This is a genomic window from Rhodococcus sp. MEB041, assembly GCF_030208955.1.
Taxonomy (GTDB): Bacteria; Actinomycetota; Actinomycetes; order Mycobacteriales; family Mycobacteriaceae; genus Rhodococcoides.
The window spans coordinates 746,112-861,454 of sequence record NZ_JARVSZ010000002.1 but is presented as its reverse complement, the minus strand read 5'-3'; the positions used below and the strand labels follow the sequence as shown (position 1 = coordinate 861,454).

Below are 115,343 nucleotides of genomic sequence, written 5' to 3'. Positions count from 1 at the left end.
CGTCTCGAGGGCCGCACGGAACGCGACTTCGACACGCTCACCGTGGGACTCGCGGACCGCTTCCGTCGTACGCGGTACCGATTGCCGTCGGTGGTGCGTCGACTGCGCAGGGCCGGTGCCGACTACGCCTCGATGTTCGCGAGCGTCGACCTGGTGCTGTCCCCGGTGCTCGGGCACACCACGCCGCGGCTGGGGCATCTGTCGCCGCACGTGCCGTTCGACGAGTACCTCGAGAGGCTCACGTCCTACGCCGCGTTCACTCCGCTGCACAACGTGGCGGGAGCGCCGGCGATGTCGCTGCCGCTGGGGCGCTCGAGCGCCGGACTGCCGGTGGGGGTCATGTTCTCCGGTGTGCAGGGCGACGAGCGAACGCTGCTCGAGGTGGCCTTCGAGATCGAGGGCGCGGCACCGTGGCGTTCCCTCGCCGACTGACACGAGAACGTCGCCCGTTCTCCGTGTTGCGACCCCCGACGGGCCGGCTGGTGCCTAGTGTTCTGGGACAGGGGGGCGACCCGAGCCCGCTGACAGGCACGAACGTCGGAGGAACACATGTCCGCAGGGCTCGTCGACATCCTGATCCGCATCAGCTACCTGTTCCGCGGCTGGAGCTTCTAGTCAGGCGTTCGGGTTCGCCACGTTCTGCAGTCGCACCTGACCGCGGGCGATCTCCTTACCTGAGTCGGCGCTGGTGATGATCACCTGCCAGAGCTGCTGTACCCGACCCTGTTGCAGCGGGGTGGCGACCACGTCGACCCGCCCCTCGGTCATCGACCGGAGGAAGTCCGTTCCGTTGTGGACGCCGACGGCGAACTGTCCGCGGTCCGAGACCGCCACGCTCGCACCGATACTCGCGGCCGATTCGACGGCCGAGGCGTAGACGCCGCCGTGCACGACGCCCCACGGGGTGTGATGATCGCTCGTCAGATCGATGTGTCCGCGTACCTCGGTGCCGGTGGCCGTGGTGACCTGCAGCCCGGCTGCGGCGGTGAAGACGGTGTCGGCGAAGTTCTGTAGGTCGGTCATGGGGTCTCCTGTGTAGGCGGACCCACAGTCAACCCCAACGAGCTCAGCGTCGGTCGACGTGTCCACCGAACACGATGGAGGCGTCGGCGAGTGCCACGCTCACGGTCGGCGTGCGTCCGTGCAGGTGACCCAGCGGACCGTCCGATGCGAACGTCCACGTCGTCGACAGCGCGCGGGTGGTCGCGTAGATCGTGTTGCGGGACACGACGGTGCGACCGCCGAGGTGCTGTGCGGTGGTGAGCGGAATGCGCGGCGTGCCCGGTGTGAGTCGGCGCCCGACCCGCGCGTCGAGCGCCGCGACGGGGGCACCGTCGAACGTCATCGACGCGGTGACACGCGGCCCGCTCGTCTCGCGGCGGAATTCGCCCAGATGCTTCGGTATGGACCACAGTTCGCGCCCACCGGTGCGGGACTGCGGACTGTCGACCCAGATGTGCGGGATGGTGGCCATGACGGTGAGGCCGTGCCGGACGAGTACCGAGCCCATCAACTCGTCGTAGGACAGGACGCCGCCCGAGGTGTAGCGCACGAAGGCCGCGGAGACGACAGCGTGCCCGCCGACCGTCACCAGCCGGGCATCGGCGTCGGACACGGCGGACACCACGTCCTGCGGGAGCTCGTGGACGGGAACGCGGTAGACCGACACCAGCAGGGTGCCGCCGAGGTACCAGGGCTCCGGCGGATACAGCTCGCCGTCCGCGCCGGTGTGCCAGTCCTGCGTCCGCGTCGACTCCGTCATGCGCACAGGGTAGCCGAATACGTGGACGTCCGACTATCTGACCGTGACGCGGCGGATAGGATCGCAGACGATGATCATCGCACCCGCCGTCGGAATCGTGTCCGGATACCTCGCCGACCTGATGCTGGGGGATCCACGACGCCGTCATCCCGTTGCCGCCTTCGGATCTCTCGCCGCCGCCCTCGAGACGCGGACGTACCGGGACGACCGACTCGCCGGAACCGTCCACACCGCACTGCTCGTCGGTGGAGCCATCGGCGCGACGGCCGCGGCGGATCGACTCGTGCGCGATCACCCGGTTCCGCGTGCAGCGCTGACGGCCGCCGCGGTCTGGGCGTGTCTCGGCGGAACGACGCTGGCCCGCACGGGTCTCGCGCTGGCCGACGCCCTGGACGCCAACGATCTTCCGGCCGCGCGGGCGATTCTGCCGTCGCTCTGCGGGCGTGATCCCGCTCTGCTGGACGACGCGGGCGCGGCGCGGGCGGCGCTCGAATCGGTGGCCGAGAACACCTCGGACGCGACGACGGGCGTGCTCTTCTGGGCCGCGGTGGCAGGGGCTCCCGGCGCCGTCGGCTACCGCGCCGTCAACACCCTCGACGCGATGATCGGCTACCACTCGCCGCGCTACGAACGGTTCGGATGGTGTGCCGCCCGGCTCGACGACGTGGTCAACCTGATCCCCGCCCGACTCACCGGACTCCTCACGGCAGCATCGGCGCCGACGGTGGGTGGGACGCCGCGGGACGCCCTGGCCGCGTGGCGCGCGAGCGCGTCCGACCATCCGAGCCCGAATGCCGGAGTGACCGAGTCGACCGCCGCGGGCGCCCTCGGAGTACGGCTCGGCGGCGAGACGGCCTACGCGCACGGTGTCGAACAGCGGCCCGTCCTGGGCAGGGGAAGCGTCCCCACGACGAACGATCTGCGGCGTGCGGTGCGCCTGTCGGCCGCGGTGCAGGCGAGCGCCGCGGCGGTGTCAGCGCTTCTTGCCGTAGCGATCGGTCAGCAGCGTCGTCGACTCGGCCGCGGGCGCCGACTTCCTTCGTAGGCCTCGCCGCGGCTTCAGCAGCGCGTCCAGTCCGTCGTCGTACTCGTCGGGAGCGGCGGTGGGCTCGAGATCGTCGCTCGGTTCGAGATCGTCACTCGACTCGGCGTTGCCACGCCGCCGTTCCTTGATCTCGGCGCGCACGAAGTACGCCAGACCCAGCGGAGCCATGATGCCGAACGCCAGCCACTGCAACCCGTAGGACAGGTAAGGCCCGGCGTCGAGCTGCGGCAGCGCGAGAACACCGAGACCGCCGGGCTGCGCGTCGGCGAGCTGCACGTACCCGTCGACCGGATCGGTGCCGGTCAACTCACCGACCTGGGCGGGCGTGATCGTGTAGACCTGCGGGACCCCGGGACCGGCGACGGCGGGCTTGTCCGGAACCGACGGTTCCGAGACGCGCAGGCGGCCCTCCAGCGTGACGGTGCCGGCCGGCGGGGGATCGAAGGTCGGGACGTCGATACCCGTGGTGGGCAGCACGTAGCCGCGGTTCACCAGGATCGTGGGCCCGGCGTCGGTGACGAACGGGGTGAGGACCTCGAAGGCCGGGGTGTCGTCGACGCTGCGCAGGCGGACCACCACATCGCTGTCGGCGTCGTACGTCCCGGTGACCACGACCCGTCGCCAGTCGTCCTCGGGGGCGACGACCTGCTCGGTCAACAGGTCGGCAGCATCGACCGGTTCCGCGTCGAAGGAGCGGCTGATCTGCTCGTTCCGCGCCGACGTGGTGGTGTTCTTGCCCAGTTGCCAGGGCGCGAGAACGGAGAAGCAGAGGTACGCGAAGAGGATGACGACAGCCGCGAGTGCCAACCACCCGGGACGGAGAAGGAACGACAGTCGGCGCACGACTACACAGCGTAGTCGTCGCGTCGCGACGGGGGTGTCAGTGCTGCTTGAGGGCCTCGAGTAGACCGGGGACGGCCGCCTCGATCTGCTCGCGCACCGTCCGGAAGTCGCCGTCGTCGCCATAGTACGGATCGGCCACCGAGTCGGAACCGGCGTCCGGGTCGAACGAGCGCAGCAGTGCCAGCCGGTCCGCGGGGACGCCGAGGCGACGGAGGTCGCGCTCGTGAGTTCGATCCAGCGCGACGACGAGGTCCGCACCCAGGATCTCGGCATCGACGGTGCGGGCGCGATGGGCCGACGGGTAGCCGTGCGACTCCAGCTCGGCAGCGGCGCGCGGGTCGGCGGCGTCGCCGACGTGCCAGTCGCCCGTGCCGGCGCTGGTGACGCGCACCCGGTCGTCCATCCCGGCATCCGCGAGGGCCTGCGTCACGATCTTCTCGGCCATCGGCGACCGACAGATGTTGCCCGTGCAGACGAAGGTCACGTGCACCGTCATGCCGCGTCCGTCGTGAGCGAGGAGAGCAACGTGGTGAGTTCCGCCGCCGATCCTACGGACCACGAGGCCGCGTCGTGCTCGGACTCGAATCCATATCCCCACCGGACCAGGACGACGGGGATGCCCCAGTGCCCGGCACCGAACACGTCGTGGTCGCGGTCGCCGACCATCACCACCGACGCGGTACCGCCGTCGGCCGTGGACCGAGCCGGGCGCCCCACCTGCTCGAGTGCGCGCGCGACGACGTCCGCCTTGGACCGGCGGCTGCCGTCGTCGCTGGCGCCCGCGATGAAGAGGAAGTAGTCGGCCAGGCCGAAGTGTTCGAGAATGCGCCGTGCGAATCGTTCATTCTTCGACGTCGCGACCGCCATCGGGACACCGGCGGCCACGAGCGCGTCCAGCACGTCGACGATGCCCTCGTACACCCGGTTCTCGGACCAGCCGCGGCTGTCGTAGTACTCCGTGTAGGCGGCGCGGGCGCGCTCGACCCTGTCCTCGTCGAGACCGAGGGACCGGAACGTGTCGATCATCGGCGGACCGATGACGTGCGCCCGGACGTCGTCGCCGGGCGGCGGGCTCCCCACCGTCGCGAGCGCGTGATCGAAACCGGCGAGGATGCCGGGTGCGGAATCGGTGAGGGTGCCGTCGAGGTCGAAGAGGACGAGGTCGACGGCTGTGGTGGACATGGGGGTCAGTATATGGAGCGCCTACAGTCACCCGAGTGACAGGCGACGCCCGTATCGATCCGCTGCTTCGCCACCACGGCGACGTGGAGGTCGAGGCGGGCATGCTCGACTTCGCGGTGAACGTTCGTGGGTCCCGGCCCCCCGAGTGGTTGCGGCGCAAACTGATCGAGGCCGTCGACCGGCTCGCGGCGTATCCGTCCGAGGCCGAGGACCGGCGGGTTCGCGACCGAGTGGCGTTGCGCCACGGTCGATCTCCGGACGAGGTGCTGTTGCTCGCCGGAGCGGCCGAAGGATTCGCGATGCTGCCCCGGCTGCGCCCGCGCCTCTCCGCGGTCGTCCACCCGTCCTTCACCGAGCCGGAGTTCGCCCTGCGCAGTGCCGACGTCCCGGTGCATCGGGTCGTCCTGCCCGCGCCGTACCGGCTCGTCGACGCCGCCGTTCCGCACGACGCCGACCTGGTGGTGCTGGGCAATCCCACCAACCCGACGTCCGTCGCCCATCCCCGCGCCGACGTGCTGGCACTCCGGGCGGAGGGACGCGTGCTCGTCGTGGACGAGGCATTCGCCGACACCGTGCCCGGCGAGCCCGAGTCCCTGGCGTCGCAGTCTCGTCCCGACGTGGTGGTGCTGCGCAGCCTCACCAAGTCGTTCGCCCTCGCGGGGCTGCGGTGCGGGTACGCGCTGGGAGCGCCGGACGTCCTCGCCACACTGAACCGGGGCCGACCCCACTGGCCGCTGGGCACCCTGCAGCTGGCCGCGATCGAGGCGTGCTGCGAACCCGACGCCGTCGCGTCCGTGGACGCCGACGCGCTCGTGCTCGCCCGCGAGCGGCAGTACCTCGTCGAACGGCTCCGCGTACTCGGGGTGGAGGTGACGGCACCGGCGACGGCGTCGTTCGTGCTCGTCCGCGCGGAGAACGGCGCAGCGATCCGGGCCGCGTTGCGGGACCGCGGTGTCGCGGTCCGCCGAGGCGACACCTTTCCCGGCCTCGGCCCGGATCACCTGCGGATCGCGGTGCGGGGCGCGGACTCCGTCGACCGACTCGCCGACGCGTGGGGTGACGTGGTGCGCGAGATGGGCACACCTAGGGTCGAGTGATGGCATCGACGGGAACCGCAGCGCCCACCCTGGCCGAGATCATCGATGTGCTCGACGCGGCGTACCCGCCCCGGCTCGCCGAGAGCTGGGACTCGGTCGGTCTGGTGTGCGGCGATCCCGCGAACTCCGTGACCACCGTGATGTTCGCCGTCGACGCCACGGCCGCCGTCGTGGACGAGGCGATCACCGCCGGTGCCGATCTGCTCGTGGTGCACCACCCACTGCTGCTGCGCGGTGTGGACACGGTCGGTGCCCACACGCCCAAGGGCGCGTTGGTCCATCGCCTGATCACGGCGGGGTGCGCTCTGTTCACCGCCCACACCAACGCGGACTCGGCGCAGCCCGGGGTGTCCGACGCGCTGGCGACACTGCTGGGCCTCACCGATCTGCGCCCCCTCGACGAGAAGTCGGACGGGGGCCTCGACAAGTGGGGTGTGTACGTCCCGGTGGCCGACGCCCCCGCCGTGCGGCAGGCCATGTTCGACGCGGGCGGCGGGTCGATCGGCGACTACCGCGAGTGCAGCTGGAGCGTCGTGGGCGACGGCCAGTTCCGTCCCGTCGACGACGCGCGGCCGGCGATCGGCACCGTCGGCACCGTCGAGTCGGTCGAGGAACGGCGCGTCGAGATGGTCGCTCCGCGCTCTGCACGCGCGGCCGTTCTCACCGCGCTGCGCTCGGCGCACCCCTACGAGGAAGTGGCGTTCGACGTCGTCGAGACGGCCGGGTTGCCGACCGACTGCGGGCTGGGCCGGATCGGGACGCTGGCCGAGCCGATGTCGTTGCGCGCCTTCGCCGAACGCGTCGGCAGCCGGCTCCCGTCCACTGCCTGGGGAGTGCGCGCCGCCGGCGACCCGGACGCGACGATCCGGCGGGTGGCCGTGTGCGGTGGATCCGGGGACTCGATGCTCGGCGCCGTCACGGCAGCGGGTGTCGATGCCTACGTGACCTCCGACCTGCGACACCACGTGGCGGACGAACACCTGCGGGCCGGCGGACCCGCGCTGATCGACGTCGCGCACTGGGCGGGGGAGTTCCCGTGGTGCGCCCAGGCGCGCGACCTGCTGGACAGCGCGTTCGGTGATCGCGACGGCTGGACCACCCGGACACTGACGATCAGAACGGATCCGTGGAGCATCGGCGTCCGTCCCCCGCAGGACTAGTACCGTGACACGCGTGAACGTCGACCCGAAGATCCAGCTCTCCCTCCTCGACCTGGCCGCCATGGACACCGAACTGGCCCAGCTCGCACACCGTCGACGCACTCTTCCCGAGCAGGTCGAGCTCGATGCACTCGAACGCGAGCGGATCGACCGCAAGGACGCAGCCGTGGGCGTGCAGATCTCGCTCGACGATCTGGACCGGGACATTCGCAAGCTCGAGGGCGAGGTCGACGCCGTGCGCCGCCGCGAGGAGAAGGACCGCGCTGCGCTGGCCTCCGGCGCGGCTCCCGCGAAGCAGCTCAGCGAACTCCAGCACGAGCTGGGCAGCCTCGAGCGCCGCCGCGGCATCCTCGAGGACGAGTTGCTCGAGGTCATGGAGCAGCGCGAGGCGTCGCAGAGCGACTACGAGCACGCCGGTGCCAATCTGACACAGGTCGAGGACACGATCGTCGACGCCACCCGTCGACGCGACGACGCGCTCGCCGATGTCGAGAACGCCGAGCGCACTCGGTCGGCGCAGCGCGAGGAGCTCGCCGCGCAGCTGCCCGCCGAGGTGTCCGCGATGTACGAGAAGCAGCGTGAGAGGTCGGGCATCGGTGCCGCCCTGCTGCGTGGTCGGCGCTGCGGTGCGTGCCGGATCGAGCTGGATCGCGGCGAGATCGCGCGCATCGCCGGCACCGCGCCCGACGTGGTCGTGCGGTGCTCGGAGTGCAACGCGATCCTGGTGCGCACCAACGAGTCCGGTCTGTGAGTCCCCATCCCGACTCCGTCCTGGTGGAGGCCGACGGGGGATCGCGAGGCAACCCCGGGCCCGCCGGCTACGGCGCCGTCGTGTGGGACGCGGCGCGAGCCACGGTGTTGGCCGAGCGCCGCGAACACCTGGGAGTGGTGACGAACAACGTCGCCGAGTACCGCGGACTGATCGCCGGTCTCGAGGCGGCCCGCGAACTCGGGGCCTCGCGCGTCTCGGTGCGGATGGACTCCAAGCTGGTGGTCGAGCAGATGTCCGGCCGCTGGAAGGTCAAGCACCCGGACATGATTCCGCTGCGCGCGCGAGCAGCCGCTGTCGCGGACACGTTCGACGACGTGCAGTACGCGTGGATCCCGCGCGCCGAGAACTCGCACGCCGACCGGCTGGCCAACCAGGCGATGGACGGTGAGGACGCGCTGCTCACCGGTGCGGCCGAGGTCGCGAGCGCACCGACGCCGGTGTCGGAACGGCCTGCCTGGCAGTCCGTCTCGGGTGCCGCGACCCGCACGATCCTGCTGCGGCACGGCCAGACCGCCCTGTCGGTGGATCGTCGGTACTCCGGCCGAGGCAACCCGGAGCTCACCGAGCTCGGGCGAGCGCAGGCGGCGGCTGCGGCGCAGCGTGTCGCACTGCTGGGCGGCGTCGACGTCGTCCTGAGCTCACCGCTGGGCCGGGCGTTCGACACCGCGTCGGCCGTCTCCCGCGCGATCGACGTCCCCGTCACCGTCGTCGAGGATCTGACGGAGACGGACTTCGGCGAGTGGGAGGGCCTCACCTTCCTCGAGGCCACCGAGCGCGATCCCGAGCTGCATCGGCGGTGGATGGGCGACACGTCCGTCGCGCCGCCCGGCGGCGAGAGCTTCGACGCCGTTCTCGAACGGGTGCGCCGGGTCCGCGAGCACATCGCGACCGAGTACGCGGGGAAGACCGTCGTCGTGGTCTCGCACGTGACGCCCATCAAGACGCTCCTGCAGCTCGGCCTGGACGTCGGCCCCTCGATCCTCTACCGGATGCACCTCGACCTGGCGTCCATCAGCATCGTCGACTGGTTCGACGACGACGCGGCCTCCGTACGCCTGGTGAACGACACGTCGTTCCTCTGGGCCTGACCACTACACCTGCAGGGCGAGCCACAGGGCGACGGTCGCCGCGACCACGGTGATCGGTGTGGTCACCAGACCCACCACGGTGAACGTCCGCAGGCTCGGCGGCTCGCCCTCCGCGCGGGCCACGCGGCGCCACAACATGATTGCGAGCGACCCGACGTAGGTGAGGTTGGGCCCGAGGTTGACGCCGATCAGCATGGCGAGCAGCGCGCCCACCGGTGTAGCGCCTGTCGTCGACGTCAGTGCGGCGAGCAGCAGCAGCGTCGCGGGCAGGTTGTTGAGCACGTTGGAGGCGACCGCGGCCACCGCGGCGACGGTCAGGAGCGCGAGCAGCGTGGACGACGTCGGCAGGATCTCGGTGACGGCCTCGCCCACCGGACCCCCGGCGAGTCCCGCGACCACCACTCCGAGCGCGAAGACGAACACGCAGAACCACAGATCGAGTGCACGCACGATCGCGACGGGAGTCGTCTCGGACCGGCGCAGCGCAGGAACGGCGAGCACGATCGCGGCCGCCGCCGCCACCCACACCGGTTCGAGGCCGAGCGACCCACTGACCGCGAAACCCACCAGGGCGCAGCCGATCACGACGAGGGCGAGTGTCGGCGCCGCCACGGAAGGACCGTGGTCGTCCGGCGGGTTCTCCACCTCGCGCAGGTCGCCACGGAACAACCAACGGAACGCGGTGTACTCGAGCGCGATCGCGACGAGCCACGGCGCTGCCATCAGCGCGGTGAAGTGCAGGAACGACAGACCGGTGGCCGAGAACACCAGCAGGTTGGTCAGATTCGAGACCGGCAGCAGCGTGGAGGCCGAGTTCGACAGGTGTGCCACCGCATACGACGCCGGCCGTGGCGACATCCCGGCGCGGCGGGCTGCGGCGATGACGACCGGGGTGAGCAGGACGACAGTAGCGTCGAGACTGAGCACTGCCGTGGTGAGGGACGCGGTGACGAACACGAGCATCAGGAGCCGCGTGGGGGAGGATCGCGACCGGGCGTGCAGGACGGACGCGATCCACGTGAACACACCGTGCGCGTCGGCGAGGTGAGCGAGAGCCAGGATCGCCGCGAGGAACGCCACCGTGGGGGCGAGCTCCGCCGTCTCCTCGAGTGCGTCGCTCGTCGACACGACTCCGAGCAGGATCGCCAGTGCCGCGGCCGGAACGGCGATGGTGGCCTCGGGGAGTCCGCGAGGGCGAGCGATGGCGAAGACCAGGACGGCAGCCACCAGCAGCGCGGCCACGACGGTCCGCGCGGTGGAATCGGTGATCACGCGAGGATCTTGCGCAGCGTGCGGAGGTTTCGCGTGGTCGTCGTCGACTTGTAGGACGCGCGCGCACTGGCCTTGCCGACGACACTGGACAGGGTGTCACCGCGCACGACCTCCCAGAACAGGACGTGATGCGGCCCGAGTGTCGACCTCTCGACGACGGGGTCGGCCGTCTCGCCGATCGCCGCGAGATCGGTGGTGGACACACCGTCCGTCGAGAAGATCACGTAAGGGTGGCGTACCGCCTCGTCGGTCTCCCACGGGAAGGCGGCGACGATCTCGGCGAGCTGCTCCACGGTCACGACCACCACCCACGCCTCGTAGCCGAAGGCCTGCCGCAGGACGCCCTCCACGTCGGAGCGCACCACGGCCGGGTCCTGCGTCGTCGCGGTGAGCACCACGTTGCCCGACGCGAGAACGGTGCGCACCGCGGTGTATCCGGCGTCCTCCAGCGACGACCGCAGGGCCGCCATGGAGATGCGGATGCCGCCGACGTTGATGCCGCGCAGGAGGACGACGAAGGTCATGCGCGTGACTCTAGATCCCCGGTCCGACCGTCCGTCCGCTCGGCACACCCACCCCCCGCGAGTACGTCCGAACTGTCGTGATCGAGGCTCGCCCAGCGACGGTTCGGACGTACTCGCGCGGGTCGGAGCGGGGGTGGGACGGGGGTGGCGGAGCGGCTACCATGACGGGGCGGACGAGTTGGCCGGGCGGCCGCGGCACGGAGAACTGACGACCGGCGTCGTCAAGCTTCGAGCCGAGGAAAGTCCGGACTCCACAGAGCAGGGCGGTTGCCAACAGCAACCCGAGGCGACTCGCGGGACAGTGCCACAGAGAAGAGACCGCCGACCGGTCCTCGGATCGGTCGGTCAGGGTGAAACGGTGCGGTAAGAGCGCACCAGCACCCCGGGTGACCGGGGTGGCTCGGTAAACCCCGCCCGGAGCAAGATCGAAGGTCGCACCGCCGTTCGCGGTGGTGCGTCTGCGCAGGTGTCCGAGGGCTGCTCGCCCGAGCCTGCGGGTTGATCGCTCGAGGTACCCGGCGACGGTGTGCCCAGATGGATGGTCGCCACCCGGGATTCGTCCCGGGGACAGGATCCGGCTTACACGCCGACTCGTCCGCGCACACGACCAGCACGGACCGCTGCGGTGGAGGGCGGACTAGAACATACGTTCGATGTCCTCTACAGTGAGTATCGGCGGGCCGGCGGTAGGAAACTACGGGAAGCGTCGGCCCGCCGCCACGTATCGAGTCCTCCTGAACGACGAAAGGCCCCGTCCTCGATGAGGGCGGAGCCGTTCGTGAGCAGAGTGGATCAGATGGGGTCGACCACCAGCAGGGTGGCCCAGTACGTCGCGGCGTCATGGCCCATCAGCGGCAACAGTTGATCGAAGAGAAGGGTCGACATGTCGTACTCCTATCGGGTGCGTGGTCCGGCTCCGGTCCGGCGTGTGTACCCGGACATGCGAGAAGTGTAACGCGGCCGCTGGTCCCGCGGTGTGTGCGGTCGGCGCGTCGCCGACCGTGAATCGCGGGGCCGCAGAACGCGAAGTCTGTTCCGTCGGGGCAGATCTGGGGCACACTGTCGATCATGAGTGACGACGACGATCAGTGGTACTTCCGTATCAGCGACAAGGCTGTCGGGCAGGGCAAGGAGGCCGGTGCGATGGACCGCATGGGCCCCTACCCCGACAGGGCCACCGCCGAGCGCGCCCTCGAGATCGCCGCGGAGCGTAACAAGGCCGCGGACGACGCCGACGACACCTGGTCTTCGTGACCGCATCGGCGCGCTCGTGACCGCGTCGGTATCGAGGCGGGCCGTTGCGCCTCGGGTCGACGGTGTCGACTTCTCGGCTGTGCGCGCCGAGTTCGACCTGCCGACCGGGTACCCGCCCGACGCGGTCCCGGTGGCGGACTCTCGTCCGACGCGGCGCGACGCGACCGACCTGGAGTTCGTGACCATCGACCCGCCCGGGTCGATGGATCTGGACCAGGCTCTCGTCGTCCACCGCACCGACGCGGGTTTCCGCCTGTACTACGCCATCGCCGACGTCGGTGCGGTCGTCGCGCCGGGAAGCGTGCTGGACGAGGAGGTGCGCCGCCGTGGACAGACGCTCTACCTCCCGGACGACAGCGTGCCGCTGCACCCTCGGCAGATGTCCGAGGACGCGTCGTCCCTCCTGCCGGACCGGGTACGGCCGGCCGCGCTGTGGACCATCGACACCGACCCCGCGGGGACGGCGACGTCCTGGCACGTCGAGCCGGCGACGGTGCGCTCACGGCAACGGTTCACCTACGCCGAGGTGCAGTCGGCTGTCGACTCCGGCACCGTGCATCCGTCGCTGACGGCGCTGCAGGATCTCGGTCGGGCGCGGCGGGCCCTCGCGGTCGAGCGCGGAGCCATCGAACTCGCGTTGCCCGAGCAGGAGGTCGTCGCCGACGGTTCCGACCGCGGCGGATGGCGCCTCGAGATCGCGCCGCGCACCGAGGCCGACGCGTGGAACGCCGAGATGTCCCTGCTCACCGGGATGTGCGCCGCCGCGATCATGCTCGAGGCGAGGGTCGGCATCCTGCGCACTCTCCCGCCGCCGGGCGCGTCGGACGTCGAGGCATTGCGGGCGGTGGTGCGGGCACTGGGCCTGCAGTGGCCGACCGGTGCCTCGCCCGGCCAGGTTCTCGCCGGCCTGGATCCGGCGGCTCCCACGACTCTCGCCGTGATGACCGAGGCGACCACGCTGTTGCGCGGCGCCGCGTACGTCGCCTTCGACGGTGAGACACCCGCGGAGCCGGACCATTCCGGGATCGGTGGCCCGTACGCCCACGTCACCGCGCCGCTACGTCGGCGCGTCGACAGGTACGCCACCGAGGTGTGTCTCGCCCACTGCGCCGGAACCGCTGTCCCCGACTGGGTGCTCGCCGAGTTCGCAGAGCTCCCCGACGCGATGCGGCGCAGCGATTCGCTGGCGTCGAAGGTGGATCGCGCGTGTATCGACCTCGTCGAGGCCAGGGTGCTGGCCGACCGCGTCGGCGACACCGTCTCGGCCGTCGTGCTGCGCGGACGAACCGACAAGCGGCCCGCCGAGGTCTTCGTTCCCGAGTACACCGTCGTCGGCCCGTGTTCGGGAGACCCGGCCGAGGGCACGACCGTCACCGTGCGGGTGGGGCCCGTGGACGTCGTGACCCGGCGAGTGGAGTTCTCGGTCGGGTAGGCCGGAGGCCGGTCGTCGGGTAGGCCGGAGGCCGGTCGTCGGTGGTCGGATAGGCCGCTCCGGTTGTCAGCCGAGCGAGGCTGCGCGGCGCCGCAGCTTCGTCCACGCGCGGGGGAGCGGCTCCAGTGCGTCCGCGCTGTCGTGTCCCTCGTTCGCGTACAGGACACCGAAGGTGAAGGTGTCCTCGCCTCGCTCGGCCGCGGAGGCGGCCTCGGTCAGGATCGTGGCGCGCGACACCGCACTGTCCTGGACGTCGCCGAGGACGGACTGCACCTTCTTCGCGGCCTTCGCGACGTCGGCGGCCGTCGTGCGTACTGCTCCGTCCGAGAGTGCGCCCGCCGCTGCCTCGGCCGCGTAGCGCAGCTTCTTGGCGTTCTTGCGCACGTCGTGCAGAGCCTCGGCACGCTCGTCGCCGGTGAGCGCGGCCGCGTGAGCCTCGGCTCGGGCGATCGTGCGGTACTGGCCGCGAAGCACCTTCCGGAAGACCTTGTCCGCGCGGCCGTCCGACGGACCGACGGTGGGTGCTGCCAGGAGTGCATCGAGTGCGTCGAGCAGGGCGAAGTAGCGCTCGCCGCTCAACTCCCGCACGATCTCCTCGTGCGCGAGCGTGTACAGCCGCCTCTGGGTGCCGACGAGGGTCTCGACCACGGGACCGCGCACAGCGTCGGACGGCAGCGCCGAGAGCGACGCGTCGTAGCGGGCCGCCAGCACCTCTGCGTCGCGAGCGGTGCCGAGAATGTCGGCGAGCCAGGACAGTTCGCCACGGACCGCGTCGACGGACGGTCGGTCGAGCAGGTCGCGGTAGGACCGCAGCACGCTGCGCAGTCGCCGCGTTGCAACGCGCATGGCGTGCACCGCGTCGTCGTCGTTCTCCCGCACGCGCGGATCCGCCGCGAGGAGAGCGGACACGTCGGTGGCCAGGGCGGCGAGCAGCGCGGACCCGGCGGTGCCGTCGGGCGTGGCATCGCCGGTCCGGAGATCCGCCAGGCGGGATCCGAGCGCCCGTGCGAGCTTCGACGGTGAGGAACCGGGGTCGGCGCCGTGGGAGAGCAGGTAGGTGCTCACCTTCTCCAGGGTGCGGCGGTCACCGTCGATCAGCTCCACCTCCCATTCACGCCAGCGAACAGTGGTGTCGTCCAGCAGGTTCCGGGCGGTGACGGTGTCGTCGCACAGCTCCGCGGCGGTCTGGTGCCGCTTCGTGGCCACGACGGTGACGATGCGGCGGGTCTCGATGCTCGCGACGGGCACGAGCGGTTTGCCTCGCACGTGCGCCGTCACACGATCGGCGACCTCGGCCGGCACGCGAGCGGTGTTGCCGCCCGCGGACAGCGGGCTCCGCAGCTCGAGACGCTCGTCGGACGAGACGGGCATCTTGATGTGCCATCCCGCGTCGGAGCTTCCGGTCCGTCGACGCACCGTGATGCGTCGACGCGCCAGGTCGAGATCCGGGGTGTCGAAGTACGTGGAGACCGGGTGTGTCAGCTCCGGCGCGGACGCGGACACGATCGACTTCGCCCCCGTGAGCTCGGGAACCGGCGTGTCCATGCCGACGTCGAACTTGGCCTCGATCTCCGTGTGCGCATCCGCACCACCTGAACTCATGGTGACATCTTTACCACCTGCAGGTGAACGGCCGGTTCGTCAGCGGCGGAAGGAGTCCGTCGCCTCGACGAGGTGATGGATGATTCCCGGTTCCGCGGCGGAGTGCCCGGCGTCGTCGACGATGTGGAGTGTCGACGACGGCCAGGATCGATGCAGATCCCAGGCGCTCGTGGCCGGGCACACCACGTCGTAACGGCCCTGCACGATGACACCGGGGATGTGGGCGATGGAGTCCATGTTCGCCAGCAACTGATTCTGTTCCAGGAACCCCTGGTGCACGAAGTAGTGATTCTCGATGCGCGAGAACGCGAGTGCGAACCGTGCCTCGGAGTTCTGCTCCACGCGTTCCGGTTTCGGGAGCAGGGTGCTGGTGGCGCCCTCCCACGTGGACCAGGCGACCGCCGCGTTCAGCGCGGTCTCCGGGTCGGACGAGTGAAGGAGTCGGTGGTAGATCTCCACGGGGTCGCCGTCACGCTCCGCCGCCGGGATCGGGGCGAGGAACTTCTCCCACAGTTCTGGGAAGAGGTGTCCTGCGCCGCCGCGGTAGTACCAGTCGATCTCCGACTCACGCAGCAGGAAGATGCCGCGCAGCACCAGTGACGTGACGCGGTGCGGGTGCGCCTGGGCGTACGCGAGCGACAACGTCGATCCCCACGACCCGCCGAACACCGACCACGTGTCGATGCCGAGATGCTCACGCAGGACCTCCATGTCGGCGATGGAGTGTCCGGTGGTGTTGACGGAGAGATCGGCGCCGTCGGCGACGTGCGGCGTGGACCGACCGCACCCGCGCTGGTCGAACAGCACGATCCGGTAGGCCTCGGGATCGAAGTAGCGACGCTGATCGGGACCCGTGCCGCCGCCCGGTCCGCCGTGCACGAACACCACCGGAGTGCCGTCGGGGTTGCCGCTGACCTCGAAGTGGAGGTGCTGACCGTCGCCGACATCGAGCATCCCCGAGTCGTGCGGGTCGAGTTCGGGGTAGAGGGACCGGCGCGCCGTCATCGTCACAGCCCCACGAGGCCCGACGCGAGATCGGGAATCTCGAGGATGTCGACGACCTGGCTCCGGACGTCGGAGCACGCGTCGGTCGCGGCCGTGTCGACGATCCCGCGGTTCTGGATCACCGCGGCGTTCAGTCCGTAGCGCGCCGCCCACGTCTGCACCAGGATGTTCAGGCCGCCGCGGCCCACGGTCGGGCCCTGCACGCGCCAGTTCGACAGCTGCGCCTCGAGATCGGTGCACAGCGACTGAGCCTGATCCTCGGACACCGTCGGGGTGGCCGGAGCCGCGGATGTGGTCGTCGTGGGAGCGGCCGTCGTCGTCGACGCAGTGGTGGTGTCCGTCCCGCCTGCGCACGACGTCAGGGTCACGGTCGCTGCTGCCAGAACACCCGCCGCGGCGAGTCCATGTCGCATCATCATGGCCCCGAGTGTGCCACCCGGGTGCTTCCCCGACCGGCTCGCCCGCGTCGCTCGCCAGGGGTCGCAGTCCTAGAAGCTGTGCTCCTGCGCGGGGAAGGCCCCCGACCGCACCTCGGCGGCGTAGGTCGACGCCGCGGCGCGCAGCTGGTCGCCGACGTCGCCGAAACGCTTGACGAACTTGGCGGTGCGACCGCTGGTGAAACCGGCCATGTCCTGCCAGACGAGAACCTGGGCGTCGCACTCCGGACCGGCACCGATGCCGACGGTGGGGATCGTCAGCTTGCGCGTCACCTGGCCGGCGAGATCGGCGGGCACCATCTCCATGACGACGGCGAAGGCGCCGGCCTCCTGGACGGCGATGGCGTCGGCCACGAGCTGCTCGGACGCGTCGCCGCGGCCCTGCACGCGAAAACCACCGAGGCCGTTGACGCTCTGCGGGGTGAAGCCGATGTGCGCCATCACGGGGATACCGGCGGCGGTGATGGCGGCGATCTGCGGGGCGACACGCTCGCCGCCCTCGAGCTTGACCGCGTTGGCCTGGCCCTCGCGCATGAAGCGGACAGCGGTCTCGACGGCCTGCTGCGGAGAGATCTCGTAGGTGCCGAACGGCAGGTCGGCGACCACGAGTGCATTGGGGGCGCCGCGGACCACGCCGCGGACCAGGGGGATGAGCTCCGCTATGTCGATGTGCACCGTGGTGTCGTAGCCGTAGACGACGTTGGCGGCCGAGTCGCCCACGAGCAGGACGGGGATGCCGGCCTCCTCGAAGATGCGCGCGCTCGAGTAGTCGTAGGCGGTGAGCATGCTCCAGCGGTCGCCGGAGGCCTTCATCGCCTGCAGGTGGTGGGTGCGGGTCTTGCGGCCCGTGGGTGCGGATCCGTACAGCGGGGTCTCAGCAGCAGACATCGAGCGTCCCTTTCGTCCTCGAGGCCCGCTCGGCGGGTCCCCGGGTAGAGGTGATGACGGGTTCAGTCTGCCACCGCCGGGTTCCGCGGCACGAGTGCGCTTGGTCACACACGACGCCGTGCCACCATCGAGAGGTGTCCTCACGTCGCGCGTCCGTCCGTCTCGCCGTCTCCCTCTCGGTTCTCGCAGTGCTGGCCGCGGCGTGCGGCTCCGATGTCGGCGGCACTCCCACCGACGACGAGGGTGGGTCCGTGCCCGTCACGACGACGGAGACGCGTGCCGATCAACCGTCGACGCTGGACGCCTTTCGGGCGCAGCGTGTCACGTGGGGATCGTGCGAGGGATTCGTGACCGACGGGTCCGAGCTGGACCCGAGCCTGCAGTGCGGCCGGGTGACCGTGCCGATCGACTACGACGATCCCGCCGGGCCCACCGCCTCGCTGGCGCTGTCCCGGTCGGCGGCGACGGGGGAGAAGGTGGGCTCGATGCTCGTCAATCCGGGCGGACCCGGCGCATCGGGCCTCTCCACCGCGACCGTGGCGCGGGGTACCGCCGTCGAATCGTCCTTCGACGTCATCGGATTCGACCCTCGGGGCATCGGTGCGTCGGTGCCGGCGGTGCGCTGCGACACTCCACGGGAGTTCGACGCCGAGCGTGCGGACAACGACGTGGACACCTCGCCCGCCGGCATCGCCGAGACCGAGAAGGAGAATCAGGACTACGCCGCGCGGTGCGCCGAGCGCAACGATCCGGTGTTGCTCGAACACCTCACGTCGGCCGACGTCGCGCGGGACATGGACGTCGTCCGGTCGGTGCTCGGCGACGATCAGCTGACGTATCTCGGATTTTCGTACGGGACGCGGCTGGGCTACACCTACGCCGAACTCTTCCCCGAGAACGTTCGCGCGATGGTGCTCGACGGCGCTCTCGACCCCGCTGCGAACGCGGCCGACGAGGTGGTCGCCCAGGGCGCAGGCTTCCAGTCGGTGTTCGACGCCTTCGCGGCCGACTGCGCGGGGCGGTCCGACTGTCCACTCGGTACCGACTCGGCGGGAGCCGTGCGTTCCTTCCGGGCCCTGGTCGATCCGTTGGTGGACCGGCCCGCGAGCACCGAGCTCACCGGGCCGGAGGGTGCCCGCTCGCTGAGCTACGACGACGCCGTGACCGGAGTGCAGCAGGCGCTCTACAGCACCGAACTGTGGGGACCGTTGCGGCGCGGACTGACTCAGCTGGAGAACGGTCAGGGCGACATCCTGCTCTCGCTCGCCGATCTCTACAACGGGCGCCTGAGCGACGGCACGTACAGCAATACCAACGACGCGTTCACCGCCGTGCGGTGCGTCGACGATCCGCGGGTGACCGACCGGGCGGAGGAGGGCGCGCTCGACGCCCGGTTCCGCGCCGCCGCGCCGTTCCAGGACGACGGCCGGGGCAACGGCACCGCGCCGCTCGAGCCGTGCGCCTTCTGGCCGGTCCCCTCGGCGGCCGACCCGGGGCCGATCTCGATACCGGGACTCGCACCGACCGTGGTGGTCTCGACCACCGACGATCCCGCCACCCCGTACGAGGCCGGCATCGCTCTGGCCGCGCAGCTGGGCTCGTCGCTGGTCACCTACGAGGGGAATCAGCACACCGCCTCGTTTGCCGGGATCGCCTGCATCGACGACGCCGTGTCCGCCTACCTCGTCGACCTGACGCCTCCACCAGCAGGTCTGCGCTGCTGAGTCGTGACCTCACAGTCGTCGCCACCGCGCTGTGAGGTCCAGAAAGTGCGACCGGTTTCACGATGTAACACGGATTTAATGCAACGTGCCTAGCCTGACGGTCATGGATCGCCAAAAGGAATTCGTGCTTCGCACTCTGGAGGAGCGCGACATCCGGTTCGTCCGTCTGTGGTTCACGGACGTGCTCGGCTACCTCAAGTCCGTGGCCATCGCTCCGGCCGAACTCGAGGGCGCGTTCGAGGAGGGCATCGGCTTCGACGGCTCGGCGATCGAGGGCTTCTCGCGAGTCTCCGAGGCCGACACCGTGGCCAAGCCCGACCCCACGACGTTCCAGATCCTGCCCTGGACCACCAGCAAGGGCGAGCAGCACTCCGCCCGCATGTTCTGCGACATCGCGATGCCCGACGGGTCGCCGTCCTGGGCCGATTCCCGGCACGTGCTGCGTCGCCAGCTCTCCAAGGCCGCAGACCTCGGATTCAGCTGCTACGTGCATCCCGAGATCGAGTTCTTCCTGTGCAAGGAACTGCCCGACGACGGTCGGCCCCCCGTCCCCGCGGACAACGGCGGCTACTTCGACCAGGCCGTCCACGACGAGGCGCCGAACTTCCGGCGTCACGCCATCGACGCCCTCGAGTCCATGGGCATTTCGGTGGAGTTCAGCCACCACGAGGCCGCGCCCGGTCAGCAGGAGATCGACCTGCGCTACGCCGACGCCCTGTCCATGGCCGACAACGTGATGACCTTCCGCTACCTCGTCAAGGAGGTCGCGATCGACGAGGGCGTGCGTGCGACGTTCATGCCCAAGCCGTTCAGCGACCAGGCCGGCTCGGCCATGCACACGCACATGAGTCTGTTCGAGGGCGAGACCAACGCCTTCCACAACCCGGACGACCCCATGCAGTTGTCCGAGACCGGCAAGGCCTTCATCGCGGGCATCCTCGAGCACGCCAACGAGATCAGCGCGGTCACCAACCAGTGGGTCAACTCCTACAAGCGTCTGATCCACGGCGGCGAGGCCCCCACGGCGGCGTCCTGGGGTCCGTCGAATCGCTCTGCGCTGGTACGCGTTCCGATGTACACGCCGAACAAGGCGTCGTCTCGCCGCGTCGAGATCCGCAGCCCCGACTCGGCGTGCAACCCGTACCTCACCTTCGCCGTGCTGCTCGCGGCCGGACTGCGCGGTGTGGAGAAGGGGTACACGCTGCCGCCCGAGGCCGAGGAGGACGTGTGGTCGTTGACCTCCGCCGAACGCCGCGCCATGGGCTACCGGGAGCTGCCCAGCAGCCTCAACGAGGCGCTCGCCGCCATGGAGGGCTCCGAGCTGGTGGCCGAGGCGCTCGGCGAGCACGTCTTCGACTACTTCCTGCGCAACAAGCGTCGTGAGTGGGAGTCGTACCGTTCGCACGTGACGCCATTCGAGCTCAAGACCTACCTGGGTCTGTAGCGACTGCGCGATTGTCGACTGGACGGGGCTGTCGAGTAACGTCGACACGCCATGAACATGTCGGAATGCACCACCGTCCCGAGATTCGTCGACCCGCGGTTCGTCCACCCGACGTTCGCTGACGCCGACCCGGCGGTCGACTCGTACACCGTGGTGGAGGCTCGCCCGTGATTCCGCCCAGTTCCCGTTCCACCGTGCCCAGCCCCGGACGGCTCGGTCTCGTCGAGGCGTCGGCCCCGGCGAACCTGTCGCTGCTGGGCTGGACCGACGAGGACAGCACCGAGCTGCTGTGGTCGCTGTCGCGCTCGCCCGACGCCGATCTCGCGCTGCGCACCCTCGCGCGCCTCGCCGAGGATCTCGGTGACAACTGGTCCGACCTCGACGCCCGCCTGCGCACCGACAAGAGTCTGCGCGGCCGCATGTTCGCTCTCGCCGGATCGTCCAGCGCTCTCGGTGACCACCTGGTGTCCGAGCCGGAGAAGTGGCGCCTGCTCACCACCTGCACGGAGTCGTTGCCCACGGCCGACGAGCTGCGCGACTCGATGCTCGCGAGCGTCGGTGCCGTCGCGGAGACGGGCGACGACGCCCTCGGTCAGGTGTTCCGGGCCGAGCTGACCGGACCCAAGGCCATCATCGCGCTGCGTACGGCGTACCGCGACCACCTCATGATCCTGGCCGCCGCCGATCTCGCGGCGACCGTGGAGAACGAGCCCGTCGTGCCCTACGAGGTGGTCGGTCGTCAGCTGTCCGATCTCGCGGACGCGGCGCTCACCGCGGCACTGTCGGTGGCCGTCACCGTCACGTTCCCCGACGGGCCCTGCTCGGTCCGACTCGCGGTCATCGCGATGGGCAAGTGCGGTGCGCAGGAACTGAACTACGTGAGCGACGTCGATGTCGTCTTCGTCGCCGAACCCTCCAACTCCCTCGCCACCCGCATGGCCGGCGAGATGATGCGCATCGGCTCGTCCGCCTTCTTCGAGGTCGACGCCGCACTGCGTCCCGAGGGCAAGCAGGGCGAACTGGTCCGCACTCTCGACTCGCACCTGGCGTACTACCAGCGGTGGGCGAAGACCTGGGAGTTCCAGGCGTTGCTCAAGGCGCGCGCCATGACCGGTGACGCCGAGCTGGGCCAGGCCTACGTCGACGCGGTGACGCCGATGGTGTGGGTGGCCAGTGAGCGCGAGGACTTCGTCCCCGAGGTGCAGGCGATGCGCCGCCGCGTCGAGGAGATGGTGCCGGCCGAGCTGCGCGAGCGCGAGATCAAGCTGGGGCGCGGCAGCCTGCGTGACGTCGAGTTCGCCGTCCAGCTGCTGCAACTCGTGCACGGACGAGCCGACGACTCCCTCCATGAACGCGGTACCGTCGCCGCGCTGTCCGCTCTCGCCACCGGCGGCTACATCGGGCGTGACGACGCGGCCAACCTCACCGCGTCCTACGAGTTCCTCCGCCTCATCGAGCACCGGCTGCAGCTGCAGAAGCTGCAGCGCACGCACCTCCTGCCGCCGGACGACGACGACGAGGCGATGCGCTGGCTCGCCCGCGCCGCCCACATGCGTCCCGACGGCAACCACGACGCGACCGGCGTTCTGCGCCAGGAGATCCGTCGCAACGCGCAGCGGATCCGGCGGTTGCACGCTCGGCTGTTCTATCGCCCTCTGCTCGAATCGGTGGCCCGGCTGGACAGCGACTCGCTGCGCCTCAGTTCGGATTCCGCGATCCGGCAGCTCTCGGCGCTCGGCTACTCGGCTCCACAGAACGCGCTCGGACACCTGAGCGCACTCGTCGGCATGGGTGCGCGCAAGGGTCGCATCCAGTCCCTGCTGCTGCCGACGCTGCTCGAATGGCTGGGCGACACACCGGATCCCGACGCGGGCCTGCTGGCCTACCGACGGCTGTCCGAGGAGGTCGCCGAGCAGTCCTGGTTCCTGCGGCTGGTCCGCGACGAGGGCCCGGTGGCGCAGCGCCTGATGCAGGTGCTCGGGTCGTCGGAGTACCTGCGCGGTGTGTTGGTCAACGCGCCGGAGGTCATCCGGCTCTTCGCCGACGGATCGACCGGCCCCAAACTGCTCGACGTCGATCCCACCGAGACGTACGGCGCCATCCTGAAGTCCTCTGCGCGCTACGACGATCCGGTACGCGCGGTCGCGGCGGCGCGGTCCCTGCGTCGCTACGAACTGGCGCGGGTCGCCTCGGCGGACATCCTCGGACTGCTCGAGGTCCCCGAGGTGTGCCGGGCGCTGTCCTCGGTGTGGGCAGCGGTCATCAACGCCGCCCTGGACGCGGCGGTCCGTGCGTCCGTCGCCGAGCGCGGCGGCACCGCTCCCGCGTCGATCGCCATCATCGGCATGGGTCGACTCGGTGGTGGTGAACTGGGCTACGGGTCCGACGCCGACGTGTTGTTCGTGTGCGAGCCGGCCGAGGGCGCCGACGACAGCGACGCCGTCAAGTGGGCCAACGCCATCGCCGATCGTGTCCGCAAGCTCCTGGGTTCGCCGAGCCAGGACCCGCCGCTGGAGGTGGACACCGGACTTCGTCCCGAGGGGCGCAACGGGCCTGTCGTGCGCACACTCTCGGCCTACGACGCGTACTACTCGCAGTGGGCGCAGCCGTGGGAGGTGCAGGCCCTGCTCCGCGCCCACCAGGTCGCCGGCGATCAGGACCTGGGAATCCGGTTCCTGCTCATGGCCGACCGCATCCGGTACCCCGAGGGCGGAGTCTCCGAGGACGCCGTCCGCGAGATCCGGCGCATCAAGGCCCGGGTCGACGCGGAGCGACTGCCCAAGGGAGCCGACCCGAAGACGCACACCAAGCTGGGGCGCGGGGGACTGGCCGACGTCGAGTGGACCGTGCAGTTGCTGCAACTGCGTCACGCCCACCGCATTCCGGCGCTGCACAACACGTCGACCCTGGAGTGCCTCGACGCGATCGGCGCCGCGGAGCTCATGAGCCCTGGCGACGTCGACCTCCTGCGCCAGGCGTGGCTCACGGCCACGAAGGCCCGTAACGCGCTGGTCCTGGTGCGCGGCAAGCCGACCGATCAGTTGCCGGCTCCCGGCAAGGTGCTGTCGGCCGTCGCGCAGGTGGCCGGCTGGCCCAGTGGCGACGCGGGGGAGTTCCTCGACAACTACCTGCGCGTCACCCGTCGGGCCAAGGCCGTGGTGGAACGCGCGTTCGGTTCCTGACCCGTACCGGTTCTGCACAGAGAACGACCCCGCTCGGCCGACTGTGCCGGGCGGGGTCGTCTTCTGTGCAGTATGTGTACCTCGGTGTCAGTCGGCCCCGGCGGTGACGAAACCCTGCTGCACCATCCAGTCACGCGCCACCTCGGCGGGTTCCCGGCCGTCGACGTCGACCTGCTTGTTCAGCTCGGTGATGGCGTCGATGGTGAGCGCCGCGGACACCGGTGCGGTGATCTCCGCGATCTCCGGGTAGCGGTCGGCGATCTCCTGACGCAAGTTCACCGTCGCGTTGTAGCGCGGGAAGAACAGCTTGTCGTCCTCGACGACCACCAGGTCGAGACCCTTGATGCGGCCGTCGGTGGTGAACACCTCGCCGAACTTGCACTGCGAGCCGTCCGCCGTCGCCTGGTAGATGATGCCCGTCTGCAGGATCTGGCGGTTCACCGCGTTCGCGTCGAAGCCGTACGCCGCCGCCATGCCGGGGAAACCGTCCTGGCGGGAGTTGAACTCGGTCTCCACGCACACCGCCGCGGCGGCGGGATCACGCTGCACCAGGGCGGCGTAGTCGGACAGCGTCTTCACGCCGGTCTCCTGCGCCGTCTGCTGGTTCATCGCGAGTGCGTACGTGTTGTCCATCGGCGCCGGGTTGACCCAGACGATGCCGTTCGCCTTGTCCGCGTCGCGCACCGCGTCGTACTGCTCTGTCGCGTCGGGAATGGGAGTCTCGTTGCCGAGGTAGTTGATCCAGCCGGTGCCGGTGTACTCGTAGGTGACGTCGACCTGGCCGCTGATCATGGCCTGCCGCGTGCTGTTGGATCCCGAGATGTTGGTCAGGTCGCGGACGTTCGCCCCCGCCGCCTCGAGCGCGAACTCCAGGATGTAGCCGAGGATGATCTGCTCGGTGAAGTCCTTGGAACCGACGGTGAGCTCGGCGCCTTCGAGACCCGGCTGCGCCGTGATGCTTCCGGGTTCGACGGCCAGGGGCACCGCGCTGCCGGACTGCAGCCCGCAGCTGGTGAGGGCGAGGGTGGAGACCGCGCACAGTGCGATCAGGGTACGGCGCATCAGCGCAGTCCTTTCGGTCCGAGGAAGGCCTCGGCGAGAGCGCCCAACCAGTCGACGAGCAACGCCAACGCCACCGCGAGCACGGCGCCCACGACGAGGATGAGCGGCTGATTGAGCTTGTACCCTGTGTCGATGAGCACGCCGAGGCCGCCGGCGCCGACGAGGAAGCTCAGCGTGGCGGTACCGACCGCCAGCACGAGAGAGGTGCGCAGGCCGGCGAGGATGTACGGCACCGCGAGTGGGAACTCGATGCGCCACAGGATGCCGGAGCCCGACATGCCCTGTCCGCGTGCGGCATCGATGTAACTGGCGTCCACCTGCTGGAACCCCAGCATGGTGTTCCGCAGCACCGGCAGCAGCGAGTAGAACGCGATGGGCAGGACACCGACCCAGAACCCGGTGCTGCCGGTTGCCAGGAACAACAGCACCAGCAGGCCGACGGCAGGGGCAGCCTGGCCGATGTTCGCGATACCGATGAAGACGGGAGCGAGCCGTCGATAGCCGTTGCGAGTGAGGATGATTCCGAGGGGCACCGCGATCAGCACGACGAGTGCCGTCACGACGAACGTGATCAGGACGTGCTCGAGAACGCGCTGGGAGATCGTGGCGACGTTGATCGTCGCCGCCTGCGTCGCCGTGAGATCACGCGTGAGGGCGTAGACCAGCGTGACCACCACGAGGACGAGAACCAGTGCGGGCTGGACGACCAGACGGATCCGTTCGGCTCGCCGCGCTGCCCTGGCCGCGGACTTCGCATCGCCCTCTGCGTCGGCGGGATCGTCGACGACGGACGCCTCGACCGACGCCGTCACGACGACGCGCCCGAGACGGACGCCGCGCCCGCGTCGACCACGTCGTCGTGGTCGTGCGCGTGCTGCGAACGGATGGTCTTGATGGTGTCGATCAGTGCCTCGATGGTGACGGTGCCGACGTACTCGCCGCGCTTGCCCGTCACGGTCGCCGTCGCGTTGCCCTCGGCGAGCAGGGCCTCGAGCGCGTCCTGCAGCGTGGACTGGATCGACACGAGCTCACCGATCGGCACACCGACGTCGCGGAGGCTGCCCACGCCGGCGAGGTGACGACGGTCGGTCCACCGGATGGGCCGCTTGCGGGAGTCGAGGATGAGGCCCCACGCCTCCGGATCGGTGCCGAGCGCCCGGTTCATCGTCTCGACCGGCTCGTCCTCACCGAAGGCGGGAACATCGCTGAGCTCGATGTCGCGCACACGCATGAGGGTGAGCTGCTTGAGAGCCGCACCGGCGCCGACGAAGCCGGCCACCGTCTCGTCGGCGGGATTGGCCAGCACGGCCTCGGGGGTGTCGTACTGCAGGATGCGGGACTGGTTGCCCAGGACGGCGATCCGGTCGCCCAGCTTGACGGCCTCGTCGAAGTCGTGTGTCACGAAGACGATGGTCTTGCCCAGCTCGGCCTGCAGGCGCATCAGCTCGTCCTGCAGGAGGCCGCGGGTGATGGGGTCGACGGCACCGAACGGCTCGTCCATCAACAGCACCGGGGGGTCGGCCGCCAGAGCGCGGGCCACACCCACGCGCTGCTGCTGCCCACCGGAGAGCTGGCGCGGGTAGCGCTCGCGGTACTGGCCCGGATCGAGTCCGACCAGATCGAGCATCTCGTCGGTGCGGTCGGAGATCTTCTTCTTGTTCCACCCGATGAGCCCGGGGACCATGCCGACGTTCTGCGCGATCGTCATGTGCGGGAACAGGCCGGCCTGCTGGATCGAGTAGCCGATGGTGCGTCGCAGCTCGTTCGGATCGATGGACAGCGCGTCCTTGCCGCCGATCGTGATCCGGCCGGACGTGGGCTCGATGAGGCGGTTGATCATCCGCATCGTCGTCGTCTTGCCGCAGCCCGACGGTCCCACCAACACGACGACCTCACCCGCGGGGATGGTGAGCGACACGTGGTCGACCGCGGCGGCCTTCTGGTTGGGGTAGGACTTCGTCACGTCCTCGAGGACGATCTCTGCTCCGGTGGTGGTGCGAGTCGTGTCAGTCACGGATACCCCTCGAGGTGGTGAGTTTGCCGATCAGGACGTAGATCCCGTCGAGGATCAGCGCCAGGATGACGATCAGGACGGTGCCGGTGAGGGCCTGGGGAACTGCGGTGGGGCTGCCGACGCGGGCGAGGCCGGAGAACAGGAGATTGCCGAGGCCGGGGCCCTTGGCGTACGCGGCGATGGCGAGAATGCCCATCGCCATCTGGGTGCTGACGCGCATCCCGGTGAGAATCGACGGCCAGGCGAGAGGAATCTCGATGCGACGCAACACGGTGGCTCGGCTCATGCCGATACCGCGTGCCGCATCGCTGACCGCCGGATTCACCGCGTCGAGTCCGACCACCGTGTTCCGGATGATCGGCAGCAACGAGTACAGCACCAGCGCGGTGACGGTCGGCTTGACGCCGAGACCGAGAATGGGAATCAGCAGTCCCAGCAGCGCGAACGACGGGATGGTGAGCACCGTGCTCGCGAGAGCGGTGGCGACGGCGGAGCCGGCGGGACTGCGGTAGACGAGAACTCCGATGGCGACACCCAGGATGGTCGCGATGACGACACACTGGACGACGGCGGAGACGTGAAGATAGGAATCGATCGCGAGCTGCCTTCGGCGGCCGACGATGAAGTCCCACAGAGCATCCATCAGGTGCAGATCCTTCGCTCGGCAACAGGAGAGACGCGACTGTGGTGGTGCCACGACGTCCGGCGGCCGGGTGGATCGTCACCCGGAACACAGCGGACATTCGTGTCTACCCCGAAAGTGCGGAGTTCAATCCAGCTTTCGGTCGAGTCGTGTCCGCATCGTTCCCGAATCGTCCCGGAAACGACGCGAGCCCGCGCCGGACAGGGTCCGGAGCGGGCTCGACGTGGTGGAGCGTGACTCAGCAGTCGTAGTACAGCTGGAACTCGTACGGATGCGGACGCAGGTTCACGGGCGCGATCTCGTTCTCACGCTTGAGCGAGATCCAGGTCTCGATCAGGTCGGTGGTGAAGACGCCACCGGCGGTGAGGTACTCGTGGTCGGCCTCGAGGCGGTCGATCACGGCAGGCAGCGACGTGGGTGCCTGCGGGATGTTCTTCGCTTCCTCCGGCGGGAGCTCGTAGAGGTCCTTGTCGACGGGAGCGAGCGGCTCGATCTTGTTCTTGATGCCGTCCAGGCCGGCCATCATCTGCGCGGCGAACGACAGGTACGGGTTACCGGACGCGTCGGGTGCGCGGAACTCGAGGCGCTTGGCCTTCGGGTTGTTGCCCGTGGTGGGGATACGGACGGCGGCGGAACGGTTACGGCCCGAGTACACCAGGTTGATGGGGGCTTCGTAGCCCGGCACCAGGCGGTGGTACGAGTTGATCGTCGGGTTCGTGAACGCGAGCAGCGACGGGGCGTGGTGCAGGATGCCGCCGATGTAGTGACGTGCGAGGTCCGACAGACCCGCGTAGCCCTTCTCGTCGTAGAAGAGCGGCTTGCCGTCCTTCCACAGCGACTGGTGCACGTGCATGCCCGAGCCGTTGTCACCGAAGAGCGGCTTCGGCATGAAGGTGGCGGACTTGCCGTGCTGCCAGCAGGTGTTCTTGACGATGTACTTGAACAGCTGCAGGTCGTCGGCCGCGCGCAGCATGGTGTTGAACTTGTAGTTGATCTCCTGCTGACCGCCGGTTCCGACCTCGTGGTGTCCACGCTCGAGTTCGAAGCCCGCGTTCTGCAGGTTGGTGGAGATGGCGTCGCGGATGTCGACGTAGTGGTCGTACGGCGCGACGGGGAAGTAGCCACCCTTGGGGCGGACCTTGTAGCCGAGGTTCGGCGAGCCGTCGGCCTCGGTCTCGGCGCCGGTGTTCCAGGCGCCGGAGCTCGAGTCGAGCTCGTAGAACGCGCCGTTCATCTGCGAGTCGTAGCGGACCGAGTCGAAGATGTAGAACTCGGCCTCGGGACCGAAGAACGCGGTGTCGGCGATGCCGGTGCTGGCGAGGTACTCCTCGGCCTTGCGCGCGACGTTGCGGGGGTCGCGGCTGTAGGACTCGCGGGTGTACGGATCGTGGACGAAGAAGTCCATGTTCAGCGTCTTGGCGTGACGGAACGGGTCGATCTGAGCGGTGCCGTAGTCGGGCAGCAGCATCATGTCCGACTCGTGGATCGACTGGAAGCCACGCACGGACGAGCCATCGAACGCGAGACCGTCTTCGAGGGTGTCCTTGGTGAACGCCTTCGCCGCGATCGAGAAGTGCTGCTGGATACCCGGGAGATCGGTGAAACGGATGTCGACGTACTCGACGCTCTCATCCGCTATGTACTTGATGACCTCTTCGGCCGTGGTGAAATCCACGCTGGAACTCCTTCTTGTCGAGTGCTGGTCCGCGACGTCTGTGTGAGTGCGGCAGCTGCGCCACGCCGACGGTAGGGAAGTGGTGTTGCCTCACCGTCAAGACCGTGTTTCGTCGGTGTTACGCGTCCCGTCGTCGCAGCTGGTGGCCGGTGGGAAGACCCTCCCGCCGGGGCGACACCTATCCTGGAGCAATGGCCCCGCACTCACACCAGTATGGAGAACACTCATGGCACGGATGACCGGATCGTGGCTCTCGGGCCCCGCCGCCGCGCTGCCCGACGGTGACCACGAGCAGCAGGCCTACCAGGGCGAGTACCTGGGACTTCCCAAGGTGGGGCCGGGTTCGCTCGCGCCGACACCGAGGCGTGTCGCGGCGTTGGCCATCGACTGGCTGATGTCGATGGGTGTGTCCGCGCTGTTCCTCGGCGGCAGTGTCGCCGGGGGCAACCTGTCGACCCTGACCCTGGGAGTGTGGTTCCTGCTCGGATTCGTGTCCGTGAGCTTGTTCTCCTTCACGCCCGGTCAGTTCTGCATGGGCATGCAGGTGGCGCGCATCGACGCTCCGGGCCGCGTGGGAGTCGTGCGCGCGCTGGTGCGTCAGGTCTTCATCGCCTTCGTGGTGCCCGCCGTCATCACCGACATCGACAGCCGCGGCATGCACGACCGCGCGACGGGCACCGCACTCCTCATGTCCCGGTAGTGGGGCCGGAGGCCACTAGCGACGCTTGATGGTGCGCTGCACACCCTTCATCTTCGCGCCGCCCGGCATCGGTCCCTTGGGGAGTGCCGGGCCACCGCGCGCGCCCAGCGCCGAGAGCCGTGACTCGATGGTCTCCATGCGCCTGCTATCGATGTTCTTCGGCAGCTTGGTCAGGTACTTCTGCAGCTGCGAGAGCGGCACCTGGCCCTCGTCGTTGCCGACGACGACGTCGTAGATCGGGGTGTCGCCGACGAGGCGTGCGGTCTTCTTCTTCTCCTGCGCCAGCAGTGCCTTCACGCGCTGCGGTGCGCCCTCGGCAACCAGGATGACGCCGGGACGACCGATGACGCGGTGCACGGCGTCCAGCTGCGTGGTGCCGGCGATGGCGGTCTTGACACGCCACCCGCCCTGCAGGTTGTCCAGTGCCCACGCGGCGGCGCCGGCCTGGCCCTCGGCCTTGCCGTACACCGACTTCTGCACGCGGCGACCGAAGATCACGAACGCGATGAGCACACCGATGAGGAGCCCGAACGGCAGCAGGAGCCACTCGATCCCGAAGATCAGCCCGATCAGGAAGAACAGCACCGCCATACCGACGACCGATCCGATCATCAGCGGCAGGAGGAGCTTGTCCTCCTTGCGCTGCATCTGGAAGGCCTGCCACAACTGGGAGCGCCGTTCCTTCGAGGCCTGCTTGCGTGCTGCCTTCGCCGCGGCCTTCGCCTCTTTCGAGGCCTTGCCCTTGCCTGCTGTACCGCCGTTCGCCATGGCTCCCAGGATAGGCGCAGACGCAGCGCGGCCCGCCATCCGGTAGGACGGCGGGCCGCGTGGTGTCGCTTGGGGTGTGGGGTCAGCGGGCTGCCAGGCGCGCCATCAGCGAGCTGGCTTCCTGGGACGCCTCGCCGCCGTGCTCGAGGTGGGACATGTTCTCGGAGATCGCACGGCCGTGGTGAGCCATGGCCTGCGCGTAGAGGCGACCCGCGCGGTACGAGGAGCGGACCAGGGGACCGGCGAGGACGCCGGCGTAGCCCATGGCCTCGGCGGCCTTGGAGTGCTCGACGAACTCCTCCGGCTTGGCCCACCGGTCGACCGGATGGTGCCGCGGCGACGGGCGCAGGTACTGGGTGATGGTGAGGATGTCGCAGCCGGCGTCGTGCAGGTCCTGCATCGCTTGCGTGACTTCCTCGTAGGTCTCGCCCATGCCCAGGATCAGGTTCGACTTGGTCACCAGGCCGGCGCCGCGCGCCGCGGTGATGACGTCGAGGCTGCGCTGGTAGCGGAACGCGGGACGGATGCGCTTGAAGATGCGCGGCACCGTCTCCACGTTGTGCGCGAGCACCTCGGGGCGCGAGGAGAAGACCTCGGCCAGTTGGTCGGGGTCGGCGTTGAAGTCGGGGATCAGCAGCTCGACACCGGTGTTGGGGTTGAGGCGCTTGATCTCACGGACGGTCTCGGCGTACAGCCAGGCGCCGCCGTCCTCGAGATCGTCGCGGGCGACACCCGTGATGGTGGAGTAGCGCAGACCCATCGCCTGCACCGACTCGGCCACGCGGCGCGGCTCGTCCCGATCGAGGTCGGCAGGTTTGCCGGTGTCGATCTGGCAGAAGTCGCAGCGACGGGTGCACTGCTCACCGCCGATGAGGAACGTGGCTTCGCGGTCTTCCCAGCATTCGTAGATGTTGGGACACCCGGCCTCTTCGCACACCGTGTGCAGTCCCTCGCGCTTGACGAGTCCCTTGAGTTCGGAGTACTCGGGGCCCATCTTCGCGCGGGTCTTGATCCACGACGGTTTGCGTTCGATCGGGGTCTCCGCGTTTCGGATCTCGAGGCGGAGAAGCTTGCGTCCGTTCGGAGCTTGTGCAGGAGAGTTCTCGGGTGCGACGGTCACCGCATCGATGCTACTCGCGGGGGGTCATCCGCCGAAGTTCACCGTGGTGAAGCGTGGCGTGGGTGCGACGGGCGTTCTGTCGAGATCGTGCACCGCCAACGGCAGGGCACCGTCGAGTGCGTCCAGGATGCGCTGCGTGACCGCCGGAGTGACCTCGTCGACGGTCACGTCGCGGCCGAGTTCGTCCGACAGTGTGGTGACGCCGGCGTCCGCGATACCGCACGGAACGATGGTGCCGAAGCCCTCCAGGGACGCATTGCAGTTCAGGGCGAAGCCGTGCAGAGCCACACCCCGCTGCACGCGGACCCCGATGGCAGCCACCTTGCGTTCGGGCTGCCATCTCGGACCAGGATTTCGGGCTCCGCGCACCTCGCCGGCCGCGAGCCAGACGCCGGAACGGCCGTCGATACGCCCGACCTCGAGGCCCAGATCGGTGCACACGGCGATGAGTGCCTCCTCGATCAGCCGGACGTACCGAACGACGTCGACGGGCTCCGCGAGCCGCACGATGGGATAGCCGACCAGCTGCCCGGGACCGTGCCAGGTGATCTTGCCGCCACGGTCGACGTCGATGACGGGGGTGCCGTCGCGCGGCCGATCCTCGGGAGCCGTACGCCGACCCGCGGTGAAGACGGCGGGATGCTCGAGAAGCAGCAACTCGTCGGCGCCGACGTTCTCGGCACGACGGCCGGCGACCTCGCGCTGGATCTCGAGAGCGTCGAGGTAGTCGATCGTGCCGAGCGAACGCACGAGCATCGGCCGGGAGTCGGCGCGGGCGGAGCGGGTGATCATGACATCGAAGAGTACGCCGCCGGGTCAGCCGACGGTGTCCGCGAGCGCCTCTCCGATGGTGTTGTGCTCGAACGTGAACCCGTGCTTCTCGAGCACCGCGGGGATGGCTCGCGGATTGTGCAGGATGGCCTCGTTCGCGAACTCGCCGATGATCGCGGAGATCGCGAACCCGGGCACCATCCACGGTGCCGGGCGATGCACCGCTCGCGACATGGCGCTGTTGAACTGGGCGTTGGTCACCGGTGCGGGCCCCTGGAGGTTGACCGGTCCGGTGATGTCCTGATTCTCCAGGGTGAAGACGATCGCCCGGACCTCGTCCGTCAGCGAGATCCACGGGAAGTACTGGCGGCCGCTGCCGAGCCGACCGCCCAGCGCGAAGAGGTACAGCGGGCGGAGCTTGCCCATCATGCCGCCGTGCCGGGACAGGACGGCAGCGCTGCGCAGGAACACCACCCGGACGCCGTTCGAGGCCGCGAAGGACGTGGCGTCCTCCCAGTCGCGACACACCTCGGCGAGGAAGCCCGTACCGACCGGCGCCGTCTCGTCGACCACGGTGTCGCCGGTGTCACCGTAGAAGTTGATGCCGCTGGCGTTGACGAGCGTCGGCACCTTCGCCTCGACGACGGCGCGGGAGATCACCTCTGTGGGGACGATGCGACTGTCGCGGACGGCCTGCTTGTACGCGCCGGTCCACCGCTTGTCACCGATCCCGACGCCGCACAGGTTCACCACGGCGTCGGCGCCCTTCAGTGCCTCCGGGTCGAGCGATCCGGCGGTGGGATCCCAGCCGATCTCGTCCGGTCCCGCGGGTGCACGGCGGACGAGGCGGAAGACGTCGTGCCCTCCGCTGCGCAACGCCGCCACGAGCGACGTGCCGATGAGTCCGGACGAACCTGCGATGACGATGCGCACGAGTGACTGCCTCCTGGGACGGCGACGGGGGCACCCACTGCACGGTGTGCAGCGAGTGCCCCCTCGTTCGACAGGTCACAGATTCCCGGAGGTCGGGGCTGCGAAGTGTCGGGGACTTCCGAGATTACCGAAGAAGCGTCAGAGGCCGAGGTCGGCTTCGAACGCGCCCTCCTCGAGGCGGTGCTTGATGGTGGTCAGGAAGCGACCCGCATCGGCGCCGTCGACGAGACGGTGGTCGTAGGTGAGCGGCAGGAACGCCATGGAGCGGACACCGATGGACTCGCTGCCCGAGGCGTCGGTCACCACGACCGGGCGCTTGACGATGGCCCCGGTGCCCAACATGGCGGCCTGCGGCGGAACCAGGATCGGCGTGTCGAACAGGGCGCCCTGGCTGCCGATGTTGGTGATGGTGAACGTGCCACCGGACAGCTCGTCCGGCTTGAGGCCGTTCGACCGTGCCCGTGCCGCGATGTCCGCGATGGCGCGTGCGATGCCGGCCAGCGACAGGTCGCCCGCGTTGTGGATGACGGGGGAGAGGAGGCCCTGCTCGGTGTCCACCGCGATGCCCAGGTGCTCGGCGTCGTGGTACGTGATCTCCTTCTTCTCCTCGTCGATGCTCGCGTTCACGTTGGGGTGAACCTTGAGCGCCTCGACGACGGCCTTCGCGAAGAACGGCAGGAACGTCAGGTTGACGCCCTCGCGCTCCTTGAACGTGGCCTTGGCGCGGGTGCGCAGTGCTGCCACCTTGGTCAGGTCGACCTCGAACACCTGCGTGAGCTGCGCCGACGTCTGCAGCGACTCGCGGGTCTTCTTGGCGGTGATCTGCCGGATGCGGTTGATCTTCTGCGTCGAACCGCGCAGGTGCGCGAGTTCGGGCCGCACGCCGGCAGTGGACGGTGCCGAGGGCTTGGCGGACGCGGCGGGAGCTGCGGCAGCCGGAGCAGCCTTCTCCTCGGCCGGCGCCTTCTTCGCCTCTGCGGCGGCGAGGACGTCCTGCTTGCGGATGCGCCCACCCACGCCGGTTCCCGACACGGAGTTCAGGTCGACGTCGTTCTCCTGCGCGAGCTTGCGCACGAGCGGCGTGACGTACGGGCTGGAACCGCCGGCGTTCGAGCCGCCGGCCGGCGCCTCGGACTCCGATTTCGAGGAGTTCTCGGACTTGCTCTCGGACTTCGGCTCCGGCGTGTAGACCTCGCCGGCGGGCTCGGGGTCGGCCTGCTTGGCGGGCCTCTCGGCGGGCTTCGCCTCCGCCTCGGGCTCCGGCTTCTTCTCCGGCTCGGGCTTCTTCTCGGGCTCCGGCTCGGGCGCGGGCGCGGGCTCCTTCTTCGCGGGAGCACCGGAACCGATGACGGCGAGCTGGCCGCCGACCTCGACGGTGTCGTCCTCCTCGGCGCTGATCTCGAGCAGGGTGCCGGCGACCGGGGACGGGATCTCGGTGTCGACCTTGTCGGTGGAGACCTCGAGGAGCGGCTCGTCCACGGCGACCTCGTCGCCGACGGCCTTGAGCCACCGGGTGACGGTGCCCTCCGTGACGGACTCGCCCAGTTCGGGCATCGTGACGGGAGTGCCGTCGCCGCCACCGGTGGAACCGCTGCTCGCACCGCCGTCGTCGTCGCTGTCGGGTGCGGGCGCGTCGGCCTCGCTCTCGCCCTCGACGGACGCCTGCTCGGCGGCGTCGGACGGGCCTGCGTCGGCTTCGTCGCTGCTCGAGTCGTCGCTGCTCGAGTCGTCGCCGTCGGACGGCGCCTCGTCCGCGTCACCGATGACACCGAGCTCACCGCCGATCTCGACGGTGTCGTCCTCCTGCGCGACGATCTTGGTCAGGACACCCGCTGCCGGAGACGGAATCTCCGTGTCCACCTTGTCGGTGGAGACTTCGAGCAAGGGTTCGTCGACTTCGACCGTGTCCCCCTCCTGTTTCAGCCACCGTGTGACAGTCCCCTCGGTGACGCTTTCACCGAGAGCTGGCATCTGGACGGAGAAGGTCATGTCTGTTGACTCCTCGACAAGTTGTAGTACGGGTGTAGCGGCTCGTGGTCGCTAGCGGGTGTGGTGTCTAGCCGGTCGCGGTACGTGGACCATTGTGGCCGCGTCGCACCGTTCTCGCGGCGAGTTGTGCCGGTAACGGGTGACGCGCACCGTGAGATGGTTCACGCGATGCCCGATCATCCTGTCACTTCGTGAGACGGTTCGCGCTCGGTGGGGTCGGCGTGCCGTCCGGATGATGGTGTGGACCGGATTGAGTGCATTTCGTGCACGCGAGAGTCGCGTGCACTGCTCGGCGGATGGAGGAGACACCGTGGGACTGTTCGACAGATTCAAGCGCCCGAGTCGATCCCGAGGCGGAGCGTCGTCGTCCGACAGAGCGCATCTCGCCGACTGGACGGCCGCCCGCATCGGCGTCGAGGCCTACGTCGAACCGGAGACGACGGTCACTCCGATCACCGTGGTGCTGGTCGCGAACGACGGTGAGTGGACCCGCCGCGCGGTGGGCGGCGAGAAGGGCGCGCGCAAGCTGGGAGAGGACCTGAAGATCCCGGTCTACGACGTGCGCAAGACCGGGTATCCGCAGCGGATGCGGGACCACGACGCCCGACAGAAGATCATCCGGAGGCGCGAGCAGGGAGCCTGAGCTCCCCGCTCGCGCGAGCGGGTCAGCCCTGCTCGGCGATGTCCTCGAGCACCGAGATCATGGTGCGAACCGGGACACCGGTGCCGCCCTTGCTCGTGTAGCCGTGCGGCCCGCCGGTGTTGAAGGCCGGCCCGGCCACGTCGATGTGCGCCCACTGGACGCCCTCGGCGACGAACTCCTTCAGGTAGAGCCCGGCCGCGAGCATGCCGCCCCACCGGTGGTTGGTGACGTTGGCGAGGTCGGCGACGCGGGAGTCGAGATCGGGTCGCAGTTCGGCCGGCAGCGGCATCGCCCAGGCGTTCTCGCCGATGCGCTGCGAGATGGCGGCGACGCGGTCGCGGAACACCTCGGTGCCCATGACACCCGGGGTGCGTGTGCCGAGGGCGACCATCTGCGCTCCGGTGAGGGTCGCGGTGTCGATGAGATAGTCCGGCTCGTCCTCGCAGGCGCGCACGATGGCGTCGGCGAGAATGAGGCGGCCCTCGGCGTCGGTGTTGATGACCTCGACCGTGGTGCCGCCGTACTGGGTCAGCACGTCGCCGGGACGCTGCGCCGTGGACGACGGCATGTTCTCGGCCATCGGCACCGTCGCGGTGACGTCGATCGGCAGCTTCAACTTGGCCGCCAGCACCACCGTCGCGACCACGGCGGCCGCGCCGGCCATGTCCGAGGTCATGTTCTCCATGCCCGCCGCGGGCTTGATCGAGATGCCGCCGGTGTCGAACGTGATGCCCTTGCCGACGAGAGCGACGGTGGGGGACTTCTTCTTTCCGCCGGACCAGGACAGCCGGACCAGACGCGGCGGGCGGGACGAGCCCTTGCCGACGCCGACGATGCCGCCGTAGCCCCCGCGCTCGAGTGCCTTCTCGTCGAGCACCTGCACGGTGAGGCCGGCCTCGGTCCCGAGGGCACGGGCGCGCTCGGCGAACTCGGCCGGGAAGAGGTGGCTCGGGGGCGTGTTGACGAGGTCACGCGCGGTGGCGACCGCCTCGGCGACGGCCTCGGAGCGCGCGAGTTCGGCGCGAGCCTGCTTGTCGCGCGGCGATCCGACGAGCAGATCCACCCGCGTGATCGGTGTCGCGTCGTCCTTGGGCGCCGACTTCTGCTTGTACTCGCTGAACTGGTAGGCGCCGAGGTAGAGGCCCTCCGCGGCGGCGGCGAGGCCGACGGCGGACAGGGTCGTCGCGACGTGGCCGATGCCGGTGAGCGCGCGCGCCGCCGATCCGGCCGCACGACGCAGCACGTCGTCGGTGCGCTCGGCGGCGGTGCCCAGACCGACGGCGAGAACGCTGGCGGCGGGCAGGGACGAGGGTGCGGGAACGCGGGTGACCTGATCGGCCCGGCCGGTGGCGCCGAGGGCCGTGACCGCGGCGAGGACGTCTGCGGCGGCGTTCCCGAGGAAGTCCTCGCCGACGATGCGGACACCGTCGTCGGTCTTCTCGAGTCCGACGACGACGACCTCGACGGCCTTGTCGATGGTTCCGGCGAGGACCAGTTCGGGTCCGAGTGTGCGCTGCGACTGACTGCTCACGTGCTGCTGCTCCTGATGGTCGGGGACGGTCGGTGAGGGTGGAGCGACGCAGTCGATCGTATGCCGACACCGACATCGGGCTCGTCTGAGTTAGCGTTCCCCACCATGAGCGAAGAGTTGTTGCACGGTCCGGTCCACGAGGCGCACGTCGCCCTCGGAGCCACGTTCGCCCCCTTCGGCGGGTGGACGATGCCGGTGTCGTACGCGGGCACCGTCTCCGAGCACACGTCGACGCGCACCACCGCGGGGTTGTTCGACGTGAGTCACCTGGGCAAGGCGGTCGTCTCCGGTCCCGGCGCCGCGGCGTACGTCGACTCGGTGCTGACCAACGCGCTCGACCGCATCGGGCCCGGCCAGGCGCAGTACACGTTGTGCTGCACCGAGAACGGCGGAGTGGTCGACGACCTCATCGCCTACCTCGTGTCCGACGACGAGGTGTTCCTCGTGCCCAACGCGGCCAACACCGCCGCCGTGGTCGAGGTGCTGGCGCAGGGTGCCCCGGCCGGCATCGAGGTCCGCTCGGCCCACCGGGAGTACGGCGTCCTCGCCGTGCAGGGACCGCGGTCGGCCGACGTCCTCGCCGCCGTCGGGCTGCCGTCCTCCCTCGATTACATGGCGTTCGAGGACGTCGCGTTCGGATCCGGCTCGGTACGGGTCTGTCGCACCGGCTACACGGGGGAGCACGGGTACGAGCTGCTGCCGCAGTGGGACACGGCCGCGTCGCTGTTCGAGGCGCTGCTGGGCGCGGTGCGCGAGGTGGGCGGCGAGCCCGCCGGTCTCGGAGCGCGCGACACGCTGCGCACCGAGATGGGCTACCCGCTGCACGGGCACGAGCTGTCCGTCGACATCAGTCCGCTGGAAGCGCGCTGCGGCTGGGCGGTGGGCTGGAAGAAGGACGAGTTCCGCGGACGCGACGCCCTCGTGGCGCAGAAGGAGGCGGGCGCACCCCGCACCCTCGTCGGCCTCCGCGCCGTCGGACGCGGTGTGCTGCGTCCGGATCTGACCGTCCTGCGCCCGGGGAATTCGGTCGGCACCGGAGAACCGGTCGGTGCGACCACGTCCGGCACCTTCTCGCCGACCCTCAAGGTGGGCATCGCGCTCGCGTTGCTCGACACCGCGGCGGGCGTCGCCGTCGGTGACGCGGTCGACGTGGACGTGCGTGGTCGGGCGATCGCGTGCGAGGTGGTCAGGCCGCCGTTCGTCGAGGCGCACGTGCGGTGAGATGCCACACCACGCTGCTTTAGAGTGTTCGGCATGACTGGCCTGGAATTCACGCGTCACGAGCACCCGTCGCCCGCCACCGCGGAAGCGCGGGCAGCGGTGTTGCAGGCGCCCGGGTTCGGCGTGCACTTCACCGATCACATGGTGGCCATCGACTACGACGCCGGCACCGGGTGGCACGACGCGGTGGTGACGCCCTACGCGCCGTTCCCGATGGATCCCGCGGCCATGGTTCTGCACTACGGCCAGGCCATCTTCGAAGGTCTCAAGGTCTACCGCCAGCCCGACGGCAGTCTCGCGTCGTTCCGCCCCGGCGCGAACGCGGAGCGTCTGCAGAGCTCGGCCGCGCGGTTGGCGATGCCGGCCCTGCCGGTGGAGCTGTTTCGCGAGTCCATCGAGCAGCTGCTCGCCGTCGACCACGAGTGGGTGCCCGTCGCCGGCGGCGAGGACGCGCTCTACCTGCGGCCGTTCATGTTCGCCACCGAGGCGGGGCTGGGCGTGCGCCCGTCGTCCTCCTACCGCTACCTCCTCATCGCCTCGCCCGCCGGCGCGTACTTCCCGCGCGGGGTCAAGCCGGTCAGCGTGTGGCTCTCCACCGAGTACGTGCGCGCCGCGCCGGGCGGCACCGGCGCCGCGAAGTTCGCGGGCAACTACGCGGCCTCGTTGCTGGCCCAGGCGCAGGCCGCGGACCAGGGCTGCGACCAGGTCGTGTGGCTCGACGCGCTCGAGCGCCGCTACGTCGAGGAGATGGGCGGGATGAACCTGTTCTTCGTCTTCGGCTCCGGACCCGACGCGCGGTTGGTCACGCCGTCCCTGTCCGGCTCGCTGCTGCCCGGCATCACGCGTGACTCGCTGCTGGCGCTCGCCACCGACGCGGGCTTCGCCGTGGAGGAGCGCAAGATCTCCACGGACGAGTGGCAGAAGAAGGCGGAGTCGGGCGAGATCACCGAGGTCTTCGCGTGTGGCACCGCAGCCGTGATCACCCCCGTCGGCAGTGTGAAGTCGGCCGAGGGCGACTTCCGCATCGGTACCGGAGAGCCCGGCGAGGTCACCATGGCTCTGCGCGACACACTCACCGGAATCCAGCGCGGCACCTTCGCCGACACCCACGGCTGGATGAGCACGCTGCGCGACTGATCGCTCAGCCGACGAGGCAGAGCACGAGCACCACGGCGGTGGTCAGCTCGATGCTCGCCCCGAGCACGTCACCGACGAGACCGCCGAATCGCCGAACGCAGTGCCGGGCGAGCAGAGTGACGGCAGCGAGTGCCACCGCGACGGCTGCCACTCCCTGCAGCGGGACGCCGGGGACGGCGAGCAGCCCGGCGGCGAGTGCCACGAGGACCCACAGGGTGACCACGGCGGGTGACTGCGACGCCGCGACGAGTGAGCCGAAGCCACTGCCGGTGGCGGCGGGCACCGAGCGGCGGCACACGATCACGACGGCGCACCGGGACACGACGGCAGCGACCACGATCGCGAGAGCGTCTCCCCGAGAGACGAGTTCGCCCATGGCCACCGCCTGCACGCCGAGAATCAGAACGAGGGTCGCGGCCCCGAACGGTCCGGTGGACCCGGACTTCATGATCGCCAGCGCACGCTCGGCCGGGCCGTAGGACCCGAGTCCGTCCGCGGTGTCCGCGAGCCCGTCGAGATGCATTCCGCGGGTCAGCAGCGCCAGGATGCCGACGCCCAGCAGTCCCGCGAGCAGGGGCGGCAGGTCGGCTGCGGCGCACGACCACACCACCAGTGCGGCCGCGCCGCCCAGCGCCAGGCCCACGAGCGGGACGATCCCGATCGCGCGACGTGCGTCGTCGCGATCGACGGCGTCCGGACCACGCACCGGCAGCACCGTCAGCCAGGAGAACGCCAGGCGCACCGGGTCCAGGAACATCAGGGCCGCGTGCTCACTCCGGCATCGGAGAACGTCGCCATGTCGGCGAGTGTCGCGACGGCACCGGACAGGATCGGCAGCGCGACCATCGCCCCTGAGCCCTCGCCGAGGCGCATCGACAGGTCGAGCAGGGGATCGAGTCGCAGGTGTGCGAGCGCCAACGCGTGTGCCGGTTCCGTCGACCGATGGCCGGCCAGCCACCACGACGAGGCGCCGACCGAGAGATCGTTCGCGACCAGTGCCGCCGCCGTGACGACGACGCCGTCGAGCAGCACCGGTGTGCGACGCACCGCGGCCTGCACCAGGAAGCCGGTCATCGCGGCGAGATCGGCGCCGCCGACGGTGCGCAGCAGTGCGATCGGGTCGCGGGTGACGGGACGCGCACGCCGCAGGGCGTCACGGATCGCGGCGGTCTTGCGGATCCACCCCGCGTCGTCGATGCCGGTACCGCGGCCGACCGCCGCCACCGGTTCGGTGTTGGTGACGGCAGCGATCAGCACGGTGGCGGGGGTGGTGTTGCCGATGCCCATGTCGCCGGCGATCAACAGGTCGGCGCCGCCGTCGACCTCCTCGTCGGCGATGTCGCGGCCCGCTGTCAGGGCGGCGATCACCTCGTCCTGCGACAGTGCGTCCTCGCGGTCGATCGACCCACTGGAGCGACGCACCTTGTGCGACGACACGGAGTCGTCGGTGTCCGCGTCGACCGCGATGTCCACCACTCGCACGGTCGCACCGGACACCGTCGCCAATGCGTTGATCGCGGCGCCGCCGGCGGCGATGTTCGCGACCATCTGCGCCGTCACCTCCGGCGGGTACGCGGAGACCCCACCGCGGGCGATGCCGTGATCGCCGGCGAAGACCACGGCGCGAGCCCGAGCGAACCGATGCGGAGGGCTCACGCCCTGGCACGACGCGACCCACACGGCGAGGTCCTCGAGACGGCCGAGCGAGTCCGCGGGCTTGGTCAACGACGACTGCCTGGCTCTCGCCTCACGGGCGATCTCGGCGTCGGGTGGATCCACCGGACGGAACAGTGCGGAACTCTCGGTCACCACGTGCCTCTCGATCGGTCGGTGGGTCGGTCGCTCGGTCGGGTGAGGGGGACGGACAACCCGGCCACCACCAACGTCACCGCGTCACACACCTGCGCGAGACGGGCGTTCGCGGCACCGATCTCGTCGCGGAAGAGTCTGCCCGCCCGCGACTCCGGGATCACGCCCAGACCCACCTCGGGGGAGACGAGCACCAGCGGACTCTCGAACCGGTCGACGGCCGTCACCAGGTCGTCGACCGCGGCCACCACCGTGCCGCGCGGCGAGTCCCACGCGCGCAGATCGTCCAGCGCGCCGGTGAGCCAGGTCCCCAGGTCGTCGACCAGTGTGGGCACGTCGTCCCGCAGGGCCTCGGACAGTGCCGCGTACGAGGTGATCTCGACCGTGGACCAGTGCTCCGGCCGCGTCCGTCGATGCGTGTCGATGCGGGCGTCCCAATCGGCGTCCGCACTGTTCCGCCGCCCGGTGGCCACGTACCGGACCTCGGCGTGACCGGCCAGCAACGACTCCGCATGGCCGGACTTGCCGGACCGGGCACCTCCGAGGACGAGCGTGCGCGTCACCGCGGGTGCGCTCAGACCGCGTCGCCGGGGCCGACGCGAGGCTTGGGGGCACGCATCTTGCGGACCTGCGACGCGCGGACGAACGAGTACCAGCCGAGCTTGAAGCCGCCGTCCGGAGTCTCGGGGAAACGGTCCCGCACCTTGTTGTTGACGCGGCGGCCGAGCAGATAGCCGTCGATACCCATGAAGATCATCATGATGAACAGCGCGAGCGTGACGATCGACTGCACCTCGGGGCTCAGGAACAGTGCCACGAGCAGGATCAGGGCCATCGGCATGAAGAGCCCGACGAAGTTGCGACGCGAGTCGACCAGGTCACGCGCGTAGGCGCGGACGGGGCCCTTGTCGCGGGGGAGGAGGAACTTGTCCTCGCCGGCCATCATGCGGGCACGCTGGTCCGCGGCCTTCGCGCGACGCTCGGCCGAGGCGGCCTTGCGTTCGTCCTTGCTGCCCCGCGTCGCCTTGCGTCGCGCCCGGGCCTCCTTGGCCGTCAGCGGCGCCGGTGCGACCGGGCCACGGCGGCGGCCCTCGGCCTCACGCCGTGAGGGCGTCGGACGGCCCTTGCCGAGGCTGACGTTGCCGCGGGTCTGCGCCGTGCTCTCGTCCAGGCTCGTCGACTCGTGGTCGACGGGGGTCTGGGTGTCGGACTTCTCACTCGACTTACCGAAGGGCAGCTTCACCCCCACAGGTTATTCGACGTTCACCCCCACGCGAACACCGCAGTCGTGGGCTCTCACGACCGGCGCTCCTCGTTAGAGTGTTCCGATGCGCGTTCTCATCGCCCCCGATTCCTTCGGAGACACCCTGACCGCGGCCGAAGCAGCCGACGCCATCGCGGCGGGGTGGTCGAGCGCGCGCGACGACGAGCTGATCCTCGCGCCCCAGTCCGACGGCGGACCCGGGTTCGTCGACGCACTCGCGGCCGACGGCGGCGAGGTGATCGAGTCGACCGTGTCCGGACCCCTCGGCGACGTCGTGACCGCGCGCTGGTTGCTCGACGGCGCGACCGCCTACGTGGAGGTCGCGCAGACCGTCGGTCTCGGACTGCTCGGTCGTTCGCCGGATCCGGAGTCGGCCGTCGCGGCGTCCAGCAGGGGAGTGGGGCAGATCGTCGCGGAGGCGCTGACCCGTGGAGCGACCACCGTGGTGGTCGGTCTCGGTGGCAGCAGCTCGACCGACGGCGGCGCGGGCATGATCGAGGCCCTCGGGGGACCCGACGCGGCGGTCGCAGCTCTCGCTGACGTCGACCTCGTCGCGGCCACGGACGTCGACAATCCGCTGCTGGGCCCCGCCGGTGCGGCCGCGGTGTTCGGACCGCAGAAGGGTGCGGACGCGGACACCGTGCGCGTCCTGGAGGAGCGGAACGCCGACTGGTGCGTCGAGCTCGATCGCGTCGCCGAGCGCGCGGTGGCGGACCTGCCGGGGGCGGGTGCGGCCGGCGGCCTGGGCGCCGCGTTGCTCGCGCTGGGAGCGACCCGCACGTCCGGGGCCGATCTGGTGGCCGAGCGCACCCGTCGCCACGAGGTGATGCCGACGGTCGACGTGGTGCTGACGGGCGAGGGGAAGTTCGACTCGCAGTCGTTGCGAGGAAAGGTGGTGACCGCTCTCGCGGGGTCGGCTCGCGAGCACGGTGTGCGCACGGTGGTCCTCGCCGGTCAGGTGCGTCTGGGCGAGGACGACATGCGCGCGGCGGGCATCGAGTCGGCGCACTCGGTGACCGATTTCGCCGGATCGGTCGACCTCGCCATGTCGGACGCGCGTGCCCAGCTGACCGGCCTCGCCGCGGACGTCGCCCGCACCGGCTCGTGGGCGTGACCGCCCCGGCGATCGTGTGGAATAGCGGGGTCGGGAGTACCGTTGACTGTGTTCGCCGGCGTTGTCGCCGAGAGGGCACGAACGATAGGGAGAACCCATGACTGTGCAGAACGACGTCGCCACCAGTGACGTGACCACCACCGACACCGAGACGCACGCCGTCCTGATGACCGAAGCGGCCTCGTCCAAGGCCAAGGCACTGCTGGATCAGGAAGGCCGCGACGACCTGGCGCTGCGCATCGCGGTTCAGCCCGGCGGGTGCGCAGGGCTGCGCTACCAGCTGTTCTTCGACGACCGCTCGCTCGACGGCGACCTGGTCAAGGACTTCGGCGGCGTCACGCTCGCCGTGGACCGGATGAGCGCGCCGTACGTCGAGGGCGCGTCGATCGACTTCGTCGACACCATCGAGAAGCAGGGCTTCACGATCGACAACCCCAACGCCACGGGTTCGTGCGCGTGCGGTGACTCCTTCAACTGAGTCCCGAGTAGTCTCCCGCCGTCCCCGGCACCCTGCGTGGGTACCGGGTACGACGTGTGTCCGGGGTGCGTCGTCCCGGGGCGTCCGTCTGATGGGGTTCACCCACTCGTCACCCGGGTAAGGTTCACAGCAGTTCTCCTCCACCTGCTGCGAAAGGCCCTCGGACGTGACCATTGCGGTGTCCGGCTCCATTGCTACCGACCATCTGATGCGGTTTCCCGGTCGGTTCGCCGACCAGTTCCTCGCCGATCAGCTGGCACACGTCTCGCTGAGCTTCCTCGTCGACGACCTCGTCATCCGCAAGGGCGGGGTGGGCGGCAACATCGCCTACGCCATGGGTGTTCTGGGCGGCGCACCGCTGCTCGTCGGCTCGGTCGGTCCCGACTTCGCCGAGTATCAGACGTGGCTCGAGGACAACGGCGTCGACTGCTCCGCCGTCACCCTCTCCGAGACGGCTCACACCGCGCGTTTCGTCTGCACCACCGACGAGGACATGGCACAGATCGCCTCGTTCTACCCCGGCGCGATGACCGAGGCCGGCGACATCTCCGTCCACACCGTGGCCGAGGGTCGCGACCTGGAACTCGTCCTGGTCGGCGCCAACGACCCGGCCGCGATGATGCGCCACACGGCGGAGTGCCGCGAACTGGGCATCCCCTTCGCCGCGGATCCGTCGCAGCAGCTCGCACGCCTCGACGGCACGCAGGCCACCGAGCTCATCCAGGGTGCCGAGTACCTGTTCACCAACGAGTACGAGTGGGGCCTCCTCCGTCAGAAGACCGGGCTGACCGAACGCCAGATCCGCGACACCGTCGGCCTGCGCGTGACCACGCTCGGCAAGAACGGCGTCGAGATCGTCGGCGCCGACGGCACGGACATTCGCGTCTCCGTGGTCCCGGAGACCAGCAAGGTCGACCCCACCGGTGTCGGTGACGCGTTCCGCGCCGGCTTCCTCGTCGGCCGCGCCAACGGGCTGGGCCTCGAGCGCGCCGCCCAGCTCGGATCCTTCATCGCGGTGCTCGTGCTCGAGACCACCGGCACCCAGGAATGGACGCTCGTCCGTGACGACGCGATCAAGCGCCTCACCGACGCGTACGGCGACGAGGCCGCGGCCGAGATCGCCGCGATCCTCCCGCAGTAGTTCGCGTCTGCCGGCTAGAGCCGAACCGGGTACGTGGGTTCGGCGATGGCCGGCACGATGCGCTTCTCGACGAAGATGCCGTGCCACACCATGAAGATGAGCACGGTCCACAACCGGCGGCTGTGATCGCTGCGTCCCTCGCGGTGGTCGTTCAGCATGCGGGTGATCGCGGCCTTGTCGAGCAGGTGATCGGTATGGGAATCGGCGATCTGCTGGTGCGCCCAGTCGAAGAGCTCGGTGCCCCGCAGCCAATGCCGAAGCGGCACAGGGAAACCCAGCTTCGCGCGGTTGAGCACATGATCGGGCACGATGCCGTCGAGTGCCTTGCGTAGCGCGTACTTCGTCGTCGACTTCGTGATCTTCTGCTCCAGCGGCAACTGCTCCGCCACCCGGAACACCTCGTTGTCGAGGAACGGCACGCGCAACTCCAACGAGTTGGCCATCGTGATCTTGTCGGCCTTCACCAGGATGTCGCCGCGCAGCCACGTGAACAGGTCCAGATGCTGCATCCGCGCCACCGGGTCCCAGCCGGCGGACTGCGCGTAGATCGGCGCCGTCACGTCCTGATGGGTCCACTCGGGCCGGAACTCCCGCAACACCGACCGCAACTGCGCATCGTTGAAGCTGCGCGCATTGCCGTAGTAGCGCTCCTCCAGGCTCATCGACCCGCGGTGCAGGAGACTCTTGCCGCGGGTGCCCTCCGGGATACGCTCACTCAGTCGACCGGCGGCGCGTCGCAGGGAGGGTGGCAGCTTCTCGAACGGTGCGAGCGACAACGGCTCCCGGTAGATGGTGTAGCCGCCGAACAACTCGTCCGCACCCTCGCCCGACAGCACCACCTTGACGTGCTTCCGTGCTTCCTTGGCGACGAAGTAGAGCGGCACCAGCGCCGGGTCCGCCACCGGATCGTCGAGATACCAGACGATCTCGGGGATCGCCGCGGCGAACTCCTCGGGCCCGACGACCTTGATGACGTGCTTGGCGCCGATCGCAGCGGCCGACTCGGCCGCGACGTCCACCTCGGAGTAGCCCTCACGCTCGAAACCGGTGGTGAAGGTGACCAGATCCGGGTTGTGCCGCATGGCGAGCGCGGCGATCGCCGTGGAGTCGATGCCGCCGGACAGGAACGAGCCGACGGTGACGTCGGCACGCATGTGCTTGGCGACGGAGTCCTCGAGCGCCTCGGCGATCTCGCGGTAGCGCGCCGCCTCGGTGCCCGACGGGACGGGACGCACCGGGAACGTCGGCCGGAAGTAGCGAGTGACGGTCGGCTCGGAGCCGGGAGTCAGGCGAGCGGTGCAGCCGGACTCCAGGCGACGAATGCCCGCGTGGAGCGTCTCGGGTTCCGGCACGTACTGCAGCACCGTGTAGTGCTCCAGGGCGCGGGGGTCGAGCTCGTCGGACACGCCCAACGACTCGAGGAGTTCGAGAATGCTCTTCTTCTCGCTCGCGAACGCGGTGCCCGCGGCGCCCGTCGAGTAGAACAGCGGCTTGATGCCGAACGGGTCACGCGCGAGGAACAGTTCCCGCTTCTCGGTGTCCCACAGCGCGAAGGCGAACATGCCCCGCAGGCGTCGAACGGCGTCGTCGCCCCAGAAGTGGAACGCGGCGAGAATGGCCTCGCCGTCACCCTCGGTGGCGAACGTCGCGCCGTGCTCGCGTGCCAACGTCTCGCGCAGTTCGAGGTAGTTGTAGATCTCGCCGTTGAACACCAGCGCGTAGCGCTCCGGACTCTCCGCGGGGCCCCAGCGGAGCGGCTGGTGCGAGTGCTCGATGTCGATGATCGAGAGCCGGTTGAAGCCCAGCGCCAGATCGTCGTCGTGCCACGTTCCCGGCTCGTCCGGCCCGCGGTGTCGCATGCAGTGCGACGCGTGGCCGACGGCATCGACGACATCTTCCGCGGATGCGTTCGACGTCAGCAGTCCCAGCAGTCCACACACGGTCGGTACGCCTCGTTTCGTTCGGGTGTCGGCCCGGTAGCGGGCCTGGTCACAGGCGTCGCCGGGACCTCGACGGCCCGACGCGCATCGGTCCGAGTATGCCGCAGTGCGGCGGGAACGCCGAAGTGACCGGCCGGGCCCGGTGTCGCCGCCCAACTCGCACCCGACCCGACACGAGAACCGAGCCCGCTTTGGTCTACGCTGCGTAGTACACGAGTACCTCGTGCGTGTGAGCGACTTCGGTGGCTCGTCCGGACGGTTCTCGTACTCTCCATCTGGCAATCAGGAAGGCGTGATCGTGGCGCAGCGTGGTGGTGGATCCGGTCGTCGGACGACACGACGAGTCGGATTGGTGGCCTCTCTTGCAGTGGCCGCCGTGGTGCTGTCGGGCTGCGGCATCGACAATTCCGTACTTCGATTCGGATGGCCGTCGGGCGTCACGCCGCAGGCCGAGCGGATGCGCGAGCTGTGGACGTGGTCCGTCATCGCGGCGCTCATCATGGGCGTCATCGTGTGGGGCCTGACCTTCTGGACGGTGGCGTTCCACCGCAAGAAGAAGGACTCGCCGGAGTTCCCGCGCCAGACCGCGTACAACGTCCCGCTCGAGCTGTTCTACACGGCCGTGCCGTTCGTCATCATCGCCGTCCTCTTCTACTTCACGGTCGTCGTGCAGAACTACGTCCAGGAGAAGCAGGACAACCCCGACGTGGTCGTCGACGTCACCGCGTTCCAGTGGAACTGGAAGTTCGGCTACCGCACCGTCGACCTCAAGGACGGGCAGCCGCTGTACGACGGCACCGACCAGGAGCGCGAGCAGGCAGCAGAGGAGGCCGGCACCCCCGAGGGTGAGGAGCCGGGCCCCCTGTTCGGCCGCGAGAAGTCCGACCAGTCCTACCTGCACTACAACGAGGTCGAGACCGTCGGCTCCAGCTCCGAGGTCCCGATCCTCGTGCTGCCCACGGGCAAGCGCATCGAGTTCGAGATCGCGTCCTCCGACGTCATCCACTCGTTCTGGGTTCCCGAGTTCCTGTTCAAGCGCGACGTCATGCCGAACCCGGACGAGAACAACTCCGACAACGTGTTCCAGATCAGCGAGATCGAGCGTGAGGGTGCCTTCGTCGGGCGCTGCGCCGAGATGTGCGGCACGTACCACGCGATGATGAACTTCGAGGTTCGCGCGGTCAGCCCCGAGGCCTTCGAGAACTACATGGCGGCGCGTCGCGACGGCCAGACCAACGCTCAGGCGCTGGAGTCCATCGGCGAAGAGCCTCGCGCGACCTCCACCTCGCCGTTCAACACCGACCGCACCGTCAAGGCTGCGACCGTGGCAGAAGGAAACTGACATCTCATGAAGATCGAAGCGAAACTCTTCGAGATCCTGACCGGGTTCTTCATCCTCGTCGGAATCCTCTACGGCGTGTTCACCGGCTTCTCGCGGACCGGCATCGAGTGGGCCGGCCTCACCGCCATCGCCCTCTCGGCGGGCCTGACGCTGATCGTCGGAACGTACTTCCGGTTCGTCGCTCGTCGACTGGACACCCGTCCCGAGGACTACGACGACGCGGAGATCGCCGACGGTTCAGGCGACCTGGGCTTCTTCAGCCCCGGTAGCTTCTGGCCCATCATCCTCGCCGGATGCGCCGCCTTCATGGCCCTGGCGTTCGCGTTCTACGAGCCCTGGATGCTCGCGGTCGGCGCCCTCGCCATCATCGCCGCCGCAGCCGGATTGGTCTTCGAGTACCACGTGGGACCCGAGAAGCACTGACACAGCTCCACCCCGAACGCCCCCGGCCTGTGGTCGGGGGCGTTCGGCGTCGGTGAGGTGGGATTGCGCCCTCCTGGTGGGCTTCTCGCACCTCCGGTGTTCCCGCACCCACGCTGCGCCGTCGCACGTCGCCTTGCCGAGCAACACGCATGCGTGACGCGAGGAAGGGTGCGGGAACTGGTGCCCCGGCGGCCGCTCGCGCGATGATGACGACGTGTTCGAGAACTTCGACGAATCGATGATCGAGGTCGAGGCCGCGTCGATCCTCACCCGGCACTGCGGCGCGGGCGATCTCCCAGTGCTGTTGCTGCACGGGCACCCGCGTACGTCGGCGACGTGGCACCGTGTCGCCCCACTGCTGGTCGACGCAGGACATACGGTCGTCTGCCCGGACTTGCGCGGGTACGGACGCTCGCAGGGCCCGGCGCCGACACCCGACCACTCCGCACACTCGAAGCGGGCGATGGCCTCGGACATGGTGCAGGTGATGGCCGCACTCGGGCACCGACGCTTCGCCGTGGTCGGTCACGACCGTGGAAGTTACGTGGCACTGCGCCTGGCCCTGGACCACTCGGGCCTCGTGACCGCGCTGTCCCTGCTCGACTGCATCCCCATCAGCGAGCACCTCGACCGGGCGGACAGTCGATACGCGACCCGATGGTGGCACTGGTTCTTCTACGCCCAGCCCGACTTCCCCGAGCGCGCCATCACTGCCGATCCCTCTTCGTGGTACCGCGGCGATCCGGCCCTCATGGGAGTGGAGAACCACCGTGAGTGGCTGACGGCGATCCACGATCCCGATGTCGTACGCGCGATGCTCGAGGACTACCGAGCAGGACTCACCGTCGACGCCGACCACGAACGCGCCGACCGAGCGCAGGGGAGGACGTTGGCCGTGCCGGTGCAGGTGCTGTGGTCCACACGGGACGACCTCGAGGAGTTGTACGGCGATCCGTTGACCATCTGGCGTGCGTGGGCGCCGGGCGTCGTCGGGCACGCCATCGATTCGGGACACCACATGGCCGAGCAGGCCCCGCACCACCTCGTCGACGCGCTGCTGCCGTTCCTCGCCTCGGCGGGGCGGTGGGATCCAGTGCAGTAGCCCGCGCTCCACACGGTCCAGTGCACCGGATCTGCTGGAGCGGGGCGTTCGTGTGCAGTGATCCGCGGTGGGCGCGGATCACTGCACACAAGAGGGGTGGGTGGCATCCCGATCCGCCGGCGCGGATCTCGGACTGCGCTGACACCCCGCCTCGCCGAGCGACGACGGGTGCGGGAACGAGCGGTGGGGGAGGGGACAGACGAGAAGAGGCGCCACCCGAGTGGGTGGCGCCTCTTCTACCGTTCAGCGGGTCGCTCAGTGCCCGTTGGACTCCGGTCCGTGACCGTTGCCGTTGGACGAGCCGTTGCCGTTCGAGTGGCCGTTGGACGAGCCGTTGCCGTTCGAGTGCCCGTTGCCGTTCGAGTGCCCGTTGCCCTGCGACAGGATCTTCGCCTGGTAGGTGCGGAGCATGGTGAGCTGATCGTGCTCACCCTCGTGCGACAGACGCTCGTGCAGCCGGTGCTCCTCGTCCGAGTCCGGAGTGAAGATGCTGCCCGAGCCGGGCTTGCCGGCGGAACCGAGCTTGTTCATCTTCTTCGGGATCGCAGCACCCTGGTACTCGAGCGGGATCGGGTGGCCGTGATCGTCGACCGGGCCGAGGGGCTGGTGGATCTCGACGTAGGCGCCGTGGGGCAGACGCTTGATGACACCCGTCTCGATGCCGTGCTCGAGGACCTGGCGATCGCTGCGCTGGAGACCGATGCAGAAGCGGTAGGTCAGCAGGTAGACGATCGGAGGCAGGACCACGAGGCCGATGCGGCCGATCCAGGTCATCGCGTTCAGGGAGATCGAGAACTTGTACGCGATGATGTCGTTGACGCAGCTGAGCGTCAGGACCACGTAGAAGGCGATCGCCATGGCGCCGACCGCGGTACGCACCGGAACGTCGCGGGGACGCTGCAGCAGGTTGTGGTGAGCGTCGTCCTTGGTGAAGCGCTTCTCGATCCAGGGGTACGCGATCATGATCGCGAACACCGCACCCATGATGACGGCGACCCAGAAGACGGCCGGGATCATGTAGTTGCCGATGTAGAGCTCCCACGCGGGCCACAGTCGAGCCAGGCCGTCCGTCCACATCATGTAGAAGTCGGGCTGTGAGCCGGCGGAGACCTGCGACGGGTTGTACGGGCCCAGGGCCCACACCGGGTTGATCTGCAGTACTCCACCCATGACCGCGAGGACACCGAAGGTCATGGCGAAGAAGGCGCCGGACTTGACCGCGAAGACCGGGAGGATGCGGACACCCACCACGTTGGTCTCGGTGCGGCCGGGGCCGGGGAACTGCGTGTGCTTCTGGTACCAGACGAGCGCGAGGTGAGCTGCGATGAGCGCCAGGATGATGGCGGGCAGGAGCAGCACGTGCGCGACGTACAGGCGCGGGATGATCAGCGTGCCGGGGAAGTCACCGTTGAAGATCAGCCAGTGCATCCACGTTCCGATGACCGGGATGGAGATCGTGATGCCCGAGAAGGCGGCGCGCAGGCCGGTACCGGACAGCAGGTCGTCGGGGAGCGAGTAGCCGAAGAAGCCCTCGAACATCGCCAGGATGAGCAGCAGCGAGCCGATGACCCAGTTCGCCTCACGCGGGCGACGGAACGCACCGGTGAAGAAGATGCGCATCATGTGCACGATGATCGAGCAGGCGAACAGCAGAGCTGCCCAGTGGTGGATCTGACGGATGAACAGACCGCCGCGCACCTCGAAGGACAGGTCCAGCGTGGTGGCGTACGCCTTGGTCATCTCGACACCGCGCAGGGGAGCGTAGGCGCCCTGGTAGGTGGTCTCCGTCATGGAGGGGTCGTAGAAGAGGGTCAAGTACGTACCGGACAGCAGCAGGATGACGAAGCTGTACAGCGCGATCTCGCCCAGCAGGAACGACCAGTGGGTGGGGAAGACCTTGTTGATCTGACGACGCATACCCGCTGAGAGGTGATAGCGGGAGTCGACGTCCTCGGCTTGCTTCGCAGCGAGCGTGGCGATGGATGGACTCATCGTGAACCTTCCGATGACGACGCAGCAGAAGCGCTCTCCTGCTCGTGTACTCCGGCCGGACGTTCCCAGTAGGCGGGTCCGAGCGGCTCGATGAAATCGCCCGCGGCGACGAGGTAGCCCTCGTCGTTGACCGTGATGGGCAGCTGCGGAAGAGCGCGGGCGGCCGGTCCGAAGATCGGCTTGGCGTACTCCAACGCGTCGAATTGCGACTGGTGGCACGGGCACAGGATCCGGTTGGTCTGCTGCTCGTACAACGATGTGGGGCACCCGAGGTGGGTGCAGATCTTCGAGTAGGCGAAGTAGTCGCCGTAGTTGAAGCTCTCCTGGCCCTTCCGCTTGATGGTGCGGTCGGCGTCCTCGGTACGCAGACGGATGAGCATGACCGCGTTGCGGATGCCCTTCAGTGCGTGCGAGAGCTCCTCCTCGTTTCCACGCTCCGACTCACGGAACGGGAAGACGGTCTCCATGGCGCCGGCGTCGAGATCCTCCGGGCGGACGAGAACGATGTCGTCGACGCGTCCGGTGTAGCGACGCAGGTAGACGGTCTCGCCCTCGTAGTTCGGCGTCCAACCCGAGACCCAGAGCGAGGACTCGTCGCCCTCGGCCCACGGGTTCTTGATCAGACCGCCGAGCGGGAGGATCGACATGACGCCGAGCGCGCCGCCGCCGAAGACGAGGCTGCGCTTGATCATCTTGCGTCGACCCAGCGTGGAGGTGTCGAAGGAGTCGCTGAGCTCGGCGACGACCGTCTTCTTGTCCACCTCGCTCGATCCACCGTCGTGGCGATCCTGGATGGACACCTCTTCGGGGATGAACTTCTTGGTGAACTGCACGGCACCGACGCCGACACCGATGATCGCGAGACCCATGGTGAGACCGATGAGCGGTGTGTACAGGCTGTACAGCCCATAGCTGTCCTCGCCCATGCCGGCGTACTGCCACGGCCAGAACAGGTAGATGGCGATGAAGGCCACGGCCGACACACCCGCCAGGAAGAACCAGAGGCTGACGCTGCGCTCGGCGCGCTTCTCGGCCTTGGTTCCGGGGACGGGCCAGCGTGCGCGACGGAACGCCACGTCCACGTGATCGAGGTTGGTGCCGAGTGCGACGAGCTCGTCGCGGCTCATGGCGGCCAGTTCCTCGTCCGTGTACTTGCGGTCCGGGTCGAAGCCCTCGGGGAACTTGTTCGGATCGCCGGGCACGCCGTCGTCCTTGCGGTTGTCGTCGCTCATGACCTCACTCCGATCCACAGTGCTGCTGCGACGACCGCTCCGATGCCGACCACCCAGATGGCGATGGCTTCCGTACCGGGGCCGAAGCCGCCGAGTCCGTATCCACCGGGAGGCTGCGTCTCGGAGGAGGACTTGACGTACGCGATGATGTCTTTCTTCTCTTCGGGCGTGAGCTGGCGGTCCGAGAACTTGGGCATGTTCTGCGGGCCGGTGACCATCGCCTGGTAGATCTGCTGCTCGTTCGCCGGGTCGAGTGTGGGTGCGTACTTGCCCGAGGACAGCGCGCCGCCGCGACCGGTGAAGTTGTGGCAGGACGCGCAGTTTAGGCGGAAGAGCTCGCTGCCGCGGGCGATGTCGCCGCCACGGAGTGAGTCCTGCGCGATCTCACCGTTGTCGGTGCGCACCACCGTGGGTCCGCCGCCGTTGGCCTGGATGTAGGCGCCGAGAGCGTCGACCTGCGACTGGTTGTACTTCGGGGGCTTCCGCTCGGCCTGGGCCTCGTTGCGCGCCATCGGCATGCGACCGGAGGAGACCTGGAAATAGACGGCTGCTTCGCCGACGCCGATGAGGGACGGTCCGCGGTCCTGGACACCCTGGAGGTTGGCGCCGTGGCACGTCACGCAGGACGTGTCGTAGATCTGCTGGCCTTCGCGCACCATGGCCGCGCTGTCTTCCTGCGCGGTGGCGACCTGGGCGTCGGGGGTGAGGGCGGCGGCGAGGAAGCCCGCGCCGACGAGACCCATGAACAGCGCCATGGCGCCACTGACCCGGCGACGGGTACGACGCTTGCGACGCGCCTTGGTCGCCGAGGCGTCCGGCGTACCGGCGGACACGACAGTGCCGTCGTCGTCGGGAGTGGCGGGGGGAGAGGAACTCATCTGTATCCCTTGTCGTGTCGGGACGGCTTGTCGGATGCGACCGATGAGGCTGTCATCGGGTATTCGACGCCTGCTCGGTCAGCGGATGAAGTAGATCGTCGCGAACAGCGCGATCCAGACGATGTCGACGAAGTGCCAGTAGTACGACACGACGATGGCGGCGGTGGCCTGAGCCGGCGTGAACTTGCTGACCAGGGTGCGGGCGATCAGGAAGACGAAGGCGATCAGACCGCCGATCACGTGCAGGCCGTGGAAGCCGGTGGTGATGTAGAAGACGGAGCCGTAGACGCTGCTCGAGATCGAGGTGCCCTCGTGGACGAGGTGGTAGTACTCGTAGCCCTGGCCGGCGACGAAGAACGCGCCCATGGCCAGAGTGATCGTGTACCAGCGACGCAGTCCGAACACGTCGCCACGCTCGGCGGCGAACACGCCCAGCTGGCAGGTGAAGGACGATGCGATGAGCACCGCGGTCACGGGGACGGCCAGCGTCAGGTTGAGCTCGGTCGGCTCCGGCGGCCACTGGCCGGGAGCGGCCTGAGCCCGCGCGACGAAATACATCGCGAAGAGGCCGGCAAAGAACATCAACTCGCTGGACAGCCACACGATGGTGCCCACGCTGACCATGTTCGGTCGGTTCAGCGAGTGGACACGCTGGGTGATGGCGGATCCCGAAGTACCTACTGCGCTCGTCACATCGAGAAGTATGACTCGTCGTAGTACGGATGGCATAGCCGGGGCGGTATTGGCGAGTCGAGCATCGTTCGCGCGCGCGTGACACAGAATGCCTCCTCGTGGTCCGGTCGGCCCGTCTTCCTGGACTTTCTGTTCAATAGTACTCGTCTGTGCACGTCGGACCGGGTTCCGTCGACCCCCGCGCCCGTGATGTATCCCGCACGCCGGAGTCTCGACCCGAGCTTCAGACTCGATGCCTCCCGAGCGACTCCGGGACCGGTTCCGGCGGCATCTGGCACTGTCGTGACATGACTTCGGGCTCTGGTCGTGGGCGGACACGGTGGTGGCAGCGGCTGTTCGGCCGGGCGGCTCGGGAGCCCCTCGACCCCACTCGCACCGACCTCGTCGTGGTCGCGTCGTGCTTCGACGACGTGGAGGCGTGCTCGACGACCCTCGAGCGCGCGGCGCACACGGACCCCCTCTGGTCCGCGGACGACGACGTGGTGTTGCGCCACCACCTGCTTCTCCCCGCCGATCAGATCGCCGACGCGGTGTCGGTGGCGGCGCAGGACGGTTACAGCGAGGCGACCGCAGGTCCCATGGCGCAGACTCCCGGGCATCTGCCCGGCGGTGTCTCCGACGCGACCGTCCTGGTGCTGCAGCGGGTGCAGGTGCTCGACGCGCTGCACTGCTCGCAGGAACGGTCACGGATGGCGGGGTTGGCCCAACGGCGCGACGGGGTGGTACTGGGCTGGGACGCCCTCCAACCGGCTGCCGAGGACGCATCGCCGGAGCACTAGGCTTCCCGCTCATGAGCGCTGGGGATGGCACGCGTACATGGGCACAGGTCCTCGGGGCCCTGGCATCACGCCAGGACCTGACGGGTGCCGACACGGCGTGGGCGATGGACGAGATCATGTCGGACAACGCCACCGCGGCCCAGATCGCTGCCTTCGGTGTCGCCCTCAAGATGAAGGGCCCCACGTCGGATGAACTGCGCGGACTAGCCGACTCGATGCTCGGCCACGCCAAGCGCGTGCCCGTGGACGACGACGTCGTCGACATCGTCGGTACGGGCGGCGATCGGTCCCACACGGTGAACATCTCGACGATGGCGTCGGTGGTGGTGGCGGCCGCGGGAATCCGGGTGGTCAAGCACGGCAACCGGGCCGCCTCGTCCAAGAGCGGTGGAGCCGACGTGTTGGAAGCGCTGGGCGTGCGTATCGACCAGGGGCCGGAGCGGGTCGCGGCGAGTGTCGCCGAGCTGGGCATCGGGTTCTGCTTCGCGCCCGTGTTCCACCCGGCGCTGCGCTTCGCCGCGGCGCCTCGCAAGGAGATCGGCATCCCCACGGCGTTCAACGTCCTCGGGCCGCTGACGAACCCTGCGAGTCCGCGCGCCGGTCTGGTGGGATGCGCGTTCGACGATCTGATCGACGTCGTCGCGGGCGTGTTCGCGGCGCGCGGCAACTCCGTCCTCGTGGTGCGCGGCGACGACGGGCTGGACGAGATCACCACGTCGACGACCACGTCGGTGCGCGTCGTCCGGAACGGTGTCGTCGACCACGCGGTGCTCGATCCGCGCGATCTCGGCATCGAGCGAGTGCCGCTCGACGCTCTTCGCGGCGGCGACGCCGAGGACAACGCGGCGGCGGCGCGGCGCGTGTTCGCCGGTGAGACGGGTCCGGTGCGGGACGCGGTGCTGCTCAATGCAGCAGGTGCCATCGCCGCGTTCCGCGGCGTCGACGGTTCGCTCGAGGACGCGATGGCCGGTGCGTTGACGACGGCAGCCGCCGCGGTGGACGACGGAGCCGCTCAGACGCTGCTGACGCGATGGGCGGCGTTCACGTCGGCCTGAGTCACTCGCCGATGGAGAAGCCCGCGTCGACGTCGGCGCTCGAGTAGGACTTGAACGCGATGTGCGTGTCTGTCCGCACCACGCCGGTGACGCGGTTGACGCGCTCGGTGATCACCTCGGCGATCTCCTCGTGCGTACGCACCTTGACCACGGCGATCAGGTCTACGTCGCCGGCGCACGAGTACACCTCGGACACACCCGGTACGTCGGCGACGGCACGCGCGGTCTCCGGAATGGAGTGCACCTCGGCGTGGATCAGAACGATGGCGGTGATCATGGTGAACCTTCCGAACTGTCGTGAGAGGGCGAACTGCGGGTCAGCCTAGTTCTCGGCCGTGCGGTCATCCCCAGGCCATCGTGCGTTCCTTCTCGCGGCGTCCGACGTCGCGCACGGCGGCGCACCACTGTGCCCATCGCCCCGCTCCGTGCGCCGGTTCGCACCATCCGTCCGTGGTGTCGACGATGCGGACGCCACCCGACTCGAGCCACCGCGCGATCAGCGCCACCTCCTCCGGCGTGGCACCGCGTAGGGGAGTGGCGTCCGGCACGACGGTCTCCGCACCGGCGACGAGTGCTTCCACCACGGGCATGGGCGCGACGCCGCGGCGGGAACGACCGGCACTGGCGAGACGTCCGTGCCGGACGACGACGAACTCCCACCCGCCGTCGTCGGCGCGGCGCGCGGCGATCAGCTGCTCGATGGCCGCGAGTGCCTGCAGCCGCTGCACCGACCGCAGGGCCGTCAACAGGGTGGCCGCGCGGTCGCGCAGGCGGGCCGCGGACTCGAAGAGCAGATCCTCGGACAGTGCGTCGATCCGGGCGGCGACGGCATCGAGCACCGCTGCGTCGGCACCCTCGGTGAGAGCGCGGAAGGCGACGGGCGCGTCGGCGTACTCCTCGGGAGTGAGCGGGCTCGCCGTCGCCGCCGTGCATCCACCGACGGCCTCGGTGGAACAGTCGTGCACCGCCGAGGCGGCGATGCGGTGGGTGCAGGAGCGCAACCGGGTGTGCTCGGCGACGAGAGCGGCGGCCTCGGCTGCCGCCCCGCGAACGGAGAACGGTCCGAGCGCGCCGGGCGCCGGTGTCCGCACGATGGAGATGCGCGGGAACGCCTCGCTCGTCAGGGTCAGCCACCAGCCCTTGCGGGGGTACTTCGATCGACGGTTGTACGGGGGCGTGTGCGCACTGATGAGCCTCAGTTCGCGCACGCCGGCCTCGATGGCATGGCTGCACTCGACGTGGTCGACCCGGGTCGCGAGGGCGACCATCTCCTTCATGCGTCCGCGGGTCTCGGATCCCGTGAAGTAGTTCCGTACACGGCGGTGGAGGTTCCGTGAGGTGCCGACGTAGAGCACCTCGTCGGACGGTCCGCGGAAGAGATAGACACCGGGGGCGTGCGGAAGGCCCGCCGCGAGCGTGCGTTTGGCGCGGTGCGCCGAGGACACCGTCGGCAGGTAGTCGACGAGTTCGGCGTAGCTGTGGACGCCCTGGTTGCCCACCCGTTCGATCAGCCCGTGCAGGACGTCGACGGTGGCCCGGGCGTCGTCGAGTGCCCGGTGGGTGGGCCTGGTGGACACCTGGAAGAGGGTGGCCAGCGAGGACAGCTTGACCGACGGTGCCTCGTCGCGCGTGAGCACCCGCCGGGCGAGCGTGACGGTGCACAGCACCCGGAACGACGGCCACGCCAGATCCATTCGCGTCGCCGCCGCGCGGAGGAACGCGGTGTCGAAGCGCGCGTTGTGCGCCACCAGCACGCTGCCGCGGGCGAACTCGACGAAGGTGGGCAGGACCCGCTCGATACGAGGGGCGTCGAGAAGCATCGCACCGGTGATGCCCGTCAACGCGACGATGGCGGGCGGAATGGACCGGCCCGGGTCCACGAGCGTCGCCATCTCACCGATCACCCGGCCGCCGCGAACCTTGACGGCACCGATCTCGGTGATCGCGTCCTCGCCCGGTCGGCCTCCGGTGGTCTCGAGGTCCACCACCACGAAGGTCGTGTCCCGCAACGACTGGTCCAGTTCGTCGAATGCGAGCTGCACACCGCGTGCATGCCCCGACACCACAGTCGCCCCATCAGTCACGTGCGTCACCGTAGGTGGTCCCACCGACAGGAACCCGGTCCGTCCACGACGAGCACGCCGTGTCGGTGCACGTCGTTAGCGTCCGTTTCCGAGGCGTGATCGAGCGTCGGATCGGGTGTGATCCGGGCTGAACATCACGGCGAGAGACCGTGAACCACAATGAGACGGAGATCACATGATTGTCGATTGCGGCGAGTGCACCGTGCGCGGAGACGCGTGTTCGGACTGTGTCGTCTCGGTGTTGCTGGGGGTGCCGGGCATGCCCGCGGCGTCGGCCGGCGGCCCGCGTGACACCCCCTTCGCCACGCGCAGAATGCGTCTCGAGCAGGACGAACAGGAGGCGATGGCCGTTCTGGCGGAAAGCGGGTTGGTGCCCCGGTTGCGGTTGGTAGGCAGAGAAATTCCCTCACCGCAGGAGACCGGCCACGACCGACCCGCTGCGGGGCCGGAGCACGCCGCGGGGTGAGTCGGACCGTGATCGTTTCGCGACACGAGTCGGCTGGGCTCGACATCGGGGATGCCGTTTCGTAATCTTTCCGAGACATTGCGGAGTCGAGCAGAGCCACCAGGGACTGCGCCGCAAGGTCACCGCCTAATCGGCCGCCTCTTCCGGGTGGTCGTACCGGGAACCCACCGTTACACCGGGGTGAATCCCGTCGCAGTCGCACCAGCGGCTCGTCGGGTAGGGCTGATCTTCCCAGCCCGAACCCGTCAGCTAACTCGGTCGGCGGATATCAGGAAGAAACGGAGCACATCTTTTCGTGGCGAAACACCGCAAACCCAGCACTGCCTCGCGGCCGGTCCGCAACGTTCTCGTCGCCGGCGCGCTCACCGCAGGCGCTGTCGCCATCCCCGCCGCCCCCGCCTTCGCGGCACCGGTGGAGATCCCCGGTATCGGCACCTTCGAGGTCCCGGACCAGATCCTGAGCCAGCTTCCCCCCATGCCGCAGGTCCCCGCGCTTCCCGGCCCGGCCGCACCGCAGTCCAGCGCCGCGCAGGTCGCCGTGCAGGCAGCCGAGAGCAAGGTCGGCGCACCGTACGTCTACGGAGCCGCAGGCCCCAGTGCGTTCGACTGCTCCGGTCTCATGAAGTGGGCGTACCAGCAGGCCGGTATCGAGCTTCCCCGCACGAGCTACGACCAGGCCGCGGCCGGCGTGCCCGTCTCGCAGGCGGATCTGAAGCCCGGCGACGTCGTGTCCTTCTACGGCGGCTCGCACTCCGGCATGTACGTGGGCAACGGCAACGTCGTCCACGCGTCCACCGAGAGCCAGCCCGTCAAGATCGCTCCGCTGTCGTCGATGCCCTTCGACGGCGCACGTCGCTACGCCTGACGCAGCGACACCTTCGCTCGACACCCTGACGCCGCACTAAACCGATCGCCCGGTCGGTTCTGTGCGGCGTCAGTCGGTGAATCCGCCGTTTTCGACGGGTTCTCGGGCTTCGTGGACAGAATCATCGTTCGCGTCGTAATCTTTCCGTGACGTCCTCGGCCATCATCCGCGCCGCCGAGCGACCCGGACTCGTCCAGATCGGAGAACCGTTCATCGTGCCGTCATCGGTCCACCCCCACGTTCGTCCCACTTCTCGTACGAGACTGCGTGGACTGGTGATCGCGAGTGCGATGACAGCGGCGATCGCCGTCCTCCCCGCCGGTCCCGCCGGCGCCGACCCGGTTCCCGGCGCGTCCGCCTCCGAGGCGGTCACGAAGCTCACCGATCTCTCGCGCGAGTCCGAGCAGACCACCGAGGCGATGCACAACGCCCAGATCGAGCTCGACGCGAAGCTCGCCGCCCAGCAGGAGGCGGACGCTCGACACGACGCCGACCGTGCCGCCCTCGACGCGGCCACGGCGCAGATCGACACGGTGCGGCCCGCCGTCGACAAGATCGCCCGTGCCAACTACCAGGGCGCTCGGACGAACCGGCTCTTCGCGGTCATGGTCAGTGATTCCCCGCAGCAGTTGCTCGACCAGATGTCCGCTCTCGACATCATCTCCACCGACGCGGCCGCCACCGTCGGCACCTTCCGGGAGGCCAGCGACGCCGCAGCGGCAGCCGAGGCGGCGTCACAGCAGTCCGCCGACGCGGCCCGGGTGGCCACGGAGCAGGCGAAGGCTGTCAGCGACGACCTGCAGGGCAAGCAGAGCCGTCTGCAGAGCGAGATAGCCGATGTCGTCGCCGCGTTCGGTTCGCTGTCCGACACGGAGAAGCAGGGGCTGGCCGGCGCCGCGTTCCCGCCGGGCTTCGATCCCTCCGCCATCCTCGGCGCCCTCCCGCCGGGATCGCAGGCCGGAGCACTGTCGGCCGCGTTCACGCAGATCGGCAAGCCGTACGTGTGGGGTGCGACCGGCCCGGACGGGTACGACTGCTCGGGCCTCGTGGTGTGGGCCTACAAGCAGATCGGTAAGACTCTCCCGCGGTCGAGTCAGGCGCAGGCCGCCGGCGGCACCCCCGTCGACAAGGCGAACCTCCAGCCCGGCGACGTGGTCCTGTTCTATCCCGACGCATCGCACGTGGGTCTCTACGCCGGTAACGGCAACGTGGTCCATGCATCGACCTTCGGTGTTCCCGTTCGTGTCGAGTCGATGGCATCGTGGCCCTTCTACGGCGCTCGCCGCTACTGACGGTCCGCGCCCTGGCGGCGCTGGGCCTGGTTCTCTCCCTTCTGGTGGCGTGTTCGCCGTCGGCACCCGACGAGCAGACGCCCACGACGACTGCGGGCCCGGACGCCCGCACCGTCGGTGTCACGGCACTGCTCGACTCATGGACGGCCGCACTCCGCTCCGACGACGAGGCCGCGCTGCGCGAGTTGATCGACTCCGACGCTGACCCGGGATTCGCTGATCGCGAGATCGCCCGCGCGCAGGCGCTGCGCGGTCTGCCGCTGTCCGACTTCGGCTACGAGATCACTCCGGGTCCGGAGACTCCGGTGCCGGTCGATCGGGCGGATGCACTCGCGGCCACCGAGGTGTGGGCGCCGAACGTCGCACTGCGCTACGCCTGGGCCGACGCCGACATCGGTTCCACGAGTCGCGACATCGCACTCGTCGTCGCTCGTCGGGGCGACACGTGGCGTCTGGTCTCCGATGCCGACCTGCCGCAGTACGGGCGCACCACGTGGCGTGGCCCGTGGGACTTCGGGCCGGTGGTCACGGAGCGAGTCGCCACCGGGTCGACCACGTCGCTCGTCGTGGGTCACGAGGCGCAGCGCGCCTTCATCGACGACCTCGCGGCGGAGCTGCCCTCCGCGGTGGCGGCCGTGACCGAGTTCGCCGGGCTCGGATGGTCTCGCCGCGCGGTCCTGACGGTCACCGGTTCCGATGCCGAGTTCATCAGTGCGGCAGACGGATTCACGTCCACCGATGTCGCGGCCTCGACGATCGCGGATCCGGTCCGCGGGGGCCTGGTCACCGGCCAGCGCATCGTCTTCGGCCCGACTGCGCCGGACCGGCTCACCGACTCGACCCGCCGCACCGTGCTGCGCCACGAGCTCACCCACGTGGCCATGCGCGCGGTCACCGGGGAGGACGCGCCCCTGTGGATGCTCGAGGGTTTCGCCGACTACTCGGGCTATCGAGGCTCGGGACTGTCCTTCGACGAGATCGCGCCCACCCTCGCGGCCGTGGTCCGCGCGGCGGGACCGCCCAGGGTCCTCCCGGAGGACTCGGACTTCGCCGCGGGTGGCAGTCGCGGATCGATCGCGTACGAGTCCGCCTGGTCGGTGGCCTCGTTCGTCGCCGACCGGTTCGGGGAGCCGGTGCTCCGGCAGCTGTACGACCGTTTCGCGGCCGGACCGACCGATCCCACCGTGACCGACTCGGTCTTCTCGGCCACGCTGGGCTTCGGCACCGTCGACTTCCTCGCGCAGTGGGGGCAGTGGGTGGCGGAACAGGCCGCCGGGCAGAGCTGACGGCGGTCTCCGTCTACGGTGGTCCCATGCGTCGAACGCTGCTGGTGACCAATGACTTTCCTCCGCGGCGCGGCGGCATCCAGTCGTATCTGCACACCTTCGCCCAGCTGTTGCCCGCGGACGAACTGGTGGTCTACGCACCGCGGTGGCGTGGCGACTCCCACGTGCGGTTCGACGCGGAGCAGCCCTTCGAGGTGGTGCGGCACCCGACGACGTTGATGCTTCCGACACCGGCCGTTGCCCGTCGGGCGGCCAGGCTGGTGGCCGACCGACAGTGCGACACGGTGTGGTTCGGGGCCGCTGCTCCGCTCGCCGTGCTCGGACCGCACCTGCGCCGTGCCGGAGCCGAGCGCGTCGTGGCCTCCACCCACGGTCACGAGGTGGGCTGGTCGATGCTGCCGGCGGCGCGGCAGGTGCTCGGTCGTATCGGCTCGACGGCGGACGTCGTCACCTTCGTCAGCCGTTACACGCGGGGCCGATTCGCCGCGGCCTTCGGGGCGGACGCGGCCCTCGAACACGTGCCGCCGGGGGTCGACTCGACCGTGTTCGCGCCCGACACGTCGGCACGGGAGACACTGCGCGCGCGCTACGGCCTGGGTGATCGGCCGACCGTCCTGTGCCTGTCGCGGTTGGTGCCGCGCAAGGGACAGGACATGCTGATCCGGGCGCTACCGGGGATTCGCGCGGAGATCGACGGGGCCGTGTTGGTCGTCGTCGGCGGCGGTCCGTACGGCGACACCCTGCGGGCTCTGGCGCAGTCGTGCGGGGTGGCGGATCACGTCGTGTTCACGGGGTCGGTGCCGGCCGAGGAACTGGCGGCACACCACACCCTCGCCGACGTGTTCGCCATGCCGTGTCGCACCCGCGGTGCCGGTCTGGACGTCGAGGGCCTGGGCATCGTGTTCCTCGAAGCGTCCGCGTCCGGCGTGCCGGTGGTCGCGGGCCGGTCGGGTGGAGCGCCGGAGACCGTCGTCGAGGGCGTCACCGGCACAACCGTCGACGGCACCTCGGTCGACGACGTCCGGCGCGCCGTCGTGGACGTGCTGTCCGATCGTGACCGCGCCGCGGCGATGGGGGCCGCGGGACGCGAGTTCGTCTCCACCGAGTGGCGGTGGGACGACCTCGCCGCCCGACTGGCTCACTTGCTGTAGATGGCCTCGATGTCGCTCGCGTAGGACTTCTGGACGACGGCGCGCTTGAGCTTCATCGTCGGGGTCAGCTCGCCGCCCTCTTCGGTGAAGTCCGCCGGCAGGATCCGGTACTTCTTGATGGACTCCGCGTGCGAGACCGTCTTGTTGGCTTCGGCCACGGCAGCGTCGATCTCCGCGACGAGGTCGGGATCCTTCGTCAGGTCGGCGACGGTGGCGCCCTCGTCCTTGCCGTTGCGCTGCTTCCAGCCGGGGAACGCGTCGGGGTCGATGGTGATGAGCGCGCCGATGAACGGCTTCTGGTCACCGACGACCATGGCCTGACCGATGAGCGCGCTGGCCCGCAGCGAGTCCTCGAGGCCGGCGGGTGAGACGTTCTTGCCACCCGCCGTCACGATGATCTCCTTCTTGCGCCCGGTGATGGCGATGAAGCCGTCCTCGTCCACGGCGCCGAGATCGCCGGTGTGGAACCACCCGTCGGTCAGCGCCTCGGCGGTGGCGTCGTCGTTCTTCCAGTAGCCCTCGAAGACCACGCCGCCCTTGAGCAGGATCTCCCCGTCGTCGGCGATGCGGACGGCGTTGCCCGGCAACGGCTTTCCGACAGTGCCGATGCGCTGTTCGTCCGGCGTGTTCACCGCTGCCGCGGCGGTGGTCTCGGTCAGGCCGTAACCCTCGTAGATGGTCACACCGATGCCGCGGTAGAAGTGCGCGAGGCGCTCACCCAGCGGGGCGCCGCCCGAGATGGCGAGTTCGCACTGCCCACCGAGCGCTGCGCGAAGCTTGCCGTAGACCAGACGGTCGAACACAGCGTGCTTGGCGCGCAGCACGATCGACGGGCCACCGGTGTCCCGCGCCGCGCTGTAGGCGACGGCGGTGTCGGCGGCCGCGTCGAAGATCTTGCCCTTGCCGTCGCCGTGAGCCTTCTGACGCGCGGTGTTGTACACCTTCTCGAACACGCGCGGGACGCTGAGGATGAAGTGCGGTCGGAACGAGCCGAAGTTGTCGACGAGGTGCGGGATGTCGTGGGTGTGCCCGAGTGTCGCGCCCTGGTCGAAGGCGGCGATGGACACCGCACGTGCCAGCACGTGGGCCATCGGCAGGAACATCAGGGTGGTGCGTCCCTCGGTGAGCATGCGGCCGATGGAACTGGCGGCGATACCGCGGGACTCGGCGATCAGGTTGGAGTGCGTGAGCACGCAGCCCTTCGGCCGTCCCGTGGTGCCGGAGGTGAAGACGAGCGTCGCCGGGTCCGAGGAGCGCAGCGCCGCGACGCGGTCGGCCACCGTCGCGTCGGTGATTTGGGCACCGGCGTCGGTGAGGACGTCGATGGCGCCGGGCCGCTCGGCGGAGGCGTCGATCTGCAGTACCGTCGCGACACCCGGCAGCACGGGAAGGATGTCGGTGAGGATGTTCGTGTGGGCCACCGTCTCGGCGATCATCGCGGCGGCGCCCGAGTTCTCGAGGATCCACCGCACCTGGTCCGACGACGACGTCTCGTACACCGGAACGGTGACGGCGCCGGCGGACCAGATCGCGTAGTCGAGCAGGGGCCACTCGTAGCGGGTCGACGACATGAGGGCGACCCGGTCGCCCTGCTTGACGCCGGATGCGATGAGCCCCTTGGCCACTGCGCGAACCTGGGCCGCGAAGTCCGCTGCGCGGACGTCCGACCACCCGTCGCGGGTGGCGCGGCGGTACACCACGACGTCGGGCCGAGTCTTCTCGTGCGCGAACACGGCGTCGACCACCGACGCGTCGTCCTCGATGGTGAATGGTGCCGGGACGGTGAACTCGCGCACGGATTCCTCCGATGTCGTAGCGGTTTCGGACGAGGCTTCACAGTAATCCTGTCCATTCCCCGGATGTCACCGGCACGTGCTCGTCGACCGAGGTCGTCGACGCCGTCGACGAGGGCACGTGGGATTCTGGTCCGCATGAGCAGTGTGCAGGTCGCCGACCAGACGTTCGTCGCGGCGCGGGCCGAGGACGTCGCGGCGCTCGTGTCGGACACCCGTCGATGGCGGGCCTGGTTCCCGGGTCTCACCGTCACGGTCCAGGAGGACCGGGCCGAGAAGGGTGTCCGATGGGTCGTCGCGGGACAGCTCCGGGGAACCATGGAGGTGTGGCTCGAGCCGATGCTCGACGGCGTCGTACTCCACTACTTCCTGCACGCGGAGCCGACCGACGGAGTGCAGGAACCGTCCACCCACCGCCGACGAGTACTGGGCAAGCAGATGTCGTTCGAGATCAAGGCGCTCCTCGAGGCCGGGCGGGCGGCGGGAGAACCGCCGGTCCCGGGGCTTCGGTCCTGACTCGCGGGTACTCGCGGCGACAGGAACCGACCCCGCCGTTCGGGCGGTGCCACCGGACGGTCGATCATGTGGGTACACGGACGCCGATCAGGTGACGGCACGCGGCGCGGAGGGAACGAGTTCCATGGCAGACAAGACCACGAAATCGATCGTCGTCGGAGCGGCGCCGGACGAGGTGATGGCGGTCATCGCCGATTTCCCCAGGTATCCGGAATGGGTCACCGCGGCCAAGTCGGTCGAGATCCTCGAGGAGGGGGAGTCCGGCCGGGCTCGCCGGGTCCGGTTCGTGCTCGACGCGGGCATGGTCAAGGACACCTACGAGCTCGAGTACGACTGGCGGCCGGACGGCACCGCGGTGTCGTGGACGCTCGTCGCGGGGGAGATGCAGAAGTCCCAGGTCGGGTCCTACGTGCTCACCGAGAAAGGTGCCGGAAGCACCGAGGTGACCTACGAACTGACGGTCGATCTCGCCATTCCCATGATCGGCTTGTTCAAGCGCAAGGCGGAGAAGGTCATCACCGACACCGCGTTGAAGGAATTGAAGAAGCGAGTCGAAGGCTGAGCGATCGCGTTCCCGAGACCGCCGCGCGGATCACGTTCGTCGTCGGAGCCGGCGGTGCGGGCAAGTCCACCGTCGCCGCGGCCCTGGCCGTCGACGCACACCGCGCCGGTCGGCGTGTGCTTCTCGCGTCCGTCGACGGCGCGGATCCGTCGGACCTGGTGTCCGACGTCGCAGTCGAGGTGCTGCGCATCGACCCCTCGGCCGTTCTCGAATCGCAGTACCGCCTGCTGACCACGGCTCTGGCGATGGCCGGACGCCACGACCACGGCGCCGGTCCGACGCTGCCGGATCCCGAGGAGCTGACGTCGCTGCCGGGCGCCGAGCCGCTCACCGCGCTGCTCGAGGTGGTGCGCGTCGCCGACAGCGGCGAGTGGGACGACGTGATCGTCGACTGCCCCGGACCGATGTCCTGGCGGGAGATCGTCGCGACCCCCGGAGCTGTCGCGGGGTACGTCGAACGCATCTGGCCACGTCATGCCCGCGTCGTGGCCTCGACGGGCCAGGACGTCCGCGCGGCCGTCCTGGTGGAGCTCGTCGATCGTGTCGTGGCGGCGGCGACGTCGGTCACCGCCGTGCTCGAGGACGACGGACGGACCTCTGCGGTCGTCGTCTCGCGTCCGACCGCGCGGTCCTTCGCAACGGCGCGAGAGCTGGTAGCCGTCACCAGTTTCCACGGCGTCCGCGTCGATCGTGTGGTGGCCGTGGGGGTGATCCCGGACCTCGGGGCCGGGGCGCCGTCGTCCGTGCTGGGCACGCATCCCGGCGTGTTCTGGATGGACCGGGCGCACGCGGAGCATCGCGCGGCGCTGGCGGAGTTCCGCGGCGCTGTGGGCGATCTCCGCGTCGACGTCGTGTCGGCCCAGCCCACCGAGCCGGTAGGGTCGACTGCTCTGGGGGCCGTCGCGGCCGACCTGAACGGGCAGGTGGCGGCCGGACACGGCGGCGCGCTGCCCGCGCTGTCGCCGCGGGTGCGGCACGAGTCCGGGCAGGGCCTGGACTCGGTGTACGTGATGGACGTCCCGCTGCCGTTCGTCGACACGGACTCGGTGGCGGTGGGTCGGGTGGAGGACGACGTGATCGTGAGTGCGCAGGGCAGTCGACGACGACTGCGGTTGGCGTCTGTGCTGCGTCGGTGCGTGGTCACCGGTGCCGGCGTCGACGACGGCGTGCTGTCCGTGACCTTCGCCCCCGACCCGGCGTTGTGGCCGGAGAACCTGCAGAAGGCGGACGTACCGGGGGAGTCCGGCGATGGATGAGGGCCGGCGGGACCTGGCGGCCGAGCTCCGGGTGCTGGCCGAGTTGCTCATCGACCGGGTCGAGCCGGTGCTGCGCCGCCTCGACACCGAGGAGGCGCTCGAGTGGCAGGGCTGCTCCTGGTGCCCGTTCTGCGCTCTCGCCGCTGCCCTGCGCGGGGAACGCCACGATCTGCTGACGCTGGTCACCGGTGAGATGGACGGTCTGATCGACGTGCTCCGGGACTTCCTGCAGACCCACGGTTCGGGGCGACACACGCCCGGCGACGCGGAACGAGCCGACGCGCCGGAGGGCGCTGCGCCACCCGTCGTTCGCCCCGCGAGCTATCAGCCGATTACGGTGACCAGGACGCGTGAACCCGACCCGGCACGCAGACCCGATCGCGACCGGTGACACCGGTCGCCCGCCACCACGTGAGGATGCCGCAGACGTGAGCGCCCAGTCCCGGTCCAGCCGGCCTCTGACCATCGGCATCGACGTGGGCGGCACCAGCATCCGCGCGTCGGTGGTCGACGTCGACGGTCAGGTGCTCGACTCCACCCAGGCGCCCACGCCGCAGTCCTCCCGCGCACTCGAGAACGGCATCGACCGGGCCGTGCGCGAACTCGCGAGCCGCCACGACATCGCGGCCGTCGGTCTCGCCGTCGCCGGGTTCATCAACTCCGACCGCACCGTCGTGCGCTTCGCCCCCCACCTGCCGTGGGTGAACCGCCCGGTCGCGCGGGAGATGACGGAACGCCTCGGCATCCCGGTCATCCTCGAGCACGACGCCAACGCCGCCGCGTGGGCGGAACACCGCTTCGGTGCGGCCGCGGGCGGTGGGAACGTCGTCATGATCGCGATCGGCACCGGCATCGGCGCCGCACTCCTCATCGACGGCAAGCTCTACCGCGGCAGCTACGGCATCGCGCCGGAACTCGGCCACCTGCAGGTGGTTCCCGACGGGCGTCAGTGCGCGTGCGGCAAGCGCGGCTGCTGGGAGCGCTACTGCAGCGGGACCGCGTTGGTGGACACGGCGATCGAGCTCCTCGCCGCCAACCCGCGGGGATCGACGGTGCTCGCGCGTGAGGCCTTCCTCGATCCCGGATCCCTCACCGGTCGACGCATCGCCAACGCCGCGCAGGACGGTGACCTGGTGGCCATCGAGACGATGTCCGAGTTCGCACGGTGGCTCGGCATCGGTCTGGCGCTGGTGTCGGACGTCTACGACCCCGACCGCATGGTCATCGCCGGCGGCGTCGCCACGTCGTCCGCGCTGTTCCTGGACACCGCCCGTGAGCACTACGCCGCGCAGATCACGGGCGCCGGCCACCGGCCCCTCGCCCGGATACGCGGAACCCAGTTGGGGGAGGCCGCGGGCATGATCGGCGCGGCCGAGCTGGCGCGCGTCGAGGTGGGCGCGGCACGCGCCTGACCGGTTCGGCGGAGGGATTCGTGTCCGGCCGATGGCCGGGTGATGACGGCGGTGTGAGATGTGTCCGAGCTGACGCTCGAACTGTGGCTGGTGTCATAAAGCCCCGGTACAGTTACGCCCACGAGATGTCCGAGCGGGCCGCGGGCATCGCGGTGCGGGTCGCGGGTACTTCGAGAAAGGCATGTCGGGCATGTGGTACTGGATATTCAAGTACGTCCTTCTCGGGCCGGTGTTGCAGGTGATGGGCCGTCCTCGCGTGGAGGGCCTGGAGAACATCCCCGACGACGGGCCGGTGATTCTCGCCAGCAACCACCAGGCGGTGTTCGATTCGTTCTACGCGTGCCTGGTCGTGCCGCGTCGCATCACGTTCCTCGCGAAGAGCGAGTACTTCACCGGCAAGGGCCTCAAGGGCCGCTTCCAGAAGTGGTTCTTCTCGTCGGCGGGACAGGTCCCGATCGATCGCACCGGTGCCTCCGCCGCGCAGGACGCGCTCGACGCGGGACTGCGCGTGCTGGCGAAGAACAAGGTGCTGGGTATCTACCCGGAGGGCACGCGCTCGCCGGACGATCGGCTCTACAAGGGTAAGACGGGTATGGCGCGTCTGGCTCTCGAGAGCGGCGTCCCGGTGATTCCGGTCGCGATGATCGGCACCGCGAAGATGAATCCCATCGGCTCGCGGATTCCGCGCCCCACCAAGCTCGGCGTGAAGTTCGGTAAGCCACTGGACTTCTCGCGGTACGAGGGCATGGCCGGCAACCGGTTCGTCGAGCGCGCCGTCACCGACGAGGTGATGTACGAGCTCATGAAGCTCAGTGGTCAGCAGTACGTCGACGTGTACGCGGCGAGCATGAAGAAGACGCCCGCCCCCGTGGTGGATCCGGCTCCGTCGACCGAGGCCGCGCGCATCCCCGACACCCGCGCGGGCTGAGTCAGACCGCCTCGGCGGTCACCCCGGGGCGTTCGGGACTGCGTCGATCGCGCAGCGGCACCGCCGCCACCGCGATCACGAACACCAGTCCCCACCACACGTAGGACGAGGCCTGGATCTGGTCCCACAGGGGCCAGCCCAGGCCGTTCCAGCGTCCGGGCGCGAGGCGCCAGTGCGACGGATAGTGCAGCAGCACTGCGCCGATCACGGCGAGGGCCACCAGTGCGGGGGCGCGCCGCGTCACGCCGACGTGCACCAGGACCATCAGCATCGGCACCGTCCACACCCAGTGATGCGACCACGACACCGGTGAGACCAGCAGGCCCAGAGCGGCATTGACGCACAGGGCCAGCAGGTACTCGTGTGCCGCCAGAGCGCGTCGCATCGCGACGAGGGCCACCAGCCCCACGACGGCGCTGCACACCATCCAGACGATCGTCCGCGGGCCGTCCGCGAGACCCAGCCGCGCGAGCATCCCGGTGAGGGACTGGTTCGAGATGTACCCCGGCCCGCCGATGCGGTCGGAGTCGAGCAGCACCTCGGTCCAGTACTGCACCGAGTCGCGGAACGTCGCGACGAATCCGAGTGCCGTGAACCCGAGGAACGACAGGCCGGTGACCACGGCCGCCCGGTACTGCTTGCGCAGCAGGAAGTAGAGGACGAACACCGCCGGCGTGAGCTTGATGGCCGTGACGAAGCCGATGAGCAGACCGCGCGGCCACGGGGTGCGCTTCAGCAGGACGTCGAGGACGACGAGGCACATCAACACGACGTTGATCTGCCCGTAGTCGAGGGTGGACCACACCGGTTCGAGCGCGAACGCGATCGCGGTGATGCCGCCCGTGACCCACGCCGTCGTCCCGGCCGACAGGTGCACCAGAGAGCGCAGGCACACCGCCACCGTGACGGCGAGCAGGATCATCGTCATCGCCGTCATGATCAAGGAGGCCGCCGGCAGCGGGAGGACCGCCATCGGCGCGAAGGACACCGCGGCCATCGGGGGATAGGTGAACGGCAGCGGGATGTTCACCGAGGTGCGCGGCAGGACTCCGTAGAGATTCACGCCGTCGAGCAGAGCCCGGCCACCGATGCGGTACACGTCGAGGTCGAGCCGGTAGATCGCACCCCACTCCCGCAGCGGGGGCAGACCGACCACGTTGAACGCGATGCCCGCCACGAGCCCGACGCACACCGCGACCTTCGCGATCACGGCGACCGGTCGGGGCAGCGACGCCCCCGGCCCGGTGTAGGGAGGGGCGGACGGCAGAGTCCACGTCATGGTCGGGGTGGATCCTTTCGGTGACCTAGGCTCGCAGACGTGCGTTATTTCTACGACTGCGAGTTCATCGAGGACGGCCGCACGATCGATCTGGTGTCCATCGGGATCGTGGCGGAGGACGGGCGTGAATATTACGCCGTGTCCACGGAGTTCGATCCCGAGCGCGCGGGCACCTGGGTCCGCCGCAACGTCCTGCCGAAGCTCCCGCCGTTCTCGTCGCCGCTCTGGCGCTCGCGCAGCCGCATCCGCGACGACATCCTCGAGTTCGTGTCGGCGCCGCACGGCACCGTCGGACCGACCGTCGAGATGTGGGCCTGGGTGGCGGCGTACGACCACGTCGCGCTGTGCCAGCTGTGGGGTTCGATGACGGCGCTCCCGCGGATCATGCCGCGGTACACGCGGGAGTTGAAGCAGTACTGGGAGGAGCACGGGTCGCCCGCGCTGCCGCCGGTGCCGGACGACTCGCACGACGCGCTCGCCGATGCCCGGCACAATCTCGCGAAGTTCCGGGCCGTCGAGGCCGCGAGAGCGTGGTCCGGTCGGGAGTGACACACCGCTGGTCCCGGCCGTCGGAGCGGGCGACTACTCTGTACGCGTGAACTGGACTGTCGACGTTCCGATCGAACGCTTGCCCGAGCTTCCCCCGCTGCCCGAGTCGATGCGCGAGCAACTCGACGTGGCGCTGGCCAAGCCGGCGGCGCAGCAGCCCAGCTGGCCCGCCGATCAGGCGGAGGCCATGCGCAAGGTCCTCGAGAGCGTGCCGCCCATCACGGTCGCCAGCGAGGTCGAGGCGCTGTCGGAGAAGCTCGCGTCCGTCGCCCGCGGCGAGGCGTTCCTGCTGCAGGGCGGTGACTGCGCCGAGACCTTCGTCGACAACACCGAGCCCCACATCAAGGGCAACATCCGCACGCTGCTGCAGATGGCCGTCGTGCTCACCTACGGCGCGTCGATGCCCGTGGTGAAGGTCGCGCGCATCGCCGGCCAGTACGCCAAGCCCCGCTCTTCCGACGTGGACGCCCTGGGCCTGAAGTCCTACCGCGGCGACATGGTGAACTCCCTCGTGGCCGACGACGCCGTCCGCCAGCACGACCCGTCGCGCCTGGTCCGCGCCTACGCCAACGCCAGCGCCGCGATGAACCTGGTGCGCGCGCTCACCGGCGCCGGCATGGCCGACCTGCACAAGGTGCACGACTGGAACCGCGAGTTCGTGCAGAACTCGCCGGCCGGTGCCCGGTACGAGCAGCTCGCCTCCGAGATCGACAACGGTCTCAAGTTCATGGACGCGTGCGGCGTCACGGATCCGAACCTGCACCAGGCCACCATCTACGCCTCTCACGAGGCGCTCGTGCTCGATTACGAGCGCGCGATGCTGCGTCTGGACAACGACGACGAGCACGCCAAGCTCTACGACCTGTCGGCACACTTCCTGTGGATCGGCGACCGCACGCGGCAGCTGGACGGCGCGCACATCGCGTTCGCCGAGCTGGTCTCCAACCCCATCGGACTGAAGATCGGTCCCAGCACGACGCCCGAGATGGCCGTCGAGTACGTCGAGCGGCTCGACCCGACCAACAAGCCCGGCCGGTTGACGCTGATCTCGCGCATGGGCAACGGCAAGGTTCGGGACCTGCTGCCGCCCATCATCGAGAAGGTGCAGGCCACCGGTCACCAGGTCATCTGGCAGTGCGACCCCATGCACGGCAACACGCACGAGGCGTCCACCGGCTACAAGACGCGCCACTTCGACCGCATCGTCGACGAGGTCCAGGGCTTCTTCGAGGTGCACAACGAGCTCGGGACGCACCCGGGTGGCATCCACGTCGAGCTCACCGGTGAGAACGTCACCGAGTGCCTCGGCGGCGCCCAGGACATCTCGGACCTCGATCTGTCCGGACGGTACGAGACGGCCTGCGACCCGCGACTGAACACGCAGCAGTCCCTCGAGCTGGCCTTCCTCGTCGCGGAGATGCTGCGCGGCTGATCGCCGGAGCAGAACTCAGGGCAGCGCGGTCAGAGTGACCGTGCTGCCCTTCTGCACTCGGTCGCCCTGACCGGGCGACTGGGCGATGACGAGCGAGCGATCCGTCTGCGCGACCTGGCGCACCACCACGGTGAGCCCCAGGCGTTCGAGTTCCGACCGCGCCGAGCCGACGGTACGTCCGAGCATCGAGGGCACCTCCACGGCCGTCGACACCCGCAGCGTGACGGTCGATCCCGCGGTCACGGACGTGCCGCTCGCCGGGTCGGTCCCGATGACACGGCCACCGTCGACGTCCTCGTCGAAGACGGAGTCCACCGTCGCCACGGTGATGCCGACCCGATCGAGTTCTGCGCGCGCCTGCTGCTCCGTCTCGCCCCGGACGTCGGGAACGTCGACGGGGGGAGCGCCCTTGCTGGTCACCACCCGGACCTCGCTGCCCACCGGCAGGACCGTCCCGGGCGCGGGGTCGAGTGCGGCGACCGCACCGACGGGTGCGGCGCTGCTGAAGGCGTCACCGCCGTCCACGGGGACGAACGTCCGCTCCCGCAGTGCCGCCTCCACCGTGGTCGAGTCCGCGTTCCCGAGGGCCGGAACGGTGGGCCTGCCCTGAGAAACGAGAAGGGTCACGGTCTCGCCCCGGGCGATCCGTGACCCTGCGGGAGGATCGGTTCCGAGTAATCGGTCCACGGGATCGCTGTCGGTGTAGCGGCCCTCGACGGTCGCCGAGAGATCGGCCGCCTCGATGGCGGAGACGGCGGTGGATCGGTCGAGCCCGTCGATGGCCGGCACCGCGGTGAAGCGGCCGGACCCGGCCCACCAGCCGACGGTGCCGAGCAGGACCGCCACGATCACGACGATCGCGAGCCACGTGAGTGCGACTCGACGCGACCTGCGCTTGTCCGCGTCGAAGTCCGGGAACGCGAAGGCTTTCCGGTCCACCGGCTCGGCGGCGGTGGACCGCGGTTCGTCGGCGCCGCGGGGAGTCGCGGTGGTCACCATCCGCGTGTGCTGAACGCCGCCGGTGGACGGCTGCCCGCGGTCGGAGGCGGCGGAGAAGTCGTCCGCGGGGACCGACACGATCTCCGTCTCCGGAGTACGCGGAGCCTGCGGAGCGTAGGGGCGCGGAGCGTTCAGCGTCTCGGCGCTCAGATGCTCGGCCGACCGCGACGGGGACGGCACCCGGTAGTGGGGCAGAGCGAGGGTCCTGGTGACCGAGCGCACCGCGTCGCCCATCGTGCCGGCGTCGCGGAACCGCTCCTCGGGCCGCCGCGCCGTCGCGTCGCGCACCAGTGCGTCGAAGTGGGGCGGCACCCCTGCGATCACCGAGCTCGGCGGCGGAACGTCGTTCTCGATGCGCTGGTACGCGATCGAGAGGGAGGTGTCTCCCTGGAACGGCGTGCGTCCGGTCAGCAGTTCGAAGAGCAGGATGCCCGCCGAGTACACGTCGCTGCGCGCGTCGGCCGATCCGGTGGTCACCTGTTCGGGGGAGAGGTAGGCGGCAGTGCCGAGGATGACGCTGTTGGACGTCGTCGTCGACGCGGCCACGGCGCGCACCAGACCGAAGTCGGCGATCTTGACCTCGCCCGCGTCGGAGATCAGCACGTTCTCCGGTTTGACGTCTCGGTGCACGAGGCCACCGCGGTGCGCGACCGCGAGTCCGTCGAGTACGGGTTGGAGAACGGCGGCGACGGCGTGCGGGGGCATGGGACCGCGTTCGCGGAGCAACTCGCGCAGCGTGCCGCCCTCGACCAGTTCCATGACCAGGAAGGCGTGCTGACCGTCGCGACCGTGATCGTGGACGGCGACCAGACCCGGGTGGCTGAGCCGGGCGACCGCGCGCGCCTCGAACTCGAAGCGACGCACGAACTCGGGGTCGGCGGCGAACTGGGGATCCATGATCTTGATGGCCACGGGCCGGTCCAGACGCAGGTCGAGACCCCGGTAGACCGTGGACATACCGCCGCGGGCGATCGGCGCGTCGACGCGGTAACGACGGTCCAGCAGCGCGCCGAGCAGCGACGGACCTGACGTTGTCACCTGCGTCCACTCTCCTGTCGTGTTCTCGCATCGATCGATGCCGATCATTCGATGGTAGCCAGTGTGACGCATGAGGTAGCAGTCACGTGTGCGGGAACACGGCGCGGGAGGCGGGCGTCGGCGAATTGTCCTGGCGGCGGGCCGTGACTACCTTTGACCGCGTGAGTGCCATTCCCTACTGCGACGACGTCCTGCCTGCCGACGAGGCCGTGATCGCGATTCCCGACGCCGCCGAGATCATGGGCGTCCCCGTGACGAAGCTCTACCAGATGGTGCGTGAGCACAAGCTGATCGCGGTGCGCCGCGATCGAGTGGTCTCGATCCCCGCGAAGTTCGTCGGCGAGGACGGCGAGCCGATCAAGTACCTCGCCGGTGCGATCGCGGTTCTGCTCGACGGCGGCTACAACCACCCGTCGATTCTGCGGTGGCTCTTCACCCCGGACGACAGTCTGCCAGGCATGCCGGCCGACGTGCTGCGCGGCGACCACGCCCGCGAGATCATCCGCCGCGCCCAGGCCATGGCCTTCTAGCGCTCGATCGGATCAGGCGGCGCGTGACCCGGGCCGCGGTAGCCGTTCTCCCGCTCTGACGAGAAGACCTCGACCGGCCGCGGTCGCGGCGACACGAGCGCGCCGAGGAGTGCCCACGCGAGAGCGGACGGACAACGACCGGTACCCGTCGTTCTCCACGGCCTCGAGGATGTCCTGGTACAGCGCGAACGCGACCCGGATGCCCTCGCGCGCCCGCGGTTCCAGCAGGGCGATGCCGGGCTCGGCGGTGCGGTAGAGCGCGCGGGTGGTGGCGATGATGTCGGCCAGAGCGCGGCGGACCCTCGGATCGACGGAGTCCGTACGGCGGCACCACCACAGCAGGTCCTCGTCGACGCCGTAGGCGGTGAGCACGTCGCCGGGCAGATAGATGCGGTCGCGCGCGAGATCCTCGCCCGCGTCGCGAACGAAGTTCGTGACCTGGAAGGCCTCGCCGAGAGCGGACGCCGTCGGGCGGGCTTCCTCGACCGGACACACGGTGCCGAGGACGGGGAGCATCTGCAGCCCGATCACGGCGGCGGAGCCGTACATGTACGTCGACAACTCGTCCATGGTGGCGTAGCGATCCTTGTAGATCGCCGAGTGCGGTACGTCCATCAGCATCGATGTCATGAAGGCAGTGAAGTACTCGGACGGGATGTCGTAGCGACGTGCGGTGTCGAACAGGGCCGCCAGGATCAGCTCGTTGCGCCGGTCGGGTCCGGGCGGGACCGAGGTCGGCGGGGCGATGGTCGAGGCGAGACCCTCGTTCAGTCGCTCCTCGATGCGGGTGAGCAGCGCCAGGTCGAGTGCGACCGCCGTGTCGTCGCCGCGCTCGGCGATCATGTCGACGTCGATGATGTCGTCGACCATGCGTGCGAACGCGTACAGCGCGTGCACCGCGGGCCGACGGTCGGTCGGCAGCAGGCGGGTGGCGAGGAAGTACGTCTTGCCGTGTTCGGCCGCCACGTCCCGGCACAACGCGTAGGCCTCGGGAAGATCGGTCACTCGGTCAACTCCTGGCTGGGCTGGTCCGGACGGGGCTGGTCCGGGCGGGCGGTCTCGGCGCGGACGCGCGGGGCCGGGACGAACGTGTTCTCGTGCTCCGGGTGTGTGACGGCCCGCAGGCGGAGGGGATCGACCGTCCGGAGCGACAGCGCGGCGACCACTGCGGCGAACGTCGCCAGCACGACGTGCGGGAACGTGTAGAGACCGATGGACCCGTCCGGCTGGAACACCAACATGAGCCAGGCGGAGAGACCCACCAGCACGGTCAGAGTGGTCGCCGACATGGTGAGACCCGCGGCGACGGCGAGAGGCCACGAGTAGTACCAGGGGAGAGCGGCCGGGGACAGGATCACGATGGCCACCAGCGACACGAGGATGCCCAGCAGTGCGCCGCGCTCCGAGTGGCGAGATCGCCACCACGCCGTGGCCAGGATCGCGGCAAGAGCCACCGCGCACAGCATCCTGGTCACCTCAAGCACGGGGCCGAGCCGAGCGCCCGTGAACCACCCGGTGAAGACCGTCACCAGGTGGGCGAGGATGGTCGGCAGCGAGAGCCAGTTGATGATCTTGGCCGAGCCCGAGAGCGCCGTCAGCCAGCCGATGCCGACGCCGGCCACCAGGGACGCGACGACGAACACCGCGACGAACACGGCGAAACCGATACCCGCGGTCTTCGCGAACACCATCAGGACGTGCTGGCGTCGCGGCGGGTCACCACGCTCGGCCCGCGCCTCGTTCTCGGTGCGGAGCCGGTCGCGCTCGTGGAGCATCCAGATCCACACCAGGAAGGGCAGCGCGATGCCCGCGGTGGCCTTGATCGCCACGGCGACCGCGACGAGCCCCATCCCGGCGACGTGGTGCCGGTCGAGGACGGCGGCGATGCCGGCCGTCATGAGACCGACCATGAGCATCTCGTTGTGGACGCCGCCGATCAGGTGGATCAGGACCAGGGGATTGAGCACGGCGAGCCACAGGGCCACGGCAGGATCCGCGCCGAAGTGTCGGGCGATGCGGGGGACCGCCCACATGGTGAGGGCGAGCCCCGGCAGCATGGTCAGGCGCAGGAGCATCGTCCCGGCGATCACGTTGTCGCCCGTGAGCGAGGTGATGCCCTCGCCCAGCAGGAGGAACAGCGGGCCGTAGGGCGCGGTGGTGGTGGTCCAGACGTTGCTCACGTTGTCCAGCAGCACACCGGGATTGGCGACGGGACCGACGGCGTACGGGTCGAACCCGTCCCGGAGGAGGGCGCCCTGTGCGAGGTAGGAGTACGCGTCGCGGCTGAACATCGGGACCGCGAGCAGGAGCGGCGCGATCCAGAGCGGCACCACCCAGCGCAGCTGCCGCACCGTGGTCCGGTGACCGAGAGTGGCGCGTCCGAGACGGACCCACGCGGCGATCATGAGCAGCACGCCGATCCACACCATGACGGTCGACAACACGAGTCCGTGCCCGAAGCGGAGCCAGGACAGGTGCATCGCCTCGAGCAGCGGGTCACGACGGCGCACGGCACCCGAGCCGAAACCGCCGAAAGTGATGAGCGCGGACCCGGCCAGACCCACCAACGTGGCGCGGCCGGCGCGTCCCCCGAAGAACCGTCGTGTCGATCGCCACGACGACTCGTCGGTGGCGTCCGCGGCCCGGAGTGGGGAGGACGTCGTCATGTTCCTCCCCGGAAGACGCGACATGCCGGCGACCGTGCGGAAGCCGGGCTGAACTCACGTGAGTTTAGAGGCTCCGGACCGGAAGACGAACCGGCCCGCCGTCAGACGGCCACACGGGCCGAGCGACGCACGGACGGATCGATGCGTTCGGCGGCCAGTCGACCCGAGATCAACACCGTCGGCACACCCACTCCGGGGGTGGTCCCACACCCGGCGAGGACGACGTTGTCGATGCCCTTGACCAGGTTGCGGCGCCGGAACGGGCCGGTCTGGCGGAAGATGTGCGACGCCGAGAACGGGGTTCCCGCGACCATCCCCTGTGCGAGCCAGGTGGCCGGCGTGTCGATGTGGTCGATCTCGAGGTGCTCGGACACGCCGGTGTAACCGCGGCGATCCATCTCGAGCAGGATCTCCCGCACGTAGGGGTCGGTGATGGCGGACCAGTCCAACGGCGCGCTGTCGAGATTGGGGCAGGGCGCGAGGATCGAGATGGGCTCCTGCTCGACGCCGTCGTGCGTGACGCGCAGAGCCGGATCGGTCAGCGAGGTCCGGGTGATGAGCAACGACGGGTCCGACATGAGTGTGCCGCGCCCGCGCGAGGCGGTGAGCTCCTCGAACGTCTCGTTCCAGTTGTGCCCGAAGTCGATGACGTGGTGCGAGCGGGACGACCACCGCGCGGTGACGTCCACCGGCACGCGGCCGTGCACCACGACACAGGACGGTGACGCCCGGATCTTGCGGCGCACGGTGATGCCGGCGGTGGCGAGAAGGCGATCCGTCACCAGGAGATCCGGCGTGAGGATCAGGGAGTCGCACGTGTGCCGCTCGCCGTTCTCGGTCACCACCGCGCGAGCGCGGGTCCCGCCCTTCTCGATGGCGGCCACGCCGGTGGAGAGCAGCAGCGTGCCGCCCGCACTCACGAACGCGTCGGCCATCGCGTTCGCGATCGACTGCATTCCGCCGTCCGGGAACGACACACCCAACGACGTGTCCATGTGCGAGATCGCGGAGTAGACCCCGAGAGCTTTGGCGGGCGCGACACCGGCGTAGAGAGCCTGGAAGGTGAAGATGCGGCGCAGTCGCGGGTCGTCGATGAGCTTGTCGATCCGCTTTCCGAGTTTTCCGAACCCCCCGAGACGCAGCAGGGTCAGCGTGTTCGCTCGCGCCCTGCGCTCGCCCACGAGGTCGAGCGGTGAGTCGAAGTTGTCGTCGATGTAGCGGTCGAACTCCGCGTCGAACATCGATCCGATCCACGCGCGGAGCGTGCGGTAGCGCCGAGCCTCGTCCGGCCCGCACTTCTCGCCGACCTCCGCGATCATCCGCTCGGGATCGGAGTGGACGTCGATGGTGGTGCCGTCGGCGAAACGGGTGTGGTACGCCGGATGCAACGGTGTCAGACGCAGGGGAGGCGTGGTGGACTCGCGGGTCGCACCCACCGCGGCGAGCGCCTGATCGATCAGGTCGGGCATCGTGAGAACGCTCGCGCCCGTGTCGATGCGGTAGCCCGGCGCCGCGACGGAACCCACCCGGCCGCCGACGGTGTCGGACTTCTCGATCACGGTGACCTCGCGACCGGTGCCGCGGAGGTGGAGCGCCGCGGCGAGGCCGGACAGACCGGCGCCCACGACGATCACGTGATCGGTGGGTCCGGACACGGTGGCATGCGTCATGAGGTTCTCCTGGTGGCGGTGTAGGCCATGGCCGTGAGCCGCCTCTTGGCGTCCTCGGTGACATCGGACGCGTTCAGCGCCGCCAGGGCGCTGTCGGTCAGTGTGGTGATGCGGCGCTCGACGTCGTCGACGGCACCGAGATCGATCATGTGCGCACGCAGGTCGTCGACGGCAGCCTCGGAGAGGTCCGTGCCGATTCCCGCGCGCAGAGCAGCCGCGGTGGCGGGATCGCGTTCGTCCGCCGCGTCCAGGGCTGCGGCGAGGAGCACCGTCCGCTTGCCCTCACGCAGATCGTCGCCGGACGGCTTGCCGGTCACGGACGGATCCCCGAACACTCCCAGCAGGTCGTCCCGCAGCTGGAAGGCGATGCCGATGTCCGCACCGAACGTGCTGTAGACCTCCAGCAGGTCGGGGCCGGCGCCGGCGAGCGTGCCGCCGATGAGGAGAGGGCGTTCCACCGTGTAGGCCGCCGTCTTGTAGCGGTCGATCTGGAGCGCGGCCTCGACGGAATCGTCTCCACTGGCCTCCACGGCGATGTCGAGCAGCTGTCCGCCGAGCACCTCGGTGCGCATCGCGGACCACACCGGAGCGAGGCGTGCCGACGTGGCGGAGTCCAGTGCCGCCGCGCGGACGAGATCGTCGGCCCAGCAGAGCGCGATGTCGCCCAGCAGGATCGCGACCGACTCGCCGAACTTGTCCGAGTTCCCGCGCCACCCGGCCGCGCGGTGCCGTTCGGCGAAGGTGACGTGGACGGTGGGGAATCCGCGACGGGTCGAGGACGCGTCGATGATGTCGTCGTGCACCAGCGCGCACGCCTGAACGAATTCGAGGGCGGAGCACACGTCGAGGACGGCGTCGGCCTCGGCGGCGTGCGGATCGCCGCCCGCACCCAGGAAGCCCGTCCACGCGAAAGCGGGGCGGATCCGCTTGCCGCCGCGGAAGACGAAGGAGGTGAGCTCTGCCACGGCGTCGGTGTAAATGGGACCGACCGAGTCGACCGTGGCCTGTTGCGTCGCGACGAAATCGCGCAGGGACGTCTCGACCGCATCGACGAACGTCCCCAGCGGCCACTGATCACGGTCGTCCGCGGCGGACTCCACGTCGAGCGGTCGGTGGGCGGCGGGGCTGTGCGGTGCGGCGGACAGAGTTTCCTCCGGTGTTCGGGGCGGCGGACGGTGTCCGCAGGCAGTCGGTCGGGATGCGGTCGGGTCTCGGGCGCAGCGTCCTGGCACCCCCGACTCTATCCGGGTATTCGGACACGGCGCCGGTGCGGACGACCTGGGGGCCCGAGCAGGTCGGCGCGGGAATCTATGCTGTGAGGCGTGACAGACGAATCCTCCCGCGCGCGGGTCAGCCGCACTCCGTCGGTGATCGACCGGTTGAATTCCGCGGCGCACGGGAGTGTTCCGTTCTCCGTCGAGTTCTCGCCTCCTCGCGACGAGGCCGCCGAGGACCGCCTGTGGCGTGCCGTGCGCACCTTCGAGCAGATGCATCCCGCCTTCGTGTCCATGACGTACGGGGCGGGCGGATCCACGCGTGATCGCACGGTGCGGGTCACCGGCGAGCTGGCGGAGGTCACCAACCTGCTGCCCGTGGCCCACCTCACGGCCGTGGGGCACAGCCGCACCGAGCTGCGCGCGATGGTCGGGGCCTACGCGGACCGCGGCATCTCCAACATTCTCGTGTTGCGCGGCGACCCTCCCGGCGATCCGCTGGGTCCGTGGGAGAAGCATCCGGACGGCGTCGAGTACGCGGAGGAACTGGTGCGGTTGGTCTGCGAGCTGGGCGACTTCCACGTCGGTGTCGCGTCGTTCCCCGAGGGACATCACCGCGCGCCCGATCTCGACCACGACACCCGCCATCTGGTCGCGAAACTGCGTGCGGGCGCCGAGTACTCGATCACCCAGATGTTCTTCGACGTCGAGGACTATCTCCGCCTGCGTGACCGTGTCGCCGCGTTCGATCCGGAGCAGGGCGCCAAGCCGATCATCCCCGAGATCATGCCCATCACGTCGCTGCGCAGCGTCAAGCGTGCGATGGAGCTGTCGGGATCTGCGCTGCCCGCATCCGTCGAGAAGCGCCTGTCCGCCGCGGCCGGGTCCGACCCGGACGAGAACCGGGCCGCCGTGCGCGCGGTGGGCATCGAGATCGCCACCGAGATGGGGGAGCGACTGATCGCCGAGGGCGCCCCCGGCCTGCACTTCATCACGCTGAACTTCGCGAAGGCCACCAGTGAGGTCGTCGGCAATCTCGGGCTCGCCCGCCCGGTTCCGGAGGGCACGGGTGGGATCGGTACCGGATCAGTGCCGGGTGGCCAGAACGCGCGACTTCCACACGAGAGTGCCCTGGCGGCGTCCCCGGTCCGATGAGGCCAGCAGCGCCGAGCCCGCCGCGATGGACAGTGGGTGCAGCGCCGAGGTGACGACGTCGCGGGCCAGCGAGTCGTCGCTGCCCTCCGCGCGCCGCGCAGCGATGCGCGACACCCATCCCGCCAGGTACCCGGCGACTCCCCACCGGCGGGTCGATCCGCGCGCGGCCATCGCGATCGGTGGCAGGACCCATACGGCTGTGGCGATCGCCGAGACGGCGAGAGTGCCTGCAGCGCCGCCGAACTGGGACCAGAGCCACTTCGCGTGACCGGCACGCACCTGCGCGGCGTCGGTGTACATGCGGCACGTCGCGACGCGCCCGCCGTACGCCACTGCCGTCGGGAGACCGCGGGAGCGGACGTGCCGCACCAGCGTCAGATCGTCGGCCACCGCGAAGCGTGTGCACTCGTGTCCGCCGACCACGCGGTAGGACGGTGCGTCGAGCACGAGGAACTGCCCGTTGGCCACGCCCATCGACGGCCGACGGCCTCGATTGGCGGCCCGGACGAGGAGGGTCACCGACCACGACCACGACAGCAGAGGCTGGACGACCCGCTCGATCGTCGTCACCGCCGTCTCCGCGGGCCACGGGCAGAGCATGGCCACGTCGTGCTCGCGGAGAACGGACGCGGCGGCGTCCAGTGCATCAGGATGCAATCGCACGTCCGCGTCGAGGAAGACGACGAGGGTCGGATCGGTGGTCGCGAGCGCGCGGCGGCCGAGGTCGAGGCAGGCGAGGGACTTGCCCATTCCCGGCGCGTCGGCCGGCTCGGTCGTGCGGCCCGCCAGGATCCGGAAACGCGGATCGTCACCCACGACGGCCCGGGCGACGTCCGCGGTCCCGTCGGACGAGTCGTCGTCCAGCACGAGCACGGTCATCGCGGACCGGGAGCGCTGAGCCATCAGATCCCGCAGCAGGTCGGGGAGACGGTCTGCCTCGTCACGGGCAGGAATGCAGACCGTGATGCGCTCACCGGCCCGCACCGTCGCCGCGGACGAGGGCAGCACGCGGGGTGCGGTCGCTGCGTTGATCAGGGCGATGCCCGCGGTGGCGATCGAGGCGAGAGAGCCGACTCGAACCGCGTTCCGGGCTCGGCGCCGGGCGGTCACCGGCGGCCGGCCGACTCCGCATCGCGTCGGCGTCCGCCGGAAGCGTCGCGGGCGACGTAGGCCATGCCGCCGACGATGGCCGCGATACCCACGGTGACACCGAAGACGATGCCGGCCCACCCGGCGAAGCTGCGCGTGTTCGGATCCGAGTAGCGCACCTCGGCGCGCAGGGTGCTGCGCTCGCCGGCGGGGAGCTTCCAGGACACCACGTTGTCGCCCTCGCGGGCGCCGTTGGTGGTGGTGACACGAGCGGGGAAGGCGATGGTGAACTGCACGTCGCTGCCCTCGGCGGGTACGGAGCTCAGATCGACCTGGCCGGCGAGAGTGACGAGGTCACCCGCGCGGACCAGGGACAGCTGGTAGAGGCCGACCGACTGGTCGGACAGTGCCGCGAGCTGCTGCACGTCACCGAACGTGAGGTCGCTGAACAGCGCCTCGCTGCCGACGTACCCGTCCGAGTCGTACGGCTGCACCCGGATCTTGCTGCCCAGGCTGTCGGGGACCTCCATGCCCGGTCCGGTGTCACCCTCGGCCGTCGGCACCGTCGCGGCGACGATGCGGCCGGACACCCGATCGTTCGAGGACACGCCCATGGACACCTGTGCCCGGAGGCACCCGGCCAGCAGCGGAACCGTCAGCAGGGCGAGCACGAGGACGGAGACCACGCGGCGCGGTACGGAAACGCGCGGCGACGTGCGAGGAGCAGCGGGGTGGGGCACAGCGGTCATCGTGCCAGGCCGCCGCGACACCGTCAGTGAACGGGTCGGTCAGCGCGGCGTGGCGCGTCGCGAGCGATGTCCGACCGGGGTCGGGACAGGGCGAGGAGGAAGGGGACACCGACGACGCCCATGGCGACGAGGCCGTACAGAGCGGACCAACCGAGGTCCGGCAGGAAGACCGCATGGGCGAGAGCAGAGCCGAGCCACGTCCACACGAACAGCCCCCACGGCACCAGCGGGCTCACCGTGGGCGTGCGCATCGGTGACCGCCCCAGGACCTCCATGGCGGCGGCCATGAGCGCCGCGACGAGCAGCCATCCCACATAGTTGGTCCACGGGATGCCGTCGAGCCCGGGCAGGGGAGCGAAGGGACTGCACCAGGTCCACTGACCGTCGGCCACCATCTGAGGGTCGAGATACAGATCCCACCCCACGACGCCGACGGTCGTGAGTCCCACGCGGGTGAGCACCGGTCGGCGCATCCGCTGCGCGACGACGGTGGCGGCGCACCACACCGGGTACAGGCCGGCCGTCCAGGCGAACGGAACCACCACCGGCACGTGGGCCAGGGAGGGTCCGATGCGGTCCTGCGCGTACTCGTAGCACCCGAAGGGCATGCCGGTTCGCGTGCCGATGATCTCGGCCGTCAGACCGATCCCGGCGGTGAGCAGCACCATGAGCGTGGCCCACCCGGCCCCGCGTGCGCTCGCCGCGTGCGTGACGCAGGCGGCGGCGAGCAGAGCGACGACACAGAACGTCACGGCGTCCTTGACGCCGCCCGAGACGAGCGGGTAACTGATCTGCGCGAGGACGGCCGCGACGGCGAAGCCCACCGCGACGGGTGTGGCTCGCCCCGACGCGCGGAGAGTGTCTCCCGACCTCATCGGCGGCCCGGGAGAGCGGCGCCCAGACGCGACGCCACGCGCTTCAGAGGACTGCCCGCGCGTTCGGCGATCGCGAGCCGGGCGGCACTGCGGCCGCTGGATCCGGAGACACCGCCGCCGGGGTGCATCGAGGCGCCGGTCAGGAAGAACGACGGGGCTCCGGGCACGGTCATGTCCGCGAGCGCCGGCATGGGGCGCCACATCATCATCTGGTGCAGTGACATCTCGACGTGCATCACGTTGCCCCCGACGAGCCCGAGTTCCTGTTCGAGGTCCCACGGGGACTGGGTGTGCCGTTGCAGGATGCTGTCGGCGAAGCCGGGGGCGTACTTGTCCACCTCGGCGACGATCCGATCACCCTCGAGTTCCGCCACCTCGGGGCTGCCACCTCGCCAGCTCCGACCGTCGGCCAGTCGGTACGGGTGCCACTGCGACCACAGCGAGACCTGGTGTTCGCCGGGCTTCGCGATCGACGGGTCGACCGCGCTGAAGCTCATGGCCAGCACCACCGGCGCCGGCGGGAGATCGCCTGCCGATGCCGCTCCGTGCGCCCGACGGAGCTGGGCCCGGTCGTGTACCAGCAGTTGCAGTCCGCGGCTGGACGACTCGACGCCGGGAGCGCCGGGATACTGCGGCAGCGACGACGTCGACGCGCGGACCACCATGCCGATGCCCGGCCCCACGTCGATCTGCCGTCGCCACGACTCCGTCGTCGCCGTGTCGAAACCGCCGGCGTCGAGGAGGTCGAGCGTGGTCAGGATGTGGCACCCGGCGATGACCGTGCGTGCGCGCACCTCCTCGCCACTCGCGGTGCGGACCGACCATCCGTCTCCGACACGCGTGACCGACACGACGGCGTCACCGAGGGTGACGGTGCCTCCGTCGGCCTCGATCTTAGTCTGCAGCGCGACGCTCAGCGCTCCGCTGCCGCCGACGGCGCGGCCGGGCGGGGTCGTGTGCATCAGAGCGTTGAAGGCCACCATCGGGGCCGTGCCGGGCTCGGACATCGGCGGACCGGACTGGGCGCCGAACCACGCGAGAGCCGCTTTCAGTCGCTCGCTGTCGAACCACCGGTTCAGTAGCGAGTCGCCCGACGCGAGGAACTCGCGTGACAGTGCCGCCGCACCGTCGCTCGCGTCCATGCCCCAGAAGGAGGACAGCAGAGCCCTCCCGGTGGGCGGACTCCCGAACGACGTCATGACACGTGCGCTGCGGGGCCCCCACAGTGCGACGAACGCGCGGTACGCGTCCGCGTCCTTGCGTCCGCACGCCGCCTCGATCGAGGCACAGGTGGCGTCGAGATCCACGGAGAACACGATGCCCGGCTCGTCGGTGCCGGGCGGAGGCGGCGCGAACGCCCACGGGTCGCAGTCGAGATAGCGCAGGCCGTGATCGGCGAGACGCAACTCCTCGATGATGCCGGTCTGCCGGATCATGATGTGCGCGGACGAGCCCCGATCCACCTTGTGGCCGGGGAAGCGCTCGACCGTGGAGGCCGCGCCTCCGACGACGGTGTCTCGTTCGAGGACGCGGACGGACCATCCGGCATCGGTCAGGTAGGCGGCGGAGACGAGTGCGTTGTGACCCGATCCGACGACGGCGGCATCGATCACGTGGTCGGCCCCTCTTCTGTGGTGGTGTCGGGACCGAGTCCGGTCCCGGGTGTCAGGGGTAATTCGCGGCCGAGCACCGCGAAGGGTCGGGCGTCCCCGGCGAAGTGGAATCGGCGCACGACGTCCTGGAACCCCGTCCGCCGGTAGAGACGCCATGCTCGATTGTCCTCGCCGGTGACCTCGGGGGTGGAGAGCAGCACGGAACTCTCCCGGCGGCCCGCCATGAGGGCGAGCAGGAGCCGTTCGCCGAGACGGTGCCCCTGAGCCTCGGGGGAGACGTGCAGCTCGGTCAACTCGACGTAGTCCGAGAGGACCCGCTCGGCGTTCTCGGCGGACCACCCCGCTCGTCGCATTCCGTCGCGGACCTGCTGATGCCACCATTGATGTGGCGCTCCGCGATAGCAGTAGGCGATCGCCACCAGGTGGTCGTCGTGTGAGACTCCTCCCACCGCGCCCCACCCCGGCCGCAGGATGTGCTCCGCCCACATCGGCGCCCGATGCAACTCGGTTCCGCGCGGGTAGCCCATCGCGGCGACGTAGACGGACAGGGCTTCGGTCAACCGTCGGCGCATGTCCTGCGGGGTGAGTTCGATCAGACGAATGCCCTCGTCGGAGGGGCCGCCTCGGGCGTCGTGAACGGTACTCACCTCGATCCCTCGCATCGTGTCGGACGTCCGCGCTACAGTGAAGTCATCGAACACGCGTTCGAACGAATCGACCTCGGGTCGATCGGCCCGACATCGGGTCGATCGCGCGAGACGGTCCGGAGAACATGTCCGACCTCCATGCTTACATCGCGCTCGATCGGCCCGCTCAGGGGAGTAACCGACAGGCCGACGGTGTTGAGAAGGATGTGGGACGCCGATCGGTTCACGTGTCGGAGAGGGAGGTAGCGCAATGGCTCGGAGCACGGGTGGTCACACTGCGGCACGCCGCAGCTCTGCAGACCGCACGGAGGGTGGTGGGACGATGACGAACGGCACGGTGGTCTCGTTCGACGCCTCCGCGGCGCCGTCGCGCACGCACGCCCGCGCCCGCATGTTGCTGCGTCGTGCGGACGCCATTCTCGGTGACGCGGCCGGTGCACCGTCGGCGGCCGACATGTTCCTCGAGTCCTACGTCGCCGCGTTGCGCGGTGCCGGCGCCCTGCTCGACGCGGTCGATCCAGTGCCCAAGCGTGGGGCGTCCCGCAGCGCCTGGGTGCGCATGCGGACGGCTGCGCCGGAGTTCACGGAGTGGGCGTCGTACTTCGCCGCGTATTCCACGCTGCGTGCGTCCATCGAGGCGGGCTCGGCCGATCGGCTCGACGCGGCCGAGGCGGACGAGTTCTTCTCGCAGGTGGGACGCTTTCTGCACCGCGTCGAGGACCGTGTGACCTCGCGGTCCGACGCGGTCGCGGTGCCCGCGTAGGCCTGGTCGCCACCACGGAGCGACTTTTTCTCGCATACTGGTGGTGCAGGTAGGTGGCTCGCCGCCGATTCTGCTCGTATCATCGACAACAGGTAGCCGGACCGATCGGCTACCTCTCACTTCTGGCCAAGAAGTGAGAGCCACCATCCAGTGCCGGGGGAGGTACCGTGCCACTCTCCGAGCACGAGCAGCGCATGCTCGACCAGATCGAGAGCGCTCTCTATGCCGAGGACCCCAAGTTCGCGTCGACCGTGCGCGGCGGACGGATTCGAGCCGCATCCACGCGGCGTCGTTTTCAGGCCGTCGCTCTGTTCGTGATCGGCCTCATTCTGCTCATTGCAGGCGTGGCCCTCCCGTTCAAGCCCGGTGGATTCCCGATCATCAGTCTCGTCGGCTTCGTGTTCATGTTCGGCTCCGGCGTTCTGCTCTTGCTGCGCAAGCCCACCGCGCCCCAGTCCGAGCAGTCCGAGGGCGACAACCCGCCGGCACCGGGAGGCGGCCCGCGCCGTTCCGGTTCCGCACCGCGCCGAGGTCCTCGCAAGGGATTCTCCTCGCGGATGGAGGATCGTTTCAAGCGACGGTTCGACCAGGAATGAGAGAGACCGGAGCGGTCACATCGATCGCTCCGATTCTCGCGTGAGGGGCAGCACGCCTCTCACACCGATGCTGTGACACATCAGCGCGGCACCCACCACGGGTGCCGCGCTGATGCCGTTCAGGGACCCGTGGGTGTCGATCCCCCCACCGCGCCCCACCGAGGGTGGTCTCGGCCCCCGGATCCCCACCACGCCCCACCCGGCACCCCCGGGCGACTCTGCCGCGCGCGGTCACCCGGGCCCGTGACGCGCGAACGTGCCGTTCGACCTCGGATTATCCGGTTCACGGGTGCCGCGGAACGGTGGGGGACACCTCCACTACGCGCACGTGGGTCCTCCCGCTGCCGGACCGACTTCGCTGCTCTTTGTGCGTGCGACCTGTCCCTTTAGTGACGAGTCACTGAAATGTTCCGCCGTGTCGATTGAATGTGGGGGAAAGTGGGGTAATGTGGCGGACAGCGGGGATCGATGGAGTCCCGCGAACTGCACGACACAGGGTCGAGGAGGTGCCGAGTGTTTCTCGGTACCTACACGCCCAAGCTCGATGACAAGTTTCGACTGACGTTGCCGGCGAAGTTTCGCGAAGACCTGGCGGGAGGAGTGATGGTGAGCAAAGGGCAGGACCACAGCCTGGCCATCTACCCCCGTGACGTGTTCGCGGAGCGGGTGGCGAAGCTGTCGAAGGCCTCGCGGTCGAACCCGCAGGCGCGCGCGTACATCCGCAACCTCGCGGCTGGTACGGACGAGCAGCGGCCGGATTCGCAGGGTCGCATCACCATCGGGTCCTCGCACCGCGAGTACGCGGCGCTGTCGAAGGACTGCGTCGTCATCGGCTCGATGGATCATCTCGAGCTGTGGGACGCCGCGTCGTGGGAGCGGTACTCGCAGGAGCACGAAGAAGATTTCTCGCAGGCAGTGGACGAATCGCTCATGGACATGTTGTAGCCACACCCGGCCGGCGGCGAGTGCCGCGTGGCCTCTGCCCGAACCGGGCCTTGACGTACTTCCCCAACGCCAAGTACCGGTCGGACCCTGACGTACTTCCCCAACGCCAGGTTCCACTGTCGGACAGAGACCTCGACGCACTCACCGCTCCACCTGGCACGACACACAGCTCGAATGCGAATCAGGCGGGAGATCACCACCATGGCGGAGGACGAGCAGGCATCCGCCTCGCCTTTCTCGCACGTTCCGGTCCGTCTTCCTCGGGCCGACGAACTTCTCGGACCGGCGTTCGTCGCCGCTGCTGCGAACGACCGCGATCCCGTCTACATCGACGCCACTCTCGGCCTCGGCGGTCACGCCGAACACTTCCTCACCGCGTATCCGCGGTTGCGTCTCGTCGGTCTCGACCGCGACCCGGACGCGTTGGCCATGGCCGGAGAACGGCTGGCTCCCTTCGGTGACCGCGTCTCGCTGGTCGCGACCACGTACGACGGTATCGAGGACGCGCTGGCGTCGGTCGGCCTCGGCGCGACGGACAGCGTCGACGGGATCCTCTTCGATCTCGGCGTCTCGTCGATGCAGCTCGACTCCACCGATCGTGGCTTCGCCTACTCCGTGGACGCACCGCTCGACATGCGGATGGATCCCACGACGGGTCGGACCGCCGCGGACATCCTCAACACCGCGTCGCACGGTGAGATCGCCCGCATCCTCAGCACGTACGGCGAGGAACGCTTCGCCGGCCGCATCGCCTCGGCGATACTGCGCCGCCGGGAGACGGAACCGTTCGTCACCAGCGGGCCTCTCGTCGAACTGCTCTACGCGAGCATCCCGGCCGCGACGCGTCGCACCGGCGGACATCCGGCGAAGCGGACCTTCCAAGCACTGCGGGTCGCGGTGAACGAGGAACTCGACTCGTTGCGAGACGCCATCGCACCGGCTCTCGACTCGCTGGTCGTCGGGGGACGCATCGTCTTCATGTCGTACCAGTCGCTCGAGGACCGCGTGGTCAAGCAGGAGCTGACACCGCGCACCCGGTCCACCACTCCGGAGGGGCTCCCGATGGAGCTGCCGGGAAGCGGACCCGAGTTCCGGCTGCTCACTCGCGGCGCCGAGAAGGCCTCGCAGGACGAGATCGACGACAACCCCCGCGCGGCTCCGGTCAGACTGCGCGGCGCAGAACGCATTTCCAGGAGGTCGTCATGAGTGTTCCGGTGGACGTGACCGGATCGGACGGCAACCGCCGCGCCGGGTCCTCGCTCGAGACGGTGCGCACACCGCGGCCTCCCGCTCGCACGGGCGCGGCCAAGCGCGCGTACGACAAGCGTCGCCAGCGTGCGATGTCCCACGAGTCCGACCCGCGCGCGCAACGACCCACCCGATCCGTCGCGGCTCGGATCCCGTTCGTGGCCAGCATCATCGGGCTCCTCGCCATCGGACTCGCCTCGACACTGCTGTTGAGCACACGCGCTGCGGAGGACTCGTACCTGCTCAGTGCGGGGCGTGCCACCAACCAGGAGCTGACGGAACGGGCCGCCGCGCTGCAACGTGACGTGGAGACCGCGAACTCGGCTCCCGAGCTGGCCCGTCGCGCGACCGCACAGGGAATGATCCCGACGAAGGACGTTCCGCGACTGGTGGTCCTGCCGGACGGCGTCGTCCAGGTGATCGGTACGCCGGCACCGGCCGCCGGTCCACCGGCTCCCGACTTCGCGGCCGCCACCCCGTCGGGCGGTGCGGCGACTCCGAGTGCGCGCCCCGGGGCACCCGCGTCCGGCGGGGAGGCGCTCACACCCGTCGGGCGCCCGGGTACGTCGCCGAGTGCGTCCGCGACCCCGACCACGTCGGCACCGGCAGCATCCACCACGCCGGCCCCCACGACGTCCGCACCCGCGGCACCGACGACCACGCCGATGCCCGAGAATGCTGCGCCGCCGCCTCTTCCGGCTCCCGCCGCCGCGGTGGGCGAGCAGCAGGTACCCATCGCAGGAGGCGCTCGGTGACCACTCGACAGCCGTACCGGAGCACTGGCCGCGACCACGGCGACCCACGCGCTCGGCCGGCCACCGGCTCCGGTCCTCGCGGTCCTCGTCCGCCGCGTCGACAGGGTCCACGCAAGTCCGAGACGTTCGACTTCCGGTTCCGCTACGGCCGTTTCGCGATGTTCGCGATCCTGGGCGTCGCGACGCTGCAGTTGCTGTGGATCCAGGGCATCGACGCCCCGTCGCTGTCGGCGCAGTCGGCCAGTCAGCGCACCACCACCATCGTCGACCCGGCGACACGAGGGTCCATCACGGACCGGGACGGCAATCCCATCGCGTTCACGATGGAGGCGAAGGCGCTGACCTTCCAGCCGCAGCGAGTGCGTGTGGAGCTCGAGGAGGCGAAGGCGAAGGACGACACGAAGCCGGATCCGGACGATCGCATCCGGGAGGTCGCTGCCGGTGTCCACGGCATCCTGGGCGACCTGGTGTCGGAGAAGGACCTTCTCGACAAGATGACCGGATCCTCGTCGTTCGAGTACCTCGTGCGCAGCATCGATCCCGCGGTCGCGGCGACCATCGCCGAGCAGTACCCCGAGGTCGGCCTCGAGCGGCAGGACATCCGCGAGTACCCGGGTGGGGCGCTCGCCGCCAACATCGTCGGGGCGACCGGCTGGGACGGCCACGGCCTGCTCGGCCTCGAGGACTCCCTCGACCCGGTGTTGGCCGGTACCGACGGCTCCCGCACCTACGACCGCGGCAGCGACGGCGCGGTGATTCCCGGCAGTTGGCGCGACCAGCAACCCGCCATCGACGGCTCGAATGTGGAGCTGACGCTCGACAGCGACATCCAGTACTACGTTCAGCAGCAGGTCCAGCAGGCCAAGGATCTGTCGGGCGCCAAGAACGCGTCGGCCGTCGTCCTGGACTCGCACACCGGCCAGGTGCTGGCCATGTCGAACGACGGCACCTTCGACCCGGCCATCGGCGTGGGCAACAACTCGCCGACGGCGCAGATGGGCAACCTCGCGGTGTCCAGCCCGTTCGAGCCGGGATCGGTGAACAAGATCGTCACGGCGGCGGCCGCCGTCGAGGACGGTCTGACGAACCCCGACGAGGTGCTGCAGGTTCCCGGCAGCATCACGATGTCCGGTGCGACCGTCAAGGACGCCTGGGATCACGGCGTCGCGCCGTACACGACCACCGGTGTGTTCGGTAAGTCCTCCAACGTGGGCACGCTGATGCTCGCGCAGCGGGTCGGCGAGGATCGCTACGCGGACATGCTGGACAAGTTCGGGCTGGGACAGCGCACCGACGTGGGCCTGCCCGGCGAGAGTGCCGGCAGTGTCCCGGCCCGCGACCAGTGGTCCGGCGGCACGTTCGCGAACCTCCCGATCGGGCAGGGCCTGTCCATGACCCTGTTGCAGATGACCGGTATGTACCAAGCGATCGCCAACGACGGCGTGCGCATCCCGCCGCGCATCGTGTCGGCGACCGTCGGCAAGGACGGTCAGCGCACCGCGGAGCCGCAGCCCGAGGGCGTGCCGGTGGTCAGTGCCGACACCGCGCGCACCGTGCGCGACATGTTCCGGGCCGTCACGCAGAACGACACCGGCAACCAGCGCGGCACCGGTGTCGCCGCCGGTATCGAGGGATACCAGGTCAGTGGCAAGACCGGCACCGCGCAGCAGGTCGATCCGGAGTGCAAGTGCTACTCCAACTCGAACTACTGGATCACCTTCGCCGGCATCGCGCCGGCGGACGATCCGCGCTACGTGATCGGCATCATGCTCGACGCCCCGACCCGCAGCTCCGACGGATCGGGCGGGCAGTCCGCCGCTCCGCTGTTCCACTCGATCGCGTCCTGGATGCTGCAGCGTGACGCGGTGCCGCTCTCGCAGGAAGGTCGTCGGCTCCTCCTGCAGGCGGACTGATCCGTCGACAGTGCAGGGCGTTCACCTGCACCGGGGCGGACTTCGCCATGGCACGTCTCGTGGCGTGCCGACTCGCCGGTAATCTGATGCGTCGGCCGCCGACCACCGGTCGGCGGCACTCGCATGTTCGGCGCCGAGGCAGTCACCGCACCGGCCCGAACACCCACCGTCCGCCCGTCACCACAGCAGAGGAGCGTCTCGAAGTGCCCAGCTCGACTCTCCGCCCGCAGCGGCCCACGGTCACGTCGGCGACCGAGCTGGCCGGAGAGATCGGTCTGCGCCACGGAGTGCTCGTCGACGGTGCGCTGGTCGACGCGACGGACGACGTCGGCGTCACGGGCATCGAACTGCGCGCGCAGAGCATCCTGGCGGGCGATCTCTTCGCGGCCCTGCCGGGCGCTCGGTCGCACGGCGCCGCCTTCGCGGGCGAGGCGCTCGAACGCGGAGCGGTCGCCGTGGTCACCGACGACGAGGGTGTGGCCCTCATGATCGGTTCCGGCGTGCCCGACGGCACTGCCGTCCTGGTGCATCCGCAGCCCCGCTCGATCCTCGGCACGCTGTCCGCGGCGGTGCACGATCGGCCGTCCGCCAAGATGACGGTCATCGGCATCACCGGCACCTCGGGGAAGACCACCACGTCCTATCTGGTGGAGGCGGCGCTGCGCGCTGCCGGACGCACTCCCGGGCTCATCGGCACCATCGAGACCCGTATCGGCACCGAACCGGTGCCGTCCGCGCTGACCACGCCCGAGGCTCCGAATCTGCACGCGATGTTCGCGGCGATGTACGAGCAGGGGGTGGACACGGTCGTCATGGAGGTGTCCTCCCACGCGCTGTCCCTCGGCCGGGTCGACGGCACCACCTTCGCGGTGGGCGCGTTCACGAACCTCTCGCAGGACCACCTCGACTTCCATCTCACCTTCGAGGATTACTTCGCGGCCAAGGCCCGGTTGTTCGCCGAGGACTCGCCGGTCCGCGCGGATCGCGCCGTCGTCTGCGTCGACGACCGGTGGGGCCGGCGCATGGCGGAGATCGCGGCGGCCGGTGGCCGAGCCGCCCCGCTCACCGTGGCGACCACGACCGAGGGGACGGCCTCCTGGGCGGTGACGTCCTGGTCGTCCGGGCCGGACGGCACCCAGCAGTTCGAGGTCGCCGCACGGGACACCGTCCTGTCGGCGTCACTCCGGATGCCGGGGCGCTACAACGTCGCCAACGCCGTGGTCGCCGCCGCCGTGTGCGCGGAGGTCGGGGTGGATCCGGCGGTCGCCCTCGCCGCGATGGCCGAGGTCGACGTGCCCGGCCGCATGCAGCGCGTCGAGCGTGGTCAGAACTTCCTGGCCGTCGTCGACTACGCCCACAAACCCGCCGCACTCGAGGCGGTGCTGGCCACTCTGCGCGCTCAGACCGACGGCCGCATCGCCGTCGTCGTCGGCGCCGGGGGAGACCGCGACGCCGAGAAGCGGCCGCTGATGGGCGAGGCCGCGGCGCGCGCCGCAGACCTGGTCGTCATCACCGACGACAACCCCAGATCCGAGGACCCGGCCGCCATCCGCGCGGCCGTTCGGCGAGGCGCCGACGCCGTCGGCGGTAGCGCCGAGGTGCGCGAGATCTCTCCGCGCGACGAGGCGATCCACGCCGTGGTGCAGTGGGCGAAGGACGGCGACGTCGTCCTGATCGCCGGCAAGGGCCACGAGGTGGGGCAGGACGTCGGCGGCATCAAGTACCCCTTCGACGACCGCCGTGTGCTCGCCGACGCCCTCGACCGACAGAAAGGCTCGATGTGATCCGACTGTCCCTGTCCGCCGTCGCGGACATCGTGGAGGGCACACTGCACGACGTCCCCGATCCCTCCGTGGAGATCACCGCCGGCGTCGAGTTCGACTCCCGGAAGATCACCGAGGGCGGACTGTTCCTCGCTCTGCCCGGTGAGCGCGTGGACGGCCACGATCATGCCGCCGGTGCCGTCGCCGCCGGTGCCGTCGCGGTGCTCGCAGCGCGGCCGGTGGGCGTTCCCGCCATCGTCGTCGAGCACGAGGACGGACCCGGCGCGGCTGTTCTGGACGCACTCGGGAAGCTGGCCGCGGCGTCCGTCGCCGAACTGGCCGCCGGCGATCTCACCGTCGTCGGTGTCACCGGAAGCTCGGGGAAGACATCGACCAAGGATCTGATCCGCGCGGTGGTCGAGCGTGCGGGCACCGTGGTCGCACCGCCCGGCTCCTTCAACAACGAGCTCGGGCATCCCTGGACCGTGCTGCGCGCGGACGCCTCGACACGGTTCCTCGTCCTCGAGCTGTCGGCGCGGGGACGCGGCCACATCGCCGCGCTGGCCGCGATCGCACCGCCGCGGATCGGTGTGGAACTCAACGTCGGCACCGCGCACCTCGGCGAGTTCGGTTCGCGCGAGAACATCGCCGAGGCCAAGTCCGAACTGGTACAAGCGCTTCCGGCTGCGGAGGCCGGTGGTCTGGCGATCCTCAACGCCGACGATCCGCTGGTGGCAGCGATGGCGTCGAAGACCACCGCTCGCGTCGTCACCTACGGGTCGGACACCAGTGCCGACGTCCACGCGCTGGACGTCCGCCTCGACGAGACCGCGCGCGCGTCGTTCACCATGGTCACGCCGTCGGGGAGCGCTCCGGTGTCGCTGCTGGTCCACGGCGAGCACCAGGTGGGCAACGCATTGGCGGCGGCGGCCGTCGGCCTGGACTGCGGCATGGACGTCGAGACCGTCGCGGCCGCGCTGTCGGGCGCGGAGGCCGCCTCGGCCCGGCGCATGGACGTGCGCACGCGCGCCGACGGCGTCACCGTCGTCAACGACTCCTACAACGCCAACCCGGATTCGGTACGCGCCGCGCTGAAGGCGCTCGTCACGATGGCGCGCAGTGGCCGCGACAGGGGTCGGCGGTCCTGGGCCGTGCTGGGTGAGATGGCCGAACTCGGCGACGAGTCGGTGATCGAGCACGATCGGATCGGGCGCCTCGCGGTGCGTCTGGCCGTCAGCAAGATCATCGTCGTGGGAACGGGTCGCCCGTCGCACGGCCTGTACCAGGGTGCCGTCATGGAAGGGTCCTGGGGCGAGGAGGCCCACCTGGTTCCCGATGCCGACGCCGCGATCGCGCTGCTGCGCGACGAGGTTGAGCCGGGTGACCTGGTGTTGGTGAAGGCGTCCCAGTCGGTGGGGCTGTGGACCGTCGCGGAGGCATTGCTGAGCGAGCAGGGGGAGACTCGGTGAGACAGATTCTGTTCGCGGGCGGTATCGCGCTGGCGGTGGCGATCCTGCTGACGCCCGTGTTGATCAAGGCGTTCTCGAAGCAGGGGTTCGGCCAGGAGATCCGGGTCGAGGGTCCTGCGAGCCATCAGTCCAAGCGCGGCACGCCCACCATGGGCGGCGTCGCGATCCTCGCCGGTCTGTGGGCCGGCTACTGGGGCTCGCACCTCATCGGCATCGGCTACGACGCGGACGGGCCGTCCGTGTCGGCGCTCCTGGTGCTGGGTCTGACGACGGTGCTGGGCGTGGTGGGCTTCCTCGACGACTTCATCAAGATCCGCAAGCAGCGCAACCTCGGACTGAACAAGACGGCCAAGCTGGTGGGTCAGCTGTTCGCCGCGGTGATCTTCGGTGTCCTCGCACTGCAGTTCAACGGTGCCGGCGGACTGACGCCGGGCAGCGTCCAGCTGAGCTACGTGCGCGACATCGCGACCGTCTCCATGGGCGGCATCGTCTTCATCCTGTTCTGCTACCTCCTCGTCAGTGCCTGGTCCAATGCGGTCAACCTGACCGACGGCCTCGACGGACTCGCGGCCGGATCGATGACCCTGGTGCTGGGTGCGTACACCGTCATCACGTTCTGGCAGTACCGGCAGGCGTGCACCACGAGTCCGGGACCCGGCTGCTACGACGTCCGTGATCCGCTCGACCTGGCCCTGATCTGTGCCGCTGCGGCGGGTGCGTGCATCGGCTTCCTGTGGTGGAACGCGGCGCCCGCCAAGATCTTCATGGGCGACACGGGCTCGCTCGCGCTCGGTGGCCTGCTCGCCGGCCTGTCCATCGTCACCCGGACCGAGCTGCTGATGGTCGTCATCGGTGCGCTCTTCGTGGCCGAGGCCGCGTCCGTCGTGATCCAGGTGGCGGTCTTCCGGTCGAGCCGCCGACGAGTGTTCCGGATGGCCCCGTTCCATCACCACTTCGAGCTCGGAGGATGGGCCGAGACGACGGTGATCATCCGTTTCTGGTTGTTGGCCGCCATCTCATCGGCCGTCGGACTGGCTCTGTTCTACAGCGAGTACCTCTCGGCGATCGGCGACTGACGTGGTGTTGCACGATCCCCGCGAACCCCTCACGTCACCGCTCGACCTCCGGGGTCGCCGGGTTCTCGTCGCCGGTGGTCGGGTGTCCGGCCGCGCCGTGATTCCCGCGCTGCTCGAGGTGGGAGCCTCGGTGACGGTGGCCGACTCGGACACGTCCTCACTCGAGGCCTGCGCCGATCTCGGCGTGGACACGGTGTCGATGGACGCGATCGCCACCGACCGCGACGCGGTGGCCGAGAGCGCCCTCGTCGTCACCAGCCCGGGATTCCGCCCCGATTCGCCGTTGCTCACCACCGCGCTCACGGTCGCCGTGCCGGTGTGGGGCGACATCGAGTTCTCCTGGCGTATCGATCAGGCCGAGGTCTACGGGCCGCCGCGCACCTGGTTGGTGGTCACCGGGACCAACGGCAAGACCACGACGACGTCGATGCTCGCGGCCGTCCTCGACGCGGCGGGAGTGGCGTCCGCGGCGTGCGGCAACATCGGCGTACCGGTCGTGGACGCGCTGCGGCGCGACCCCCGGGCGGACGTGCTCGCCGTGGAACTGTCCTCCTTCCAATTGTTCTGGGCGCCGTCGGTGCGACCGGCGGCCGGAGTGGTGCTCAACATCGCCGAGGACCATCTCGACTGGCACGGCGGCATGGAGGCCTACGTCCAGGCGAAGCTCCAGGCGCTGCACGGCGACGTCGCCGTGGTGGGGCTGGACGACGCGATCGCGTCCACGCTGCGAGCGCGCGCCGCGGCTCCGATCACGGTCGGGTTCACTGCGCACGACCCTGCTGCCGGCGATGTCGGTGTCGTGGACGGCACGATCGTGGACCGCGCGTTCGGTGACGCCGAGTCGCTGGTGGAGACGGACGCCATCGAACCCGCAGGGCCCGCGGGACTGCAGGACGCGCTCGCCGCGGCGTCGCTCGCGCGCGCGGCCGGGGTCCCGGCCGAGCACATCGCGGCCGGTCTGCGGTCGTTCCGCGTCGGACCGCACCGCGCCGCCGTGGTGCGTGAGCTCGGTGGGGTGCTGTTCGTCGATGACTCGAAGGCCACCAATCCGCACGCCGCGAGGTCGTCGATCCTCGCGCACGAGCGCGTCGTGTGGCTCGCGGGCGGTCTGCTCAAGGGCGCGGAGGTCGACGATCTCGTCGCCGAGGTCGCCCCGCGGCTCGTCGGTGCCGTGGTGTTCGGCCAGGACGGCGACGTGATCGCGGCAGCACTCGGGCGACACGCGCCGGATGTGCCCGTGGATCGGGTGCCGTCGGGAGACGATGCTGGAGTGGCCGATGCGACTGATGTGACTGACGGTGACGAAGTGATGGCACAGGCGGTGCGGGCAGCCGCGCGCCGCGCCGAGCCGGGAACCACCGTGCTCCTGGCACCCTCGACCGCCTCGTTCGATCAGTTCCGGGACTACGGGCACCGCGGCGACAGCTTCGCCGCCGCCGCCGCGAGCCTCGGCCCGCACGATCTCGCTCCCACCGCCGACCACGGCACGCCGGCATGAGCCCGGCCCGCGGCGCCACGACACCCCCGTCGCGCGCCGGCGGACCCGTGACCGAGCCGGTCACCGCCGCCCGCCCCGGCCGTACGGCTCCGCGTCGACGACCCGTCCGCGCGAAGTTCGAGACATGGGTGGACCGGCCCCTCGCGTCCTTCCACCTCATCGTCACCGTGGCGGCGCTGCTCACCATCCTCGGACTCGTCATGGTGCTGTCCGCGTCGTCGGTCGAGGCCTACGCCGAGGACGGTTCCGCGTACACGATGTTCACCCGGCAGGCCATCTTCACCGTGGTCGGCCTGGTGCTCTTCGTCGTGGCGCTGCGCCTCCCCATCCGGATCCTGCGCAAGATGTCGTTCCCGATGTTCGTGGTGTCGGTGATCCTGCTGGTGCTCGTGCTGATCCCCGGCATCGGAACGGTCGCGCAGGGCACCCGCGGATGGTTCACCATCGGCGGAGTCGGCCTCCAGCCGTCGGAGATCTCGAAGGTGACCTTCGCCGTGTGGGGCGCGCACCTGCTGGCGTCGCGCCGGGCGGAGCGTGCCGACCTCAAGGGTCTGCTGATTCCCCTGGTGCCCGCCGCGATGGTGATCTTCTTCCTCATCGTGATGCAGCCCGACCTAGGTACCACCGTGGCCCTGGGCATCATCCTCATGGCTCTGCTGTGGTTCGCGGGTCTGCCGGTCAAGGTGTTCGGATCGGTCGTCGGCGGCCTCTTCCTGGCGGCGGTGGTGCTCGCCCTGACGGCTGGGTACCGCTCCGCGCGTATCCAGCAGTGGCTGAACCCCGGCAGCGACCCGCAGGGCACCGGATACCAGTCGCGGCAGGCGCTGTACTCCCTGGCCGACGGTGGGTTGTTCGGTCTCGGCCTGGGTCAGAGCCGAGCCAAGTGGAGCTATCTTCCCAACGCGCACAACGACTTCATCTTCGCGATCATCGGCGAGGAACTCGGCCTGGTCGGGTGCATCGCGGTCATCGGACTGTTCGGGCTGCTGGTCTTCACGGGCCTGCGCATCGCGGCGCGGGTGCCCGATCCGTTCATGAAGATCCTGGTGGCGACGTTCACTGTCTGGATCCTCGCGCAGGCCGCCATCAACATCGGCTACGTCATCGGGCTCCTGCCCGTGACGGGACTGCAGTTGCCCCTGGTGTCCGCGGGCGGAACGTCCACCGCCATCACACTTCTGGTGCTCGGGCTGCTCGCCAACATCTCGCGACACGAGCCCGAGGCGGTGGCCGCACTCGCGTCGGGTCACGACGGGAAGTTCGGCAGACTGCTCAGACTGCCGGTGCCCGAGCCCTACTCGCCTGTCAAGGCGTCGCAGGCGCGAGGCGGACCGCGTGGTCCGGGCCGACAGGGGGTGGCGGGACCCGCTGCGCGCCAGGCGTTGCCGCCACAGGCGCGACGACGCGAGTCCGAGGCCCGCGCGGCACGCCCCGCTCCCGAGCGACACACGTCCGGACGCCCGTCCGCGCGGGATCCCCGACGGGGCGCCGCGGACATGGCACGCAGCGCCGCTGCCCGCGACGCACGATCACGAGAACGGAGACATCACCGGTGACAGGCTCTTCCGGCGTGTCCGTCGTCGTCGCCGGCGGCGGCACGGCGGGACACATCGAACCAGCTCTCGCGGTGGCCGACGCCCTGCGGGAGCTGAACCCGTCGATACGGGTGACGGCACTCGGAACCGAACGCGGGCTCGAGACGACGCTGGTGCCCGCTCGCGGTTACGAGTTGGCGCTCGTTCCGCCGGTGCCGTTGCCGCGCAAGCTGACCCGGTCGCTGTTCGCGTTGCCGGCGGACGTCGTGCGATCGGTCCGCGCCACGCGTGCGGTCCTGCGCGACGTCGACGCCGACGTGGTGATCGGCTTCGGCGGGTACGTCGCGCTGCCGGCCTACCTCGCCGCTCGCGGCACGGTGCCCGTGATCGTGCACGAGGCGAACGCGCGCGCCGGTATCGCGAACAAGGTGGGCGCTCGCGTGGCGACGAGAGTCCTCGCCGCCGTCGCCGGCTCCGGGATCCACGGCCGCGGGTCGTCGGAGGCCGAGATCGTGGGCATCCCCGTCCGGCCGACCATCACCGAGCTCGACCGCGCCGGACTGCGCGCCGAGGCGCGTGCGCACTTCGGACTGCCGCAGCACGGTCCCGTGCTGCTCGTGTTCGGTGGGTCGCAGGGCGCCCGCTCGCTCAACCTCGCCGTGTCCGGCGCGTCGGCCGCGCTCGCGGCCGCCGGCGTGTCGGTGCTCCACGCGCACGGCCCGAAGAACACCCTCGACGTCGCCACGGCCGATCCGGACGCCCCCTACGTGGCGGTGCCGTACCTGACCCGCATGGACCTCGCGTACGCCGCCGCCGATGCCGTCGTGTGCCGGTCCGGCGCGATGACCGTCGCGGAGGTCTCGGCCGTCGGTCTGCCCGCCTTCTACGTACCCTTGCCCCATGGCAACGGGGAACAAGAACTCAACGCGGGCCCGATCGTCGCGGCCGGCGGTGGTGTCGTGATCGCCGACGCCGACCTCACGCCGGAGTTCGTGGCCACCGACGTGGTGTCGCTGCTGACCGATCCCGATCGCGTGTCGGCCATGAGTGCGGCCGCCGCGGGCGCGGGTCATCGAGGCGCCGCCGCGGAGGTCGCGCGCATCGTTCTCGAGGTCGCCGGACGAGGTGGTCGGGCATGACGCGACACACCGTCGACGCGACCCTGCCGCCCGAACTGCAGCGCGTGCACATGGTCGGCATCGGGGGAGCGGGCATGTCGGGGATAGCCCGGATCCTGCTCTCGCGCGGTGGCCAGGTGTCGGGCTCCGACGCCAAGGAGAGTCGCGGCGTGAAGGCGCTGCGCGCCCGCGGTGCCCAGATACGGATCGGGCACGACGAGTCGGCGCTCGACATGCTCGAAGGCGGCCCGACGGCGTTGGTCACGACGCACGCGGCCATCCCGAAGACGAACCCGGAGCTGGTCGCGGCCGCCGAGCGTGGTGTGCCCGTCCTCCTGCGTCCGGCCGTGCTCGCCTCGCTGATGAAGGGTTTCCGCACCGTCCTGGTGTCGGGGACGCACGGCAAGACCTCCACCACGTCGATGCTCGTCGTCGCGCTGCAGCACTGCGGTGCGGATCCGTCCTTCGCCGTGGGCGGCGAGCTGAACGAAGCGGGTACCAACTCTCATCACGGCACCGGCGAGGTCTTCGTCGCGGAGGCGGACGAGAGCGACGGGTCGCTGCTGCAGTACGACCCCGACGTCATCGTCGTCACCAACGTGGAGGCGGATCACCTCGACTACTTCGGCAGCGAGGACGCCTACGTCCAGGTGTTCGACGACTTCGCCGCTCGTCTGTCCGCCGGCGGTGCCCTGGTGGTGTGCACGGACGACCCCGGGTCGCGGGAGCTGGCGCGTCGGATCGCCGCGAAGGCGACCGACGGTGTGCGGGTTCTGACCTACGGCTCCGAGGACGCGCAGGTCGACGGCGCCGCGGTGTCCGCGACGCTGCTCGGGTGGGAGCCCGAGGACACCGGCGGCGTGGTGCAGTTCCGGCTGGCCGGCGAGGACCGTGCCCGCACCGTGCGCCTGGGTGTGCCCGGCCGGCACATGGCGCTGAACGCGCTGGCCGCCATCGTCGCCGCGCGCGAGACCGGGGCCGGAGTCGACGAGATCATCGAGGGGCTGGCCGGGTTCGCCGGTGTGCACCGACGGTTCCAGTTGCAGGGCCGTGAGCGCGGCGTGCGCGTGTTCGACGACTACGCCCACCATCCCACCGAGGTCCGCGCGGTGCTCGGTGCCGCGGCGGACCTGGTGCGCACCGCGGACACCGCGACCCCCGGTCGCGTGATCGTCGTGTTCCAGCCCCACCTGTACTCGCGCACGGTGACCTTCGCGGACCAGTTCGCGGCCGCCCTGGATCTGGCCGACGAGGTGGTCGTGCTCGACGTCTACGGCGCGCGCGAGGAGCCGGTTCCCGGTGTCAGCGGAGCGACGGTGGCCCGGTCGGTGACCAAGCCGGTGCACTACCAGCCCGATCTGTCCGCCGTGCCGCGTCAGGTGGCGCACCTGTGTGTCGCCGGCGACATCGTGGTGACGATGGGCGCGGGCGACGTGACCATGCTGGGAAGCCAGATCCTCGACGCTCTCCGCTCCACCCCGGCGCGGCGCTGAGTTCGGGACGTGACATGGCAGGACGACAGACCGTGAACGCGCGCGGTACCGGCCGCACCCGACCCGCGGCCACACCGCGTCGTGTCGGTGCGGAGCGGTCGACGCGGTCGCGCACGTCGACGCGGGCGCCGGCGCGCGAACCGCGTGTCGGTCGCCGCGGCAAGCTGTTGATCCTTCTCGCGCTCGTCGCCTCGGTCGCCTTCGTGGCGGTGTCGTACTTCGGTCCGCTGTGGGCGGTCTCCTCCGTGCAGGTGAACGGCAACGCCGCGGTCTCGCGCGAGCAGGTCGTGCAGACGCTGCAGGTCGCGGAGGGGACATCCCTGCCGAGAGTGGACACGGATGCTGCCGCGGCGCGGGTCGCCGCCATCCCGAAGGTCGCGTCGGTCCGGGTCCAGCGCGTGTACCCGTCCACGGTGCGGGTCACGGTCGAGGAGCGCGTTCCCGTCGTCTTCTTCGACGCGGCGGACGGTACCCATCTGATGGACGCCGAGGCCGTCGACTTCGCGGTGGAACCGCCCCCGCCCGGGGTGGTGCGCATGGTGGTGGCCAGCCCGTCCTTCGGCAACCTCGAGACCCGTGCGGCCCTGTCGGTGCTCACCGCGCTGCCCGGTCCGCTGCGATCGCAGGTGGCACAGATCGACGCGCCGACCATCTCGGCGGTGTCGTTGACGTTGTACGACGGCCGGGTCGTGGTGTGGGGGAGCAGTGAGGACACGGAGTACAAGGCGTCCATCGCTCTGCCACTGCTCACGCAGCCGGGTCAGACCTACGACGTGTCGAGTCCGGATCTGCCGACCATTCGGTGACGGTGACGTCCCACATATTTTTCCTGCGCGTGTCGGCGCGCCTAATGGAACCCGCCGAGCGGTGTCTCTAGCGTTTCACCCAGTCGATCACTTGACATAACTATGAACCTATGGTTCAGGTTGAGGGTTTGCCTCGACTGCATCATGCACACCAACCACGGAAGGCGAGAGCCCATGACGCCCCCGCACAACTACCTCGCCGTAATCAAGGTCGTCGGCATCGGCGGCGGCGGCGTCAACGCGGTCAACCGCATGATCGAGCAGGGACTCAAGGGAGTCGAGTTCATCGCGGTCAACACGGACGCGCAGGCGCTGCTCATGTCGGACGCCGACGTCAAGCTCGACGTCGGTCGCGAACTCACCCGAGGCCTCGGCGCGGGTGCCGATCCCGAGGTGGGCCGCAAGGCCGCCGAGGATCACAAGGACGAGATCGAAGAGGTGCTCAAGGGTGCCGACATGGTGTTCGTCACCGCGGGCGAGGGTGGCGGTACCGGCACCGGTGGAGCCCCCGTCGTCGCGAGCATCGCGCGCAAGCTCGGCGCCCTCACCGTCGGTGTGGTGACACGCCCGTTCTCCTTCGAGGGCAAGCGGCGCGGCGGTCAGGCCGACGTCGGCATCCAGGGTCTGCGCGAGTCGTGCGACACCCTCATCGTCATCCCGAACGACCGGCTGCTGCAGCTCGGCGACGCGGCCGTCAGCCTCATGGACGCGTTCCGCTCCGCCGACGAGGTGCTGCTCAACGGTGTCCAGGGCATCACCGACCTCATCACCACTCCCGGCCTCATCAACGTGGACTTCGCCGACGTCAAGGGCGTCATGTCCGGTGCGGGCAGCGCCCTCATGGGCATCGGGTCCTCGCGCGGCGAGGGGCGCGCCATCAAGGCGGCCGAGTCGGCCATCAACTCGCCGTTGCTCGAGGCGTCCATGGAGGGTGCACGCGGAGTCCTCCTCTCCATCGCCGGCGGATCCGATCTCGGTCTGTTCGAGATCAACGAAGCGGCATCGCTGGTGCAGGAGGCCGCGCACATCGACGCCAACATCATCTTCGGCACCGTGATCGACGATTCGCTGGGCGACGAGGTGCGCGTCACCGTCATCGCCGCCGGTTTCGACGGCAGCGGTCCGGCCCGTCGCCCCATCGAGGCACCGCAGAGTCAGTCTCGCGGCGCCACCGTGGGAACGGCCCGCGCGGGCGAGACGCGTACCGAGGACGACGGTCCCGCCGTCTTCCGCGACGCGCCGTCCTCGTCTCTTCCCCCCATCGGCGAGCGCGCCGCGCGTGCCACCGGACATCCCGTCCGGGTGGAGGACGAGGGCGACGACGACGTGGACGTGCCCTCCTTCATGCGTCGGTGAGCATCTCCGACCGCGGTTACCGTGTCCGGCGCGTGACGACGTCACGCGCCGGAGGCGTGTCCGAACCGCCCTACGATTCCTTCAATCTCGGTGATCACGTCGGTGACGACCCGGCGCACGTGGAGGCCAATCGGCGTCGTCTCGCCGCGAAGATCGGTCTGTCTCCCGAGCGTCTCGTGTGGATGGACCAGATTCACGGTCGATCCGTCGCGACGGTGGACGGACCGGTCTCCGGACCGGTCGAGGCCACCGACGCCCTCGTCACCACCCAGCGCGACCTCGCGCTCGTCGTCCTGGCCGCCGACTGCGTGCCGCTCCTGTTGTCCGACGATGCCGCGGGCGTCGTCGCCGCCGTTCACGCCGGCCGCGTCGGTGCTCGGATCGGCATCGTCCCGCGCGTTCTCGACGCCATGGTGGCCGCGGGCGCCGCCGTCAACCGGATCGAGGCGTTCCTCGGCCCGGCGGCCGGGGGAGACGACTACGAGGTGCCGCGCACCATGCAGATCGACGTCGAGACCCACCTGCCGGGCAGTGCGACGCGTACTCGCAAGGGCACACCCGGTCTCGACATCAGGGCGGGCCTGCGTCGCCAGTTGCTCGAGGCCGGCGTCGCCGGAGTGGCCGCCGATCCGCGCGAGACCATCACGGACCGTTCGCTGTTCAGCCACCGCCGGGGGTCGCCCACGGGGCGGCACGCCGGTGTCGTGTGGATGGACACGACCTCGTGACCGCGCCGGACGATCGGCGGACGTATCTCGCGGACCATCTCGCCGAGGTCCGTGATCGGCTGTCGCGCGCCTGTGCGGCCGCGGATCGCGCACCCGATTCCGTGACCCTGCTTCCCGTCACCAAGTTCTTCCCGGCCTCCGACGTCGCACTGCTGCGCGAGCTCGGGTGCACCGAGTTCGGCGAGTCGCGCGAGCAGGACGCGTCTCCCAAGGTCGCCGAGTTCGGCACCGACGGTGTGCGCTGGCACATGATCGGCCGCCTGCAGCGCAACAAGGCGAAAGCTGTTGCCGCCTGGGCACATGCGATCCACTCGGTGGACACCGACCGTCTGGTCACCGCGCTCGGCAAGGCGGTCGCGGGTGCGGTGGACAACGGTGACAGGACTGCGGATCTGGACGTCTACGTGCAGGTGAGTCTGGACGGTGACACGCATCGCGGAGGCGTGGACCGCGAAGACCTGGAGGCACTCACCGCACAGGTGTCCGAGACCTCGGGTCTGCGACTCGCCGGGCTCATGGCGGTGCCCCCGTTGGGTGCGGACGCCGAGGCGTCGTTCGAGGATCTGCAGCGTCTTCACACGCAGGTCCTCGCCTCGCATCCGGGCGCGACCGGACTCTCGGCCGGGATGACGGGCGACCTGGAAGAGGCTGTCCGACACGGGTCCACGTGTGTGCGTGTCGGAACCGCAATCCTCGGTCCACGGCCGATAACCTCGCCTTGACGACATGAACACCATCGTCACCATGGACTTACTCCAGTCACACGAGTACCAGCCACACCGCCACGCCAGGAAGGTCGACCGATGAGCACGTTGCACAAGTTCAAGGCTTACTTCGGCATGGTCCCACTCGACGATTTCGAGGACGACTACCTCGACGACACGGATGCGCCCGTCGCATCCCGGTCGTCGCGTGGCGGATACGGAAAATCGATGGACGACCATGACTACGCCGATCGCGACTACGCCGAGCCGGCGTTCGTCGGTGGTCGCCGGGACGAGGACGACGACTACGAGCGTCCCGAGCCCCGGCACAGTGCTCGGGTGGCGCCGCTGTCGTCGCGCTCCGGTGGCGGATCCCGCTCCGGCGGCGCGATGCGCACCTCCACCCGCGGCGCTCTCGCGATGGACACTCGCATGGACCCGCACTCGGAGCTGCGTCGCAGCGAGCCCCGTCACGCCGAACCGCGCGTGTCCGACCGCCGCCAGGCCGCACTCGACGACGGGGGCCCCATGTCGACCATCACCACGCTGCGTCCGCGCGACTACAGCGAGGCGCGCACGATCGGCGAGCGCTTCCGTGACGGCACGCCCGTCATCATGGATCTGGTCGAGATGAGCAACGCCGACGCCAAGCGCCTCGTCGACTTCGCCGCGGGCCTCGCGTTCGCGTTGCGTGGTTCGTTCGACAAGGTCGCCACGAAGGTGTTCCTGCTCTCACCCGCCGACGTCGACGTCTCCGCCGAAGAGCGTCGCCGGATCGCCGAGACGGGCTTCTACAACCAGCAGTGACGTCTCACACGGCGCGGTGGGCCGGTCTCGCGGTGCGAGATGGCCTCCCCGTGTCGCGAGATGGCATTGTGGTGTCGTGCGTGATCAGAAAGTTGTGTCGGTGTCGGTCTCTCCTGCGTCTCGCAGGACGGTGAGCTGAGTGTTCGCGGTCCTGTACTTCATCCTCTTCGTCTTCTGGCTGTTGCTCATCGGCCGGATCATCGTCGAGTTCATCCGATCCTTCGCACGTGACTGGCGTCCGACGGGTGTGGTCGTGGTCGTACTCGAAGCAATCTTCACGGTCACCGATCCGCCGGTCAGACTGCTGCGGCGCATCATCCCGCCACTGAATCTGGGCGGTGTCCGGCTCGACCTGTCCATCATGGTGCTGCTCTTCATCGTGTTCATCCTGATGCGCGTGGTGCAGGGCGTCGGCTGACGGTGAGTTCCGTCGACGGCGACAGTGTCCCGTGTGACAGAATGTTGCTCGAAGGTGCACGATGAGTGACCATCGCTCTTTGTGCGATATAACTGAATGTCCTGGTTGCCCCCACTACGGCAGCCGGGTGCCAAGCCACTGTTGATCGAACGAATGCTCGCGTACATCGCTTGTCGATGCTCCACCGCTCTCGAGACGCGTGAAGGGACCCTTCCATGCCGCTGACTCCCGCCGATGTGCACAACGTCGCGTTCAGCAAGCCGCCCATCGGTAAGCGCGGATACAACGAGGACGAGGTCGATGCATTTCTCGATCTCGTCGAACAGGAGCTGTCGCGCCTGATCGAGGAGAACGCCGACCTGCGTCAGCGGGTCGGAGAGCTCGATCAGGATCTCGCCGAGGCCAAGAGCTCGGCAGCGTCGCGTCAGAGCACCCCTGCCCCCGCGCCTGCTCCCACCCCCGCACCGGCACCGCGTCCGGAGCCCGCTAAGCCGGCACCGGTCGTCCAGGCCGCTCCGGCACCGGCTCCTGCCCCCGCCGCGGCGTCGTCCGCCGGCGATTCGAACATGCAGGCTGCGAAGATCCTGGGTCTCGCCCAGGAGATGGCCGATCGCCTCACCGGTGACGCGAAGACCGAGTCCGAGCAGCTGCTCGGGAGCGCTCGCGCCAACTCGGACCGTCTGGTCAGCGAGGCGCAGAGCCGCGCCGAGTCCCTCGTCTCCGAGGCTCGCCAGAAGGCCGACGCGCTGCTGTCCGACGCACAGACGCGCTCGGAGACACAGCTGCGCCAGGCCAAGGAGAAGGCCGACGCGCTCGAGAGCGATGCCGAGCGCAAGCACACCGAGATCATGGCGACCATCAACCAGCAGCGTTCGGTCCTCGAGGAGCGCATCGAGCGCCTCAAGACGTTCGAGCGCGAGTACCGGGTCCGCCTCAAGTCCTACCTCGAGTCGCAGCTGCAGGAACTCGACCAGCGTTCGTCCGCACTGCCGGTCGACAGTGGTCAGGATCCGTTCAGCAAGGACAACGGCCAGTCGTCGAACTTCGGACAGTCGTACGCCAAGGGCAACAACTGATCCGTCCTCGTCGAGGCTGTTCCGGGGGGAACCAGCGGGGGGATCGAGGGTGAACGGATGAGTGCGTGCTTGTTCTGACGCTGGTTCTGGCGGGCGTCGGGTTCGCGTTACTCGTCGTCTCGCTCGTCACGGGATCCGTGGTGTGGGCCTGGGCCTGCATCGCGGTGTGTCTCGTGGGTGCGGTCCTGCTGCTCGCCGGTGCCCTCGCGGGCCGGCGGCGGCAGACTGCCTCACGCTCGAAGTACAGGTAGGTCCAGCGATGATCCGGCCATCACCGGGGAGCTGTCCGGAAGAACGGTCTCGGCCCGCACGGGTCGGTGCTCAGTAGAACCGGACGGGTCGAGCCCGTCACAGCTCGATCGGAGAGTGGGTCGCCTCGGCGGCCAAGCGGGGTGGTACCGCGGCTTCCGGCGCTGAGTGCCGGTCGTCGTCCCCGTGCCGCATCGAACGGGCACAGGAGCACCGCAGCCATGACCACCACCGACGACACCTCGACATCCGACGCCGGGTACCCCCGCGTCCGCTACACCTCGGAGTCCGGCAGTCCCGATTTCCCGGCTCTCGAGCAGCAGGTCCTCGCGCACTGGGACGCGGACGGCACATTCCGAGCCAGCGTCGACGCGCGTGCCGACGCGGATGAGTTCGTCTTCTACGACGGGCCGCCCTTCGCCAACGGCCTCCCGCACTACGGCCATCTCCTCACCGGCTACGTGAAGGACCTGATCCCGCGTTTCCAGACCATGCGCGGGCGCAAGGTGGAGCGACGGTTCGGCTGGGACTGTCACGGTCTCCCCGCCGAGCTCGAGGCGGAGAAGCAGCTTGGCATCACCGACAAGAGCCAGATCGACACGATGGGTCTGGCGGAGTTCAACGCGTACTGCAAGCAGTCCGTTCTGCGGTACACCGGCGAGTGGCGCGACTATGTCACGCGCCAGGCGCGGTGGGTGGACTTCGACAACGACTACAAGACGCTCGACCTGGACTTCATGGAGTCGGTCATGTGGGCGTTCAAGGAACTGCACGACAAGGGCCTGGTGTACCAGGGCTTCCGCGTGCTGCCCTACAGCTGGTACGAGCAGACGCCGCTGTCGAACCAGGAGACCAGGCTCGACGACGCCTACAAGATGCGTCAGGACCCAGCGGTCACGGTGCGGATGACGTTGAGCGCGCCCGGCTCCCCGCTCGACGGTGCGGACGCACTGATCTGGACCACCACCCCGTGGACCGTGCCGTCCAACCTGGCGATGGCCGTACGCCCCGACATCGACTACGTGCAGATCGAGGACGGCGCGGGCGGCCGTGTCGTGCTCGCCCGAGATCGGGTGTCGCACTACGCCCGTGAGTTCGGCGACGAGCCCGTGGTGGTGTCCGAACACACCGGTGCCGATCTGATCGGTCTCGCCTACGCGCCGCCGTTCGATTTCTTCCTCGGTCACGAGAACAGTCATCGTGTGCTGTCGGCCGACTACGTGACCACCGACTCCGGTACCGGAATCGTCCACCTGGCACCGGCTTTCGGTGAGGAGGACATGGACGTCGCCACGGCCAACGGCATCGAGGTGGTGCAGCCGCTCGATGCGGGCGGCAAGTTCACCGCGATGGTGCCGCCGTACGAGGGGCTGATGATCTTCGATGCCAATCCGGTGATCATCAAGGACCTCAAAGCGTCGGGAAAGCTGGTGCGGCACGAGACGATCGAGCACTCGTACCCGCACAGCTGGCGTTCGGGTCAGCCGCTGATCTACATGGCGGTGCCGTCGTGGTTCGTCTCCGTCACCAGTTTCCGCGACCGGATGGTCGAGCTGAACCAGGACATCACGTGGGTGCCCGAGCACATCCGCGACGGCCAGTTCGGCAAGTGGCTCGAAGGTGCGCGTGACTGGAACATCAGCCGAAACCGGTACTGGGGCAGTCCCATCCCGGTGTGGGTGTCGGACGACCCCGCGTACCCGCGCACCGACGTGTACGGCAGTCTCGACCAGATCGAGGCGGACTTCGGCGTCCGTCCGAACGACCTGCACCGGCCGTTCATCGACGAGCTGACCCGTCCCAACCCGGACGACCCCACGGGCCGGTCCGTCATGCGTCGAGTCCCCGAGGTACTGGACTGCTGGTTCGAGTCGGGCTCGATGCCGTTCGCCCAGGTGCACTACCCGTTCGAGAACGCCGAGTGGTTCTCCACGCACAACCCGGGCGACTTCATCGTCGAGTACAACGGTCAGACGCGTGGGTGGTTCTACACCCTCCACGTCCTGGCGACGGCGCTGTTCGACCGGCCCGCCTTCCGGACGGTCGCGGCACACGGCATCGTGCTGGGCGAGGACGGGCTCAAGATGAGCAAGTCCAAGGGCAACTACCCGGACGTCAACGAGGTGTTCGACCGCGACGGCTCCGATGCCATGCGGTGGTTCCTCATGTCGTCCCCGATCCTGCGGGGCGGCAACCTGATCGTCACCGAGCAGGGCATCCGCGAGGGTGTGCGGCAGGCACTGCTGCCGATGTGGAACGCGTGGAGTTTCCTGCAGCTGTACGCGTCGAAGCCGGGGACGTGGCGGACCGATTCCACCAACGTGCTCGATCGCTACATCCTGGCCAAGTTGGCCGAGACCACGCGCGTCATCACCGAGGCGTTGGAGGCGGTCGACATCGCGGGGGCGTGCGACGAGTTGCGTCAGTTCTGCGACGCGCTGACCAACTGGTATGTGCGGCGTTCGCGTCAGCGCTTCTGGAACGAGGACGCCGACGCGATCGACACTCTGCACACGGTGCTCGAGGTGCTCACCCGCGTCGCGGCCCCGATGCTCCCGCTCGTCAGCGAGGTCGTCTGGCGGGGACTCACCGGTGGGCGCTCCGTGCATCTCGCGGACTGGCCGGTGGTCGGTACCGAGTTGCCGGCCGATCCCGAGCTGGTCGCGGCAATGGACGAGGTCCGCACCGTCTGCGGCGCGGCGCTGTCGCTGCGCAAGGCGAAGAACCTGCGCGTCCGCCTGCCGCTGCAGGAGCTCACCGTCGCCGCCGACGACGCCGAGCGGCTGCGCCCGTTCGCGGACCTCATCGCCGACGAGGTGAACGTCAAGCGTGTCGATCTCACCGAGAACGTCGACGTGCACGGCCGTTTCGAGCTCGTCGTCAACGCCCGCGTGGCCGGTCCGCGTCTGGGCAAGCAGGTGCAGGCGGTCATCAAGGCGGTCAAGGCAGGGGAGTGGAGCGAGACCGACGGCGTCGTCACGGCGGCAGGTCTCGAGCTGCTGCCCGAGGAGTTCACCCGGCGCCTGGTCGCGGCGGAACCGGAGTCGACGGCGGCGCTCCCGGGCAACGCCGGGCTGGTCGTGCTCGACTCGGAGGTGACCGAGGAGCTCGAGGCCGAGGGGTGGGCCAAGGATCGTATCCGCGAGTTCCAGGACGCCCGACGGTCCGCGGGTCTGGACGTGTCCGACCGCATCGCGGTGACGGTCGACGTTCCCGCCGAGCGCCGGTCCTGGTTCGACACGCACCGCGATCTCATCGCCGGCGAGATCCTGGCCACCGATCTGCAGGTCGGCGATCCGGGTTCGGCAGCAGTCGATCTCGGCGACGGAGTGCGGGCATCGCTGGTGAAGGCCTGACGGTGTGAGCGGCGGGTCGGCCGAGCGCAGCAGACGCTGGGTGTTGCATCTCGACATGGACGCGTTCTTCGCGTCGGTCGAGCAGCTCACCCGGCCGACGCTGCGGGGCCGACCCGTGCTCGTCGGCGGTGGCGGTGGTCGAGGCGTCGTGGCGGGATGCAGCTACGAGGCACGCGTGTTCGGTGCCCGGTCGGCGATGCCGATGCACCAGGCTCGACGACTCGTCGGATCCGGTGCGGTGGTGGTGCCGCCCCGCGGCAAGGTCTACTCGGCTCTCTCCACCGTCGTCTTCGACACCGTGCGGCGCGTCGTGCCGGTGATCGAACAGCTCTCGCTCGACGAGGCGTTCGGTGAGCCCGCGGAGTTGGCGGGAGCGACCGTGGCCGAGGTGGAGGAGTTCTGCGCCGCGCTGCGTGCGTCAGTCCTGGACGCGTCCGGGCTCGTCGCCTCCATCGGAGCAGGAGCGGGCAAGCAGATCGCGAAGATCGGCTCGGGCCTCGCGAAGCCGGACGGCATCCGGGTGGTCTCTCCGGCGGACCAGGCCGCCCTCCTCGAGACTCTGCCGGTGCGGAAGTTGTGGGGCATCGGGCCGGTGGCCGAGGACAAGCTCCGCCGACTGGGAGTGCACACGGTCGGTGCGTTCGCCGCGATGCCGGAGGCGGAGGCCGCGTCCGTACTCGGTTCCGCCGTCGGCCCCAGCCTGCACCGTCTCGCACGTGGTCTCGACGATCGACCCGTGGCGGAACGCGCCGAGTCCAAACAGGTCAGTGCCGAGACCACCTTCGCCACCGACATCGTCGACATGGCCGGGTTGCGATCCGCCATCGTCGCCAGCGCGGAGGCCGCCCACACCCGATTGACGAAGGACGGGCGGGCGGCCCGCACCGTCGTCCTCAAGCTCCGCAAGTCCGACATGAGCATCGTGACCCGTTCGGCCACACTGCCGTACGCGACGGTCGATCTGGCGACGATCGTGGCCACCGCGCAGCGGCAGGCTCTCGATCCGCGCGAGCTCGGCAGTATCCGACTCGTGGGCGTGGGCCTCGCCGGGCTGTCGACGGTCCGGCAGGAGTCGCTGTTCCCCGAACTCGACCAGGAGGGCCTCGACGTCGACTCCTCGGTCACCGCGGCCGAGCCCGCGCCGGTCGTCACGAGCGACGTCCTGCTCTGGCGGCCGGGGCTCGACGTCCGACACGACGAGTACGGCCACGGGTGGGTGCAGGGCGCAGGGCACGACGTGGTGACCGTGCGGTTCGAGACGCGGAGCACGGGCCCCGGGGTGGCGCGGACCTTCTCCGGAGACGACGAGCACCTCGCGGTGGCGGATCCGATGGACAGTCTGGCCTGAGGCTCACCGATCGAGTCCTGTGACCCATCCGCGGGGCGCGCACCG

The 115,343-nt window shown here is 69.5% G+C and carries 106 protein-coding genes, 1 other RNA gene and 1 riboswitch (1 of these 108 only partly in view); of the genes, 62 read left to right on the top strand and 45 right to left on the bottom strand.

What is annotated here, in order from left to right; all coding sequences use genetic code 11:
• Nucleotides 1-432: the end of an amidase gene (locus QRN16_RS08040; protein WP_285185567.1), read on the top strand. The gene continues 948 nt to the left of window position 1, outside the view; the window shows 432 of its 1,380 coding nt (coding positions 949-1,380); the start codon falls outside the window, past its left edge; it ends in the stop codon at nt 430-432.
• Between the two features lie 183 nt (nt 433-615).
• On the opposite strand, the gene QRN16_RS08035 is transcribed toward QRN16_RS08040, so the two are convergent.
• The gene (locus QRN16_RS08035) at nt 616-1,023 is read right to left on the bottom strand and encodes a PaaI family thioesterase (RefSeq protein ID WP_056445720.1); all 408 of its coding nucleotides are present in this window, start codon (nt 1,021-1,023) and stop codon (nt 616-618) included.
• 43 nt (nt 1,024-1,066) lie between these two features.
• A complete protein-coding gene (locus QRN16_RS08030) occupies nt 1,067-1,762 on the bottom strand; it encodes an acetoacetate decarboxylase family protein (protein ID WP_285185565.1) in 696 nt (231 codons plus the stop codon).
• Between the two features lie 70 nt (nt 1,763-1,832).
• Between QRN16_RS08030 and QRN16_RS08025 the strand changes: the two genes are divergently transcribed.
• A complete protein-coding gene (locus QRN16_RS08025; protein ID WP_285185563.1) occupies nt 1,833-2,807 on the top strand; it encodes a cobalamin biosynthesis protein in 975 nt (324 codons plus the stop codon).
• Here the strand turns inward: QRN16_RS08025 and QRN16_RS08020 are convergent.
• The 3 genes from QRN16_RS08020 to QRN16_RS08010 are packed head-to-tail and all read right to left on the bottom strand — an operon-like array spanning nt 2,736 to nt 4,832.
• Nucleotides 2,736-3,650, bottom strand: coding sequence for an SURF1 family cytochrome oxidase biogenesis protein (locus QRN16_RS08020; RefSeq protein WP_027505774.1), 915 nt, complete (start codon nt 3,648-3,650; stop codon nt 2,736-2,738). The two genes, QRN16_RS08025 and QRN16_RS08020, sit on opposite strands and share 72 nt — an antisense overlap.
• Before the next feature lie 37 nt (nt 3,651-3,687).
• Nucleotides 3,688-4,146 (bottom strand): low molecular weight protein-tyrosine-phosphatase, encoded by a 459-nt coding sequence (locus QRN16_RS08015; protein ID WP_285185560.1) that lies wholly within the window; start codon nt 4,144-4,146, stop codon nt 3,688-3,690.
• A complete protein-coding gene (locus tag QRN16_RS08010) occupies nt 4,143-4,832 on the bottom strand; it encodes an HAD hydrolase-like protein (RefSeq protein ID WP_285185557.1) in 690 nt (229 codons plus the stop codon). Before QRN16_RS08010 ends, QRN16_RS08015 begins: the two co-directional genes overlap by 4 nt.
• A 35-nt stretch (nt 4,833-4,867) precedes the next feature.
• Between QRN16_RS08010 and cobC the strand changes: the two genes are divergently transcribed.
• Genes cobC through QRN16_RS07990 form a run of 4 tightly spaced genes read left to right on the top strand, consistent with a single transcriptional unit; the run spans nt 4,868 to nt 8,949 of the window.
• Entirely contained in the window at nt 4,868-5,929 is a 1,062-nt protein-coding gene (gene cobC, locus QRN16_RS08005; protein WP_285185555.1) for an Rv2231c family histidinol phosphate aminotransferase CobC, read from the top strand.
• Nucleotides 5,929-7,089 carry a Nif3-like dinuclear metal center hexameric protein gene (locus QRN16_RS08000; protein WP_285185553.1) on the top strand — a complete coding sequence of 387 codons (1,161 nt, stop codon included), beginning with the start codon at nt 5,929-5,931 and terminating at the stop codon, nt 7,087-7,089. The genes cobC and QRN16_RS08000 overlap by 1 nt, the downstream gene beginning before the upstream one ends.
• Nucleotides 7,090-7,102: 13 nt before the next feature.
• Nucleotides 7,103-7,840 carry a zinc ribbon domain-containing protein gene (locus tag QRN16_RS07995; RefSeq protein WP_027505779.1) on the top strand — a complete coding sequence of 246 codons (738 nt, stop codon included), beginning with the start codon at nt 7,103-7,105 and terminating at the stop codon, nt 7,838-7,840.
• Entirely contained in the window at nt 7,837-8,949 is a 1,113-nt protein-coding gene (locus QRN16_RS07990; RefSeq protein WP_056445698.1) for a bifunctional RNase H/acid phosphatase, read from the top strand. Before QRN16_RS07995 ends, QRN16_RS07990 begins: the two co-directional genes overlap by 4 nt.
• 3 nt (nt 8,950-8,952) lie before the next feature.
• On the opposite strand, the gene QRN16_RS07985 is transcribed toward QRN16_RS07990, so the two are convergent.
• Both QRN16_RS07985 and QRN16_RS07980 read right to left on the bottom strand, forming a co-directional pair.
• On the bottom strand, nt 8,953-10,218 hold the full coding sequence (locus QRN16_RS07985) for an SLC13 family permease (protein WP_502943993.1): 1,266 nt from the start codon (nt 10,216-10,218) through the stop codon (nt 8,953-8,955).
• A complete protein-coding gene (locus QRN16_RS07980; RefSeq protein WP_222638389.1) occupies nt 10,218-10,745 on the bottom strand; it encodes a DUF1697 domain-containing protein in 528 nt (175 codons plus the stop codon). Before QRN16_RS07980 ends, QRN16_RS07985 begins: the two co-directional genes overlap by 1 nt.
• Nucleotides 10,746-10,919: 174 nt before the next feature.
• Here QRN16_RS07980 and rnpB point away from each other — a divergent pair.
• The 3 genes from rnpB (at nt 10,920) to QRN16_RS07965 (ending at nt 13,431) form a co-directional block, all read left to right on the top strand.
• An RNA gene (gene rnpB, locus QRN16_RS07975) (RNase P RNA component class A) lies at nt 10,920-11,343 on the top strand.
• 470 nt (nt 11,344-11,813) lie between these two features.
• On the top strand, nt 11,814-11,999 hold the full coding sequence (locus tag QRN16_RS07970; RefSeq protein ID WP_285185545.1) for a hypothetical protein: 186 nt from the start codon (nt 11,814-11,816) through the stop codon (nt 11,997-11,999).
• Between the two features lie 16 nt (nt 12,000-12,015).
• A complete protein-coding gene (locus QRN16_RS07965) occupies nt 12,016-13,431 on the top strand; it encodes an RNB domain-containing ribonuclease (RefSeq protein ID WP_285185543.1) in 1,416 nt (471 codons plus the stop codon).
• Nucleotides 13,432-13,497: 66 nt separating this feature from the next.
• Here QRN16_RS07965 and QRN16_RS07960 read toward each other — a convergent pair whose 3' ends face one another.
• The 4 genes from QRN16_RS07960 to panB all read right to left on the bottom strand — a co-directional run bounded on the left by QRN16_RS07960 (nt 13,498) and on the right by panB (nt 17,363).
• Nucleotides 13,498-15,033 carry a CYTH and CHAD domain-containing protein gene (locus tag QRN16_RS07960; protein WP_222647723.1) on the bottom strand — a complete coding sequence of 512 codons (1,536 nt, stop codon included), beginning with the start codon at nt 15,031-15,033 and terminating at the stop codon, nt 13,498-13,500.
• Nucleotides 15,034-15,072: 39 nt separating this feature from the next.
• A complete protein-coding gene (gene pip, locus QRN16_RS07955; RefSeq protein ID WP_027505785.1) occupies nt 15,073-16,038 on the bottom strand; it encodes a prolyl aminopeptidase in 966 nt (321 codons plus the stop codon).
• 2 nt (nt 16,039-16,040) lie between these two features.
• Entirely contained in the window at nt 16,041-16,457 is a 417-nt protein-coding gene (locus QRN16_RS07950) for a hypothetical protein (RefSeq protein ID WP_307092374.1), read from the bottom strand.
• 69 nt (nt 16,458-16,526) lie between these two features.
• Entirely contained in the window at nt 16,527-17,363 is an 837-nt protein-coding gene (gene panB / locus QRN16_RS07945; protein ID WP_027505787.1) for a 3-methyl-2-oxobutanoate hydroxymethyltransferase, read from the bottom strand.
• Between the two features lie 134 nt (nt 17,364-17,497).
• Here panB and QRN16_RS07940 point away from each other — a divergent pair, with 134 nt between their 5' ends.
• The 3 genes from QRN16_RS07940 to QRN16_RS07930 all read left to right on the top strand — a co-directional run bounded on the left by QRN16_RS07940 (nt 17,498) and on the right by QRN16_RS07930 (nt 23,713).
• The gene (locus QRN16_RS07940) at nt 17,498-19,087 is read left to right on the top strand and encodes an alpha/beta hydrolase (RefSeq protein WP_285185537.1); all 1,590 of its coding nucleotides are present in this window, start codon (nt 17,498-17,500) and stop codon (nt 19,085-19,087) included.
• Nucleotides 19,088-19,190: 103 nt separating this feature from the next.
• The gene (gene glnA, locus QRN16_RS07935; RefSeq protein WP_027505789.1) at nt 19,191-20,531 is read left to right on the top strand and encodes a type I glutamate--ammonia ligase; all 1,341 of its coding nucleotides are present in this window, start codon (nt 19,191-19,193) and stop codon (nt 20,529-20,531) included.
• A 167-nt stretch (nt 20,532-20,698) separates the two neighbouring features.
• A complete protein-coding gene (locus tag QRN16_RS07930) occupies nt 20,699-23,713 on the top strand; it encodes a bifunctional [glutamine synthetase] adenylyltransferase/[glutamine synthetase]-adenylyl-L-tyrosine phosphorylase (protein WP_056445676.1) in 3,015 nt (1,004 codons plus the stop codon).
• A gap of 87 nt (nt 23,714-23,800) precedes the next feature.
• On the opposite strand, the gene QRN16_RS07925 is transcribed toward QRN16_RS07930, so the two are convergent.
• The 5 genes from QRN16_RS07925 to glnA (QRN16_RS07905) all read right to left on the bottom strand — a co-directional run bounded on the left by QRN16_RS07925 (nt 23,801) and on the right by glnA (QRN16_RS07905) (nt 29,107).
• Complete coding sequence (locus QRN16_RS07925) at nt 23,801-24,775, bottom strand: glycine betaine ABC transporter substrate-binding protein (RefSeq protein WP_027505791.1); 975 nt, start codon at nt 24,773-24,775, stop codon at nt 23,801-23,803.
• Entirely contained in the window at nt 24,775-25,587 is an 813-nt protein-coding gene (locus QRN16_RS07920; protein WP_027505792.1) for an ABC transporter permease, read from the bottom strand. Before QRN16_RS07920 ends, QRN16_RS07925 begins: the two co-directional genes overlap by 1 nt.
• On the bottom strand, nt 25,584-26,789 hold the full coding sequence (locus tag QRN16_RS07915; protein ID WP_056445669.1) for an ABC transporter ATP-binding protein: 1,206 nt from the start codon (nt 26,787-26,789) through the stop codon (nt 25,584-25,586). The genes QRN16_RS07920 and QRN16_RS07915 overlap by 4 nt, the downstream gene beginning before the upstream one ends.
• Complete coding sequence (locus QRN16_RS07910) at nt 26,782-27,432, bottom strand: ABC transporter permease (protein ID WP_027505793.1); 651 nt, start codon at nt 27,430-27,432, stop codon at nt 26,782-26,784. The genes QRN16_RS07915 and QRN16_RS07910 overlap by 8 nt, the downstream gene beginning before the upstream one ends.
• A gap of 238 nt (nt 27,433-27,670) precedes the next feature.
• Nucleotides 27,671-29,107, bottom strand: coding sequence for a type I glutamate--ammonia ligase (gene glnA, locus QRN16_RS07905; RefSeq protein ID WP_027505794.1), 1,437 nt, complete (start codon nt 29,105-29,107; stop codon nt 27,671-27,673).
• Between the two features lie 226 nt (nt 29,108-29,333).
• On the opposite strand from glnA (QRN16_RS07905), the gene QRN16_RS07900 reads away from it, so the two are divergent.
• On the top strand, nt 29,334-29,807 hold the full coding sequence (locus tag QRN16_RS07900) for an RDD family protein (RefSeq protein WP_027505795.1): 474 nt from the start codon (nt 29,334-29,336) through the stop codon (nt 29,805-29,807).
• Between the two features lie 15 nt (nt 29,808-29,822).
• On the opposite strand, the gene QRN16_RS07895 is transcribed toward QRN16_RS07900, so the two are convergent.
• From QRN16_RS07895 to sucB, 5 genes are all read right to left on the bottom strand, one after another.
• Nucleotides 29,823-30,575 carry a DUF4191 domain-containing protein gene (locus QRN16_RS07895; protein ID WP_285185528.1) on the bottom strand — a complete coding sequence of 251 codons (753 nt, stop codon included), beginning with the start codon at nt 30,573-30,575 and terminating at the stop codon, nt 29,823-29,825.
• 82 nt (nt 30,576-30,657) lie between these two features.
• On the bottom strand, nt 30,658-31,695 hold the full coding sequence (gene lipA / locus QRN16_RS07890; protein WP_285185526.1) for a lipoyl synthase: 1,038 nt from the start codon (nt 31,693-31,695) through the stop codon (nt 30,658-30,660).
• 24 nt (nt 31,696-31,719) lie between these two features.
• Nucleotides 31,720-32,487 carry a lipoyl(octanoyl) transferase LipB gene (lipB, locus tag QRN16_RS07885; RefSeq protein ID WP_285185524.1) on the bottom strand — a complete coding sequence of 256 codons (768 nt, stop codon included), beginning with the start codon at nt 32,485-32,487 and terminating at the stop codon, nt 31,720-31,722.
• A gap of 24 nt (nt 32,488-32,511) precedes the next feature.
• Entirely contained in the window at nt 32,512-33,399 is an 888-nt protein-coding gene (locus QRN16_RS07880; protein ID WP_056445658.1) for a TIGR01777 family oxidoreductase, read from the bottom strand.
• Between the two features lie 138 nt (nt 33,400-33,537).
• Nucleotides 33,538-35,388 carry a 2-oxoglutarate dehydrogenase, E2 component, dihydrolipoamide succinyltransferase gene (gene sucB / locus QRN16_RS07875; RefSeq protein ID WP_285185521.1) on the bottom strand — a complete coding sequence of 617 codons (1,851 nt, stop codon included), beginning with the start codon at nt 35,386-35,388 and terminating at the stop codon, nt 33,538-33,540.
• A 310-nt stretch (nt 35,389-35,698) separates the two neighbouring features.
• Here sucB and QRN16_RS07870 point away from each other — a divergent pair, with 310 nt between their 5' ends.
• The gene (locus QRN16_RS07870) at nt 35,699-36,031 is read left to right on the top strand and encodes a hypothetical protein (protein ID WP_027505801.1); all 333 of its coding nucleotides are present in this window, start codon (nt 35,699-35,701) and stop codon (nt 36,029-36,031) included.
• Between the two features lie 22 nt (nt 36,032-36,053).
• Here the strand turns inward: QRN16_RS07870 and QRN16_RS07865 are convergent, their stop codons facing one another.
• Nucleotides 36,054-37,562 carry a leucyl aminopeptidase gene (locus tag QRN16_RS07865; RefSeq protein ID WP_222630518.1) on the bottom strand — a complete coding sequence of 503 codons (1,509 nt, stop codon included), beginning with the start codon at nt 37,560-37,562 and terminating at the stop codon, nt 36,054-36,056.
• A 105-nt stretch (nt 37,563-37,667) separates the two neighbouring features.
• On the opposite strand from QRN16_RS07865, the gene gcvT reads away from it, so the two are divergent.
• Nucleotides 37,668-38,783 (top strand): glycine cleavage system aminomethyltransferase GcvT, encoded by a 1,116-nt coding sequence (gene gcvT, locus QRN16_RS07860; protein WP_027505803.1) that lies wholly within the window; start codon nt 37,668-37,670, stop codon nt 38,781-38,783.
• 33 nt (nt 38,784-38,816) lie between these two features.
• Nucleotides 38,817-39,920, top strand: coding sequence for a branched-chain amino acid aminotransferase (locus tag QRN16_RS07855; RefSeq protein WP_027505804.1), 1,104 nt, complete (start codon nt 38,817-38,819; stop codon nt 39,918-39,920).
• Between the two features lie 4 nt (nt 39,921-39,924).
• On the opposite strand, the gene cobS is transcribed toward QRN16_RS07855, so the two are convergent.
• Genes cobS through QRN16_RS07835 form a run of 4 tightly spaced genes read right to left on the bottom strand, consistent with a single transcriptional unit; the run spans nt 39,925 to nt 42,972 of the window.
• Nucleotides 39,925-40,671, bottom strand: coding sequence for an adenosylcobinamide-GDP ribazoletransferase (gene cobS / locus QRN16_RS07850; protein WP_222647761.1), 747 nt, complete (start codon nt 40,669-40,671; stop codon nt 39,925-39,927).
• 5 nt (nt 40,672-40,676) lie between these two features.
• Nucleotides 40,677-41,732, bottom strand: coding sequence for a nicotinate-nucleotide--dimethylbenzimidazole phosphoribosyltransferase (gene cobT, locus QRN16_RS07845; RefSeq protein ID WP_037185716.1), 1,056 nt, complete (start codon nt 41,730-41,732; stop codon nt 40,677-40,679).
• Entirely contained in the window at nt 41,726-42,292 is a 567-nt protein-coding gene (locus QRN16_RS07840; RefSeq protein ID WP_056445647.1) for a bifunctional adenosylcobinamide kinase/adenosylcobinamide-phosphate guanylyltransferase, read from the bottom strand. The genes cobT and QRN16_RS07840 overlap by 7 nt, the downstream gene beginning before the upstream one ends.
• Before the next feature lie 11 nt (nt 42,293-42,303).
• Entirely contained in the window at nt 42,304-42,972 is a 669-nt protein-coding gene (locus QRN16_RS07835; RefSeq protein ID WP_027505807.1) for a DUF3043 domain-containing protein, read from the bottom strand.
• An 85-nt stretch (nt 42,973-43,057) separates the two neighbouring features.
• On the opposite strand from QRN16_RS07835, the gene QRN16_RS07830 reads away from it, so the two are divergent.
• The 3 genes from QRN16_RS07830 to QRN16_RS07820 all read left to right on the top strand — a co-directional run bounded on the left by QRN16_RS07830 (nt 43,058) and on the right by QRN16_RS07820 (nt 45,726).
• Nucleotides 43,058-44,107 (top strand): glycerate kinase family protein, encoded by a 1,050-nt coding sequence (locus QRN16_RS07830; RefSeq protein WP_222638381.1) that lies wholly within the window; start codon nt 43,058-43,060, stop codon nt 44,105-44,107.
• A gap of 97 nt (nt 44,108-44,204) precedes the next feature.
• Nucleotides 44,205-44,585, top strand: coding sequence for a HesB/IscA family protein (locus tag QRN16_RS07825; protein ID WP_027505809.1), 381 nt, complete (start codon nt 44,205-44,207; stop codon nt 44,583-44,585).
• A gap of 166 nt (nt 44,586-44,751) precedes the next feature.
• The gene (locus tag QRN16_RS07820; protein ID WP_027505810.1) at nt 44,752-45,726 is read left to right on the top strand and encodes a carbohydrate kinase family protein; all 975 of its coding nucleotides are present in this window, start codon (nt 44,752-44,754) and stop codon (nt 45,724-45,726) included.
• Nucleotides 45,727-45,740: 14 nt separating this feature from the next.
• Here QRN16_RS07820 and asnB read toward each other — a convergent pair whose 3' ends face one another.
• Nucleotides 45,741-47,666: an asparagine synthase (glutamine-hydrolyzing) gene (asnB, locus tag QRN16_RS07815; RefSeq protein ID WP_285185511.1), complete on the bottom strand. Its 1,926-nt coding sequence runs from the start codon at nt 47,664-47,666 to the stop codon at nt 45,741-45,743.
• A 295-nt stretch (nt 47,667-47,961) separates the two neighbouring features.
• Here asnB and ctaC point away from each other — a divergent pair, with 295 nt between their 5' ends.
• From ctaC to QRN16_RS07800, 3 genes are all read left to right on the top strand, one after another.
• A complete protein-coding gene (gene ctaC, locus QRN16_RS07810; protein ID WP_371831725.1) occupies nt 47,962-49,008 on the top strand; it encodes an aa3-type cytochrome oxidase subunit II in 1,047 nt (348 codons plus the stop codon).
• Nucleotides 49,009-49,014: 6 nt separating this feature from the next.
• Nucleotides 49,015-49,431 (top strand): cytochrome c oxidase subunit 4, encoded by a 417-nt coding sequence (locus tag QRN16_RS07805; protein ID WP_027505813.1) that lies wholly within the window; start codon nt 49,015-49,017, stop codon nt 49,429-49,431.
• Nucleotides 49,432-49,645: 214 nt separating this feature from the next.
• Nucleotides 49,646-50,533: an alpha/beta fold hydrolase gene (locus QRN16_RS07800; RefSeq protein ID WP_285185508.1), complete on the top strand. Its 888-nt coding sequence runs from the start codon at nt 49,646-49,648 to the stop codon at nt 50,531-50,533.
• 255 nt (nt 50,534-50,788) lie between these two features.
• On the opposite strand, the gene qcrB is transcribed toward QRN16_RS07800, so the two are convergent.
• From qcrB to ctaE, 4 genes are all read right to left on the bottom strand, one after another.
• Nucleotides 50,789-52,525, bottom strand: coding sequence for a cytochrome bc1 complex cytochrome b subunit (gene qcrB, locus QRN16_RS07795; RefSeq protein WP_037185718.1), 1,737 nt, complete (start codon nt 52,523-52,525; stop codon nt 50,789-50,791).
• The gene (gene qcrA, locus QRN16_RS07790; RefSeq protein ID WP_081821261.1) at nt 52,522-53,757 is read right to left on the bottom strand and encodes a cytochrome bc1 complex Rieske iron-sulfur subunit; all 1,236 of its coding nucleotides are present in this window, start codon (nt 53,755-53,757) and stop codon (nt 52,522-52,524) included. Before qcrA ends, qcrB begins: the two co-directional genes overlap by 4 nt.
• On the bottom strand, nt 53,754-54,635 hold the full coding sequence (gene qcrC, locus QRN16_RS07785; protein WP_056446281.1) for a cytochrome bc1 complex diheme cytochrome c subunit: 882 nt from the start codon (nt 54,633-54,635) through the stop codon (nt 53,754-53,756). The genes qcrA and qcrC overlap by 4 nt, the downstream gene beginning before the upstream one ends.
• Before the next feature lie 78 nt (nt 54,636-54,713).
• Nucleotides 54,714-55,328: an aa3-type cytochrome oxidase subunit III gene (ctaE, locus tag QRN16_RS07780; protein WP_027505815.1), complete on the bottom strand. Its 615-nt coding sequence runs from the start codon at nt 55,326-55,328 to the stop codon at nt 54,714-54,716.
• A 287-nt stretch (nt 55,329-55,615) separates the two neighbouring features.
• Here ctaE and QRN16_RS07775 point away from each other — a divergent pair, with 287 nt between their 5' ends.
• Together QRN16_RS07775 and trpD are read left to right on the top strand one after the other, a co-directional pair.
• Nucleotides 55,616-56,107, top strand: coding sequence for a hypothetical protein (locus QRN16_RS07775; protein ID WP_285185502.1), 492 nt, complete (start codon nt 55,616-55,618; stop codon nt 56,105-56,107).
• An 11-nt stretch (nt 56,108-56,118) separates the two neighbouring features.
• A complete protein-coding gene (trpD, locus tag QRN16_RS07770; RefSeq protein ID WP_222630534.1) occupies nt 56,119-57,162 on the top strand; it encodes an anthranilate phosphoribosyltransferase in 1,044 nt (347 codons plus the stop codon).
• A 1-nt stretch (nt 57,163) separates the two neighbouring features.
• On the opposite strand, the gene QRN16_RS07765 is transcribed toward trpD, so the two are convergent.
• Together QRN16_RS07765 and QRN16_RS07760 are read right to left on the bottom strand one after the other, a co-directional pair.
• Nucleotides 57,164-57,439 (bottom strand): Lrp/AsnC family transcriptional regulator, encoded by a 276-nt coding sequence (locus tag QRN16_RS07765; RefSeq protein WP_027505818.1) that lies wholly within the window; start codon nt 57,437-57,439, stop codon nt 57,164-57,166.
• 64 nt (nt 57,440-57,503) lie between these two features.
• A complete protein-coding gene (locus tag QRN16_RS07760; protein ID WP_231476318.1) occupies nt 57,504-59,246 on the bottom strand; it encodes a DEDD exonuclease domain-containing protein in 1,743 nt (580 codons plus the stop codon).
• A gap of 175 nt (nt 59,247-59,421) precedes the next feature.
• Between QRN16_RS07760 and QRN16_RS07755 the strand changes: the two genes are divergently transcribed.
• The 5 genes from QRN16_RS07755 to QRN16_RS07735 all read left to right on the top strand — a co-directional run bounded on the left by QRN16_RS07755 (nt 59,422) and on the right by QRN16_RS07735 (nt 64,306).
• Complete coding sequence (locus QRN16_RS07755) at nt 59,422-59,712, top strand: hypothetical protein (RefSeq protein WP_261769350.1); 291 nt, start codon at nt 59,422-59,424, stop codon at nt 59,710-59,712.
• Between the two features lie 113 nt (nt 59,713-59,825).
• Nucleotides 59,826-59,991: riboswitch (cyclic di-AMP (ydaO/yuaA leader) on the top strand.
• A gap of 16 nt (nt 59,992-60,007) precedes the next feature.
• Nucleotides 60,008-60,577 (top strand): C40 family peptidase, encoded by a 570-nt coding sequence (locus tag QRN16_RS07750; protein WP_027505820.1) that lies wholly within the window; start codon nt 60,008-60,010, stop codon nt 60,575-60,577.
• Nucleotides 60,578-60,867: 290 nt separating this feature from the next.
• Nucleotides 60,868-61,869 (top strand): C40 family peptidase, encoded by a 1,002-nt coding sequence (locus QRN16_RS07745; protein WP_081821287.1) that lies wholly within the window; start codon nt 60,868-60,870, stop codon nt 61,867-61,869.
• On the top strand, nt 61,839-63,155 hold the full coding sequence (locus QRN16_RS07740; RefSeq protein ID WP_235578979.1) for a hypothetical protein: 1,317 nt from the start codon (nt 61,839-61,841) through the stop codon (nt 63,153-63,155). Before QRN16_RS07745 ends, QRN16_RS07740 begins: the two co-directional genes overlap by 31 nt.
• 26 nt (nt 63,156-63,181) lie before the next feature.
• Complete coding sequence (locus QRN16_RS07735; RefSeq protein ID WP_222649282.1) at nt 63,182-64,306, top strand: glycosyltransferase family 4 protein; 1,125 nt, start codon at nt 63,182-63,184, stop codon at nt 64,304-64,306.
• On the opposite strand, the gene QRN16_RS07730 is transcribed toward QRN16_RS07735, so the two are convergent.
• Entirely contained in the window at nt 64,294-66,102 is a 1,809-nt protein-coding gene (locus QRN16_RS07730) for an AMP-dependent synthetase/ligase (protein ID WP_285185486.1), read from the bottom strand. The genes QRN16_RS07735 and QRN16_RS07730 overlap by 13 nt on opposite strands.
• Nucleotides 66,103-66,237: 135 nt before the next feature.
• On the opposite strand from QRN16_RS07730, the gene QRN16_RS07725 reads away from it, so the two are divergent.
• The 6 genes from QRN16_RS07725 (at nt 66,238) to QRN16_RS07700 (ending at nt 70,773) form a co-directional block, all read left to right on the top strand.
• Nucleotides 66,238-66,615 carry a polyketide cyclase / dehydrase and lipid transport gene (locus tag QRN16_RS07725; RefSeq protein ID WP_222630538.1) on the top strand — a complete coding sequence of 126 codons (378 nt, stop codon included), beginning with the start codon at nt 66,238-66,240 and terminating at the stop codon, nt 66,613-66,615.
• A gap of 124 nt (nt 66,616-66,739) precedes the next feature.
• A complete protein-coding gene (locus QRN16_RS07720; protein WP_027505826.1) occupies nt 66,740-67,177 on the top strand; it encodes an SRPBCC family protein in 438 nt (145 codons plus the stop codon).
• Nucleotides 67,153-68,433, top strand: a complete 1,281-nt coding sequence (locus tag QRN16_RS07715; protein ID WP_285186086.1) for an ArsA family ATPase — start codon at nt 67,153-67,155, stop codon at nt 68,431-68,433. The genes QRN16_RS07720 and QRN16_RS07715 overlap by 25 nt, the downstream gene beginning before the upstream one ends.
• Nucleotides 68,426-68,824, top strand: a complete 399-nt coding sequence (locus QRN16_RS07710; protein WP_285185482.1) for a hypothetical protein — start codon at nt 68,426-68,428, stop codon at nt 68,822-68,824. The genes QRN16_RS07715 and QRN16_RS07710 overlap by 8 nt, the downstream gene beginning before the upstream one ends.
• A gap of 37 nt (nt 68,825-68,861) precedes the next feature.
• Nucleotides 68,862-69,845 carry an ROK family protein gene (locus QRN16_RS07705; protein ID WP_027505827.1) on the top strand — a complete coding sequence of 328 codons (984 nt, stop codon included), beginning with the start codon at nt 68,862-68,864 and terminating at the stop codon, nt 69,843-69,845.
• A gap of 190 nt (nt 69,846-70,035) precedes the next feature.
• Nucleotides 70,036-70,773, top strand: coding sequence for a lysophospholipid acyltransferase family protein (locus tag QRN16_RS07700; RefSeq protein WP_027505828.1), 738 nt, complete (start codon nt 70,036-70,038; stop codon nt 70,771-70,773).
• Nucleotide 70,774: 1 nt separating this feature from the next.
• Here QRN16_RS07700 and QRN16_RS07695 read toward each other — a convergent pair whose 3' ends face one another.
• Nucleotides 70,775-72,052, bottom strand: a complete 1,278-nt coding sequence (locus tag QRN16_RS07695) for a glycosyltransferase 87 family protein (RefSeq protein WP_222630563.1) — start codon at nt 72,050-72,052, stop codon at nt 70,775-70,777.
• 39 nt (nt 72,053-72,091) lie between these two features.
• Between QRN16_RS07695 and QRN16_RS07690 the strand changes: the two genes are divergently transcribed.
• Both QRN16_RS07690 and QRN16_RS07685 read left to right on the top strand, forming a co-directional pair.
• On the top strand, nt 72,092-72,601 hold the full coding sequence (locus QRN16_RS07690; RefSeq protein ID WP_027505830.1) for a polyadenylate-specific 3'-exoribonuclease AS: 510 nt from the start codon (nt 72,092-72,094) through the stop codon (nt 72,599-72,601).
• Between the two features lie 46 nt (nt 72,602-72,647).
• Nucleotides 72,648-74,033, top strand: coding sequence for a class II 3-deoxy-7-phosphoheptulonate synthase (locus tag QRN16_RS07685; RefSeq protein WP_027505831.1), 1,386 nt, complete (start codon nt 72,648-72,650; stop codon nt 74,031-74,033).
• Between the two features lie 15 nt (nt 74,034-74,048).
• On the opposite strand, the gene pknB is transcribed toward QRN16_RS07685, so the two are convergent.
• Nucleotides 74,049-76,070, bottom strand: coding sequence for a Stk1 family PASTA domain-containing Ser/Thr kinase (pknB, locus tag QRN16_RS07680; RefSeq protein WP_285185476.1), 2,022 nt, complete (start codon nt 76,068-76,070; stop codon nt 74,049-74,051).
• A gap of 161 nt (nt 76,071-76,231) precedes the next feature.
• On the opposite strand from pknB, the gene QRN16_RS07675 reads away from it, so the two are divergent.
• Entirely contained in the window at nt 76,232-76,600 is a 369-nt protein-coding gene (locus QRN16_RS07675; protein ID WP_027505833.1) for an Rv2175c family DNA-binding protein, read from the top strand.
• Nucleotides 76,601-76,612: 12 nt separating this feature from the next.
• Here the strand turns inward: QRN16_RS07675 and QRN16_RS07670 are convergent, their stop codons facing one another.
• The 4 genes from QRN16_RS07670 to QRN16_RS07655 all read right to left on the bottom strand — a co-directional run bounded on the left by QRN16_RS07670 (nt 76,613) and on the right by QRN16_RS07655 (nt 82,036).
• Nucleotides 76,613-77,605, bottom strand: a complete 993-nt coding sequence (locus tag QRN16_RS07670; protein ID WP_285185473.1) for a phytoene/squalene synthase family protein — start codon at nt 77,603-77,605, stop codon at nt 76,613-76,615.
• The gene (locus QRN16_RS07665; RefSeq protein WP_285185471.1) at nt 77,602-79,266 is read right to left on the bottom strand and encodes an alpha-(1->6)-mannopyranosyltransferase A; all 1,665 of its coding nucleotides are present in this window, start codon (nt 79,264-79,266) and stop codon (nt 77,602-77,604) included. The genes QRN16_RS07670 and QRN16_RS07665 overlap by 4 nt, the downstream gene beginning before the upstream one ends.
• 101 nt (nt 79,267-79,367) lie before the next feature.
• On the bottom strand, nt 79,368-80,936 hold the full coding sequence (gene crtI, locus QRN16_RS07660) for a phytoene desaturase family protein (RefSeq protein ID WP_285185469.1): 1,569 nt from the start codon (nt 80,934-80,936) through the stop codon (nt 79,368-79,370).
• Nucleotides 80,933-82,036 carry a polyprenyl synthetase family protein gene (locus QRN16_RS07655; RefSeq protein WP_197027790.1) on the bottom strand — a complete coding sequence of 368 codons (1,104 nt, stop codon included), beginning with the start codon at nt 82,034-82,036 and terminating at the stop codon, nt 80,933-80,935. Before QRN16_RS07655 ends, crtI begins: the two co-directional genes overlap by 4 nt.
• A 222-nt stretch (nt 82,037-82,258) precedes the next feature.
• On the opposite strand from QRN16_RS07655, the gene QRN16_RS07650 reads away from it, so the two are divergent.
• A complete protein-coding gene (locus QRN16_RS07650) occupies nt 82,259-83,305 on the top strand; it encodes a methylenetetrahydrofolate reductase (RefSeq protein WP_081821267.1) in 1,047 nt (348 codons plus the stop codon).
• Here the strand turns inward: QRN16_RS07650 and QRN16_RS07645 are convergent.
• Genes QRN16_RS07645 through QRN16_RS07625 form a run of 5 tightly spaced genes read right to left on the bottom strand, consistent with a single transcriptional unit; the run spans nt 83,237 to nt 88,203 of the window.
• Nucleotides 83,237-84,415 (bottom strand): glycosyltransferase family 2 protein, encoded by a 1,179-nt coding sequence (locus tag QRN16_RS07645; RefSeq protein ID WP_056445607.1) that lies wholly within the window; start codon nt 84,413-84,415, stop codon nt 83,237-83,239. The two genes, QRN16_RS07650 and QRN16_RS07645, sit on opposite strands and share 69 nt — an antisense overlap.
• Nucleotides 84,412-85,143, bottom strand: coding sequence for an LppM family (lipo)protein (locus tag QRN16_RS07640; protein ID WP_056445605.1), 732 nt, complete (start codon nt 85,141-85,143; stop codon nt 84,412-84,414). The genes QRN16_RS07645 and QRN16_RS07640 overlap by 4 nt, the downstream gene beginning before the upstream one ends.
• A 23-nt stretch (nt 85,144-85,166) precedes the next feature.
• A complete protein-coding gene (locus QRN16_RS07635; RefSeq protein WP_056445602.1) occupies nt 85,167-86,018 on the bottom strand; it encodes a carotenoid biosynthesis protein in 852 nt (283 codons plus the stop codon).
• Nucleotides 86,015-87,631, bottom strand: a complete 1,617-nt coding sequence (locus tag QRN16_RS07630; protein ID WP_051613370.1) for a phytoene desaturase family protein — start codon at nt 87,629-87,631, stop codon at nt 86,015-86,017. The genes QRN16_RS07635 and QRN16_RS07630 overlap by 4 nt, the downstream gene beginning before the upstream one ends.
• Complete coding sequence (locus QRN16_RS07625) at nt 87,628-88,203, bottom strand: GNAT family N-acetyltransferase (protein WP_261781437.1); 576 nt, start codon at nt 88,201-88,203, stop codon at nt 87,628-87,630. The genes QRN16_RS07630 and QRN16_RS07625 overlap by 4 nt, the downstream gene beginning before the upstream one ends.
• A 397-nt stretch (nt 88,204-88,600) precedes the next feature.
• On the opposite strand from QRN16_RS07625, the gene QRN16_RS07620 reads away from it, so the two are divergent.
• The 23 genes from QRN16_RS07620 (at nt 88,601) to QRN16_RS07510 (ending at nt 115,298) form a co-directional block, all read left to right on the top strand.
• Entirely contained in the window at nt 88,601-89,041 is a 441-nt protein-coding gene (locus tag QRN16_RS07620) for an SAV_6107 family HEPN domain-containing protein (protein ID WP_231476320.1), read from the top strand.
• 167 nt (nt 89,042-89,208) lie between these two features.
• Nucleotides 89,209-89,637 carry an SCO2097 family morphological protein gene (locus QRN16_RS07615; protein ID WP_222638364.1) on the top strand — a complete coding sequence of 143 codons (429 nt, stop codon included), beginning with the start codon at nt 89,209-89,211 and terminating at the stop codon, nt 89,635-89,637.
• 513 nt (nt 89,638-90,150) lie between these two features.
• Nucleotides 90,151-90,582, top strand: a complete 432-nt coding sequence (gene mraZ / locus QRN16_RS07610; RefSeq protein WP_027505841.1) for a division/cell wall cluster transcriptional repressor MraZ — start codon at nt 90,151-90,153, stop codon at nt 90,580-90,582.
• 201 nt (nt 90,583-90,783) lie between these two features.
• Nucleotides 90,784-91,788: a 16S rRNA (cytosine(1402)-N(4))-methyltransferase RsmH gene (gene rsmH, locus QRN16_RS07605; RefSeq protein WP_222631424.1), complete on the top strand. Its 1,005-nt coding sequence runs from the start codon at nt 90,784-90,786 to the stop codon at nt 91,786-91,788.
• Nucleotides 91,785-92,585, top strand: a complete 801-nt coding sequence (gene ftsL / locus QRN16_RS07600) for a cell division protein FtsL (protein ID WP_285185458.1) — start codon at nt 91,785-91,787, stop codon at nt 92,583-92,585. The genes rsmH and ftsL overlap by 4 nt, the downstream gene beginning before the upstream one ends.
• Nucleotides 92,582-94,498, top strand: a complete 1,917-nt coding sequence (locus QRN16_RS07595) for a peptidoglycan D,D-transpeptidase FtsI family protein (RefSeq protein WP_082544520.1) — start codon at nt 92,582-92,584, stop codon at nt 94,496-94,498. The genes ftsL and QRN16_RS07595 overlap by 4 nt, the downstream gene beginning before the upstream one ends.
• Nucleotides 94,499-94,701: 203 nt before the next feature.
• The gene (locus QRN16_RS07590; protein ID WP_285185453.1) at nt 94,702-96,282 is read left to right on the top strand and encodes a UDP-N-acetylmuramoyl-L-alanyl-D-glutamate--2,6-diaminopimelate ligase; all 1,581 of its coding nucleotides are present in this window, start codon (nt 94,702-94,704) and stop codon (nt 96,280-96,282) included.
• Nucleotides 96,279-97,730 carry a UDP-N-acetylmuramoyl-tripeptide--D-alanyl-D-alanine ligase gene (locus QRN16_RS07585; protein WP_285185451.1) on the top strand — a complete coding sequence of 484 codons (1,452 nt, stop codon included), beginning with the start codon at nt 96,279-96,281 and terminating at the stop codon, nt 97,728-97,730. The genes QRN16_RS07590 and QRN16_RS07585 overlap by 4 nt, the downstream gene beginning before the upstream one ends.
• Nucleotides 97,727-98,806: a phospho-N-acetylmuramoyl-pentapeptide-transferase gene (gene mraY, locus QRN16_RS07580; RefSeq protein ID WP_027505847.1), complete on the top strand. Its 1,080-nt coding sequence runs from the start codon at nt 97,727-97,729 to the stop codon at nt 98,804-98,806. Before QRN16_RS07585 ends, mraY begins: the two co-directional genes overlap by 4 nt.
• Nucleotides 98,807-98,813: 7 nt before the next feature.
• Nucleotides 98,814-100,304 carry a UDP-N-acetylmuramoyl-L-alanine--D-glutamate ligase gene (murD, locus tag QRN16_RS07575; RefSeq protein ID WP_285186085.1) on the top strand — a complete coding sequence of 497 codons (1,491 nt, stop codon included), beginning with the start codon at nt 98,814-98,816 and terminating at the stop codon, nt 100,302-100,304.
• Nucleotides 100,301-101,860: a putative lipid II flippase FtsW gene (gene ftsW / locus QRN16_RS07570; protein WP_222630588.1), complete on the top strand. Its 1,560-nt coding sequence runs from the start codon at nt 100,301-100,303 to the stop codon at nt 101,858-101,860. Before murD ends, ftsW begins: the two co-directional genes overlap by 4 nt.
• A complete protein-coding gene (murG, locus tag QRN16_RS07565; RefSeq protein WP_285185447.1) occupies nt 101,857-102,978 on the top strand; it encodes an undecaprenyldiphospho-muramoylpentapeptide beta-N-acetylglucosaminyltransferase in 1,122 nt (373 codons plus the stop codon). Before ftsW ends, murG begins: the two co-directional genes overlap by 4 nt.
• Nucleotides 102,975-104,450 (top strand): UDP-N-acetylmuramate--L-alanine ligase, encoded by a 1,476-nt coding sequence (gene murC, locus QRN16_RS07560; RefSeq protein ID WP_285185445.1) that lies wholly within the window; start codon nt 102,975-102,977, stop codon nt 104,448-104,450. Before murG ends, murC begins: the two co-directional genes overlap by 4 nt.
• Nucleotides 104,451-104,464: 14 nt before the next feature.
• A complete protein-coding gene (locus QRN16_RS07555) occupies nt 104,465-105,256 on the top strand; it encodes a cell division protein FtsQ/DivIB (protein WP_285185443.1) in 792 nt (263 codons plus the stop codon).
• 174 nt (nt 105,257-105,430) lie between these two features.
• Nucleotides 105,431-106,612: a cell division protein FtsZ gene (gene ftsZ / locus QRN16_RS07550; protein ID WP_027505852.1), complete on the top strand. Its 1,182-nt coding sequence runs from the start codon at nt 105,431-105,433 to the stop codon at nt 106,610-106,612.
• A 2-nt stretch (nt 106,613-106,614) separates the two neighbouring features.
• Nucleotides 106,615-107,340, top strand: a complete 726-nt coding sequence (gene pgeF, locus QRN16_RS07545) for a peptidoglycan editing factor PgeF (protein ID WP_285186084.1) — start codon at nt 106,615-106,617, stop codon at nt 107,338-107,340.
• Nucleotides 107,337-108,062, top strand: a complete 726-nt coding sequence (locus tag QRN16_RS07540; RefSeq protein ID WP_285185440.1) for a YggS family pyridoxal phosphate-dependent enzyme — start codon at nt 107,337-107,339, stop codon at nt 108,060-108,062. The genes pgeF and QRN16_RS07540 overlap by 4 nt, the downstream gene beginning before the upstream one ends.
• An 81-nt stretch (nt 108,063-108,143) precedes the next feature.
• Nucleotides 108,144-108,851: a cell division protein SepF gene (locus QRN16_RS07535; protein ID WP_027505855.1), complete on the top strand. Its 708-nt coding sequence runs from the start codon at nt 108,144-108,146 to the stop codon at nt 108,849-108,851.
• Nucleotides 108,852-108,990: 139 nt separating this feature from the next.
• Nucleotides 108,991-109,269 carry a YggT family protein gene (locus QRN16_RS07530; RefSeq protein WP_285185437.1) on the top strand — a complete coding sequence of 93 codons (279 nt, stop codon included), beginning with the start codon at nt 108,991-108,993 and terminating at the stop codon, nt 109,267-109,269.
• A gap of 215 nt (nt 109,270-109,484) precedes the next feature.
• On the top strand, nt 109,485-110,345 hold the full coding sequence (gene wag31, locus QRN16_RS07525) for a DivIVA-like cell division protein Wag31 (protein WP_027505857.1): 861 nt from the start codon (nt 109,485-109,487) through the stop codon (nt 110,343-110,345).
• A gap of 65 nt (nt 110,346-110,410) precedes the next feature.
• Nucleotides 110,411-110,596, top strand: coding sequence for a hypothetical protein (locus QRN16_RS07520; RefSeq protein WP_285185433.1), 186 nt, complete (start codon nt 110,411-110,413; stop codon nt 110,594-110,596).
• A gap of 219 nt (nt 110,597-110,815) precedes the next feature.
• Nucleotides 110,816-113,950, top strand: a complete 3,135-nt coding sequence (ileS, locus tag QRN16_RS07515; protein ID WP_285185431.1) for an isoleucine--tRNA ligase — start codon at nt 110,816-110,818, stop codon at nt 113,948-113,950.
• 55 nt (nt 113,951-114,005) lie between these two features.
• Entirely contained in the window at nt 114,006-115,298 is a 1,293-nt protein-coding gene (locus QRN16_RS07510) for a DNA polymerase IV (protein WP_373428381.1), read from the top strand.
• The last annotated feature ends 45 nt before the right edge of the window (nt 115,299-115,343 follow it).

Excerpts from the sequence above, each read along its gene's own strand:
- QRN16_RS08035 (WP_056445720.1), bottom strand. The coding sequence starts at position 1,023 with ATGACCGACCTACAGAACTTCGCCGACACCGTCTTCACCGCCGCAGCC.
- QRN16_RS08030 (WP_285185565.1), bottom strand. The coding sequence starts at position 1,762 with ATGACGGAGTCGACGCGGACGCAGGACTGGCACACCGGCGCGGACGGC.
- QRN16_RS08025 (WP_285185563.1), top strand. The coding sequence starts at position 1,833 with ATGATCATCGCACCCGCCGTCGGAATCGTGTCCGGATACCTCGCCGAC.
- QRN16_RS08015 (WP_285185560.1), bottom strand. The coding sequence starts at position 4,146 with ATGACGGTGCACGTGACCTTCGTCTGCACGGGCAACATCTGTCGGTCG.
- QRN16_RS08010 (WP_285185557.1), bottom strand. The coding sequence starts at position 4,832 with ATGTCCACCACAGCCGTCGACCTCGTCCTCTTCGACCTCGACGGCACC.
- QRN16_RS08000 (WP_285185553.1), top strand. The coding sequence starts at position 5,929 with ATGGCATCGACGGGAACCGCAGCGCCCACCCTGGCCGAGATCATCGAT.
- QRN16_RS07980 (WP_222638389.1), bottom strand. The coding sequence starts at position 10,745 with ATGACCTTCGTCGTCCTCCTGCGCGGCATCAACGTCGGCGGCATCCGC.
- QRN16_RS07970 (WP_285185545.1), top strand. The coding sequence starts at position 11,814 with ATGAGTGACGACGACGATCAGTGGTACTTCCGTATCAGCGACAAGGCT.
- QRN16_RS07960 (WP_222647723.1), bottom strand. The coding sequence starts at position 15,033 with ATGAGTTCAGGTGGTGCGGATGCGCACACGGAGATCGAGGCCAAGTTC.
- pip (WP_027505785.1), bottom strand. The coding sequence starts at position 16,038 with ATGACGGCGCGCCGGTCCCTCTACCCCGAACTCGACCCGCACGACTCG.
- QRN16_RS07950 (WP_307092374.1), bottom strand. The coding sequence starts at position 16,457 with ATGATGATGCGACATGGACTCGCCGCGGCGGGTGTTCTGGCAGCAGCG.
- panB (WP_027505787.1), bottom strand. The coding sequence starts at position 17,363 with ATGTCTGCTGCTGAGACCCCGCTGTACGGATCCGCACCCACGGGCCGC.
- glnA (WP_027505789.1), top strand. The coding sequence starts at position 19,191 with ATGGATCGCCAAAAGGAATTCGTGCTTCGCACTCTGGAGGAGCGCGAC.
- QRN16_RS07925 (WP_027505791.1), bottom strand. The coding sequence starts at position 24,775 with ATGCGCCGTACCCTGATCGCACTGTGCGCGGTCTCCACCCTCGCCCTC.
- QRN16_RS07910 (WP_027505793.1), bottom strand. The coding sequence starts at position 27,432 with ATGGATGCTCTGTGGGACTTCATCGTCGGCCGCCGAAGGCAGCTCGCG.
- QRN16_RS07900 (WP_027505795.1), top strand. The coding sequence starts at position 29,334 with ATGGCACGGATGACCGGATCGTGGCTCTCGGGCCCCGCCGCCGCGCTG.
- QRN16_RS07895 (WP_285185528.1), bottom strand. The coding sequence starts at position 30,575 with ATGGCGAACGGCGGTACAGCAGGCAAGGGCAAGGCCTCGAAAGAGGCG.
- lipB (WP_285185524.1), bottom strand. The coding sequence starts at position 32,487 with ATGATCACCCGCTCCGCCCGCGCCGACTCCCGGCCGATGCTCGTGCGT.
- sucB (WP_285185521.1), bottom strand. The coding sequence starts at position 35,388 with ATGACCTTCTCCGTCCAGATGCCAGCTCTCGGTGAAAGCGTCACCGAG.
- gcvT (WP_027505803.1), top strand. The coding sequence starts at position 37,668 with ATGAGCGAAGAGTTGTTGCACGGTCCGGTCCACGAGGCGCACGTCGCC.
- QRN16_RS07855 (WP_027505804.1), top strand. The coding sequence starts at position 38,817 with ATGACTGGCCTGGAATTCACGCGTCACGAGCACCCGTCGCCCGCCACC.
- QRN16_RS07830 (WP_222638381.1), top strand. The coding sequence starts at position 43,058 with ATGCGCGTTCTCATCGCCCCCGATTCCTTCGGAGACACCCTGACCGCG.
- QRN16_RS07825 (WP_027505809.1), top strand. The coding sequence starts at position 44,205 with ATGACTGTGCAGAACGACGTCGCCACCAGTGACGTGACCACCACCGAC.
- QRN16_RS07805 (WP_027505813.1), top strand. The coding sequence starts at position 49,015 with ATGAAGATCGAAGCGAAACTCTTCGAGATCCTGACCGGGTTCTTCATC.
- qcrB (WP_037185718.1), bottom strand. The coding sequence starts at position 52,525 with ATGAGTCCATCCATCGCCACGCTCGCTGCGAAGCAAGCCGAGGACGTC.
- qcrA (WP_081821261.1), bottom strand. The coding sequence starts at position 53,757 with ATGAGCGACGACAACCGCAAGGACGACGGCGTGCCCGGCGATCCGAAC.
- qcrC (WP_056446281.1), bottom strand. The coding sequence starts at position 54,635 with ATGAGTTCCTCTCCCCCCGCCACTCCCGACGACGACGGCACTGTCGTG.
- QRN16_RS07775 (WP_285185502.1), top strand. The coding sequence starts at position 55,616 with ATGACTTCGGGCTCTGGTCGTGGGCGGACACGGTGGTGGCAGCGGCTG.
- trpD (WP_222630534.1), top strand. The coding sequence starts at position 56,119 with ATGAGCGCTGGGGATGGCACGCGTACATGGGCACAGGTCCTCGGGGCC.
- QRN16_RS07765 (WP_027505818.1), bottom strand. The coding sequence starts at position 57,439 with ATGATCACCGCCATCGTTCTGATCCACGCCGAGGTGCACTCCATTCCG.
- QRN16_RS07755 (WP_261769350.1), top strand. The coding sequence starts at position 59,422 with ATGATTGTCGATTGCGGCGAGTGCACCGTGCGCGGAGACGCGTGTTCG.
- QRN16_RS07745 (WP_081821287.1), top strand. The coding sequence starts at position 60,868 with ATGACAGCGGCGATCGCCGTCCTCCCCGCCGGTCCCGCCGGCGCCGAC.
- QRN16_RS07735 (WP_222649282.1), top strand. The coding sequence starts at position 63,182 with ATGCGTCGAACGCTGCTGGTGACCAATGACTTTCCTCCGCGGCGCGGC.
- QRN16_RS07725 (WP_222630538.1), top strand. The coding sequence starts at position 66,238 with ATGAGCAGTGTGCAGGTCGCCGACCAGACGTTCGTCGCGGCGCGGGCC.
- QRN16_RS07720 (WP_027505826.1), top strand. The coding sequence starts at position 66,740 with ATGGCAGACAAGACCACGAAATCGATCGTCGTCGGAGCGGCGCCGGAC.
- QRN16_RS07710 (WP_285185482.1), top strand. The coding sequence starts at position 68,426 with ATGGATGAGGGCCGGCGGGACCTGGCGGCCGAGCTCCGGGTGCTGGCC.
- QRN16_RS07700 (WP_027505828.1), top strand. The coding sequence starts at position 70,036 with ATGTGGTACTGGATATTCAAGTACGTCCTTCTCGGGCCGGTGTTGCAG.
- QRN16_RS07695 (WP_222630563.1), bottom strand. The coding sequence starts at position 72,052 with ATGACGTGGACTCTGCCGTCCGCCCCTCCCTACACCGGGCCGGGGGCG.
- QRN16_RS07665 (WP_285185471.1), bottom strand. The coding sequence starts at position 79,266 with ATGACGACGTCCTCCCCACTCCGGGCCGCGGACGCCACCGACGAGTCG.
- crtI (WP_285185469.1), bottom strand. The coding sequence starts at position 80,936 with ATGACGCATGCCACCGTGTCCGGACCCACCGATCACGTGATCGTCGTG.
- QRN16_RS07640 (WP_056445605.1), bottom strand. The coding sequence starts at position 85,143 with ATGACCGCTGTGCCCCACCCCGCTGCTCCTCGCACGTCGCCGCGCGTT.
- QRN16_RS07635 (WP_056445602.1), bottom strand. The coding sequence starts at position 86,018 with ATGAGGTCGGGAGACACTCTCCGCGCGTCGGGGCGAGCCACACCCGTC.
- QRN16_RS07625 (WP_261781437.1), bottom strand. The coding sequence starts at position 88,203 with ATGCGCCGACGGTTGACCGAAGCCCTGTCCGTCTACGTCGCCGCGATG.
- QRN16_RS07620 (WP_231476320.1), top strand. The coding sequence starts at position 88,601 with ATGACGAACGGCACGGTGGTCTCGTTCGACGCCTCCGCGGCGCCGTCG.
- rsmH (WP_222631424.1), top strand. The coding sequence starts at position 90,784 with ATGGCGGAGGACGAGCAGGCATCCGCCTCGCCTTTCTCGCACGTTCCG.
- ftsL (WP_285185458.1), top strand. The coding sequence starts at position 91,785 with ATGAGTGTTCCGGTGGACGTGACCGGATCGGACGGCAACCGCCGCGCC.
- ftsW (WP_222630588.1), top strand. The coding sequence starts at position 100,301 with ATGAGCCCGGCCCGCGGCGCCACGACACCCCCGTCGCGCGCCGGCGGA.
- murC (WP_285185445.1), top strand. The coding sequence starts at position 102,975 with ATGACGCGACACACCGTCGACGCGACCCTGCCGCCCGAACTGCAGCGC.
- QRN16_RS07555 (WP_285185443.1), top strand. The coding sequence starts at position 104,465 with ATGGCAGGACGACAGACCGTGAACGCGCGCGGTACCGGCCGCACCCGA.
- ftsZ (WP_027505852.1), top strand. The coding sequence starts at position 105,431 with ATGACGCCCCCGCACAACTACCTCGCCGTAATCAAGGTCGTCGGCATC.
- QRN16_RS07535 (WP_027505855.1), top strand. The coding sequence starts at position 108,144 with ATGAGCACGTTGCACAAGTTCAAGGCTTACTTCGGCATGGTCCCACTC.
- wag31 (WP_027505857.1), top strand. The coding sequence starts at position 109,485 with ATGCCGCTGACTCCCGCCGATGTGCACAACGTCGCGTTCAGCAAGCCG.
- ileS (WP_285185431.1), top strand. The coding sequence starts at position 110,816 with ATGACCACCACCGACGACACCTCGACATCCGACGCCGGGTACCCCCGC.
- QRN16_RS07510 (WP_373428381.1), top strand. The coding sequence starts at position 114,006 with ATGGACGCGTTCTTCGCGTCGGTCGAGCAGCTCACCCGGCCGACGCTG.